This window comes from Paenibacillus sp. SAFN-054, assembly GCF_051966755.1.
Taxonomy (GTDB): Bacteria; Bacillota; Bacilli; order Paenibacillales; family Paenibacillaceae; genus Paenibacillus_AQ.
Window position 1 is genome coordinate 387,660 of the sequence record NZ_JBQCKS010000003.1, and the last position, 115,343, is coordinate 503,002.

Here is a 115,343-nt window from a genome sequence, read left to right on the forward strand (position 1 = left end):
AAGCAGGCGGCAGAGGATGTGCAGAGCAGCCAGCGGGTTCAGGACGAGGGGGCGAGAACGACGGGGGGATCCGCCGAGCGTGTGGGGAACAGCATCCATCTGATGATGCAGGGGCTGCGTACACAGCTGAAGGATATCGACGTAGCCAAGGAGGTGTCCGCCGAGATGAGCTCAACGCTTCGCGAGCTGGAGGAGGCTGCTTCACGGCAGATCGCCGTGGCTCAGAGCGAGGTCATGCAGATCGGTGAGAAAATGATGGAGATCGAGGCCAAAATCGGACAGAGCCATGAAACGATTCGTGCCTTCATGGATACGACCCGCAGCGTGGGCAGCCTGCTGCAATCCATTGAGAACATCTCCAACCAAACGAACCTGCTGTCGCTGAACGCCTCTATCGAGGCCGCGCATGCGGGTGAGCATGGCCTTGGCTTTGCCGTCGTGGCCGGCGAAATCCGGAAGCTGGCGGAGCTGACCCGGCAGTCGGCGTTGCAAATTCAGAGTACGCTGCAGCTGATCGGCGGACAGGTGGAGGCCTCGTTCCAATCCATGAACGAGGGTTCCCAGGTCATCGCGGAAGGGACGGAGATGGTGGCCACGGCGGCCGCGATGCTCGGACAAGCGGGGGCGAATGAGACCCTGAAGCAGCAAATGGCCGTCGAGGTGGCCACGCTGATGGAGAAGGTCGCAGCCGTCAGCGTGGAGAACCGCCAGATCTCCCTGGATGTGGAGAGCACGCTGCGGGAGCTGCAGGAGGATATCGGACGCGTGCGAAGCGCATCGGGCCACGCGGAGTCGATTACCGGCTCGCTGCTGAAGCGGGTGAACCAGTTCCGGCTGACCGAGCGGTAAACGGATAGCTAGAGATTATAAAACCCAGGCCGCTGATGCATAAAGCGGCGGCTTGGAAAAGCTTACTATATATTATAGAAGAAAAGCGTGGAGGCAGGCGCTTGGTTGGTCAAAAAGTGTAAGGCAATACAAAAAAAGCATCCGGTTGCCCGAATGCTTTTCTCGTGTATAGATACTATAAATTAAATCACGCCTTGAGCGATCATCGCGTCAGCCACTTTTACGAAGCCGGCGATGTTGGCGCCTACGACCAGGTTGCCCGGATAGCCGTACTGCTCAGCCGCTTGGGCGCTGTTGTTGTAGATGTTGATCATGATCTGATGCAGCTTCTCGTCAACCTCTTCGAAAGTCCAGGAGGTACGGATGCTGTTCTGGGACATTTCCAGCGCGGATACCGCTACGCCGCCTGCGTTGGCTGCCTTGGCCGGTCCGAAGAGCACGCCGTTTTCCAGGAATACGTCGATGGCTGCGAGCGTCGAAGGCATGTTGGCGCCTTCCGCAACGGCTTTACAGCCGTTCGCTACAAGCAGCTTCGCGGCTTCAGCGTCGATCTCGTTTTGCGTCGCGCAAGGGAGCGCGATGTCGCAAGGGATCGTCCAGATGTTCGAGCAGCCTTCGAAATACTGCGCGTTCGGATGCTCTTTTACATACTCGCTGATCCGTTTTCTTTCCACTTCCTTCAGCTGCTTCACGGTTTCGAAGTCGATGCCTTCGGGATCATACACGTAACCTGCGGAATCACTGCATGCCACGACTTTAGCGCCGAACTGGTTGGCCTTTTGGATCGCGTAGATAGCCACGTTGCCGGAACCGGAAACGACGACCGTTTTGCCCTCAAGGCTGTCTCCTTTATCCTTGAGCATCTCGTTCACGAAATACACCGTGCCGTATCCGGTCGCTTCCGGACGCGCCAGGCTGCCGCCGTAACCGATGCCTTTGCCTGTCAGGACGCCGGCCTCGTTGCCGCTGCGGATGCGTTTGTATTGTCCGAACATGAATCCGATCTCGCGTGCGCCTACGCCGATGTCTCCGGCCGGAACGTCGGTGTCAGGTCCGATGTGTCTGTACAGTTCGGTCATGAAGCTTTGCGTAAAGCGCATAACCTCAGCGTCCGATTTGCCTTTCGGATCGAAGTCCGAGCCGCCTTTACCGCCGCCGATCGGCTGGCCTGTCAGGGAGTTCTTCAAAATTTGTTCAAAACCGAGAAATTTGATGATGCTGGAGTTTACAGAGGGATGAAAGCGAAGTCCGCCCTTGTACGGGCCGATGGCACTGTTGAATTGAACGCGGAAGCCGCGGTTGACCTGCACGGTTCCTTGATCGTCGACCCAAGGTACCCGGAAGGTAATCAGTCTTTCAGGCTCAACCAGTCTTTCCAGAATGCCGTTATCCATATACTTCGGTTCTTTGGCAAGAACAGGGACGAGCGAGTCAAGGATTTCCTTTACGGCCTGATGAAACTCACTTTCATTCGGGTTCCTTTGGCATACCGTTTCGAAGACTTCATTGACGTACGCTTTTGCTTTCTTTTCAGCGGGCAACTCTACATGCAAAAATGTCATTGACTTCTCTCCTTATTCCTAGATTCAAGATTACAGAATGCTGAAGCATTTAGGTGACTAAAGGCTTACGCATTATGTAAGCATGAATCTGTATTTAAACAAGAATTATACACGAGTACTCCAGGAATCTTCAACCCTTTAATACTTTAAATAGGCATTGGACGTTGATTTATTTATTTTATAAATCATATTAGATATCTTTATCGGGTAATGGATTCTGATACCTGCAGAAGGTAGGTTCTTCTTCAAGGGTATGGTATGATGGGGGAAAGTAAAAGGGGAACGGGTGATCTTATTGTCTGCTGACAACCAGGAAGCGAACACCGTCCGCATCTCTGTTAGACCGCTCGTGGAATATGTATTCAGCAGCGGCAGCATCGATTCCGGTTTCCGCACGGCAGGCGCCATGCACGAGGGAACGAGAATACATCAGCAGGTGCAGCGGACATACCGGGAGGGCGATCAGAAAGAAGTCTTCCTTAAAGCGGAAATCGTGCATGATGGCATCATGTACCGGATCGAGGGCCGGTGTGACGGGCTCATCCAGACGGACGAGGGCTGGATGGTCGATGAGATTAAATCGACCTCGGCCGGGCTCGATACGCTGGAGGGCGGCCGGACTGTACACTGGGCGCAGGCACAGGTATATGCCTATATCGTGGCAAAGGAGCAGAAGCTAGGCCGCATCGGCGTGCAGCTGACGTACGTGGATACGTCCACGGGAGAGGAACGGCGCTTCAAGCGTGTATGCACATCTGCCGAACTTGAACAGTTCGTGCATGGCGTCGTGGAGGCGTATGCTCCTTATGCTGCGCTGCGGCTGTCGAATGCCGTGAAAAGGGATGAGAGCATCCGCTCCCTGCCCTTTCCCTTCGCATCCTACCGCGAAGGCCAGCGCAAGCTTGCCGGCGCCGTCTACGGCGCAGTCAAGGAGAAAAGAAAGCTGTTCGCGAAAGCGCCCACCGGGATCGGCAAAACGATGTCGACTCTGTTCCCTACGGTCAAGGCGATCGGGGAGGGGCTGGTGCAGCAAATGTTCTATTTGACGGCCAAAACGATTACGCGCACGGCCGCGGAGCAGGCGCTTGGGTTGATGGAAAGCCGGGGCCTCCGTTTGCAGGCGCTCACGATTACGGCGAAGGACAAGGTCTGCTTTCAGGAGGAAACCTTGTGCAGCAAGGAAGCTTGTCCGTACGCCGACGGGTATTACGACCGGATTAACGGCGCCGTGCTGGACATTTTGGCGAACGAAACCCTCATGACCCGGCAGGTGCTGGAGCAGTATGCACGCAAGCACATGGTATGCCCCTTCGAATTTTCACTTGATACGGCCTATGCCGTTGATGCCGTCATCTGCGACTACAATTACATTTTCGATCCGCGGGTATCCCTGAAGCGGCTGATCGAGGAGCAGAAGAAGCGGACGGTCCTGCTGGTCGATGAGGCGCATAATTTGGTGGACCGGGGCCGGGAGATGTTCTCCGCGGCCATCGGCAAGGCTGATTTCCTGCAGCTGAAGCGGGATTACAAGACAGCGAACAAGGCTGTAGCAGGCGCGGCGGATGCCGTGAACAAGTATTTTATCGAGCTGAAAAAGGCCTGTGGCGACGCCCGCCAGCAGTTGACTAAGGAAGCGCCGGAAGAGCTGGTGGTGCTGCTGGAAAGATTCGTTTCCGAGGCCGAACGCCTACTGGCCGCAGGCGGCGAGGATCGACAGTTGCTGCTGGATACGTATTTTGCAGCGCAGAACTTCATTCGCACCGCGAAGCTGTATGACAGCCGTTATATCACATATGCGGAGGTTCAGCGCAGCGATGTGACCATCAAAATGTTCTGTCTCGACCCGTCCTACCTGCTCTCCCAGGCGGATAAAGGATTTCGCTCGGCGGTGTTCTTCTCGGCGACCCTGTCTCCCTTATCCTATTACAGGGACATGCTGGGCGCGGATGCCGACGATTACAGTATTTCGGTGGCCTCGCCGTTCCGGCGCGAGCAGCTGGATGTGCGCATCAAGCCCGTGTCCACGAGGTATCGCGATAGGGAACGGACGCGCGAGGAGCTGGCGGATTCGCTATACGGGCTGGTTTCGGAGCGTCGAGGCAACTATATGATCTTTTTTCCTTCCTATCAGTATTTGCAAAGCGTATACGAGGTGTTTGCCGATAAGTACCCCGGCGTCCGTACGATCGTACAGGGCTCGGGCATGGGAGAAGAGGAGCGCGAACGGTTCCTGGACGCTTTTGATGCCGATAATCCGGAGACATTGGCGGGATTCGCGGTGCTTGGCGGCATATTCTCCGAAGGCATTGATCTGCAAGGAGACCGTCTGATCGGCGTGGCCGTGGTTGGAGTCGGGCTGCCGCAGCTGGGACTGGAGCGGAATCTGATCAAGGAGTATTTCAACGGCGAAGGCAAAAACGGCTATGATTACGCCTACGTGCTGCCGGGTATGAACAAGGTGCTGCAGGCCGGAGGCCGCCTGATCCGTTCGGAACAGGACGAAGGCGTGCTGCTGCTCCTCGACGACCGTTTCCTGCAGCCGCACTACCGGGAGCTGATGCCGGAGGAGTGGAAGGACTGAGGGAGACCGAGGGAAGGCGTCCGGGCTGCCGCAAAGAACAATGGCCGCCATCTACAGCGTTAGGTATAATGGACGTTAAATACGCGTAAAGGTGGGGTTGTCATGACGCTTCAGATCGGAATCATCGGAACGGGCTGGTTCAGCCAGGTACATGCCGATATCCTGGCAGCGACCGAAGGAGTAAGGGTGCAGGCGTTTCTGGGGACGAGCAGGGAAAAGGCAGAGCTAAAAGCGCGCAAATATGCGGCAGCAGGCTATGGCGACCTGCATGAAATGCTGGATGCCGAGCGTTTGGATGCCGTATATATCTGCGTTCCGCCGATGTCGCATGGAGCCATCGAGGAAGAATTGATCCGGCGCGGCATTCCGTTCCTGGTGGAAAAGCCGCTTGGACTGGATACGGCGCTTCCTGCACGCATTCGCGCCGGGGTGGAAGGCGCGGGACTGTTGACCTCGGTCGGGTATCATTTCCGCTATCAGTCCAATATGGACAGGCTGAAGGAGCTGCTGCAGCATCAGCAAACAGGCATTGCGCTTGGGCGCTGGATGGGCAGCATGCCGGGCGTATCCTGGTGGAGACGGCAGGACGGCTCGGGAGGACAGTTTATTGAGCAGACAACCCATGTGGTGGACCTGCTGCGTTATCTGGCGGGCGAAGTGGATGAGGTGTATGCGGTTTACGGAAACCGTGTCAAGCAGGGTCAGGTTGACGGGGTGGAAGTGGCCGACGTAGGCACGGTGACGCTCAAGATGTCCAGCGGCCTGGTGGCGAACATATCGAATACATGTGTGCTGCCGGAAGGCGCGGGACTTAGCGAAACGGGCCTGACCTTCTATACGGATCAGGGTGTGCTGGACTGGAATCCGCAGCGCCTTCGTGCGGCCCGGGCCGGGGAACAAACGGAATACCTTGAATCCTCGAACCCTTATGCAAAAGAAACGGAAGCCTTCATCCATGCGCTGCGCACAGGTGACGACTCCCGTATCAGATCGAGCTATGCAGATGCTTTCCGGACGCAGGCAGTCACCTGCGCCGCGCTGGAGTCGGCGGCTTCAGGCCGGCCGGTACGCATTCTACCTTAGAAGTAAAGCGGCTTAATGCATAAAGAAGGACATCATAAGTGGCGCGGCCCCAAGCGTGAACAGGGCGGCCAGAATCATCGAAATGCTGGAGATGGTTCCGGACAGCGAGCTCAGCTCAAATGCTTTCGATGTACCCGTACCATGTGAGCTGGTGCCGAACAAAATGCCGCGCGCGATATCGTTGTCGATTTTGAACAAACGCAGGACGAGCGGTCCGATCATGGAGCCGAGCAGTCCTGTAATGATCACGAACACCGCCGTGATATTCGGCACGCCGCCGATGACCTGGGATACGTTCATGGCGATCGGCGTTGTGATGGAGCGCGGAATCAGGCTGGTCACAAGCGATGAGCTCAAGTGCAGCCATTTGGCTAGGAAGGCCGACGAGATCATGGCTACGCAGGAGCCGGTGAGCACGCTGACGATAATTTCGACGGCGTGCTTTTTGAGTACTTTGAAATTTTTGTACAAGGGAACCGCAAAAGCCACCGTAGCCGGCTGCAGCAGGCTGCTGAGCCATTTCCCTCCGGAATTGTAGGATTCATAAGGAATCTGCGTCCAGATCAAAATAAAGATCATGATGATGGGCGTAATGAGCAGCGGCGACAAGTACACCTTGGGGCGCTTTGCGTATATGCGTTTGGATGCGGCATAAATGCCGAGGGTAGCTAACAGGCAGATCAAGCCAATCATCGGGAAGCCCTCCGTTCTTTTTGTTTGGCGATCCGGGATGCGAGCAGACCGGAGCTGGCCATGACGATAAAGGTGCTGAAAAGGACCACAATCAGAATGCGGACGCCGTCGCTTTCAAGCATAGGAATATATTTCATGACACCGACCGCCGCGGGAATGAAGAAGAGCAGAAGCTCGGCAAGCAGCCAATTCGCACCGAGTTCGATCCATTCCAAGCGGAGAATACCGGTCTCAAGCAGTATAAACACCACGATGATCCCCAGAATGCTGCCGGGCACCGGCAGATGCAAAAGTCCGGCCAGCTTGTTCATCAGCAGCGAGAAGACCATAAGCGCCGCTACTTGCACCGTACCTTTGACGATATTGTTCACAGGGATTCTCTCCTTTCATTTATATGAAAATTTTACAACGGTTGTTTTCATGAGTAAAATGAATAAAAAGAATGATTATCATTCCATTTTTCTATAGTTATGGCCGATGGTGTGCCAATCTCATGTAAAGAGAGGGAAAGCCGCAAATGGATATCCGGCATCTGCAGTATTTTATGGAAGTAGCCAGACTGGAGAGCTTCACGAAAGCCGCCGAATCGCTGTATATTACGCAGCCGACGATCAGCAAGACGATCCGGAACATCGAGGACGAGCTGGGCGTGACGCTATTCGACCGTTCGAATAAAAGAATTGAGCTGACCGACGCGGGCAGAATCATCTATGAGCAGGCGCAGCCGATCGTGAAATCTTTTCAGAGCTTGTCCGCCGAGCTGGGAGATTTGAAAAATCTGCAAAAAGGACACATTCGCCTCGGGCTGCCGCCGATGGTCGGATCGAGCTTTTTTCCGGAGGTGATCGGCCAGTTTCACAAAAAATATCCGCAGGTTACGATGCAGGTATTCGAGGATGGCGCCAAGAAGGTAGAGAAGGACGTCGAGAGCGGACTGCTCGACATTGGGGTGGCGGTGCTGCCGACAGAAGAGGAGCTGTTCCACTATTTCTCGTTCGCCCGGGAAAATCTGATGCTGCTCGTGCATCCCTCCCACCGTTTATCGGGTCACGGAGCCGTGCCGCTTGCAGAGCTGGCGGATGAGAGCTTTGTGCTGTTCCGGGAGGATTTCGCGCTGCATGACCGGATCATTACGGAATGCGTCCGTGTCGGCTTTCAGCCGCGCATTGTGTATGAAAGCTCGCAGTGGGACCTGATCAGCGGGATGGTGGCCGCCAACCTGGGGATCGCGCTGCTCCCGGAAACGATCTGCCGCGAAGTCGATCAGGAGCGAATCCGAATATTACCGCTCATCAAGCCGTCCATTCCCTGGCAGCTCGGCATGATTTGGCGCAAGGACCGTTACCTGTCGTTTGCCGCGCGCGAGTGGATTTCGTTCGCCAAGAGTATTCTAAAGGTGGAAAAGCCGGAGAACTGACGCCGCTGTGGCGGCGATGGTATACGAAATGTTCGGCGATATATGTATACATTGACACCGATTTTTGGGAAGGGATATAATTAGGTACCCTAATATTTAGGGAATGCAATTTAGTTTCTTAGTTATTGTCCTCATCAGAATACAGAAGGCCTCGAATCAATCAAATGAAGGGAGATGCTACCTGAATGAATGATTATTCTTCGGTCGACAACCCATCGGCACTCAAGCTGATGCAAGCCACCATGCGCTTTAACAAGGCGGAGTTCCGGCAGCGGAAAATCGTAGGAGTCAAAATGAGCGAGCTAGGGCTGTTGTTTTGCATAAAAAAGAATGTGAAACCAGGCACAAATGGTCTGATGGTATCGGAGCTCAGCCATCTTCTGCGCGTCACATCGCCGACCGTTACACAGCTCATCAAAACGATGGAGAAGAAGGGCTGGATTGAACGCATGATGGATGAACAGGACCGCCGTGCCGTTCGAATCAGTCTGACGGAAGAAGGGGAAGCGATGGTTCAGAAGGCGATCGATTCCACGATGGAGTCCTTTACCGGACTCATTGAATATTTGGGCGAACAGGAGGGCAACCAACTGGCCGAATTGCTCACCAAAGCGTACACCTACTATGAAGCGAAAGCGGATCCTCCTGGGGAAGGGGAGATCGAACCGTGCTGAAGCTGTTTCGGACGTTAAAGCCATACCGGCTGCCGATTCTGTTCGTGTTTTTGCTCGTCTTTTTGCAATCCATGTCCGATCTGTATCTGCCTACGCTGATGGCGGACATCGTGGATGAAGGCATTATTAACGGGGATATCCCTTATATTTGGAAGATTGGCGGATTCATGCTGGCCGTTGCTCTTGTCGGGGCCATTTGCTCCATCGGGGCCAGTTACTTGTCGGCTAAAGTGGCCGGCGGCTTCGGCAAAAATCTGCGCAGCCGCGTGTTCCAGCACGTGCAGCATTTCTCGCTGCAGGAGTTTGATAAGCTGGGGACCGCCTCGCTGATTACCCGGACAACGAACGATATTACGCAGATGCAGCAGGTGCTGACGATGATCCTGCGGATGATGATCAGCGCGCCGATGATGTGCATCGGGGGGATTATCATGGCGGTATCAAAGGACGCGAAGCTGTCACTGATTATCGTCGTCGTGGTTCCGGTGCTGGCCGGCGCCATCGCCATCATTGCCGGCAAAGGCATGCCGCTGTTCAAGGCCATGCAGGTTAGGCTCGATAAGCTGAACCGCGTGCTGCGGGAAAATCTGACGGGCATTCGCGTCATCCGCTCGTTTAATCGCATTGAGCATGAACAGAAGCGCTTCAACGAAGCGAACTTCGATCTCACGCAGACGGCGATCAAGGTGAACAAGATTATGGCCGCAATGATGCCGATCATGATGCTGGTCATGAATTTTTCGACGATTGCCATCGTATGGTTCGGCGGCATCCGGATCAAGAACGGGTACATGGAGGTCGGGGATCTCATGGCTTTCATCCAGTACGCGATGCAGATCATGTTCTCGCTGATTATGGTGTCGGTCATCTTCGTTATGGTGCCGCGCGCTTCCGCATCGGCTACCCGTATTAATGAAGTGCTCGATATGGAGCCTCAAATCGTCGATCCGGCTCGTGCCGTTTCATCGGCGAAGGCAGGGCGGCAGCGCGGTTACCTGGAGTTCCGTGATGTCACGTTCAGCTATCCGGGGGCTGAGCAGCCAGCGATTCATCATATTTCGTTCAGCGCCGCCCCGGGGGAGACCACCGCGATTATCGGCGGCACCGGTTCCGGTAAATCGACGCTCCTCAGCCTGATTCCGCGTTTCTATGACGTGGACAGCGGCAGCGTGCTGGTAGACGGTCAGGATGTGAAGGCATTAACCCAGGAGGAGCTGCGCGCGAAGATCGGTTTCGTGCCCCAGAAGGCCGTTCTCTTCACCGGGACGATTGCCGACAACCTCCGGTACGGCAAAACGGATGCGACCGACGAGGAACTCCGCCAGGCAGCCGATATCGCCCAGGCAACCGAGTTCATCCTTAAGATGAAGGATGGCTTCGAGTCCGAGATTTCGCAGGGAGGCAGCAACGTATCGGGAGGCCAGAAGCAGCGGCTGTCCATCGCACGCGCGCTCGTCCGAAAGCCCGAGATTTATGTGTTTGACGACAGCTTCTCGGCGCTGGATTTCAAGACGGACGCGAAGCTCCGGTCCGCGCTGAAGGACGTAACGGGGGATGCAACCGTGCTTTTGGTGGCGCAGCGGGCCAGCACCGTCATGGATGCGGACCGCATCATTGTGCTGGACGAAGGAAGAATCGCCGGTATCGGTAAGCATCGCGAGCTGATGGAAACCTGCGATGTCTATCGCGAGATTGTATCCTCGCAGCTGTCAGAGGAGGAGATCGCATGAGTGAGGAAAGAAAACGCCATGGAAGCCGGCCTGCGGGCCCGCGCCACCCGGGCGGACATCCCGGTCAGATGATGCCTGCCGAGAAGGCGAAGGATTTCAAAGGCTCGCTCAAGCGGCTGCTTGGCTATTTGCGCCCGCGCCGGGTGACACTCGCCGTCATTGTCCTGATGGCGATTCTCAGTACGGTGTTCAGCATCGTGAGCCCGAAAATTTTGGGCAAAGCGACCACGAAACTGTTTGAAGGCATCGTTGCTATAAGCAAAGACGTACCGGGCGCAGCCATCGACTTCCATTATATTTCGGAAATACTGCTGATTCTGCTCGGCTTGTACCTGTTCAGCTCCGTCTTCGGCTACTTTCAGCAGTATTTGATGGCGGGCGTGGCGCAGCGGGTCGTGTACGACATGCGCGAGCAGATCAACCGCAAGCTGTCGCGGCTTCCTCTGAAATATTTCGATTCGAAAACCCACGGCGAGATTCTCAGCCGCGCGACCAACGACGTCGACAACATCAGCACCACGCTGCAGCAGAGCTTGACCCAGCTGATCACCTCCATCGTAACGCTGGTGGGCGTCATCGTGATGATGCTGACGATCAGCCCTTGGCTGACGCTCATCCTGATCGTGACGCTGCCGCTCAGCTTCATTGCGATCAAGATGATCGCCTCGCGCTCGCAGAAGCATTTTATGGGGCAGCAGCGCTCGCTGGGACAGCTGAACGGGCATGTCGAGGAAATGTATACCGGCCATAAGATCGTCAAGGCTTTCGGCCGTGAAGACGAGTCGATGGCTGCGTTCAACGAAATTAACGAGAAGCTTTACCATTCAGGCTGGAGGGCGCAGTTTATCTCCGGCATCATCATGCCGATGATGTCCTTCATCGGGAATATCGGCTATGTGCTGGTGTGCGTGGTCGGCGGCATTTTCGTGACGCATAAGACGATCACCATCGGGGACGTGCAGGCATTCATCCAGTATGCCAGACAGTTCACGCAGCCGATCATGCAGACGGCGAACATCGCGAACATCATTCAGTCCACGATTGCTTCCGCCGAGCGCGTCTTCGAGCTGCTGGACGAGAAGGAAGAAGTGCCGGAAGCATCTCAGCCGGTAGTGCTTGAAGACCCGAAAGGCGCCGTGGCTTTCGAGCATGTGCAGTTCGGCTACAAAGAAGATGAGCCGCTGATCGAAGACATGAACATTAACGTGCTTCCCGGCCAGACGATTGCGATTGTCGGTCCGACGGGCGCCGGCAAAACGACGCTCATCAACCTGCTCATGCGCTTCTATGAGCTGAGCGACGGAGCCATCACGATCGACGGCGTGAACATCACCGAGATGAAGCGGAGCGATTTGCGCAGCATTTTCGGCATGGTGCTTCAGGATACATGGCTGTTCAACGGCACGATCAAGGAGAATATCGCTTACGGACGCAGCGGCGCTACGGAGGAAGAAGTCGTGGAAGCTGCGAAGGCCGCGCATGCGGATCATTTCATCCGCACCCTGCCGGACGGCTATGAAACCGTGCTGAACGAGGAAGCGTCCAACATCTCGCAGGGTCAGAAGCAGCTGCTGACGATTGCGCGCGCCATTCTGGCCGACCCGTCGATCCTCATTCTCGATGAAGCGACGAGCAGCGTCGACACGCGGACCGAGGTATACATCCAGAAAGCGATGAACGACCTCATGAAGGGCAGAACGAGCTTTGTCATCGCCCACCGTTTGTCCACCATCCGCGACGCCGACCTGATCCTGGTCATGAATAACGGCAGCGTCATCGAAAAGGGCACCCATGAGGAGCTGCTGGCGAAGAACGGATTCTACGCCGATCTGTATAACAGCCAGTTTACGGGCGGGGGAACCCAGGAAGCGGGTTAATCCTTACCTTGCCCCGAAGCAACGAGAGCGCGAATTCCAACTTGATTTCTTGGGGGCTTGAGCTTGAGGGCTTTAGCTATAACGATACGAAAAACTATGCAGAACGGAAAATCGGCCTCTTCGCGAAACATGCGGAGCAGGCCGATTCTTTTTATTCATAGATGTGCAGGAATTGACCAATGGAAATATCATCGCACTCAATCCCGGGCGCATATTGCCCGTGATACTTATGGTTTACGGATGGTATAAATTAGATTACAATTAGCCTTTGGAAAGAAAGTGTTAGCGTTATCATTTTCCAGAAATTTGATTTAATTACGCTTAAAAGGGGAACGGGACTACATGATGAAAATGAAGGGCAGCTTCAAAAAGCTGACTGGACTGGCTCTCGCCGCCGCATTGACGGTATCCGGAGCGTTAACCTTCCAGCCAGCAAGCGCCAAAGCCGCAGACGATCAGGAAACGCATATCACGCTGCTGGCGACCTCCGATGTTCACGGCCGCTTTATGCCATGGGATTATGCCATGGATACGGCCAACACGAACGGAAGCTTTACCCAGCTCTACACGCTGATCAAACAGGTACGCGCCGAGAATCCGAACACGATTCTGCTTGATGCGGGCGACGTCATACAGGACAACTCTGCGGAGCTGTTCAATGACCAGCCGAAATCGCCGATGATGGTCGCGATGAACGAAATGGGATACGACGCTTGGGCCATGGGCAATCACGAATTCAATTTCGGCATCGATACGTTCAATAAAGTGACGGGACAGTTCAACTCCACCAAGCTGGCGGGCAATGTCTACAAAGAGAACGGCGAACGTTTTCTTCCTGCCACCAAAGTTGTGGAAAAGGGCGGCATCAAGGTCGGCATCATCGGGATGACAACGCCGCTGATCACCGATTTCGAGAAGGACACCGATCACCTGGAAGGCCTGGTTGTCAAAAACCCGGTTGACGAAACGAAGAAAGCTGTTAAAGAGCTTGAAGGCAAAGCCGACGTGATGATCGGCCTGATGCATATGGGTCTGGACAACGAGAACTCGCTTCCGGGCACGGGCGTTTCCGACATCGCCAAGGAAGTACCGCAGCTGACCGCAATTTTCGCCGGCCATATGCATAAGCTCGTGAAGAGCGAGACGGTGAACGGTGTACTGATCGGGGAACCGGACAAGTACGGCACGCATGTATCGCGCATTGACCTGACGTTCGTGAAGCAGGACGGCAAAATGGTCCTCAAGGACAAGGTTGCCACGGCCATCCCGGTCAAAGGTGCAGACGGCACCCCTGCGGTTTCCGATCCGGAGCTGGAAAAGGAACTGCAGCCGTACCATGAATTTGCCCGTCAAGACGCCAACATCGTCGTCGGCGAGCTGACTGGCAAAAACAATCTGGTGCCGGCGAACGAAATCAAAGGCATTCCGGCTGTGCAGATCCAGGAAACGCTTCTTTCCGATTTCTTCAGCGAAGTCATGCTGCATTACAGCAAGGCCGACGTGGTCGCGCATCAGATCGATAATGACAAGGCCAAGCTGGACGTAGGCCCGATCCGCAAGAAGGACATCGCCTACAATTACCAGTTCGCGCTCGGCGAAATTACTAACTATAAAGTGACAGGCAAAGACCTGAAGGACTACATGGAATGGTCTGCGGGTTACTTTAACAGTACCCGTCCGGGCGACGTTACGGTCAGCTTTGACCCAAAACGCAGATCTTCCAAATACAGCACCGACGACTTCTTCGGCGGCGTGAAATATGAAATCGATCTGTCCAAGCCATACGGCAGCCGCATCACGAACCTGCGCCATATGGACGGCACGCCGATTCAAATGAATGAAACGCTGACCCTGGGCATGAACGCTTACCGCATGGACGCTCTGGTCGCCAAGGGCGGCGCGCTGGAAGGCCGCAAGTTCGAGAAGCTGTGGACATCCAAGGCGGAGAGCGCCTTCGGCGAAACGGGCGGAACGATCCGCAACCGCGCGATCGCTTACTTGAAAGACGTTATGAAGGGCAAATACGAGCCGAAAATCCAGGATAACTGGAAAATTATCGGCGTGGATACGACGTCCAAGGAACGTGCGGACGTGGTAGACCTGATGAACGCGGGCATTCTGACCGTACCGACGACAGAAGACGGCAAATACACCAATATCGCTTCTATTAACATTCTGGATCCGGTCAAAGCCGAGGACGCAGCCAAGCTGGCCGAAAAAGCGGGCGTGGACGCGTCGCTTCTAGCTGGAGCGAAAACAACCGGCGAGCTGTACCACAAGCTGAACGCGGCGGTCAAAGCAGCTGCCAACCCGGCGCCAGTCACGCCTGCAAAGCCTGAACCAGGAAAGCCTGCTCCGACCAAGCCGGTCAAACCAGCACCAGCCAAACCGGCACCAGCGAAGCCGGCTGTGAAACAGGCAAAGGTTACGGCTGAATACCTGAACGTGCGCACAGGCGCTTCCGCCAAATCCAAAGTGCTTGCTGCCGCTCCGAAAGGAACGGTTCTGGAAGTCAAGGGAGCGGCGCCTTACGGCTGGTTGAAGGTCGTTTACCAAGGCAAAACGGCATTCGTATACGGTAAATACGTCACGATGCTTCCATAAACCTAAACTTAGAAACAAAGACAAGGACCCGATCAATTGCTGATCAGGTCCTTGTTCTGCTTGAGCCGGAGAAAGGGAAAGCGAGACTAAACAGTACATGACATAGAGTTGAACAAGGGAATACATGTAGGATAAAATACTAAATAAGAACGAATGTTCCTCGTGTTCAAATGGTAATAAGGAGTACGCTTGCCCTGCTGCAAAGCTGCTAAACCCGGATAAGCAGGACGGAAGCTTAGCGGTGGCTCATCAGGTACAGAAACCAGACGGCATGGTTCTGTTCATCCATGGCGATGCGGCGGAGCTGGTTTTTCAGGTAAGGATCCTGCGCAAGGTCGGACAGACTCAAGTAGAAATCGACGGTTTCCTGTTCATCTTTGAACGAGGCATCCAGGCCGGCTTTATACTCCTTGGGGCAGGTTTCGCTCTGGACCGGCTGGTGGGTTCGCCCCGTCAGATGCGTGTACGCGTTGGAGAAGAACTGCAGGTGCTTCTGCTCATCTTCGCGGATTTCCAGAATGCGCTTTTTGGACTGTTCGGTGGGAGCGAGCTTCGCAAGCTGCTCGTAGCAAAGAACCGCGCTGTACTCTCCGTTGATGGATTTGATCAGGTCTTCGGCCAAGGCCGCATCGGGATCGGCTGCGGGACGGTAGTAAAATCCGTAAGGATTCAAGGGATAACCTCCTAAAGTGATAATGGGCTGATATACCCTATGCTTAGGCGGGAGGAAATGTGAAATATCAGAGGGATCAAGCGGTGTAAATATGGTGGCATTGAAGCTCATTTACCATGAGGTAGGCGAATTTCGGTGTCAGGGAAGCGGAGGTAAGGAGATATGACAAGACGCATAATGCTGCAGGAGCCATTTAACACAGAGCTGATGATGAGGTCCGTGAGAAACCAGAACCCGATGCTCGTTCTGGCTGATCCGGAGCAGTCTGTATTTACGAAGGTGGTGCCGGCGGGGACGCGTAAAATTCCTGTCACGGTCACGCTCACACAGAACGGTGGGGGCCCATCGGCTGAGTTGGACTTCCTGGAGGAATGCACAGACATGGAGCAGGAGGCCGCTGCCGGGTTTATCGGACGCATGCTCTCGAATCATGTGGACCTGCTGCCGTTCTATAAGCAGCTCTCGGAAGAACCGGTGATCGGGGCCATCCTGCCGGATCTGCACGGCATGAGGATTCTGCTAGAACCGAATCTGTATCAAAATCTGGTGCGCACCATTATCGGGCAGCAGATGAACTTGAGCTTTGCGGCCGCGCTCGTCAGCCGGATTACGGAACGCTATGGAACGCGGTTTGATGCTGCAGGACAAACGCTTTACAGCTTCCCAGAGCCCGCAGCGCTGGCCAGGCTGGAGCCGGAGGAGCTGATGGAGCTGCAGTTCAGCCGCCGTAAGGCCGAATATGTCATCGGCCTCTCGCGTCTGATCGATGAAGGGGCGCTGGATCTGTACGCGCTGCCAGGCCTCGAAGATACGGCCATCTTCGAGAAGCTGCTCCCGGTGCGCGGCATCGGTAAATGGACCGTCGAATGCTTCCTGCTGTTTGGCGTCGGCCGGACCGACTTCTTCCCGGCGGACGACATCGGCCTCAAGAATGCCATGAAGCTGCTGTGGGGCTATGAGAGCCAGCCTTCCTCACCGGAAATGCTGGCGATCAGCGCCAGCTGGTCGCCTTGGCGCAGCTATGCGGCATACTACTTATGGGCATGGCTGGATGAATGGAAGCTGCAGAAAAAGGCCGCATCCGCAGCCCAAAAGAAGTGATCGATATTCAGTTACCCCTGTTCAATTGATTCCATGAGGGAGATCCGAAGACTCGCCCGCGCGCGACTCATGGGTCATCCCCACCCCGTTCCAGAACATGTGAATGATGTCATGGGCCAGCTCCTCCGGAGCCGGCGCGAATTCCTTGGATACCTCCCGGTTGCCCAGCATCAGCATCGATGCCAGCGTATGCGCCATCAGCAGCGGATGCAGCGGCCGGACCTCCCCCTTCTCGATGGCTTCCGTGAAGCTGACGGTCAGCACGTCATGAATGCTTTCCTCACTCCGGCGGATGCTCTCGAGCTGCTCCTTGGACAGGGAACCCGCAGCTTCACGCAAAATCGTCTCGAAATCGCCATGAGGAAACCGCAGCTTGCGCTCGGCAAGCATGACCAGCCGGTCGTACAAAGGCATGTCCAGCTGATGCATGATCTGCTGTGAGGAGGTCTGCGCTTTTTCCATCATGGCGGTGATGGCTGCAGTGAACAGCTGCGCCTTATTTTCAAAATGATAATATATGGAAGCCTTGGTCACGCCGCAGACCTTGGCAATTTGCTGAAGAGACACCGGTTCGTAGCCGAACTCCATGAACAGACCGGAGGCGGTTTTCAAAATGTATTGGTGGGTGGAGCCATCCTGTTCCTGCCGTTTAGGTCTGCCTGGAGGGCGCTTTTCCTTGGGTCCCTGCTGCTCTAAATTCATAGGTACACCTCCAATTGTAAGAATCGACAAAAAACTTGTTTGATAATTAACCTTCCGGTATATATAATTATTATAAACCGCCTTTCGGCATATTACACCCTCTGTTTTTAGGCTTGAAGGCAATATATATACTATACCATGTACACCTGAAGAAGGGTGAGGAGGAGAATCATGCAGCAGGAATCGGGATTTGGGAAATGGGTCGCAGGCAAGCGGAGCAAATGGGTTACGCTTGCCGTCTGGATTATCATCGTGGGGGTTCTCAGCGCCATGTGGCCGATGGTCAACAAGGAAGTGCAGAACAACGCGGCCAACCTGAAGGATGACACGCTCTCTGTTCAGGCGGAGAAAGTAGCGTCCGAGCAGTTCAGCGGCGGTTCGAGCGTACCGGCCCTTCTGGTCTGGCACCGTGAGGGCGGACTAAAGGATGAAGATCTGCAGCATGTGCAGAAGCTCTACGCGGAGTGGGGCAAAAATCCCGTGCCTTATCAGGACAGCGTACCGCCGTTTGACAAGATGCCCGCCCAGGCGCTTAAAGCGCAGCTGTCCGAGGACCAGAGCACATTCGTGACGCCGGTTCTGTTCAAGGATGAAGCGGACAGCGATCAGCTCAAGGAAGGCGTAGAACAGCTGAAGGCGCAGGCTGCGAAGGAGTTCGGCTCGGATCCGTTTACGGTCAAGCAGAATTCCGCGAGCGAATTGAGCGCCCGGGTAACGGGACCTGTCGGCATCTCCATTGATGCGGTAGGGCTTTTCAAAAATGCGGATTTCAAGCTGTTAATGGGTACCGTTATTTTGGTTCTGGTCATTCTGCTGTTAATCTACCGCTCACCGATTCTTGCGTTTATCCCGCTGATTGCCGTCGGCTTCGCTTATGGCGCGATCAGCCCGCTGCTCGGACTGATGGCCAGCAAAGGCTGGATTACGGTGGACTCGCAGGCGGTATCCATCATGACGGTGCTGCTGTTCGGCGCAGGTACGGACTACTGCCTGTTCCTTATTTCCCATTTCCGCCATCTCCTGAAGGAAGAAGAGAGCAAGGGCAAAGCGCTGCTGCGCGCCATTACCGAAACCTCCGGCGCCATTGCCATGAGCGGATTTACGGTCGTGCTGTCGCTGCTTGCGCTCATGCTCGCCAAATACGGGGCATATCACCGCTTTGCCATTCCGTTCAGCGTCTCGATTCTCGTCATGGTGATCGCGAGCCTGACGCTGGTTCCGGCATTGCTGGCGATTTTCGGCCGCGTCTCCTTCTTCCCGTTCGTTCCCCGGACCCCGGAGATGGAAGAGGAACGCGCACGCAAGAAAGGCAAGCCAGCACCTAAGCCGCATCGCCAAAAGGAAAGCTTTGTCGGCAGATGGGTCGTGAGCAAGCCGTGGCTGATCGTGATCGTTACCCTGGTCGTACTCGGAGGACTCGCTTCGTTCTCGAGCCAGGTCAAATTCACCTATGACATCATGTCCTCTTTCCCGAAAGATATGGAATCCCGCGAGGGCTACGATATGATCGGCAAGCAGTTTTCGCCGGGTGAGCTGGCACCTGTCAAGCTGATGGTCGATTCGGGCGGGCAGGATGTGCTGGGCGCGAAGCTGGCGGAGCTTCCTTACGTCAGCGAAGTCGCCAAGCCGCAAAAGGGAGAGAAGAACGCCGATATCCTTGCTTACGATATAGAACTGAGCATGAATCCGTATTCGAGCGAGGCAATCGACCTCATACCGGAGCTGCGGACAACTGCGGAACAGTCGCTGCAGGAAGCAGGAGCCGCATCGCCTGCCGATAAGGTATGGATCAGCGGACAGACGGCTACGCAGTACGATACGAGAGAAACCGGAGACCGGGATACGATGGTGATTATTCCGGTGGTCATCGGGATGATCACGCTGCTGCTTCTCGTTTATTTGCGCTCGATTACCGCCACCGTCTACCTGGTGCTGACCGTCATCCTATCCTACTTCTCGGCTCTGGGACTGGGCTGGATCATCATCCATTACGGTCTCGGCGCAGATGCCATTCAAGGCGCGATTCCGCTGTACTCGTTCGTGTTCCTGGTGGCCTTGGGAGAAGACTACAACATCTTCATGATTTCGAGCATCTGGAAAAAGAGAAAGGTCATGCCGCTGAAGCAGGCGATCAAAGATGGCGTCGGCGAAACGAGCTCCGTGATCACGTCGGCGGGCCTGATCCTTGCCGGTACCTTCGCGGTGCTGGCGTCGCTGCCGATTCAGGTTCTCGTGCAGTTCGGCATTATTACGGCCGTGGGCGTGCTCCTCGACACCTTCATCGTCCGTCCGTTCCTCGTGCCGGCGATCACAACGCTGCTTGGACGGTTTGCTTTCTGGCCGGCAAGACATGTCGAGGTTCAAGAGAAGGCTGTCGGCAAGGAAGCCTGATCGATGGGCAAGGGTTCACGAAGATATCAAGTTTGAAACGGCCCGTCACCTCTTTTTATGGCTATAATATGAGCATACGGCACTGGTTATAAGCTTCTTTAGCATAGATGAGGTGATGGATATGATAGAACACAGTAACCTTTTGCTTCAGCAGGAAGCGGAGGACTATATAAAAAATTGCTATGCAGAGCTCGGAAAGCCTGAGGCGGAGCTGCTTGACCGGCTGGCGGAAATCCGCCAGGAAATCAACTTGACCGGAACATATGAGCACACGTTCGAGGAGCTGGAGCATGGGGCCAAAATGGCCTGGCGCAACAGCAACCGCTGCATCGGAAGACTGTTCTGGGATTCCATGGCGGTGCGCGATCTGAGGCATCTGGAGCATCCGGAGGATATCTTCGAGGCGCTTCTGGATCATATCGGGAAGGCGACCAACGGCGGCAAAATCATTCCGACCATTTCGGTATTCAAGCCGGCAGGTCCGAGCTCCGAGGGGGTGCGTATTCTTAACCACCAGCTGATCCGGTATGCGGGATACGAGACGGACGGCGGAGTCATCGGCGACCCCGCTTCCGTGACGTTTACGAAGGCATGCATGGATCTGGGCTGGAGGGGAGAAGGAACGCATTTCGACGTGCTTCCGCTGGTTGTTCAGTCGGGGGGCGGTGAGCCGCTGCTGCGGTCCATTCCGCCTGAGCTGGTTCTCGAAGTGCCGCTTACCCATCCGGATTATCCGGCTTTTGGGCATCTGGGCCTGCGCTGGTACGCGGTGCCGATTATTTCCGATATGGATATGGTCATCGGCGGCATCCGGTATATGGCGGCTCCGTTTAACGGGTGGTACATGGCAACGGAGATTGGCGCTCGCAATTTTGCGGACATAAACCGCTATAACGCCCTTCCGAGGGTCGCCGAGCTGATGGGCCTGTCAACGGCAAGCGAAACAACGCTGTGGCGGGATCGCGCGCTCGTCGAAATGAATGTTGCCGTCCTGCATTCCTATAAGCAGGCAGGCGTAAGCATGGTGGATCATCATACGGCAGCGGCGCAGTTCCAGTTGTTCGAGCAAAAGGAAGCGAGTAGCGGACGCCAGCTTACCGGATATTGGAACTGGCTCATTCCGCCGGTGTCTCCGGCAACGACGCATATTTTTCACCATTCCTACGATAATACGGTTGTATATCCGAACTTTTTCAGAAGAGGAGAGGGCTAACGTCCCGACATGTTAGAGTGCAGGACGGCAATGGAATTTGCTTGCTTTCTTGTTGCATTTTTGTAAATCCCTCGTATAATTTATTAAATGAAATAGAGCCGTTTCGGATCGAATTTGGATTGTAGAGGAGACAAAGAAATAGCGTTGGAGAAATGGAATGTGGATCAAATCGTTGATCAGCTGCTGCGTCGTTCGGGGCTTCAGGTTGTCGTCCGGTTGGAATCGCGTTTTGAAGACGGCCGTTTAATCGGCGGAAAATACGGCATGATCTCCAAATCGGTGACGATGTATACAGAGGTCATCCGTGAGCAGTGCTTGCAAATGTTCGGATCGCTTGCAAGGGTGGAGGATTACTTTAAGGTTGTGCTGGCACATGAGCTTGGCCATGCGGCGGATGCCGCATTGCCCCGCCTCTGTGAAGAACTGGAGGATGCTGCAACGGGCCAGGAGCGCCGTACGAGAGTGGCGCTGCAGATTGAAGAGAATGCCTGGAACTACGCGCTTGCTCTCGTGCCGGAAGTGGATGCCGTGTTTTTCAGCACGGTGATTGATGAATCACTGCTTGCTTACCGCATGCAGGTGGAAGAAGCTTCAGCATTCACGGCGTAACATGGAGCTGTATGAATAAAAGGATAGCTTGGCAGGCTCGTAAGGAGCAGGCCGGGCTATCCTTTTTTGCTGCGTTGTTACAGGGGCTAATGGAGCGGCATCGGGCGGGTCTGCAGGTACAATTCCGCGTCCTTGCTCCTCCCCGTCGTGATCATCTCCCCGAGAATATCCGCCAGCACCATGCTGTACACCATGCCGTTATCGCCATACCCCATCAGAAAGTAGCAGCCGGGGAACTCCTCGTACATGCCGATCATCGGCAGCCCGTCGTGAGTACCGCCGTAGAAAGCTCCCAGGTAATATTCGGCCTCTGCCCGGATATCGGGGAACAGCTTGCCGAACTCGCCGAGCAGCTTGTCTTTGTTATGAAGTATTTTGGCATCCCGCGTATCGGCATATTCCGTATCTTTATCGAGACCGCCGATGATGATGCGGTTGTCGGCCGTCGTGCGCATATAAATGTATGGCCTTGCCGTCTCCCAGATCAGGGTGCGTTTGTACCAGGAGCTCAGATCATCGATCGGCCGGGTGACGACGGCATAGGAGGAGGAGAGGACGGCATTTTTGTCTCTTTTGACCTCGAGGTTTTCATAACCCCCGGCAAAAATAACATGCTTCGCTTCGATCCGGTGGCGGTTCTGTGTATAGAAAACGGCTTTGCCGTTTTCGAACGTTTTGCCCGTGATTTCGGTGTCTGCATGGATTCGTGCGCCCTGACTGCGTGCCTTCTCCAACATTCCCACCGTGAATCGGACGGGATTGATCTCAGCATCATTGTAGTAGTAGATGGCTGCCTTTTTGCGGAACGGATAGCGGGCTGCGATATGCTCTTCGTCCAGCAGCAGGGCCTGGAAGCCGTGCTTGTTCAGCAAGGCGATTTCCTGCTTCAGCTTGGTGACGTCCTCCGGCTCGCTCGCGTAATAGAGGCTGTCCCGGCGCGTGAATTCCGGATCAGCCGAAAGCGTTCGGCTGACGGACTCCATCTTGTTGATTGCCGACTCGCAGAGCTTGAGATGACGCACAGTCCGCTCCTCGCCAAAGGTGTTGACCAGCTGAACGAAGGTCTTGTCGCCCGCGTATTGGATGAGGGCCGTATTGGTCGCCGTGCTGCCGGCAGCCGGCTGTCTCTTGTCGACGACCAGCACGTCTGCTCCCCGCTCCGCAAGAACCGAGGCGCACTGTGCCCCGGAACTGCCGGCCCCCACGATCAGGACGTCGCAGGAAACATCTGCGGACAAGGGAGAATAGACGGGGGCATGTTCCAGCGTCGTGGGCCAGTAAAATTTACCGCTTTGCAAGTCCATATCTATCATGGGCCTCCTTCATGGCGATCAGATCGAACACTATTATGTTCCATGAGAGGGCGGATCATGCAGACAGATGCAGCGGCATAAGAAAAACGCCCCTTCCGCCGTTTGCCGGCGAAATGAGGGGCGTTATTTCCAAGCTGCCTAACGTGCTATTCGGCAGCGTTCAGCGGGCTGACAACCAGCTCATACTGATTCAGGGTCGCGCCAAGAATGGCGTCGTTGCCGCCTTGGCCGCGATGGGATTCACGGAAGGACTCACTGGAGGTCCAATTACGGAAGGATGCTTCATCCTCCCAAACCGTCGATACTTTGAGTTCCTCGCCTTCGGCTTCCTTGCTCTTGCCAAGCCATACTTCCATCCGCACGAATCCGGGCATTTCCTGGACGCCCTTCGCTTTTGCAAAGCGCTCGGACATGGCCTTTCCGGAGCCTTCCTTGACCCGGATCGTATTGGTAATCACGATCATCGATGAATCGCCTCCGCTTCCTGGATTGAATACTTACGAGTACAAGCTTACTTCTCAAGTCTACTCGTGTGCATCCAGTTTCTCAAGCGGCTCGGTTGCCGGCCCTTCGATGACCTCGCCTTCATAATTGAAGCGGGAGCCGTGGCAAGGGCAATCCCAGCTCCGCTCACCTTCATTCCATTCCACTTCGCAGCCCATGTGGGTACAGGTCGTATCCACCAGATACAGGTTGCCTTGAGTATCCTTGTAACCGCCGGCGCGCTTGCCGTCATGCGTGATCACGCCGCCCTCGTCCCGCTGCAGGTCCTCGGCTTTGCGGTGCACCAGCCCAACCTTGCCGGCAACGAAATGCTTGGCGACATCGGCATTTTGGACAACGAAATTTTTGACGGACGGATCGGCCTTGAAGCGGGAAGGGGTGTAGAGCTCGGTGTAAGGATGATCTTTTCCAAGGATCAGATCCGAGAGCATCATTCCCGACAGTGTCCCATGCGTCATCCCCCACTTGTTGAAGCCGGTGGCGACATAAATGCCCTTGTCTCCCGAGGTGATCTGTCCGATGTAAGGCACTTTGTCCAGCGTCACGAGATCCTGCGCGGACCAGCGGAACGGGATTCCCTTGATCCCGAACAGCTTTCCGCCGAACTTCTCGATTTCCTCGTAGTGGCTGTGCGTGCAGATGCTTTGCCCGGTTTTGTGGTTCTCGCCGCCGGCGATGATCAGTTCTTGGCCGTTCCAGTTAGCGGTCCGCAGCGAGCGGCTCGGCTTATCCGCACTGATATAGGTTCCCCGTTCGTACGCGGTTTCGGGCTGGAAAGCCACTGCGTAGGACCGCTCGGCGTGCAGGCGGGTAAAATACAGGCCGCCGCCGTCGAAGAACGGGAAGTGGGAGGCCGAAACGACATGGCTGCAGCGGACTTTATATTTCCCGCGGTCCGTGATCAGTGTGAAGGGACCTTCCTTTTCCAGATCGACAATCGTCGTGTGCTCGAAAATCTGCCCTCCGTTTTTGACGATCTGCTCCACCAGGGGCTTCAGGTAGCGCAGCGGATGATATTGAGCCTGATCCGGCATCTCAATGGCTCCGCTGACGTTCAGGGGAATGGGCAGCTTATCTCTCCATTGCCCGGGAATGCCGAGCTTGATATAGGCATCGAATTCCTTTTGAAGCTTCTGCAGCTGCTCGTCGGTTTCCATATAAACGAAGGCGCTCTCGGTCTGAAGATCGCAATCGATGTTCAGCTCTGAAGCCGTGGTCCGGATGAAATCCAAGGCATCCCGGTTGGCCTGATAATACATTTGGGTCTTTTCTTCGCCGAAGTGGCTGAGGAGCTCATCGTACAGCATGCCGTGCTGGGCGGTGACCTTGGCTGTGGTATGTCCGGTTGTGCCGTTCAGAATGCTTCCGGCCTCCACGATGGCCACCTTGCAGCCTTGGCGCGATAGCAGGTAGGCCGTCGTAATCCCCGCGATTCCTCCCCCCACAATGGCGGCATCAACCTGAATATCCTGGTCAAGACGCGGGAAGGAAGGCAGATCCGTGGTAGCTCTCCATAACGATTCGGGGAACTGCGGCAGGTTCCGGGAAACGGAATCAGATTTTTGCATGGCATATCCTCCTCTAATTATTCATTCTCATTTATTACCACTTGTCTGGAAAAAGAAACGGGTCCTTTTCATGGAAACCGGGGTTGTTTACAATGGTAGAGGAAGAATATTCAAACAAGGAGGCTTTGCCTGTGGCTATGAAATATCGGAGACTTGGCAGAAGCGGGCTTAAGGTAAGCGAGATCAGCCTTGGCAGCTGGTTGACTTACGGAGGCTACGTAGAACAGGACAATGCGGTCAAGGCGATTCAGACGGCTTACGATCAAGGCATCAACTTCTTTGACACGGCCAACGTGTATGAGCGTGGAGCGGCGGAGGAGCTACTCGGCAGGACGCTTCAGGCCTACCCGCGCGAATCGTACGTGCTGGCGACCAAGGTGTTCGGCAAAATGGGAGACGGCCCCAATGACATGGGACTGTCGCGCAAGCATATTATGGAGCAGTGCCATGCCAGTCTGAAGCGGCTTGGACATGATTATATCGATTTGTATTACTGTCACCGCTATCATCCGGACACGCCGATTGACGAAACGCTGCGCGCGCTGGATGACCTGGTGCGTCAGGGCAAAGTGCTCTATGTCGGCGTGAGCATGTGGACGGCGGCCCAGATGGAAGCAGCGCTCGGCACGGCCGACCGTTACCTGCTGGACCGGATCGTCGTGAACCAGCCGGTGTACAATATGTTCAACCGCCACATTGAACAGGAGATCATTCCTCTCGGCGAGGACAAGGGAATCAGTCAAGTCGTCTATTCGCCGCTGGCTCAAGGTCTTCTGACAGGGAAGTACAAGACAGCCGGACAAGCTCCGGAAGGCAGCCGTGCAGCCAAGCTGAACTGGAAGGAAGAGCAGATCAGCGAGGAGAAAATCGCCAAGGTGCAGGAGCTCAGCAGGATTGCGGATGAGCTGGGCATCAAGATGAGTCAGCTGGCGCTGGCATGGATTCTGCGCCAACCGAACGTGGCCAGTGCCCTGGTAGGAGCCAGCCGGCCGGAGCAGGTCGCCGAGAACGTGCATGCTTCGGAAGTCGAGCTGTCGCCCGATGTGCTGGATCGGATCGAACGGATTCTTTCATCAAATACGATTGCTTAGCATGCAAGCCGCCCGCTTCGGGCGGCTTGTCTTACTTGGAATAACAAGGAACCGCATTGGCGTTACGCCGCGGGGAAAGCTATACTTAAGCTATACCTTTATTGTAGGGGGAGAAAAAGGCATGGCATGGCTCAAAATTGATGACGTTGCCAAAGAGACCGGACTAACCAAAAGATCAATCCGGTATTATGAAGAAATTGGTCTCATGAAATCGCCGGAGCGGTCGGACGGGGGCATCCGTTTATACACGGAAGAAGATGTGGAGCAGCTCAAAAATATCGTACTTGCCAAGAGGGTTCTTGGTTTTTCCCTTCAGGAAATCCAAGAGTTTCTGCAAATTCATGATCAGGTCGTGAAGCATCGCAGCAACGCCTCCACTTCTTCGGATGACAAGCTGCGCCAGGCTGAGCTGGAGCGCATGGCTGAAGCGGTGAACAAGCAGCTGGAGCTTGTGGATTATAAAATTTCGGAAATGAAGAAGGTCAGGGAGGAATTGGCCGGCCTCAGCGGTCGAATCAACCAGGCGATGGATTAATAATTCAGCATAAAAAGGACAACTCCGGTTCACTCCGGGGTTGTCCTTTTATTCGATGATGGACAATGGCGCCGCGTCCTTGGCATGGCATGCAGCCGTTATCTTAGCGCTTCGCGAGCTGAGCCGATACCGAATTCAATGCAGAAGCCGCGCATACCCTGTTGCGTCCGCTGTTCTTCGCCTGATACAGCGCCTTGTCGGCCTGTTCTACGATTTCGAGGTCGCTCTCGGCCGTTCCCGTATCTGCAGGATAAGTCGCGACGCCAATCGAGACGGTAATCCGCAGCTTCTTCTGCTGGAGGGTGGGCAGCTTGAACACATGGGCCTGGACGGCTCTCCGAATTTTCTCCGCTGTCGACCCGGCCAAGGCAGCTGAGCAGTTCGGCAGCATTACGGTGAATTCCTCGCCGCCGTTCCGGGAGACGATCCCTAGAGGCGGGGCCTGCTCCAGCAGAATTTTGCCGAGATCGCGCAGCACTTCGTCACCAGCCGCATGCCCGTGCGTATCATTGACAAGCTTGAAATGGTCGATGTCAATGACGAGCAGGGACAGCTCTTCGGCCCGCTGCCGCGCTCCCGTCATTTCGTTCTGCAGGGACCATTCAAATTGGCGCAAATTATTCAGCTGGGTCAGGTGGTCGGTGGAGGCCCTCTTTTCAAGCTGTGCAAACAGCATATTGGAAGAATCAATATGTTCGGTAATCAGGTACAGGAACAGGCTGGCAATCACCGAGATGACCAGCTGCGTGGGATAATAGCGCATCACGGTCGCCAGGTTGCCGAGATTCAGGCTGAGCGTCACGAAAACCACGGCCATGCAGGCCAGGTTCAGCACGTTCATCTTAAGCAGGCGGGACCAAGGAAACCTGCATAGATAGGCGCACACCAGCCCCAGGACCAGCATGCCCAAGCTGGCGTTCAGCGCCGCCTGGGACCACCCGTACAAAGCGATCCGCCCGATGCCCAGCACGACGCTGCACAGAAGCGCAGGAAGCCACCCCATATATACGCCGACCACGACGATCGTAAGATGGCGCATATCGGTGATGACATGCGGGCCGACCGGGAAGCTGTAGTTCATCAGGATGATGCCGTACAAGCCAAACAAGAGGCCGGAGTTGATCTTGACGGGCAGGGACAAGGGACGGGAGCCTATCACATATTTCTTGGATAGAACGCCCGAGAAGAAAAGGAACGTTACAAAGATACAAATATTCACGAAGAGACTGCTGAGCATGTCCTTGAAAAACCCTCCACAAGCCAAATATGTTGCATTCTGCTTCCTATATTAGCGGATTTCATAGAAATATGTCAGCTTTTCAGCTAAATAATCATTGGATTTCGAAGAATATAAATTGAACTAAAGAAAAGAAAAGCATTTCTCCTGTATTCCGGATGGAAGCAAGGAGAAGCAGGGTTAACTTTAGTTCATTTTATATAGAAAGCTGATTTTCAAAGCTTAGGCCTCTATGCCTAAGAAACGGATGATGATAGAATATTTTAAGGGAAATGGATATTAGTTGAAAAAAATATAGTGGGATATTCCGATAATATATGAATAATGACCCAAATAAACTATGTCCAACGTATGAATAATTCGGTAACAAGACCCAGACTACCCATGTATGTAGAAAGGAACATGCCATTGTGAAACGATTGTCTTTCACCATTAAAAGAAAGTTGTTGATTACCTATCTTATCGTTTTGCTCGTTCCAAGCTTCATGATCGGCATTCTGTCTTACCAATCCGCCAAAAAAGCGAATGCGGAGGATATGATGAACAGCGCGCTTGAAAGCACAAAGTCTGCCGACAACATTATCACCCAAAACATTCAGGCGAAAATGGATGATCTGGCATACCTGCTCAAGCAGCCTTATGTAGACCGCGCCACCGAGGACCCGATGGGTAAGGGCGGCGAATTGAAATTGCAGCTGCGGCAGTATATGGAACTTCATAAAGACGTAAAGGATGCGATTCTGGGAGTTGACGGCGGATATTTCGTGCGCGCCTCCGAGGACCCTTTGCCGGAGCAGTATGACGTGACGAAGCAGGATTGGTATATCCGGGCGCTGAAGCAGGGCAAGACGCCGACCATATCCCCGGTATTCAAGGCGGCGAACGGGAAGATGGCAGTATCCATTTCGCAGGCGGTGCCTTCCGGAAAAGGCGTCATTTCGATCGAGCTGAACTTGGATAACATCCGCACCCTTACGAATATGAAGCTCGGCAAGAAAGGATATATCTTTATTACGGATCAGGCCAAAAACTATGTGGTTCACCCGAAATATACCGGTGAGAAGGCGGAGGGCGATTTCCTCAAGCCGATGTATGCAGGCAGCGAGGGACATTTTTCATACATATTCGAAAAGCAAGACAAGAGAATGGCCTTTACGACCAATAAGCTGACGGGCTGGAAAGTAGCCGGTTCCATGTACGAAGACGAGATTGAAGCCTCGGCAGCCGATATTCGGAATTCGGTGATCGTCGTCATGATCATTTCCATTCTGGCGGCGCTGGTCATCATCTTCCTGAACATCCGCTCGATTATCCGTCCGATCACCAAGCTGATCCGGGCGACGGAGCGGATCAGTCAGGGGGATTTAACGGAAAACATCGATACCTCAAGCCGAGACGAAATTGGCGAACTGAGCCGGCATTTTCAGGCGATGGTGGACAGTTTGCGGACCATGATCGTCAACGTTCAGGACATCACCGGCCAAGTCGGTTCGTCCGCCAAGGGCCTCTCAACAGGCGCCGATCAGACGACCCGGGCCATCGAGAGCGTAACCGAGGCCATCCAGGAAGTGGCGGCCGGCAGTGAACAGCAGCTTCGCAGCGTAGGAGAAAGCATGGAAAGCATGGATGTCATGTCGACGCAGTCCGAACGGATCCGCAGTCATATGGACGACGCTTCCGCCAAAATGGCGCGTACATCCGCATCTGCCGAGGAGGGACATGCCGCCGTCGTGGACGTGACGGACAAAATCCAGAGCATCCATGCCACGGTGAGCGATCTGGACGATATCGTATCCCATATGAATGAGCGTACCGGCCGAATTGGCGACATTGTGAGTATGATCGCGGGCATCGCCAAGCAGACCAATCTGCTCGCATTGAACGCCTCCATCGAAGCGGCTCGCGCCGGGGAGCACGGCAAGGGCTTTGCGGTGGTGGCGGTTGAAGTCCGCAAGCTGGCAGAACAATCCAGCCAGTCGGCGCAGCGGATCGATGAGCTGGTGGAAGGCATGCGGTCGGAAATGCAGCGCGTGCTTACCGCCATGGACGAAGCCAAAGGCAGTGTATCCGAAGGGATTCAGGCTGTGGACGTCACCGGCAAATCGTTCAGCCGTATCCGTAAAGCGGTGCAGGGAGCGGCGAGCGGCATCGAAGCCGCTGCCGAAGCTTCGCGGGAACTCGCCCGGAGCGGCGAAAGCGCAGTCGAATCGATCCGCCATATTCAGGGCATATCGGAGGTCGCCGCCGACAATACGCAGTCCGTATCCGCTTCGGCGCAGGAGCAGCTGGCATCCATCGAAGAGATCGCTTCCTCGGCGGAGCATTTGAGCCGTCTTGCCGAGCAACTCGAGGAGCTGGTGGCGAAGTTTAAGATCGCATAAAACGTTTTTTGGATGCAGGGGTGGCAGCAGCGGACGCTTGGCGTCCGAATGATCGAACATCAACCACTTCAGCATCGTTCCCGATGAGAAACAGCAGTGCCGACAAGGCACTGCTGTTTTTTATTTGCCAGAGGGGAATGCATCACATAATTTATCCAATTTTGGCACAAGCTATGGCGTGAACATTCCAGGTATTGGACCGAGGTAATGGAGGTGAACCGCCATGGGCAAACGCAGCCCGAATTCTGACACACCGGCAAAATCCCTGCCGTCCGGCAAGGCGCTAGGACTTCCTTCGCCTTCATGGGAGAAGCTGCCCATCGCAAAAAGCCTGGATCAGAATATCCAGACGATCAAGACAATCTTTGAGGATTGCTCGGACATGATTTACCGAACCGTAGAGATTGCGCCGCATATTAAGGCATACGTCGCCTATTTGGAAGGAATCGTGCTTTCGGAGGAACTGCAGCTTCATGTACTCGAGCCGATCGTGGAAGGGCTTGTCCGCCTGTACAATGCAGGTCCGGAGGGTCAGATCACCGAGGCTTCGCAGCTCGAGCCGCTCGAGAATACGCGGGTTTCGCTGTCCCAGGTCATGTCCGCGGGCAAGTGGATCGATGTCGTTGAAGGTATCCTGAATTCCAGCGTTGCCGTCTTTGTGGATGGGCTGAGCGAAGTGCATCTTTTCAATATCAAAGGCGGCATCCGCCGTCCGGTTCAGGAGCCGGAGACGGAGTCGGTCATCCGCGGCCCGCGCGAGGGCTTCACGGAAATGATCCGCATTAACACCGCGCTCGTCCGCTTCAAGATCAAAACACCCAATCTGAAGATGGCCAGCATGGTGCTCGGCACGAACACCAAGACAGATATCGTAATTTCATATATCGAGGGGCTGGCCGATCCCCAGTTGATTGAAGACGTGAAGAACAGATTGAAGGACATTAAAATCGACGGCATTTTGGAGTCGGGCTACATCGAAGAGCTGATCGAGGACCATCCGTACTCCCCGTTTCCGCAATTGCAGTACACGGAGCGGCCGGATAATGTTGCCGCACAGCTGCTCGAGGGGAGATGCGCCATTTTCGTAGACGGCACCCCGTTCGTGCTGATCGCCCCAACGACCTTTTTTCAGCTGATGCAGGCGACCGAGGATTACTACGAGCGCATGTTTATAACCAATTTCGTTCGCTGGATCCGATATGTTTTCTTGTTTATCGCGTTGTTCCTCCCCGCCCTTTATATCGCGGTGACGACGTACCACCAGGACATGCTCCCTTCGACGCTCGTCCTCAGCATCGCGGCAGCCAGGGAGGCGATTCCTTTTCCGGCGCTTGTCGAAGCTTTGATCATGGAAATCTCCTTTGAGGCGCTGCGCGAGGCTGGCATTCGCCTGCCGAAAACGGTGGGCCAGGCCGTAAGCATACTCGGGGCCCTCGTAATCGGTCAGGCCGCCGTTCAGGCAGGGATCGTATCCGCTCCTATGGTCATCATCGTGTCGATGACGGGCATTGCGTCCTTTACGATTCCCCACTTTAACCTGGCGATCACGATCCGGCTGCTTCGTTTTCCACTGATGATGCTGGCAGGCGTGCTGGGACTATTCGGGATCATCCTTGGCATCACATGGATATTGGTGCATGTGACCCAGCTGACATCTTTCGGAGCCCCCTACATGTCGGGCATCAGTCCGTATCACGCTTCCGACCAAAAGGACATCTTCGTGCGTGCCCCTTGGTGGAAAATGAATAAACGTCCATCGTGGCTGTCGCAAGAGAATCAAAAGCGGGAAAAGAAGGATATCAACGGAAAACCCAAATCTAACAAGGTATGGTGATGCACGGATGAAAAAGGCTGTTATCACAGCGCTGCTGGTCATGACCTCCTTCGGGCTCTCCGGCTGCTGGGACCGCAGGGAAATTAACGACGTCGCGTTCGTGATCGGTTCAGCCGTCGACAAAGACAAGAACATGTACCGCAGTACGCTGCAAATTGCGCTCCCGGGAAATTTGGGCGGATCCGGCAGTGAAGGCGGGGGTGGCGGCAATGGAGGCAGTAAACCCTATTATCTGGAATCCAAGCTTGGCGTTACGCTGCGCAACTCGAACATGGAGGTGCAGGCAGGGAACTCCCGCAACCTGTCTTTTTCCCACCGCAGAACGCTGCTGATCGGCGAAGAGCTTGCGAAGGAAGGAATCGGTCCCATGCTGGACCAGTTCGCGCGCATTCCGGAGAACCGTCTGTCCTCGCTTGTAGCCGTCACGGCAGGACCGGCCTATAAAATCCTGAACGCCGAAGCGCCGATGGAGCAGTTTCCCAGCGAGATGATCCGGGAGCTGATGAACGAATACACCAAAAGGCCGGTTTCCATCAAGCACCTTTCCAATGATCTGTTGTCGGAAGGCGTCGACGTTTCCCTTCCTTACATTACGCTGGAAGAGGTCGTTCCGGAGGACTTGGAGAAGGGCAAAAAAAACATTCAAATCACCGGTCTCGCTTTGTTCAAAGGAGACCAATTCGTCGGTACGCTGCTCGGGCAGGAGTCGCGCATGATGAATATGGCATTGGATCAGGCGCCTTCCCCGGATTTGGTCGTTCCTGGACCGGGTGAGAAGGGATATGTCACCGTCAGGCTCACGGAAAATACCGTCAAGCTTAAACCGATCATCCGAGGCAGCGATATTACGATGAACATCGACATCCTTGCCAAAGGCGCCGTACTCGAGAACAATACCGACTACACGCTTGGAGGCGAGGTGGACATGCGCCGGCTGGAGCATCGTGCAAGCAAGGAAATCATCGACCAGATCCACTCGGGTATGCGCAAGCTTCAGAATCAATACCATTCGGACATTCTCGGGTTCGGGCGCACGATCCAGCAGAAGAAACCGCAGGTTTGGGCCCGCATCAAGGACGATTGGGAGAAAAAATATCCCGAAGTCAAGGTCGTGGTCAATACGAAAATCCACATCGAAAATATCGGTGCAGTGAACAAGCCCTTTGGCAGGAAGGACAAGGTGATCAAAAAATGATAAGGATTTTGATGATATACATCATATCCGCTGCAATCATCCTGCTGGTGGACCGGAAGGTCATTCGGACCCTGCCCGCGATCAACCGCTGGTTCACGTATTTTTTTCTGCTTGGGGGCATGGCCGCTTTCTCTTACAGCCTGCTCGGCAAAAATGTCGTGTACTTGTCGACATGGATAAGCAAATGGCTCAGCCCGCTGGTTCCTTTTTAATATCCCGTGTCCGTTGAAGGAGGACTGTTTAGAGTGCATAAGATCACTCCACGCCAAATCGTGCTGCTCGGCGTCACCTATCTCATCAATATTACGATGATCAACTTGCCCGGACAGATCATCAGTACGGCGAAGCAGCATGCTTATATGCCTTATCTGATTACCGGTGCGATTATTCTGCTCATGCTGTTCGTGCTGACCCGCAGCTCGCAGCGCTTTCCGGACAAGGATTTGTTTCAGTCATTGGTGAGCCGCTTTCCATTCATCGGCAGAGTGATCATCACGCTCTATCTGCTGTTTTTTTTCGAGGTGCTGGTTCGAGACCTTCGCATCATGACGGATTTTACGAATGTTATCCTGCTTCCGCTTACCCCGATACTTATCATCGGCATGTGCATCGTCGCAACCGTCATCTATATTGCCAGAGGCGGGGTAAGAACGGTGATCGGCATGACGGAGCTGTATGGCCCGATCATGATCATTCTCGTGGTCGTCATGCCCATCATTGTTTTTCGCGACTTCAACTTCAGCTTCCTAAAGCCGTCGCTCTATGTGGACTGGAGCGGAGTGGCGCGGGGAGGGTGGTTATCCCTGTCATACCTGGGGCAAATTCTGATCCTGCCGTTTATTATCTCCAGTAAGGACTATAAGTTCAAATACGGATTATACTCGCTGCTGCTCAGCCTCGGTATCCTCGTCCTGCTGATCCTGCAGACGCTCCTGTTGCTCGGCACGCATATTTCCGGCAGGATGATGTATCCATCTTATGAACTGGTGCGCCAGCTGCGGATAACGGACTTTCTCGATCGTTTTGATTTGTTCCTGGTTGCGCTCTGGTATCCGGCCGTGCTGCTGAACCTGGCCATCAGCCTGTACGTGATCTGCTACGGGATGAAGATCCTGATGCCGTCCCTATCGGGCAAAATGATGGCGGCGCCGATCGGGCTGTTCGCTTACAGCTGCGCCCTCTGGTTCTTCCAGAATTCCATTGAGCTGTTCGATTTCACGACGAACTGGACCGTGGTGACCCTGCTGTTCATTATCGTGCTTCCATTATTCATTTTTGCGATTCACCGGCCGTCAAAAGCCTGATCAGGATAGGACTTTGCGCCGAAGTACCGTTAGAAAAAGGGGCGTGGAAATGGTACAATAGGCTTTAAGGGCGGCCTTGATGGTACGGCTCCCCATGCGGCCTCGCGGCCGTTTTGGGATATGAAGGGTGATTACATGACAATGAAGAGAAAAAAGCATAATCTGTTTCATAAATTTTCCCGCAAGCTGCGGTTTAACATGATCAAGCTTTTCCGTTCGCCCGGAGGGGCGAGAAAGGTGTCCCTGGGCTTTGCCATAGGCTTTGGGCTGGAGATGATTGTCATATCGACCGGTTCGCTGGTATACCTGATCTTCTACCCTACCGTCAGACTTGCGGGTGGATCACTCCCCGCCGCGATTATCGGCAATGTGATCGGTAAGCTGACCTTCCTGCCTATTATACTTCTTCCTTTTGCGAAAAAAATCGGCGAGTGGTTCTTTGCGAAACGGGTCGTGGATATGCCCGTGGAAGAGCATGCATGGCGCAATTTGCTTCACGGCGATTTTACGATATTCAAGCATTTGCTGCAGGGCGGCCTGCATGTGCTGATCGGCATGTCCTTGTTCGGACTGGTGCTTGGCGTCATATCTTACTTCGTTGTTCAATATCTCTATAACCAGCGCAAAAAACACCGCCTGGCCAAAAGAGCGGGCGCAGCCCTCTAAAATTTCTTTCCCTCTCTCCCGTCGTCAAGTATACTGTTCAAAAACAGGGCGAGCAGGAAAGCAGAGGGGGGATCGGTATGGCGGCAAATCGGCTGACAGGCATGACGATCGCGTTAACAGGACCGCGCAAAGCGGATGATATGGTGAAGATCGTGGAGAAAATGGGAGGCAACGCCTTGATCCGTCCGGCACAGGGAACGGTGTTCCTCGATGATTCGAAGGTTCGCAGCGATCTGGCGGACTGGATCGCGGCACCGCCCACGTGGACGATTCTGACGACGGGCATGGGTCTGGATGCGTTGTTCGCGATTTCAGCCGACATGGGCATGGAGAAGGATTATCTGGATGCGCTCCGGAAGTCATCCATTGCTGCACGGGGATATAAGACCGTCAACGCGCTCCGCAAAAGGGAACTTACGCCGCTGGTCCGCGATGATGACGGAAGCACGTCCGGGCTGATCCGCGGGCTGGAATCCCATGATTTCCGGGGGGCGGATGTCGTGCTTCAGCTTCATGGCGATCCTGCGCCGAAGCTGACAGCCTGGCTGGAAGAGCAAGGGGCGCATGTGCGTCAGGTGCTGCCTTACCGGCACGTCCCGCCGGAGCCGGAGCAGCTCGAGCTGCTGCTGAGCGATATTCTGGAGCGACGGATTGATGCGGCGGCTTTTACCAGCGCTCCCCAGATCCGCCATTTGGCAGCATATGCCCGCAGCAGGGACAAGGCAGAGGAAATGGTGTTTGCTTTTCAGGGACCTGTCGTCGCGGCGGCGGTCGGAAAAATTACGGCCCAGGCTCTGCTTGAAGAGGGGATCACAAGAGTGGTGTTCCCGCCCGAGGACGAGCGCATGGGGAGCATGCTGGTCGAGCTGGCGCGGTATTTTCAAACCCGGGATGCTTAACAACCGAATCGAATGGTTATTTGGGTAGTATCAAGAGGGATGCGTAGAGAGCGGCATCCCTTTTTTCAAACCGGAGAACCGCTCTCCAGGATGGGCATTCAGGATTTTCTCATGGATAGACGGATGCCTTTTCTTAAGTGGAATCCTAATTTATAGAGAAATGAGGAATGCTATCCATAACCCCTGCTAAACATGAACGGTGCGCACAAAGGAGGAATTGATCGTGTACAACAAAAAAAGTATTTTGCTGGGTGATTACACCCACCCCAAATTCCATCCCCTCCAGGGGATCGACGCTCAAATCAGCCATATATTAAATGACGTCATATCCGTCCAATGCAGCGAGAACAAAAACCTGCTGCTGCTGGAACACCTGAAGCCGTTTGACCTGTGCATCAGTTACTTGGACCTGTGGGACGTGCCGGTGTCGAGGCAGCAATTATCGGGCCTACTCTCTTACGTGAGCCAGGGAGGGGGCCTGATGGTCATTCACAACGGCCTTTCTCTCGGTAACCGGCGCTACGAGCTGGCTCAGCTGATGGGGGCACGCTTTGACGGGAACGGTCCGATTCAGCCGCTATCCTTCAGGACTAACGGCGAGCACTTTATTACGGAAGGCATCGAGCCCTTCGAACTGGCGGAGGAGCCCTTCCAACTGGAGCTGAGCCCTTTCACGGAAAGAAAGGTATTGCTCGAATACAAGCGGGAAGGCTCCGATACCTGGCATCCTGCCGCCTGGAGGCATAACTACGGGCTTGGAAGGGTCGTATTCTTCATGCCGGGGCATCATGAACCGACGTTCCAGCATCCGCAGATCCGTCAACTCATTTTGCAGGCGGCCCAGTGGGCGGCGCATTTGCCGGGCTAAGACCGGCCGATTTCATATTGGCAAACATTTCAGGGTATAATAAGGGAAATAAAAGCCTTGGGAGGGAATCATCATGAGTGATCTGTTGAAGAAGGCCATCTCGTTAGGATGGGGTCTGACGATGGTCAGCAAGGAGAAAATCGAGAAGACGGTGGAGGATCTGGTCAAACGGGGCGAGGTGGCTCCGGCCGAATCGAAGGATTTGATCGACCGGCTCGTCGAACGCGGCGAGGAAGAGAAATCGCAGTTCAAAGATTTTTTGCGTGAGCAGGTTCAGCGCGTTCTGACAGAACTTCATGTCCCTTCCGAGAACGATGTGGCCAGCCTGGAGCAGCACATCGCATCGCTGGAGAAACGGATTGCCGAGCTCGAAGGGGCGGCAGGCGCGAACAAGGGTCCGGCAACGGACATCGTAACGGATATCCCTTAAATGGCCGTTAAAATCAGGCACACCGGACGCTACCGGGAAATCGCCATGGCGCTGATGCGTCATGGCTTTGGCTACATGGTGGAAGAACTGGGACTGTTCCAGGTACTGTCCCTGCCCCGGCGCTGGGTTACGCAGGAAACGGTCGAAACGAAGACGCTCGGGGAGCGGATCCGGCTGGTGCTGGAGGATCTTGGACCAACCTTCGTTAAGCTGGGCCAGCTGGCCAGCACCCGCTCAGACTTGCTTCCCGAATCGATTATTCAAGAGCTCGTCAAGCTGCAGGATCAGGTGCCCCCTTTTCCGCCCGCGGCCGCCCGTAGCATTCTGGAGGAGGACCTGGGAGAACCTGTCGAAGACATGTTCGAGAGGTTTGACGATATCCCCGTGGCGGCTGCTTCCATCGGGCAGGTCCATTTGGGCAGACTGAAATCAGGCGAGGAAGTGGCTGTCAAAATTCAGCGCCCCGGCGCAATGCAGACCATTACCCGCGATCTTAGCATACTGCGGGACCTGACGATATCGGCCGAGAAGCGCTGGGTTTGGGCCAAACGCTACCAGATGGTAAGGCTTGTGGAGGAATTCTCGAAATCCCTGCTGGCCGAAATGGATTACAGCCGGGAAGGACGCAACACGGAGAAAATCGCCCTTCAATTTCAGAACGATTCGCATATTTTCATCCCGCGCATTTATTGGCAGCAAACCTCTTCCCGTGTTCTGACAATGGAATATGTGGAGGGTGTGGCGCTCAGTCAGCGGGAGCTGCTGCAGAAATTTGATATGAAGCGTATTGCGAAGCGATTCGTGAACGCGATGCTGCATCAGATGTTCATTGAAGGCTTCTTTCACGCGGACCCGCATCCGGGAAACCTGCTGGTCCGAAAGGATGGAAGCCTGGCCTTTCTGGATTTCGGAATGGTTGGCAGGCTCAGCGAAGACATGAAGGATCATCTGTCCGGGCTGATTATCGCATTGATGCGAAAAAATACCGATAGCATGATCCGGGCGATTCTTCATCTGGGGCTGGTGCCGGATGATCATGATATGGAGGAACTGCGCAGAGATCTGGATGCTCTGCGGGAAGAATATTACGATATTCCTTTCGCGGAAATCGGCATCGGCAAGGCGCTGAACGACCTGTTCGGTGTGGCCCAGCGGCATGCCATCGTCATGCCTCCGGATCTGACGCTGCTTGGCAAATCGCTGCTGACGATGGAGGGCGTCATCCAGAAGCTGGACCCCGCCCTGAGCATCATTGACATGGCGGAGCCCTTCGGGCGCAAGCTCGTCAAGGAGCGATTCAGCGCCCGCCGCCTGCGCGGCAAGCTGCTCGGAGGCGCAGCAGGGCTGGCGGAGGCACTGCTCGATCTGCCCGCACAGGCAAGACAGTTGTCCGCGCTCGTCAGCAGGGGCAAGCTGAAGGTGGAGATCAGCGTGCCGGAGATGGAGACCTTGATGCGCAAGCTCGACCAGATCAGCAACAGACTGTCCTTCAGCATCGTGCTGCTGGCGTTCAGCATCATCATGGTCGGGCTGATCATCGGATCGTCGCTGAACCGCCAATCTTCGATTTTATGGCATTTTCCGGTGATCGGAATCGGATTTGGCGTGGCGTTCTTCATGGTGCTATGGCTTCTTTATTCCATTTTCAAGTCGGGGAAATTCTAATAACTTTTTATGCCCTTAGGCCGGACTCCTATGGTAAGATAACTTTTTATGATGCAATCACAGGACATGAATCCTGAAGAAGAAATAGAAATTAATGAGGTGGATGTTTTGCCAAACTTTTTAGAGCTAGGCGTGAAAGAGGCGTGGGTAAAGACGCTGAAGGAGAACGGCATCACCGTGCCGACGCCGGTACAGACGGAGACGATACCGCTGCTCCTGGCGGATCGGGACGTTATTGCCCGCGCACGGACCGGAACGGGGAAGACGCTTGCCTTCCTGCTGCCGATCATGCAGAAGCTGGACCCGGCGCGTCCTTTCCCGCAGGCCCTGATTATCGCGCCGACGCGTGAGCTGGCGCTGCAAATTACGGAGGAAGCGCGGAAGCTGGCGCAGGGTACGGAGATCCGGATTCTTGCTGTATACGGCGGCCAGGATGTGGACAAGCAGCTGCGCAAGCTGGAAGGCGGCCGGCATCTGATTATCGGGACGCCGGGACGCCTGAACGACCATTTGCGCCGCGGCACGCTCGAGCTTGGCGGCGTGAAGACGCTGGTGCTGGATGAAGCGGACCAAATGCTGCATATGGGCTTCCTGGACGAGGTGGAGACCTTGATCCAAGCGCTGCCTTACAAGCGGCAGACGCTGCTGTTCTCTGCGACCATGCCGGCCGAAGTGAAGCAGCTTGCTTCCTTTTATACACGGGACGCCGTTGACGTAACCATCAAGGTGGAGAACTCGCCGGTGCCGCTGAAGCATATCCGCCAGCTTGTGGTGGAGGTCTCGGACCGCAACAAGCAGCAGGCGCTCGTATCGATGATCGAACAGCACAAGCCTTATCTGGCGATCATTTTCTGCCGCACGAAGCGGCGGGCGTCCACGCTGAATACCGCGCTGCTGGAACTCGGGTATGCCTCGGATGAGCTTCATGGCGATTTATCGCAGGCGAAGCGCGAACAGGTCATGAAGCGGTTCCGCGAGGCCAAGCTCCAGCTGCTTGTGGCGACGGATGTCGCGGCAAGGGGCCTGGACGTGGAAGGCGTCACCCATGTGTACAATTACGACATTCCGCATGAGGTCGACAGTTATATCCACCGAATCGGCCGTACGGGGCGCGCCGGTGAGAAGGGGATGGCCATTACGTTCGCTTCGCCAAGGGACAAGGGCGAACTGCAGCGCATTGAGCAGGGCATCGCATTTAAGATCGAGCGCAGCCATTATGAGAAATCCGGCGCGATCGTGGAGGACCGGAGACCTTCCCGTTCGTCCGCGGGCAGTGCCGGGCGCAAGGATAAAGAAGGCCAGGGCAGAACAGGACGTCCAGCCGGAGGGCGCCGCGGTGAAGGGCGCGTATCCACGGGCGGACGCCGCGGCGAAGGCCGCTCTACGGAAGGCCGGGGCGGCCAGGGCCGCTCTCGCCGCGAGGACAGACCTCAAGCTTCCTCATCCCGTTCAGGTGGAGATGGAAGAGGCGGTTCGGGACGCGGCAGCACGGGCGGCCGCGGTCAGGGACGCAGCGGAGCTCCTGCACCGGGACGGGGCGGACGCGGCTCAGATGCCGGCCGCCGCGGGGGATCCGGCCGCAGATCATAACAATCAGCATGAATACCAGGAGCTGCCTGATCAAGGCGCTCCCGGTATTTTTTGTTTCATATGCACTCGGGTCTTGCTTGCCGGTGAATTCCTTGCGGATGGGCTCATAGACTACATTAGGGGTATCGCCGGTAATTTGGCCCGGGAAGCCGAAAGGTAAACGGTCACCGCTTTGGGTTTCTAAGCATCCGAAAATTTATATATGAAAGGTCTTGGCGCATATGATTAAGCTTAGCATTTTGGATCAATCAACCATATCCGAAGGAAGCTCGCCGGTGGAGGCACTCGCTCAAACGGGCCAAATGGCCCGGGAAGCCGAACGGCTGGGATACCACCGCTTTTGGGTTTCCGAGCATCACTTTTCCCCCAATCTGGCCGGTTCCAGCCCGGAGGTGCTTATCTCGCATCTCGCCGCGGTGACATCCAAGCTTCGCGTCGGCTCCGGCGGCGTCATGCTGCCGCATTACAGCTCCTATAAGGTTGCCGAGAATTTCCGCGTTCTGGAAGGCTTGTATCCGGGACGCATTGATCTCGGGCTCGGCCGTGCGCCGGGCGGCATGCCGCTTGCGACGCGCGCGCTGCAGGAAGGAAAAATGCGGACCGGAGACCGCTATGCCGAGCAAATCGCCGATTTAAGCGCATATTTGACCGATACTTTAAGCCCTTCTCATCCGCTGGCTGGTCTGGTGGCAACGCCCCTGGTCCGAACCGTTCCGGAAATGTGGATGCTCGGCTCCAGCGGCGGCAGTGCCGGCATTGCTGCGCAGCAGGGAACGGGCTTTGCCTTCGCTCAGTTTATCAACGGCTCCGGCGGCGCGGACGTGATGCGCTGGTATCAGGAGAACTTCCGGCCGTCGGCAGTGCTGGATAAGCCGAAATCGCTCCTTGCCATCTTCGCGGTCTGCGCGGAAACCGAAGAAGAGGCTAACCGATTGGCTTCGAGCATGGATTTATCCCTGCTGATGCTAGAGAAGGGAGGCTCTTCCGGCGGCACGCCTTCGGTAGAAAGGGCTATGAATTATCCCTATTCCCCATATGACCGCATGCGCATACAGGAGAACCGCAAGCGGATGATCGTGGGCTCTCCGGGGCAGATCAAACGAACCATCGAAAGACTGTGCGAGGAATACCGGACGGATGAGGTGATGATTGCCAGCATCATCCACCGTTTTGAAGATAAGGTGAAGTCGTTCCGCTTGATGGCCGAAGCATTTGGACTTTCAAACAAGGCGTGAACAAGGGGCCGGAGGCTTGCACTTGCCTGTCTCTGGTGTATGATGGGAAGAAGAACGTAAATGTAAGGGCCGGTGGGTAGTCCGGTGCCGTTATTTTTTCCAAGAAAGCGGGGTAAGAAAATGTCTGTTTATTCATATTCAGCCGCCACGCCGGCGGGCAAGGAAGTATCGCTTCGGGAGTACGAGGGCAAGGTGCTGGTCATCGCCAACACGGCAAGCCAGTGCGGACTCACGCCGCAGTACGGCGATCTGCAAAAGCTGTATGACCGTTACCAGGAACAGGGGCTTGTGATTCTCGGATTTCCGTGCAACCAGTTCGGAGCGCAGGAGCCGGGCAGCAGCGAGGAAGCCGCTTCCTTCTGCCAGCTGAATTACGGGGTGTCATTCCCGGTTTTCGCGAAAGTAGACGTCAACGGGGAGAGTGCCCATCCGCTCTTTGCTTATTTAAAGGAGCAGCAGCCCGGCGAGGGCGGCAGCAGCGATATCCAGTGGAACTTTACGAAGTTTCTGGTGAACAAGAGCGGAGAGGTCGTCGCCCGCTTTGAACCGAAGGAAGCTCCGGAAGCGATGACGGGAGCAATTGAGCAGCTGCTGAAATAGCGCATGACGTTAGCAGGTATAAGAGTCTGCCGGAAGACGGGACAATCCGAAGGCTGATCTCCTGACTTGCCTTTGATTGATCCTGCCGCTTCAATACAGAAATGCAGCAAGCCGCACGCCTGATGGCGTGCGGCTTTATTATTTCTACCCCTGATCAATCTGCTTGCTACTTGCTTGCTATAAATTAATGAACGGCTGCCGGTTGAACCGAATCTTCTGAACAGCCGGATTCTCCCTCTTTCCAAACAACGGCTTCCCCGTAATGTTTGCCCCATTCATACATGGACTTCAGTACAGGCATCAGACTCACACCGTATTCGGTCAATGTGTATTCGACCCGCGGCGGCACCTCAGGATATACTTTTCGGCTGATCAGCTTGTCTTCCTCCAGCTCACGCAGCTGGTTTGTCAGCATTTTTTGTGTAATGTTCGGTATCAGCTTCTTCAGCTCTCCAAACCGTTTTGTTCCTTCAAGACCCAAGTGCCACAGAATAATCAGCTTCCATTTGCCCCCGATTACGGCAAGCGTCAGTTCCTTTTCACAGTTGATCTCTTTGAGGTTAATCCGTTCTTTGAGCTCATTGGCCATCCTCTGACACCTCCTGCTGCTTAGTATATCATTTTCAGTTAGTTTCCTTCCAGACCCTAGAGTCTAAAAGGATACTATTGTGCTGCAGCAGCCATTTTCCGATTATCGGTGACCCCATTAGTTACCTGAAGGTAACTACCTGACGGCAAAGTGCCTACTTTCAAAAATAAATCTACTGGCTATAATTAAGCCTATGCCGGCTGCATGCAAGCTTTTTTCTAAGGGAAAGATACAAATTGTCCTTTTAACTTATTTGAAATTGAGGGAGCGGATTTATTAATGGAACTGCAACTGGCACTTGATTTGGTGGATATTCCAGGCGCAAAAGAAGTCGTAGCAGAAGTTGCGGATTATATTGATATTGTTGAAATCGGTACACCTGTTGTTATTAATGAGGGCCTCCGGGCTGTAAAAGAAATCAAAGAAGCTTTTCCTCAGCTGACTGTTCTTGCGGACCTTAAAATCATGGACGCAGGCGGCTACGAAGTAATGAAAGCTGCAGAAGCAGGCGCAAGCATCGTTACGGTTCTGGGTGTATCCGATGACTTGACGATCAGCGGCGCGGTTGCTGAAGCAAAAAAACAAGGCGCACGGATCCTTGTGGACATGATTAACGTCAAGAACCTGGCTGAACGCGCAAAAGAAGTCGATGCGCTTGGCGTTGACTATATCTGCGTTCACTCCGGTTATGATCATCAAGCTGCAGGCATGAATTCTTTTGAAGATCTGCGCACAATTAAAGGCGTTGTCAAGCAGGCTAAAACGGCAATCGCAGGCGGAATCAAGCTGGATACCGTAGCTGAAGTCATCAGTGCGGGTCCTGACCTTGTGATCGTAGGCGGCGGCATTACCGGCGCCGATGACCGTAAAGCGGCAGCAGCCGAAATCCAAAAACTTGTGAAGCAGGCGTAAGCCGATGAGCGCTTCACCGGATATAGCCAAGCAAATTGTCAGGGAATTGGAGCAGTCCGTCAGGTTGATGGATCCGGCTTCCGTAGGCAAGCTTGCAGGAGCCGTTCAGGGAGCCAAGCGGGTTTTTCTGGCGGGTGCCGGTCGTTCGGGACTTATGGGGCGTGCCTTTGCAATGCGTCTCATGCACTCGGGCATCACGGCTTTTGTGGTCGGTGAAACGATAACTCCTGGAATCGGGGAGGAGGATCTGCTCATTGCGGGGTCCGGCTCAGGTGAAACAGCCAGCCTGATCTCCATGGCGAAAAAAGCCAAAGCAGCCGGGGCCTCCGTTGCTGCCGTGACCATCAACCCTGAGTCCACACTGGGTTCACTCAGTGATCTCATCGTGAAGCTGCCTGGAGCAGTCAAAGACCAGGCACGGCAGGGCGGCGGCAGTCTTACCGTGCAACCTATGGGTTCCTTGTTCGAACAGACGCTGCTGGTTTTTTATGATGCTGTTATTTTGCAAATGATGGCTTCAAGGGGACTGGATTCTTCCGGTATGTATGGTAATCATGCAAATTTGGAATAAATAATTAGTTCTTTCTATACAGCAATATTAACACCGATGCAGCTGCATCGGTGTTTTTTGCCTACGGCATATCGAAGCTTAATCCCCGTGATGAAGTCCCTTGAGTGCCTGGTCCAGCGGATCGGGACCGGCGATCAGATCGAAGGCCAGATTCCGGGTTTCCTCCAAGCCTAGCGCCAGGACGGTCGCAGCAGCCACGTCGTCACGGGAAATGCGGCCTGATTCGGCAAGCGTCTGAGCAGCCTTGACCCTGCCGCCCGCAGGTTCATTCGTCAGCCCTCCCGGCCGGATGATGGTGTAAGTCATGCCGCTTTCTTCGAGCACTTTCTCAGCTTTGCGCTTCGCGATCAGAAACGGTTTAAGAAACGGCGGCATGTCTTCCGGGTTCCTCGTGCCCATGGAACTGATCAGGACGAACCGCGGTATTTTATCCAGCACGCATTGTTCAATGAGCCTTACGGTCCCCACATGGTCCACATGCTCAGGATCGCCCTTGGCTCCGGCGCCGACGGCGCACACCACGATGTCTGCCCCCTTCAGGCCGTCCGAAAAGGACTCGGACAAATCGCCCAGGTAGCCTTCGGCACCCGCCGCTTCCACGTCACGCCGATGCTCCTCCGTCCGTACGAGACCGCGGACGTGATAGCCCGCATGAACCAGTTCCCTGACGATGCGCCCGCCGGTTTGACCGTGAGCGCCAGCAACAAATACGGTTGTCATCGTTCAACACCTCCATTCTTCTTTTTACCCATTCTATGAGGATATTAAAGTGGAAATTAAAGTAGAAATGAAAGGCGCATCTCCGTCCAAATACTAGGGTACTAAAAAGTACCTGCTTTCCGAAACGGTACCCTAGCGTTATACTATTTCCTCATGGCGGAATATAACGTATGCCCATGAGTGAATATTATGCGGAAGTACTTTTTTAAGGAGATGAAACCGTTGAAAGCTTGGTTAATTAAACAGCCCGGCAGCAGCATCGAACAGCTTGTGTGGGAAGACGTACCAGATGTCCATGCCGGTGAAGGTCAACTCGTGGTGAAGGTTATCAGCACGGCGCTTAATCCCGTTGATTATAAAATGATTCATTCCGGTCGTCCGAATTGGACCTATCCGCATTATACCGGGGTCGACCTGGCCGGAGAGATTGTAGAAGTCGGGCAGCATGCTGCCGGATTCCGCGTTGGAGACCGTGTGGCTTGTCACACCGATTTGAACCAAAAGGGTTCATTTGCAGAGTACACCGTGATCGATGCGGCTGCTGCCGCAAAAATTCCGGAAGAGGTTTCCTTTGATGAGGCCGCGGCCATCCTTTGTGCAGGAATGACTGCTTATAAAGCCATGATTCTAAAGTTGAACTCTGTACAAAAGCAGACGATATTAATTCATGGCGGAGCCGGGGGAGTGGGAGGCTTTGCGATTCAATTGGCAAAAGAGCTAGGTCTCAAGGTGTTCACGACCGCTTCATCTGCCAATCATTCATGGGTTAAATCGCTTGGTGCAGACGTTGCGATCGATTATAGAACCGAAGACGTGACCCAGCGGATTTTAGAGGAGACGAATCAAGAGGGTGTTGATCTGATCTTTAATACCATCAGTGCAGCTGAAGCTACAGAGGATTTGAAACGGTTGGCATTTTCCGGTCAATTGGCCTATATAGCGGGAAGACCTGACCTATCCAACATGAAATCCTTTTCTCTCTCTCCGTCCATACATGAGGTGGATTTAGGTGCAGCCCACGGTAGCGGTTCCGTCCGTGCAAGGAAGAACCTAAGCTTCATGGCGGAAGAATTAATGCGAAGAGTGAAGGAAGGATCGCTGAGTCCGATGATCAACGAAGTTCTTCCTCGGGAAGAGCTGCCTTCTGGTTTGGAAAAGCTAAAAGGCCGCCACGTTCGCGGTAAAATCATGGTTAGAATGCAGCCCTAGTCATCAAGGGTAAGGAATAGATCCCAAGTGATGGAAAAGCAAAGCCGAATGTCCGGATTCGGGAAAAAGCGGGCAGCCTGGTTGCGTCTGAACGACGTGCAGCTGCTCGCTTCTGTTTCTGCCGGGGATGAAAACATGAATAACCTCAAACATTGTGATTGTTTTCACATTATAGTCATCTCCAATCATTTACAATGGAATTAATCAGAGATCAGGCAAAGGAATTCAAAATATCTGATTCGTTCAAAACTGGACAGATTAATTTTTACATATGGTGATCCTTCCCATAGAGCATTGCAAAGGAGAGGACATAATGGCTACCTACAAACCTCAGCAGATTGCTGAACTTACCGTTGAAACAGGGATCAAGAAGGCGCATAACCCGCTGCCGACGGTCCTGGTGCTTGGATTTTTGGCTGGGGCGTTCATCGCGCTCGGATTCTTGCTGGATATTCGCGTCATTGCGAGCGCTCCGAAGGAATGGGGCTCTTTCGCCGGATTCATCGGAGCTGCCGTCTTTCCGACAGGTCTGATTCTGGTGCTGCTGGCGGGCGGGGAATTGCTGACAGGCAATATGATGGTCGTCTCGCTGGCCCGGATGGCCAAGAAAGTCACGACGCTTGAACTTATGAAAAATTGGGTGTTGGTGCTAGTGGCCAACTTTGCCGGTGCGCTGTTCGTCGCCTACTTCTTCGGGCATGTCACCGGGATGACCGAGAGCGGCCCCTATCTGGATAAACTGGTGGATATGGCGGGACATAAGCTGGACGACAGCTTCCTGCAGGCATTCGTTTCGGGCATCGGCTGCAACTGGCTGGTCGCCCTGGCGGTGTGGCTCTGTTACGGCTCGGACAGTCTCGGCGGCAAGATCCTCGGCATCTGGTTTCCGACCATGGCGTTCGTTGCCATCGGGTTCCAACACGTTGTCGCCAACATGTTCCTGATTCCGGCAGCCATTTTCGCGGGACATTTTACATGGGGCGACTACTTCATGAACTTCATTCCCGTCCTGCTCGGCAATCTCGTCGGCGGTGTCGTCTTCGTGGCTGCGGCGTACTGGACTTCATATTTGCGCGATGCCAAGCCGGCAGCCGCAAGGGAAGTTGCCGGCACCAAGCCGGCTGGAATGCGTAAGCACGCATAGTACATGGTTTGTGTATGCATAAGAACCGTTTCACCCCTGCTGGGGGCGAGCCGGTTCTTTTTGTTATTTCGGTGTGAAGATCACGGGCTTCGCAAGCATTTTAAGAAAAGGGACCATCTTTAATGGGTTGCTGATTTTTTAAAAATAGGATTTTGGTACCGTTTACATTTAATAAGATAAAAGATTAATATAAGCATACATAATTTGAATTTAACATAATATTGTATATTTAAAAATTACAAAAGTATACTTATTGGTCGGAGTTCATGCCTGCAATATCATCCGGGAAGAGGACGGACCCGTCAGGCGCGATTCCGGCTAAGAGAAAGGATGTGCTGCCGCTTACTGCGATGGGATGGATGTAACGTATGCGTAACCGATGAAGCAAAACGAATAAGCGGATGAACGCGCAAAGGAGGCTTATGTACGTGAAGAAGCAATTCAGAACCGTAACGGCTGCAGCTCTGATGATGGCGCTGATTTTCAGCCTGATTTCCCTGCCGCCGGCAGCCCATGCCGGAGCTTATGATCCGGACCTGAAAGCATCGGAGGATGTCAGGAGCGGTATTAACGTGTATCCGGCGAAGATCATTAACGATTTTAATACCCCCGAGGATGTAGCGACTTGGCGCAAGGGTGAGAATACGAAGAGTATCAGCTATGTCACGAGCATTCAGAACGGTCCGGGCTCTGTCGCCGAGGGAAGCGGGGCGCTTGAGCAGCAGCCGAATCCGGTCAAGGTGTATGAATGGAGAACCATTTACCGTGATTTCGGCCAACCCCTCGATTTGAGCGGTTACCGTTACCTGGCGTTTAGCGAAAACAACTGGGGCTGGCAGCCTGCGGACTATATGCTGCGCATTCGCCTGCACAGTCCCGAAGGCATCAAGGAATCTTATGCAAAGGTGAAGAACGATGCCTGGAGCCATGTATTCGTTGATATCTCTTCCTGGAAAGGCAGCGCAGCCGTCACGAAGCTTGAAATCTCGTTCATGCATAACTTTGACCTGGAAAAGGTCGAACCGGGAGCGCCCGGCTACGATTCCTGGGGCGGACGATTCCAGATCGACAGGGTCGTGGCGACGAACGTGATGGATATGCAGTTTAATACCGAAGGGGACACGGAGGGATTTACCGCGGCATCGGGCACGGTGAAGGCAGCCGGCGGGCAGCTGCAGTGGCAGCTTGGCGAAGCGGGCGATGCCCTGTCGTCGGGGGAATTCGCCCTTCCGCTCGATCAGCGCAACGCTCTCTCGGTGAAGCTGGCGAATGCCACGCCTGCAGCCGCATTGAAATTGTCCTGGACAACGGCCGAGGACCCGGAATACAGCGAGGAGAAATCCCAAATCTTCGAGGTAGAGCCCGGCAGCCCTCTCACCACTTATGATTTCAACCTGTCCGGACAGCCGGCGTGGAAGGGAACGCTCCGCAGCATCCGACTTGAGCCTGTTCTTCAGGCGGGTGAAGGCGGCGCCGTGCAGATCGACGGAGTGGAGTTCAAGCAGATGCCTGCCCTTCCGCCCGCCTATATCGGCAGCCTGAATTCAGCGTCGATCAGCGCGAACGGCAGCATTAAGCTGGATGGAACGGTGAAGGAGGAATTCCTAACCAAGTATCCGGACGGACAGCTTCAGCTGTACGAAATGCCGACGTATGCCGACCCGGCGAAGCCGGATGCGGAGCGAACGCTGCTGGACTCCCGTCCCCTGCAGGCTTCTTTTGCATTCGAAGCTCCTCTGAAGGATGCGGATCGCAGCCGGCTGTATTCCAAATTCGGCGTCGCGGTGGAAAGCGGGGGCGAGCTGCAGTGGGTGGATGCCCCGCAGTATATCGTGAATCCGGAGCTCATCGCTCCGAACACGTATGATTTTCCGGAAGCGAAGAGCAAGAAGGGCCTGCAGGTCCAGTTCACCGATGATGCCGAGGATCTGGGAATCAGCCATGCCGCGCTCAACGTCGCATACGATCAGATGCTCTATCTGACGAACAGCAAGCCGGACAACACGATTCCGTATGAGTTCCAAGGCAAAACTTATTATTTCAAGAAAAGCACCGTACTGGATCTGGACCGCCGGGTAAAAAGCCTGTCCGACAACGATACGATCGTGTCACTGATCCTGATCATGTACCGCAATCTCGATCCGAATACGCCGAACAGCATCCTGATCCATCCCGATTCGGAGCCGAACGGAACGGTGTATGCCGTAAACACGAAGACGGCCGAAGGCGTCGGGTATTACAGTGCCGTCACGAATTTCCTGGCAGAGCGGTATACACGCGCCGATGAAGCCTATGGAAGAGCCGTGAATTATATCGTGGGCAATGAGGTCGGCGAGAACAAGACCTGGAACAACATGGGACCGAAAACCATCTATGAATACGTTGAAGACTACGCGCGCACACTCCGCCTGACGGATACTATCGTACGCAGCAATTACAGCCAGGGGCGGGTATACGTGTCGCTGGACCATTTCTGGGAAACGAACCTGCCTTCGGACTCTTTATGGAAGTACGACAACAAGGATTTGGTCGAGCTCTTGTCCAAGAATTTGAAGCAGCAGGGGGATATTCCCTGGCATATGGCGTTCCACCCTTATCCGGAGAACCTGATGGAGCCGAGATTCTGGAATGACAAGGCAGCGACCGATTCCTTCGAAACGGAACAGATTACCTTCAAAAACTTGCAGGTTCTGGTCGACTACCTGCGGCAGCACGCCTATCTCTATAACGGGGAGCCGCGCCGGATCATCCTGTCCGAGCAGGGCTTCCACAGTCTCGACAATACCCTTGAATCGCAGCAAATTCAGGCCGCAGCCTATGCGTATGCGTATTATAAAGTCAAATTTCTGGACGGCATCGATTCCTTCATTCTTCATCGCCATGTCGACCACGCACAGGAGGGCGGGCTGAATCTCGGGCTTTGGACCAACCTGAAAGGCGAAATTGCAACGCCGGATCAGAAAAAGGTCTCCTACAATGTCTTCCGTGACATTGATACGGCACAATCGCTTGCAGCCACGGATTTTGCCAAGAAGATTATCGGCATCCAATCTTGGAATGACGTGATTCCGAACTTTGACGCGAAGGCGCTTGCCGATCGTGCCGTTCCGTTCTCTGCGCCTGTGAGCCTGCCTAAGAAGGCAAAGGGCGGAAGTTCGGTAGCGGATTTTGAAAATGGAACGGGCGGCTGGACGCTGGCGGACAACAGCAGCAGCATCCAGCAAACGAATTCCTACGCGTATGAAGGCAACGGTGCTTTGCAGGTCAACTTCGACGAAATTGGCAAAATATGGCGCGGTGCGGATGTAAAGCTTGCTGAAGCCGTGGATGCGGCGAAGTCGCCGGCCCTGAACCTGGCCTTGAAGGTCAATGACGCCGCTGCGCAAAAGCCGTATTACGCCAAGATCAAGGTGTACAGCGGCGCGCAGTCTGCCGAAGGCGTGGTTGCCCTGAATCAGCCTGGAGAATGGGAATATGTATCGATGGACTTGTCCGGCTGGACCGGTGTCCAATCCATTGACCGGGTGAAGGTATGGATGAATACGCCGACGACGGATCGCTGGAGGGGCTCCTTCCTGATCGACAGCGTCTCGTTCGCCAAGCCGGCGAACGGGCAGGAGGGCCAGGTCAACCTGGACATCGCTGCGAAGCTAGGGGTGGATGGACTTCAGGCAGGATCGGCGCTTGAGGTAACCGTCACGAACTATGACGACAAGGATTTGACCGGAAACATCCAGGTGACTTCGGAGGCCGTCCGGTTCTCGTCCGACAAGCTGCATGTGAATAAGATCAAGCCGGGGGAATCGAAGACGTTCACGCTGACGGTGGAAGAGTACACACCGCCTGCACAGGGCAGCGTAAACGTGACTTTTAAATACCGCAACACGGAGATCGTAAAAGCCCTCGCCGCTGTAAAGGACAATGGCGAGGGAACGGTTCCGGCGGGCGAGAAGCTCCTCTACAACTTCGAGAACAGTGCGGAAGGATGGAAGGGCGCATCCCGCGTCGCCTCGGCCGCCCCGGTGCAGAGCTTTCCAAATGCACCCGGGACGCCGAAGCTCGGAAGCTATGTGCTCAATGTCAAAGCGGAGGCGGCTGCGGCTACCGAATGGAAGTCCGTTAAGGTGACGCCTGCAACGCCGATCGATATGTCCCAAGCATCGCGTTTCTTCTATTACATCGATTCGTACGGCGGTGTTCCGAACGCTACGTATGAGACGAGAGCGATTCTGACCGCGAGCGACGGATCGACGAGAACGATTGCCGCGCCTTCCGCTCCCGATTCCTGGAGCCGGATCGAAGGCAGCATTGCGGATTGGGACGGCAGGGGGCAAGTCGCCTCCGTCGAAATCGGATTTCGGGCCGTCGGCAATACGATGGCCTGGCAGCCGGAATTTCAATTGGATTATATCGGCTACGCCAAGTAAACACTGGAGTTAATATAGGAAAGAACCGGCCGCTCTCAAGGAGGCGGCCGGTTCTTCTTATGCATTCTTCTTTCCATGGCATCGACGTGAGGACCTACACCGACACCGATCTATCTCAGTGACATCCAATGATGAATGACAAACAAAGATGAATGACAAAACAAAATTCGCCATGATAAAGTTCGGGGGAACGAAACTTTACATGGCGAATTTTTTTTGGGAGTGGTCCATGATATGGCATAGCTGGCGGAACGAGTAGTCGTCCCAATGCGTTATGCTCTTATTTGTTGTTTACCCGGTCCTCCGGAAAATGAAACAGCCGATTTCGATTTTCTTTTGCGCAATTTAGTTCCGCCGATTAAGATGGAAGAAAGAACGAATCAACATGGGAAACCAGAGGAGAGTGGAGCGGGAATGATCGAACAGCAAAACGGCGTGTTCCCGGCGGTGTGCCCGCTGGACTGCCCGGATACATGCGGCCTGCTGCTGCATAAGGAAGACGGCAAAATCGTGAAGGTTACCGGCAATCCGGAGCATCCCATCACGCAGGGGGCTATCTGCAATAAGGTCCGCAATATGACGGAGCGGATTTATCATAAAGAACGGGTTCTCTATCCTTTGAAACGGACGGGTCCGAAGGGCTCGGGGGAATTTACCCGCATTTCGTGGGAGGAAGCGGTACAGGAAATTGCGGACCGGTATCGCGTGCTGATCGCAGAACATGGACCTGAATCCATTCTGCCCTACAGCTTTTACGGCAATATGGGGATTCTCAGCGTGGATGGCATGGACCGCCGGTTCTTCAATGCGCTCGGCGCAAGCCGGCTGGATCAGGCGATATGCAATTCCGCAGGGAATGCCGGCTGGAAATATACGATGGGCTTCAAGGGCGGAACGTCGCCGGAGGATACGGAGTTTGCGGATCTGATCCTCGTCTGGGGCGGCAATCTGATGAGCACGAACATGCACCAGGTCGTATACGCCGAGAAGGCGCGCAAGCGCGGTGCCAAGGTGATCGTCATCGATGTGCATCAGAACCGTACGGCCCAGTGGGCGGACTGGTTCATTCCGCTGTATCCCGGCACGGATACGGCGCTGGCGCTCGGCGTCATGCATGTCCTGTTCAGGGACGGCTTGACGGATGAAGCCTTTCTGCAGCAGTATGCCGTGGGGCATGAGGAGCTCCGCGAGCATGTGAAGCGCTATACGCCGGACCATGTGGCATCCATTACGGGCGTACCTGCTGAAGATATTGAGAAGCTGGCCCGTATGTACGGAGAAGCGGCCGTATCATACATCGCCATCGGCAACGGGCTTCAGCATCATGACAACGGAGGCATGAACGTGCGCAGCATCGCCTGCCTGCCGGCCCTGACCGGCCAATGGCTGAAGAAGGGCGGCGGCGCGGTCAAGACGAACGGCGGATACAACGCCATGGACAGCGATTATCTCGAACGGCCGGATTTGCGGCCGAATCCGCAGGCGCGCACGATCAACATGAACCGGATCGCGGAAGCGCTCGAGATGAAGGAGCAGCCGATCCGCTCCGTCTTCGTCTACTGCAGCAACCCGCTGGTGGTTGCGCCGGACACGGAGCGGGTACAGGCCGGTTTCGCGCGGGAGGACCTGTTTACGGTCGTGCATGACCTGTTCATGACCGATACGGCCAAATATGCGGATATCGTGCTGCCTGCGGCTTCTTCCTTTGAAACGACCGAGCTGTACAGCTCTTATTGGCATCATTACGTGCAGCTGCAGGAGCCGGTGATCGGCAAGCTGGGCGAAGCGAAGGGCAACGTGGAGCTGTTCGCCATGCTGGGACGGGCGATGGGACTGGATGAGCAGGCCTTCTCCGAATCGGAGGAAGACATGATCGCAGGCGCGTTGAACTACCCGGACAACCCTTATTTGAACGGCGTGACCCTCGAGGCGCTGAAGGAGAAGCGCTTCGTGAAGCTGGACATGACGCCGCAGGCTTCTTATCTGGAGCGCCTGGGCACGCCTTCGGGCAAGATCGAGCTGTATTCCGAGTCCATGCGGGAGGCAGGCTTGCCGCCGCTTCCGGAGTACATGCCGCTGCAGGAGGGTTACGATGGCCTGAGCCGTCCGGGCAAGGATGAGGAGCATCCGCTGATGTTCATCTCGCCGCCGAATCATAACTTTCTCAACTCCACCTTCGCGAACGTGGAGAAGCATCAGCGGCTGGAGAAAGAGCCGCAGCTGCAGATTCATCCGCAGGATGCGGCGGAACGCGGAATTGCCGATGGGGATCGGGTCATTATATTTAACGGGCGGGGTCAGCTGGAATTGAAGGCCAACGTGACCGATAAAATGCTGCCGGGAACGGTCGTCAGCCAAGGTTTGTGGTGGGACGGCCAAGGCAGCAAGCAGCGGGCCAACCGATTGACATCGGAGCGGCTGGCCGACATGGGCGGCGGAGCCACTTTCTTTTCTACCGTTGCCCAGGTAAAGCGGCAGTGAGAAGTATTGCCCGGACTGCCATAATGATGGATACTGGTTCTGGGACATGAAACGGACCTACCCTTAAAAGCCCCTTTGGGGCTTTTCGTGGTTTATGTACCCAAATCATCGTCCATGAAGGCAGAACGCATCACTGCTTATCGTAATTTGCATAAACAGGAGACAAATAAATATGAAATTTTTGCAATCCTATCCGAAGGAAGTCAAAATCTTTCTTGCAGCCAGCTTAATCAATTCCGCCGGAGGATCGCTGATGTGGCCGCTCATCACCATGTATGTCTTTGACGAGCTCGGCCGCAGCATGGCCGATGCAGGCCTGGTCATCATGATTCAGGCCTTCGGCGGCATTATCGGGCAGCTTCTGGGCGGCGCGCTGTACCACCGAGTGGGTGTTAAGCGCCTCATTGTCGGTTCCTTGGGACTGAATGCGCTCGGACTGTTCGCACTGCCCCTGATCAGCTCCCATTGGGTGATATTTATGGTCATGATGGGCTTCATCGGACTGTGCAATGCCGTTTCCATGCCTGCCATTCAGGCGTTTGTCGGTTTTCGCTTTGCGGATCGGCGCGGCGAACTGTTCAACGTCATCTATGTCGCCAACAACATCGGGGTTGCGCTGGGCACGGCGCTGAGCGGCTTCCTTGCCGATGTGTCTTACCATTTGACCTTTGTTCTGAACGGGGTCACCTCCGCCGTGTTCGCCATGTTCTTCCTGAACTACCTGAACCGGCTGGACAAGCAGGAAGGTCCGGTGCATCTGGAGAAGAAAAACAAACCCGAAGCCAGGGAAAGCGTTCCGGCGCTGCTCGGCAACACGCGCATCTATTTGTATCTCGGTCTTGGCTCGCTGTTCCTGTGGTTCGGCAACTCGATCTGGAACACCGGCGTATCGCCGCATATTATATCCGAAGGCATGAACAAAAGCGCCTACGGCTTCCTGTGGACCTTGAACGGGATTCTGATCTTCGTGGCACAGCCGGTAACGACGCTGATCAAGCGGTGGTTCGCCAGAGAATCCTCGGCTCAGATGACAGCGAGCGGCGTCTTTTATTTGGCGGCTTACATCGTCATCCTGCTATTGCCAAGCTACCCGGGCTTGATTCTCGCGATGGTGCTGGCCACGCTGGGAGAAATGCTCATTTCGCCGGCGGTGCCAGCCTTTATATCGGACCATGCCTTTAAGGCGGCTCCGTTCTATATCGGTCTGACAGGCGGCATGACCGCGCTCGGCCGCATGGTAGGGCCTTATTTCATGGGCATACTATACGACCAGGGGGGACTTCAGCCGGTGGCAAGGCTTTCCATCGTCATCGCCGTCGTGGCCGTTGCCTGCTTCATTGTCCACTCGGTGCGCAACCGGGCGGCAGAACGCTCGCTGGCCGAGTCGATCGGCAGCTGATTGAACGATGCAGGCCCATTATATACGATATGTTTCCCTGAAAAAGAGGTGTAAGCCATGAAGCTTCAGCAGCAGACATTAACCATCCGATTCTCACAGATGAAGGACGCCCGGGCTCTAATGGATCTCGATGCCATGGTGTGGACGGACCGCACGGCTCCCGAACCGCTCGAATGGCCGTCGCGTGAGGACTTCCTCCAGCATTGCCCCCCGGCATCCCAGCTGGTAGCCGAAGTGGGCGGCGTTCTGTGTGGATATGTCGGTTTCCGCCATCCGACGAACCTTGCCGGCAACAGCCACGTGTACGAGATCCATATCGCCGTCCATCCGGCGCATCAGCGCGAGGGGATCGGGACCCGGCTGATCGAAGCCGCCAAGGCGCGTGCAGCGCAGGAGGGCAAGCTGAAGCTTCGGCTGCGCGTGCTCTCGACCAATACCGGCGCCATCGCTTTTTACCGCAAATGCGGATTCGTGGAGGAAGGGCGGCTTATGGACGAATATTGGATCGATGGAATGTATGTCGATGAAGTCTGGATGAGCTTTTTTTTGAAAGGCGCAACAAACAAGCCGCTGTTAGGATAGACGATTCGCTGTTAGGATAGACGGACTAAGGTCTATTTAACCGTTTAGGGACCAGCATTTGATATTTTGCCGTGGCGGACTTATGCTTAACTGAATACAGTGAATGCAGGACTTTCACCAAGTGAAGGTCCTTTTTCATAAGAGAGAAGATATAACCATCCGGGGCTGGACATCCGTATCCCGCTAGGAGAAATAACCTGAAGCGCGGTCTGGTTACTTGGAAATATGCCGATAGACGATTGCAGGATACACAGCCGGCATTTAGTATATTTTTCCTGTTTGTCCCGGTTCTGAATGGTGTAATGTAGGTTATCTGTGTCTTTTTATTCAGGGAACATCGCAGCATTTCAATTACAAATAAAAGATTTATAATTTATATATTCAAGAAAAGGGGTTGTCATAATGGATTTGCATCTTCAAGGCAAAAAGGCGCTGGTCATCGCCTCCAGCCAGGGTCTCGGCAAAGCGATTGCCGCAGAGCTCGTGAAGGAGGGCGCAGACGTCATGATCAGCAGCCGCAGCGACGACAAGCTTGAGGCTGTGCAGCAGGAGCTGCAGAAGCTGGGCTCCGGAACGGTCGAGTACTACGCAGCGGATATCACGATACCGCATGAAGTGGAAGGGCTGATCCGGTATACGGCCGAAACATTCGGCAGAATTGATATTCTGGTCAATAATGCAGGAGGCCCGCCGGCGGGCACTTTCGAATCGTTTACGGACGAGGACTGGGAGAAGGCGTTTCAGCTGAATCTGCTCAGCTACGTGCGGACAATCCGCTGCGCGCTGCCGCATATGAAGGAGAAGGGCGGCCACATCGTTAACCTGACCTCAAGCTCAATCAAGCAGCCGATTCCCGGCCTGATCCTTTCCAACACGTTCCGGACGGGTGTCGCAGGCATGAGCAAGACGCTGTCGCAGGAGCTGGCTCAGTACGGCATTCTGGTGAATACCGTTGCGCCGGGCCGCATTGCTACGGACCGCATCAAGCAGCTGGATGCGAGCAAAGCGGAGGCGAAGGGTATTTCCGCAGAGGAGATGAAAGAACAGTCGCAGCGCGAGATTCCGCTTGGCAGATACGGTGAGCCTGAAGAGTTCGCCAAGGCCGTCGTATTCCTGCTCTCCGGCGTGAACAGCTATATTACCGGCAGCACGCTGGTCATCGACGGCGGTCTGGTCGAGGCCTTATATTAACTTAAATCAGGGATGCGTGTGCGCATGCCCTTTTTAAAATTTCCTTTGAGAGGATCAGCCCCCTTTTGATATGATGGAATGAAAAATACATACAAGGGACTGATTCAGGATGGAGGAAACGCTCGGGTACGGCATCGTGTCCGTAAATACGGGTAAGCCCGTTACGGTCGAGTATATGGGCAAGCCGCTGACAACGGGCATCTATAAGCATCCCGTTGAAGGGGATGTCTTTGTTGGCAGCACGCAAATGGAAGGTGACGGGCAGGCAGACCTAAGGAATCACGGCGGCCCCGACAAGGCGGTTTGCGTGTATCCCTACGAGCATTATGCTTACTGGGAGCAGGAGCTTGACCGGCAGCTTGATCTTTCCGCATTCGGCGAAAACTTGACGGTAACGGGATTGCTCGAGACAGAGGTGTGCATCGGAGACATCTTCGAAATCGGAGACGTAGTGGTTCAGGTGAGCCAGCCGCGCTTTCCCTGCTTCAAAATATCGAGCAAGCACGCGGTCAAGGATTTTCCGGCGCGCGTGCTGGACACGGGATACAGCGGTTTCTACCTGCGGGTGCTCCAAGAGGGGCATTTAAGCAAGGAATCCGCCATTGTGAAGCGTTCTTCCCACCCGGCGCAGGTGACGGTAGCTTCTGTATTGAAGCAGCAGGCACTGGGGCGTGCTCAGGCGGACCGGGAGACGCTGAAACGGATGCTGGAAGTCGACGCCCTTGCGCCGAACGTGAAGGCTTCCTTCACAGAATGGCTGGGGGCATCGGAGCCGCAGATGTAATAGCCTTCGAATCGACCTCCATAACAGCCGCAAAAGACCGCTCTTGCTTCGGTGATTACACCGGACAGCAGCGGTCTTTTTCACATAGGGCGAAGACTTAACGAAGGAGCTTCCATTCGCTTTGGATCATGCCGTAGATCGCGTGGTTCACGTAGCCCTGCGGCAGCTGCTCCGCCTCGCGGACGATTCCTTCCAGCACGAAGCCCAGTCTTTCCGGTATGGCCCGGCTGCGCAGGTTGCCCGTGGCGCAGCGGATTTCGACACGGTTCAGATCGAGATCCATCAGCGCGTAATCTACGAAAGCACGGCAGGCGCTGCTCATGATGCCCTGACCGACATATTCCTGCCCGAGCCAGTATCCGATGCTGACCGAGCGGTTATGCCAGTTGATCTCATGGAAGCTGATCAGGCCCGCGAGCTCGCCGTCCGCCCAGATGCCAGCCGAAATGGCGCCGGTCTCGGCGCCCTGCTTGATCGCGTTTTTCACGAAATTCGCCGTATGCTCCACTTCCGTAATCGCATCGACCCAAGGAAGCCATTCGCGCAGCGTCTCGCGCGAGCGGTTGGTCAGGATGAACAGCGGGCGGGCATGCTGCAGCGCCAGCGGCTGCAGTACAATATGATCGTCCAGAGGATATGTAAACATATAATTTCAAACCTTCTTTCTGCGGAGGATGGGAGAGGCGGTTTGCCGCGCTTTTTGGTTATCGTTACCATGCTACCTTATTCCCGGGCCTGCCGTCAAAGCGCAAAAAGTCCGAATCATTGAACTATCGGGTCATTACAGGTATATTTAAATGAAACGCTTATACAGAATAGATATAGAGTGGAGCAGGAGACTGCGATCGATTCATTCTATGAACGGGCGGACATAATTCAGGATGAAAGGTTGATTACTGTGGAGAAACCAAGCACCCCCTCCAATTTTATCAAAAACGTAATTACGGATGACCTGGAGTCCGGCAAAGTCCAGAAAGTGATCACGCGCTTTCCGCCGGAACCTAACGGTTATTTGCATATCGGACATGCCAAAGCCATTTGGATTAACTTTACGCTTGCCCAGGAATTCGGCGGTATGACGAACCTCCGCTTTGACGATACGAATCCGATGAAGGAAGATGTCGAATACGTCAAATCGATCGAGGAAGACGTGAAGTGGCTGGGCTATGACTGGGCGGAAAAACGCTTCGCATCGGATTATTTCGAAGAAATGTACAAGCGCGCCGAGCTCCTGATCCAAAAGGGCAAAGCTTATGTAGACGACCAAAGCGCTGATCAAATCCGCGAAACGCGCGGCACGCTGACCGAACCGGGCCAGAACAGCCCTTACCGTGACCGCAGCGTGGAAGAGAACCTGGAGCTGTTCCGCAAGATGCGCGCAGGCGAATTCAAGGACGGCGAAAAGGTGCTCAGAGCCAAAATCAACATGAGCTCGCCGAACATCAACCTGCGTGATCCCGTCATTTACCGGATTGCCCATGTCGCTCACCATAATACGGGGGACAAGTGGTGCATTTATCCGATGTATGCCTTTGCCCATCCGCTGGAGGATGCGATCGAGGGCGTCACGCACTCCCTCTGCTCCCTGGAGTTCGAGGATCAGCGTCCGTTCTATGACTGGGTGATCGCGGAAAGCGAAATGCAGTGCACCCCGCATCAATATGAGTTCGGACGGCTCAATGTGGCGCAGACGCTCACCAGCAAGCGCAAGCTGAAGCTGCTCGTGGACGAGAAGATCGTGGATGGCTGGGACGACCCGCGCATGCCGACGATTTCCGGGCTTCGCCGCCGCGGCTACACGCCGGAAGCGATCCGCAGCTTCGTGTACGAAACGGGCATTTCCAAAAGCCAGGGACTGATCGATCTGCAAATGCTGGAGCATTTCGTACGCGAAGACCTGAAGCTGAAGGCGCCGCGCACGATGGCCGTGCTGAAGCCGCTCAAAGTGGTGATCACGAACTACCCTGAAGGCCAGGTCGAATGGCTTGAGGCCGAGAACAACACGGAGAATCCGGACATGGGCAGCCGCCAAATTCCGTTCTCGCGCGAGATCTACATCGAGCAGGACGATTTCATGGAGAATCCGCCGAACAAATATTTCCGTTTGTTCCCGGGCAACGAAGTCCGTTTGAAAAACGCCTATTTCATCAAGTGCAACGACTTTATCAAAGATGCGGACGGCAACGTCACCGAGATTCACTGCACCTATGATCCCGAAACGAAGAGCGGTACCGGATTTACCGGCCGGAAGGTGAAAGGGACGATTCACTGGGTGGAGGCTTCCCATGCGGTGCCGGCGGAGTTCCGCTTGTACGAGCCGCTGATTAAGCCGAAGGAAGACGAGGCCGTCGAAGCAGAGGAAGGCGTGGAGGAAACCGAGAAGGTTGAGAAGACCTTCCTGGATGAAATCAATCCGAACTCCTTGGAGATTCTGCATGGATTCGTGGAGCCGGAGATGAAGGAAGCGAAGCCGCAGGATAAGTTCCAATTCTTCCGCCATGGATATTTTAACGTTGATCCGAAGCATTCCGAACCTGGAAAGCCGGTCTTCAACCTGATCGTATCCATGAAGAGCTCCTTCCAGCTCCCTAAATAATACGCATCTCCTTGTCCTGATCGGGAGAACAACGACAAAAAGCCAGTGCTCTCTATAGCGCACTGGCTTTTTCGTTTAACGATATTCTTCAAACAACTCTTCAACTTCCTCCTCAGGGGAGCCTTGCTTGGGATGATGTCCCTGAACCCGAAGCCAGTACCACATGATGCCGAAGCCGGCCGCTCCGAACATCGCCAGCATAAAGCCGGTGTTATACATGGCCGCACCGCCGAAGTTCTGGAACAGCCACCCGCCGGCCAGGCTTCCGATCATGCCGGAAATGCCGCCCCAGGTCAAGGTGAACAGCGACTGGGCCGAGGCGCGGTGCAGCGGAGGGACCAGCTGGCTGATGAACTGGGTGCCGACGAAGAAGTACCCCCCGAAGGTAATGCAGTGCATGATCTGGATGATCGCCACCTCAAGCGGGTGCGTAGCGCCTGCCATGAGCAGCCATCGTACGCAGAAGAGCACGCTCACGATGGCAAGACAGCCGATCAGCGTCGAAAGGGAGCGCTTGAGATAACGATGAAACAGCATAAGCACGGCGACTTCAAGGAAGGATGACAGGAACATGGCGAGTCCCACCATCGTCTTGGAGCCCCCAAGCTCTGTAATATATAGCGACATAAACGTATTGTTCATGACATTGGGCACCGAGACCAGGATGCCGAGCAGAATGAAAGCGACAAAATAACGATTGACGGCAATTTTTCCGAAGCCTCTGAGGCGTATGGGCGGCGTTTCCGAGGCAGCCTTCAACTTGGGGAGCACCAGAACCATGCCGATGGCAAGCAGCAGGATGCCCGTGACCAGAAAAGACAGGCGGGAAATGCCGATCCGGTCAAGGAGCAGCCCCGCGGATACGGCAATAACGGCCCAGCCGATGGAGCCCCAGTTGCGATAGGAACCGAAATGCTGCGGCTTGTCTGCGATATATCCGAGAATCAGCGTATTGCTTTGGGCGAAGAGCGGGCTCTGGAAAAAGAAGAACAAGATCATCGCCAGGTAGATCATATTGTACGTCCCCGCATGAAATACGAACTGAATGAGCAGCAGGGTTCCGATCATCATGAGCAGCAGAATGCGCCTCGTATTTTGCAGCCGGTCACTCCAGAATGTCCAGAAAGGATTCGCGATCAGAGACACAAAGGGACCCAGCGCCATCAAGCTGCCGATTTCGAGTTTGTTCATACCCGCGTCCTGCAGGTATAATTGAAAAAAGCTGGTGAAGATCACCATCGTGCCGTAGATTAAAAAGTTAAACGCCTTAAGCGGCAGCAGCTTGGACTGTTTATTTACGGGATCCTGCACGTTGCACATTCCTTTCCGACCGAATGAAAATCGAAAGTGGCTTTTTACAAGCTACCAACCTCACTTTATCATTTGTTGAAAAGGGATACAAACCAATAATTGTTAAAGTATCCAGTTGCGTTTTTTTTAAACGGATTATGGTGGATGCCCGTGAACCAACCAAGGTGCATCCGGACGAAGCTGCAAAGGAAGTGATCTTATGAATCAGACGAAAGTAACGGGCGTTGTATTGGCTGGCGGCAGATCGAGCCGGATGGGCACGAATAAAGCGCTGCTTACCGTCGGCTCAAGGAAAGTCATGGAGACGTTGATCTCCGCCATGTCCGGGGTGGCCGAGGATGTATGGATCGCGGCGAACGACCGTGAAGCCTACCAAGATTTTGGCCGGACGATCGTGCCGGACCTGTTGCCGGGCCAGGGACCCTTATCTGGCATACATGCGGCGCTGCAAGCGACGAAGACGCCTTGGATTCTCGTGGCGGCCTGCGACATGCCCTTCGTACCTCGGGAGCTGTTCGGCTTCCTGCGGGATGCGGCAAACGAGGCAGAGACCTTCCATACGGGAGTGCAGGGCTGCCAAGCCGTAATTCCTGTGGAGCAGGGCAGGGTTCAGCCTCTGCTTGCCGCGTACCACGTAAGTGCCCTTCCCGCGCTCGAGGAGTCACTTCAAAGCGGAAAATTGCGGATGACGGACTGGCTTGAACAGCTGGAGGTCCGGTACGTTTCCGAGGAGGACGTGGCCCGGGCTACCGGACGGGACGCTGGCCATGTGTTCTTCAATATGAACAGCCCGGAGGATTATGAGCTGGCAGTTCGCAAGCAGGAGCATGAAGAGGAGGAGGGCTGAGGGCCTCCTCTTTTTTTGCCGGATATGTCAAAAAAGCGAAACTCAATTATGAACATTCCATTAAAATTTGAAATATCTATTGTGGTTCCGGCAAAAGATGTGAATAATATCACATATAGGGCATCCATTTTCAGTTAAGGTTAGATCAGGAAGAAGAAAGCGTTATCTATATAAAATGAACTAAAGTTTATCTGCTTTCCCTTTCTTTAGTTCAATTTATCTTGTCTTGACTTACGATCGAATTAGGCTTAGCTTTAATTCCCTCAGCAGGAACGGAGACAATTTATGATATGGACTTTGATTAAGGAGGAATCGGTGATGACGACGACTGTGGAATCGATGCTGAACACCGTAGAGGCAGACCGCTGGCTTCAGGGAAGGGGCTGGATATACCAGCTTTTGATTGATTTTCTGGAAAATCCGCCGGCCTTGTCGCAGATCGCTCCATGGCAGCGGCAGGCGGCGATGCGCGAGGAGATGGCGCTGACGGGAGGGGGCCGGAGGCTGCAGCAGTACTTAAGTCAACTGAAGCCCTGCGAGCTGACGGAGGCATGCCAAGCTGAAACGATAGAGTACGAGCGGCTCTTTGCCGGACCTGATGCGCTCCTCCCTTGCATCTGCGAAAGCGTGTACCGTGCGCAGGACCCGCGCAGCGGGCAGCGGTGTCTGCAGCAAACTCGGGAGGCTTACGCAGGCTGTGGCATCGTATTTAACAAGCTGCGGAGCGAGAAGGATGATCATCTGGCGATCGAACTTGAATTCATCGCTGTGGCCGGCGAGCATATGGATGATGCGCAGGGCTTGCCGGAATGCCAGCTGATGTGGCTTGATACACAGATTGATTTCCTGGAGAATCATCTGCTGCAATGGACGCCTCAGCTGTCGGAAGAGCTGACGTCGCTTGCCCGGACGCCGCTGTATCGCGAGATCGGGCATATCGTAGGCGAGTTTATTCCCTATGATCTGAAGATGCTTCGTTTGCTGCGCGAGGAGCTGGCTTAGAAGAATGAAGCGTGTGCCTGTTTACAGGCACGCGCTTTTTGGTGTGTCCGGATTAATCACGTGGCAAACCGGAACGCTCAAGGGGGAAAGTTATGCCCATATGGGCTGAATGTTTCAAAGGCTGTATCAAGTCTGCAGTTAGGCATGTAAAAAAGGACGCGTTCCTTCCCGTGAGGGAAAGAACGCGTCCTTGCTCTTTAAACCTGAAACATTAGTGATATTTATTCTTCCACTTTGCGCTTGCGGAATTTCATCAGGAATTCATACACGACTGGCACGATGACAAGCGTCAGCAGCGTGGAGCTGATCAGACCGCCGATAACCGTTATACCGAGACCGCGGGAAATGATACCTGCGCTTCCCTCCAGTCCGGACACCAGCGGGAGCAGGGCTCCGATGGTAGCCAGGGCCGTCATCAGAATCGGACGAAGACGGGTCGCACCCGCTTCGAGCAGGGCTTCACGCGTGGACAATCCTTCGCGTTCCTTGTGAATGACGCGGTCGATCAGAACGATCGCATTCGTGACGACGATACCGATCAGCATGAGCGCACCCATGAGGGACGATACGTTCAGCGTTTCGCCGCCGATCCACAGGCCGACAAGCGCGCCAATGATCGTGAACGGCAGGGAGAACAGGATTGCGAACGGCGCGAGTCCGCCGCCGAAGGTGACGACGAGCACGAAGTAGACGATTGCGATGGCTGCCGCCATGGCGAGGCCGAGCTGCGTGAAGGTGTCGTTGATCTGTTCCGTTGTGCCGCCGAACTTGATCTCGACGCCGTCCGGCTTCTCGATTTTGTCGATTTGCTTTTGCAGGTCCGAAGAGGCCTGACCGACATTCGAAGATAAGATGTTGGCCGTCACGTTAACGACCATCTTGCCGTCGGTGCGCGTAATCGTATCCGGCGATGTGCCTTTTTCGACTTTGGCAACATCTTTGATCGGCACATTCATGCCGAGCGGTGACGTCACGGTTTCGTTCGATATATCGTCAATGCTCTTATATTCCTTGCTGTCCGCCTCAATATAGACCTTGTATTCCTTGTTATCGACCTCGATCTCGGTCAGGACAGGGCGTTCCCGCACCGGACTGAGCTTCATGGCGATCTGACCTGCGGTAAGCCCCATGGAGCTGAGCTTCTGCTGATCCGCGATCAGGGTGTACTGGTCATAGGCTTTGGACAGGCTCGTTTTTGCTTTTTCGAAGTTTTTGGTATCTTTTTCAACCAGCTTCAGAATCTGATCGGATACCGGCTTGATGTCCTCCAGGCTGTTGCCGAACACGCTGACGCTGAGCGAGCTTCCGCCCATGCCGCCGGTCATGTCCATGGTTGACCATTCACCTTTGGTAACCTGCTTCTTCAAGCCTTCGACGAGGTTCTTCTTCACGTTCTCGAAGTCTTTGGTGTCCTTCTTGTATTCGATATAGAACAATCCCGAGTTCGAAGAGCCGCCTCCGAGAGGGTTGCCGCTGCCGCCGATGGAATACTGCATCTTATCGACATTCGGCTGGTCCAGAATGTACTTTTCTGCGTCAAGCGCGCGTTTTTCTACGGCTTCAAGCTGGGCACCAGGCTCCGGAGCGTAGGTAATCATGACGTATTTGTCTTCCTGATCCGGCATGAAGCTGGTACCGATGAGCGGTGTCAGGAACATGCTCGCTACGAGCAGGATGACGGCCATGCCGAAGGTGATCAGCTTATGGGATAGGGACCAATTCAGAATGCGCTGATAACCGCGGGCCATTTTGCCCGGCTTGTCGTGGTCGTGCTTCTTCGATGTCTTGATGCCTTTCTTGAACAGGGAATGCGCGAGCATTGGCACGAGCGTAATCGCGACGAGCAGCGATGCCAGAAGCGCGAATACCATCGTAAGCGCGAACGGCATGAACAGCTCGCCGACCATGCCGCTGACGAAGGCAAGCGGCAGGAACACGGCAATCGTTACGATCGTTGAAGACATGATCGGCACGAACATTTCGCGGGTCGCTTCGCGAACCAGCTCACGGCCGCGCAGCTTCTCGCCGCCGCTGGTCATGCGCCGGTAAATATTCTCGATGACGACGATCGAGTCATCGACGACACGGCCGATGGCCACGGTCATCGCGCCCAAGGTCATCATGTTCAAGGTAATGTCCATTCTCCACAGGATCAGGAGGGCGATCAGCAGGGAGAGCGGAATGGACAGAATCGAAATAATGGTGGAACGGATGTTTCTCAGGAAGATCAGAATGATGAGGACGGCGAACAAAGCGCCGAATACGGCTTTACTCATCATCGTCGATACGGCATCTTCGATCGGTTTGCCTTGATCAAGCAGAATGGTCAGGTTCATGCCCTTGAACTCGCCTTCGAGTTCCTTGGCTTTGTCCTTCACCGCATTGACGACATCGACGGTGTTGGCATCGTTGTCTTTGACGATCTGCAGGCCGATGGATGCCTTCCCGTTCGTACGGGATACGGATTCCGCTTTGCCGATGGTCTGGATGTCGGCAATATCGCTGAGCTTCACGGTCGGGATGCCGGCAGGCATGCCTTGAGGCGCTTGGCCTTGCACGGCCGCGCCGCCAGCAGCACCCGCATTGGAGCCTTGGGCAGCATTCGCACCTTGAGCGGGTGCTCCCTGGCCGCCTGTTCCCTGGGCCGCAGCACCTTGGCCTGCCGCACCTTGACCCGCAGCGCCAGAGGCTGCTCCGCCAGAGCTAGGGACCACGGGGATGGTCAGTTTTTTCAAATCGTCCAGCGTAATAATATTGCCGTCCACAACAACGGCCTTCGAGGACTGATCCAGTGTGAACAGGCCGAGAGGTACGCGGATGGACGAGCCTTGGACGATTCCTTTCACTGTATCTTCGGAAAGCCCGAGCTGGGCCATTTTTTCCTTATTGAACTTCAGCTGCACTTCCTTGACGTACTGACCCGAGATGGAGATGGAAGCGACGCCCGGAATTTTCTCGAGCACGGGCTCCACTTGATTCTCGATGTTCTTGGTCAGCTTCTCAAGATCGTTGGCATCATCGGATGCACTGATGGAAACGACGGGGAAGGAGCTCATGCTGAATTTGGAAATCGTAGGCTTCTGTACCCCCTCGGGCAGCGTTACCTCATTCAGTGCTTCGCGGACAGCCGCGGTCGCCTGATCCAAATCGGTGCCATAGTCGAATTCCATGGCGATGTTGGAGGCATTCTCCATGGAGGTCGATTGGACGGTCTTCACGCCGTCGACATTGCGCAGGCGCTGCTCGAGCGGCTGGGTCACATCCTGAACGACGCCTTCAGGCGCTGCGCCCGGATACACGGCAGTCACGCTCAGGAACGGAATGTTGATGTTCGGAATCGTCTCCTGCTTCATCGCAAGGCCGCTGTAAAGACCAGCCGCGGCGACGATGATGGTCAGAATCCAGATTGCGAATTTATTGTTGAGGGAAAAATTAATAATACCTTTCATTGTGCAGGTTCCTACTCCTCTCTATATACCTTTCGATTAACGTTCGGGAACGGCCAACCTTGAGTTCACGTACAGCTGGTAAATGTCCTTCAGTTCCCGGCTCAGCGGCGAGAGCTCCGGAATTTGCTCCAGGTTGCTCATCATGCCGGTGAGGATGGCTTTGCGCGGGTCGATATCCAGCAGCTCTTTTTCAATGATCTGAATCGATTCAAGGGCGAATTCCTGCTGTTCCTTGTCCATGCCGATCTCCTTCAGCTTATCCTTCATCTGCTTGGTGACCATGAGCGGATGGCGCGGGTTGCCCGCGTCGACCATGTACTTATCCAGCCATTCCGACCACACTTGCGTGGCAATAAGCGGTTCCCTGCCCCCGCGAACGGTGCTTGCGACCACATCATCCAGCAGCATGATCAAATGCTCGGCCATCCTGCGGATGTTCAGGGGCAGTCCGGGAATCATCAGCATGCGTATGTACCCGCCGAGCATGCCGCTGACGAACAGGGTCAGATCTATCCCGTAAGGCTGCACTTCGGGTCCGTAAATGGTCGCCAGCTTGTTCAGGAACCAGTTGAGCGCCGTGATATGCTTCTCGCGGAGGCAATCGTCCGGTTGAAGCTTTTTGCCGCTCGTATGCTGGTCGCGCAGCTGCATGATGGCGAATTCCCGCAGCTCTACCAAACGGTTCAGAAGAACTTCGACCTGCTTGTGAAGCTGTTCCTTGGGAGTCAGAAGATGCTCCTGCTCCACCTGCATGACGCTGTCGCGGACCATCCCCTCGCAGTAGAGGTATATGCTCTGTTCAAGCTCTTCCTTGGACTTGAAATGCAAGTACAGGCTCCCCTTGGACATCCCGCAGTATTCGGCGATCTCCTGCATGGAGGTGGATGAAATCCCTTGGGTGGAGAACAGCTGCAGGGCAGTCTTCAGAATCTGTTTCTTTTTGTCCGCTAATTTCTCAGACAAATGAACATTCACTCCTTTCTGAACGCTTGAGTTCTCAATTTGACCGTGTAGTCAGGATGATTATAATACAAAAGCTGGGATGGATTCAAATATGGGGAGCAAGCTTGCGGGAGCCCCTTGATTGGGAAGGAATGAGGCGTGGATTCAAGATATGTATGCACCGGCTTAAGGTAAGCCGCGAACGATGCCTTTTGACGCAGGGGAACGACTGGCAGCGGCTCCGGGACGCCGGTTTCGCATCATTAAAAAAACCGCCGGGAAGCTGGCGGCTGACCTATCCATCTTATACGGACCAAGCACGGGTTGGTCGCGAAAAAATCATCGGAATCCCGGCGAGGTTTGATCATAATAAGCTTGCATCGCTCGCAGCTTCGCGGGATTCTTGATCATATATACGTGCTGCAGACGCTTGCCGTCGGTTGTCAGGCGGAAGCAGCATACGGCTTGGATTTCCCCGTCAAGGATGTACACAAGCCCCGCCTCGCCGTTCATATCCGCCATCTGCACCTTCCAGGTACGCAAATCTCTGTACGCTTTGGGCGAGGTCAGAAGCCTCAGGAGACGCTCGCGGCTGAAGATAGGCCGGATCGTCGTACGCACTGCACCCCCTCCGTCGGAGATCAGTACCGCATCTTCTGCCAGAAGACCGAGCAGCGCCTCGGTGTCATAATGAAGAAACGCGTCCGCGAAGCGTTCTACCAAAGCTTTCCGCTGCGCCTCCGCGATGGGAGAAGAAGGCCGTTCACTGTCTTTCAGCTGCAGCTTCGCCCGGCTGAGAATTTTGCGGCAGTTGGCCGCCGTCTTGCCTGTCATGTCTGCCACCTGTTCATAATCGTATTCGAACACCTCCCGCAGCAGGAAGACGGCCCGCTCCACCGGACTGAGCCGCTCCAGCATCAGCAGATAGGCGAAGGACAGCGTATCCTTTTGCTCGGCTGCCAGCTCCGGAAGCTCCGCCGAACTGGCCACAGGCTCGGGCAGCCACTCCCCGATATATTCCTCGCGCTTTTTCCTCGCCGAGTTCAGCAGATTCAGGCAGCGGTTCGTCACGGATTTGGCGATATAGGCTTTGGTATTCCGAACATCCGGCCAATGCTTTACCGCAAGCTCCGCGAACAGATCCTGAACGATGTCCTCGGCATCGCCGTAGGTGCCCAGCATGCGGTAGGCAATCGATAGGGCGTAGGAGCGGTATGTGCGGTAAAGCGATTCGATTTCGGTATTTTGCATGATCCGCGAGCCTCCCGAGTGTCTAAGTAATCCTATACTTGCAATGGTGTTTAATTTCATATTCATCGAAAGCATGCCTTTTCATATGCACTACGGTTCTATGGAATATTTCACCATTTTTAGTCCTGGTACGTCAAGAAACCCTGTGCCTTTATACCAGGACAGGGTTTCCGTTATAAGTTTGTGATGACATAGGGTTATGATCTTGCGTAACATCCCGGGAACATGCCCGTGGAGATCGCGATCCGGTTCCAGCAGTTGATCGTGTTGATCGCCAGGATGATGTCCATGAATTCTTTCTCGTCAAAATATTCCCTCGCCTGCTTATATACCGCTTCCGGTACGCCATTCTCGGAAATCTTCGTTACCGCCTCGGCCAATGCCAGCGCTGCACGCTCCTTCTCTGTGAATACCGGTGCCTCGCGCCAGACGCTCAGCAGCAGGATATGCTCCTGATAGTCTCCGAGCTTCAGCAGATCCTTGGCATGCATATCGAGGCAAAACGCGCATCCGTTGATTTGGGACACCCGGATTTTGAGCAGCTCATGAAGTACAGGATCGACCGATGAAGCCGAATCGCATTTTTGCAGAGACAGCATCGCCTGCAGCACCTCCGGATTGGCGGTGCGGTAATTTAAACGCATTTGCATGAGATTTCTCCTCCTTGTTTCTCGCTTCCGCAGGATGCTCTTACATCCTTGCATTAGAGAAGACAAAAGAGGCTTCGGATTTGTGACATCCGTTAAGAAATGATTTTCAACCCGACGGCCGAGCCGAGAATCATCGCGATGAACAGCACCCGCCGCCATTCCTTCGGCTCGCCGAACAGAAACATGCCGACGATCGTGCTGCCTACGGTGCCGATGCCGGTCCATACCGCATAGGCGGTACCCATAGGGAGCGTGTTCATGGCGTAGGAGAGAAGCAGGAAGCTTCCTGCAAAGGACGCAAGCATGAGTACATAGGTCCCGAAGCCTTTCTTTTGGGACACGCCCTTGATTCCAATGACGCCGAAAATCTCGCAGAAGCCTGCGAGCACGATGGCTGCCCATGCCATTACGCATCCGCTCCTTTCTTGCTGCTTCCTTCTTCACCCGTGATGAGCTTCAGACCTACCACACCCGCCAGGAGCACGAGGATGAGCAGGGTTTTCGACCAGCGAAAGGGCTCGCCGAAGACGAGCATTTCCGTCACCACGGTGCCTGCCGTACCAAGGCCGGTAAAGACGGCATAGACGGTGCCTACCGGCAGATGCTTCGACGCTTCAATGATCAGAAAAAAGCTTATGATAATGGCGACTGCCGTTAAGAGCCATTCCCAGACGTTGCTCGAATGCTTGAGGCCTGACACCCAGAGCACCTCGACAACCCCGCCCAAAATAACGAATAACCAATGCCGGTTCATGATGTTCTTCTCCTCCTTTAGGATTCCTTCCGGGATTCAGCGGCTTGAATGCCTGCCCAGTAGATCGGCCAAGCTGCCTTCAATCTGCGCTTCGCACCCGCGGCCCCGCCGTATACCATCTCCACCAGAATGCCGTCCGTCAGCGTCATGTAGGCCACAGCGGCATCCTCCGGACGCGCGATGTTCAGCGACCCGCCCGATTTCGCCTGCTCCATCAGGCGTACGACCCGTCCTTCCATCGAATCGAGGAATGGATAGATCAGCTCCATCACCTCGTCATAGAGGATCGAAGGCGGAAAAAACGCCATGCGAAGCACGAACTTGCTCTCACTGCTGCGGTCATACTCCTCCTGCAGAAACTCCAGAAGATCATGCAGGCGAGTCTCCAGCGGCTGGTCTTTGCGGCTGATAAAATAGCGCGTAATCCGGCGTTTTTCCGCCTTCAGGGCATCCTTCAGCGTGCTGAGGAACAAATGGTCCTTTCCCTTGAAATGCGCATATATGGAAGGCTTCTTGATGCCGACGGCTTCGGCTATTTTTTGCAGGGAAGCTCCTTCGTAGCCCTCCTGGGCAAAATGGGCCAGCGCGGTATCGAGCAGCGTGCGTTTTGCGTTCATTGTTATTGCCTCCACTCAAACTAACTAACGATCGTTAGGTTGTATCTTTTCACGAAATCGGTCTCCTGTCAAGCGGAGAGCCTGCGACTTTTTACGGAGCAAGCGTTTTTTTCTCGAAGCATATAGGAAGATGGGCCCTATTCATGTAAAATATAGCTTGCTATATAAATTGACAGTTCATTTTATATAAATAACTTTTGTTATTTGATATGTACAAGGTCAAGCCTTGCTTGATTGTTAAAGTGAATATATAAGTGAGGGAAGACATGAGAAAGGGAATACAGGCAGTTCTGGTAGCCGGGTTATTATTTGCTTTTTATTATTTCGGCTTCGGCTTTTTCGGTAAAACGGCGGGTACCATCGTCAGTATTTTCTCCACCCTGACGGTCGTATCGCTCGGATTCATGATTTTCATGGAAAATAGAAACCCTTCCTCCACCATGGCCTGGATTTTGCTGCTGGCGCTCGTGCCGGTCGTAGGCTTGCTTTTTTATTTCCTGTTCGGGCAAAACTACTTCAAACGCCGCAAGTTCGACAAAAAGGCGGAGCAGGATCTGAAAACCTACGAGCGGCTGGAGGAGGGGCAGGTGCGCATGCACCAGGACCTGTCGGCATTCAGCCCGATGCAGCAGCAGCTCCTGCGGTTGTCGCAAAGACTGGCGCGTACGCCGATTTCCTTCTCGAGCGAAACCAAAATTCTGACCAACGGCAAAGAAACCTTCTCGACGCTGCTGCAGGAGCTGCAGAAGGCCAAGCATCATATCCATATGGAATACTACATTTACCGCGCGGATGATATCGGGACCCGGATTCAGCGCATTCTGATCGAGAAGGCCAAGGCCGGCGTCCATGTCCGCTTTATGTATGACGCTTGGGGCAGCATGCAGCTGCCCAAATCCTTTTTGCAGGAAATGTCGAACGCGGGCGTGCAGGTGGTGGCTTACGGCAGTTCGAAGGTCTTCTTCCTGTCGCGGGTCAACTACCGCAATCACCGCAAAATCGTCGTCGTCGACGGCAATGTCGGCTTCATCGGCGGCCTGAACGTGGGGGATGAGTACCTGAGCCGAAGCTCCGCCTACGGATTCTGGCGCGATACCCACATGTCCGTGAAAGGCGAGGCGGTAAGAACGCTGCAAATCATTTTTCTGCAGGACTGGCACTACATGACCGGGGAAAAGGTGCTGGAGGCCGAATATCTGTCGCCGCTGCTCTCCGAGCAGAGCACCGGCGCGGTGCAGATTATCCCGAGCGGGCCGGACAATGACCGGCGCACGCTCAAAAACATTTTTTTCTCCATGATCACGTCCGCGCAAAAATCAGTGTGGCTTGCGACGCCGTATTTCATACCGGATGACGACATTTTGACGTCCCTGCGCGTGGCAGCGATGTCGGGCCTGGACGTCCGCATCCTGTTCCCCGCGAAGCCGGATAAGTGGCTGCCGTTCCTGGCTTCCCATTCCTATTTTCCGTCGCTGCTCGACGTTGGCGTCCAGATTTACGAATACGAGAAGGGCTTTCTGCATTCGAAGCTGCTCATTATCGACGGCGAAGTGGCAACGATCGGTACGGCCAACATGGATATGCGGAGCTTCCACTTGAATTTCGAGGTCAATGCACTGTTGGTGCAGACAGACAGCGTACAGCGCATCGTCTCGGATTTTGAACGCGACCTGAAGTCCACCAAGCAAATCATTCCCGATGCATTCATGAAAAAAAGACTATCCGAACGCTTCATGGAGTCGCTCGCCCGCCTGATGTCCCCGCTGTTATAGCGGGGATGGAAGCCGGTTGTTAGTTGACAGCAGGGGCGTAACCTTTTATATTGGTGATAATGATTATCATTCCTCATATAAATAGGGGAACCGTTCGCACATTCGTACGCGGGTGGATATTTTCATGAAAAAGACAAATATTTGACCGGATTGCCGTGTCAAAACACATATACTTAGAGCTGTAAAAATGATCTGTCGTGTAGGATGACGTCTGATAAGAAGAACAGAGAATGGGGAGGTAACCGGCGATGACCCTTTTGCAAACGGAAGCGCTGACGCTCAGTTACGGAGATACGGAGATTATTAAGGACCTGAGCCTGCATGTGCCTGAAGGCAAAGTGACCGTGCTGATCGGCAGCAACGGCTGTGGCAAGTCCACGCTGCTGCGCTCGCTGGCGCGCCTGCTCAGACCGAAAAGCGGTTCTGTGCTTCTGGATGGCAAAGAAATACACCGCACATCGACGAAGGAAGTAGCCCGCAACATGGCGATCCTGCCGCAGGGGCCGACTGCGCCGGAGGGCCTGACAGTACTCCAGCTTGTCAAGCAGGGACGTTACCCTCACCAATCCTGGCTGAAGCAGTGGAGCGAGGAAGATGAACGACTCGTTCACGAAGCGCTGGCGATGACGAACTTGTCCAGTCTTGCGGATCGTACGGTGGACTCCCTTTCGGGCGGACAACGGCAGCGCGCGTGGATTGCGATGACGCTGGCCCAGAATACGGATCTGATTCTGCTTGACGAGCCGACGACCTATCTCGACTTAAGCCATCAGATCGAAGTGCTGGATCTATTGTATGAGCTGAACCGCGAACAAGGCCGTACCATCGTCATGGTGCTGCATGATCTGAACCTGGCATGCCGCTACGCGGATCATATGATCGCGGTGAAGGATCAAGGCGTATACTGTGCCGGAGCCCCCGAAGACGTCCTGACGCCTCAAATGGTCAAGGAAGTGTTCTGCATGGACTGCCTGATCGCCGAGGACCCGATCTTTGGCACGCCGATGTGCGTACCGCACGGTAAAGGACGGATTTGCGGCGAACGCTGTCAGCTGAAGGCTGTCTGCGAGAAATAGCGTGATATATATCAAAGGTGTTCCGCCAGAAGGCGGAACACCTTTTTTGCGTTTGCAGCGGAGGCTCGTCTAGCGGTTTCTAGAAGGTCGTAAATCCCAGCGCCTTCTGGATGCGGAACAGCACGTCCTTGAACCAGGTCGACTGTTCCTGGTAGGCGCTCAGATCCAGGCTGAAGGAGCCCCCCTTGTTGTTCCACAGCCGGTCGAAGTACTCCGTCATCTGGCGATCCAGCGGGTCTCCCGCCGGTACGGATACCCACAAATCATTCTCCAGGTTGTAATTGTCAAGGTTGCGCGGGGTCATGTTGGTGGAGCCCCCGAGGATAATGGACTCGCCTTGAGGCTTGCGGATATACATCATCTTCGTATGGAACTGCTCCTGCGTGGTATGGTACCAACGGATCGCGATGCGCTCCTTCGAACGTTTCCTTAGTTCCGCGGCCACCGGACGGTTCGGAATACCGATTTTCTCCTGCCCGAAGGCGTTCTCGTTCGGGTCGAGCAGCAGGCGGACGTCCACCCCGCGGTCGGCAGCGGCCAGCAAGGCCGTCAGCACTTTTTCGTCGGCAATATAGAACATGCCCATCCAGAGGGTATCGCCTTTTTGGGCAGCGTCAATTTCCTGGAGTACATACTTGTATACTTTGCCTTCGGTCAAATACCGTACGCCGAGCGGACCTTCTTCGGTCCCCGCATTTCTGTCCGGAGCGTATACGGGAAGCTTGCCGCCGTTCGATAAATCAGCGGCCGCCTGTTCGGAAGCGAGAATATCCTTGATAATCGGTCCCTGAACCTCAAAGGCCACGTTGGAATGATACGCACTGGCATCATGGACGTTGCCGGAGGAGACCAGGGCCGTATTCTCGCTGACGATGACCTTGCGATGGTTGGCTTTCACATTGACCAGCTTCAGGTATGAGCGGATTGTCATCTTGGGACCGCCGTTCGCCATCAAATTCGGCAGCCAGCCCTTGCCGGATTGCCCGAACCACTGAAAAAAGGTGCGCCATACCGCGGAATAGATCGGATTGGAATCGCGAAGCGGGTCCACGTCGGTCACGATGACGCGAATTCTGGCGGCTTTCAGCTGCTCCAGCAGCGGATTGGGGGCCGAGCCGTAATTCGTGTTCACGTCATCCGTGATCAGCACGATATCCATATCGGGATAATCCCGCTTATGCCGAACCAGCTTGTCCGTAAGCTCTTGGCTGATTTTCGGGAATTGCTGGTCCTTATGCGTATAGTCATTAAACAGAAACAGGTCGATGACCAGAAACTTTCGCGAATCATCCACGATTTCATGAATCCGCTGAAGAATCTGCTGATCGCTGACGACTTTGCCGGTCGGGTCCGGATAGGTTAAATCCCGGAGAAAGCGGACCTGCTTCACGTGGTAAAGCGGACTTTCATAGGAAATGCCGGGAGGGAGGGGCTTGTTGGTCTGATAAACCATGACGCCAGCGAGCCAGAGCACCAGCAGGGCAAGAATCAAGAAGGCCCAGCGGCGTTTGCGATGCTTATGCGGTTGTGATTTGCCCGCAGGCTCGATGTCCGCTGCGGTCCCGGCTGGAAGAGAGCCCTTATCCTGCACCGTGTGTTGTCCCATCGTAATCCTCCTTATGTATGATGCGATACATCTGTTTTCCTGGCTGGAGCTTGTCCGGCCATCCGACTGTTTATTAACGTCAAAGCCTCCCTTTTGAAGCAGCACGGTTCTAAATGGCCCGATAAGGAAAAGCTGCACGGCGGTTAGAAAAAGGTGCCGTACAGCAGATAAATATTTAATGCGGCGATGATGACCGCGACAATTCTGGCGAGAATCCGAACCCAGCGAGGCGCAACGAGCGGACCCATTTTGACGGGATCGGAGGTGAATTTGACGAGCGGGAAGACTGCAAAGCTCAGCTGGAGGGATAGAATGACCTGGCTGAAGATCAGCAGCTGGCCGGTGGACCCTTCGCCGTATAATCCAATCACGAGCACCGCCGGAATGATGGCAATCATCCGCGTCAGCAGCCGGCGTATCCATGGCTTCAGCCTGAGATTAAGGAATCCCTCCATCACGATTTGCCCAGCGAGTGTACCGGTCAACGTGGAGTTCTGGCCTGAAGCGAGCAGCGCCACCGCAAACAGGATGCTGGCCATACCCGTGCCGAGAAGCGGGGTGAGCAAATGGTAGGCGTCCTGAATCTCCGCTACTTCAGTATGCCCCGTAGAATAAAAGGCGGATGCAGCCAAAATGAGAATCGCGGCATTCACGAACAGCGCGATCGTCAAAGCGACGGTGGAGTCGATCGTAGCGAAGCGGATTGCCGATCTTTTGCCAGCCAGGCTTTGATCGATTTGGCGGGTCTGGACGATAGAGGAATGAAGGTACAAATTATGCGGCATGACGGTCGCTCCGAGCATAGCGAGAGCGATATAGAGCATTTCGGGGTTGGTCACGATATCCGTCGTCGGAATGAAGCCGTGCATCACGCCCGCAATGTCGGGCTTGGAGAGGAAGAGCTCTACCCCGAAACACATGATAATGATGGCGATGAAGGAAATGACCATGACCTCGATATGCCGAAATCCTTTATTCTGCAGCATCAGCACCAGTATGACATCGACTGCGGTTATCAGTACGCCGTACACGAGCGGTATTCCGAATAACAGCTGGAGCGCGATGGCTGTGCCGATGACCTCCGCCAAGTCGCAGGCGGCAATGGCGAGCTCGCAGAGCACCCAGAGTCCCATGCTCACAGGCTTGCTGTAATGATCGCGGCAGGCCTGGGCCAAGTCGCGGCCGGTAGCGATGCCGAGGCGGGCGGAAAGGGACTGCAGCAGAATCGCCATCAAATTGGAGATCATGATGACGGACAGGAGCGAGTAATTGAACATGGCGCCCCCGGCCAGGTCAGATGCCCAGTTCCCGGGATCCATGTAACCCACCGCAACGAGATAACCGGGGCCGGCAAAGGCCAGCAGTTTCCGCAGGAAGCCGGCCTTCAGCGGGACCTTCATGGAATGATGGACCTCCGGCAGGCTCGGGTTACCGTTTTGCTTCCGCCATCCGCGGTTCGCAGCGGCTAATCTGCTTTCTTCGCTGGCATTCATAGGCAGCACACACCTTTCCACAGTTAGAGTCTTCTTTGATTTCCTCAGGAGGATCGAACGAAAGCGGCATCAAACATGGCGTAGACCTTTTGGACGGGGCCTTCGCTTTGCTACCTCATCATATGGAATGGGCAGCCCGGAATTGCATGTACGTCAAAAATTTTCCTGAGGGAAACATTGAGACAGCGTGTTCTTAGAGTGACAGTATGAGGTGCATCATGTATAATCGGTGTATTGAATTTGTAGAATGTTAACCATGAATGTCCAACGATGGGGAAGCGATGATTAAAGGTTAAAGTGAGCGTGAGCAATGTGTATTCCATTAAACAGGTTTCCGAAATGCTGGATATTCCGACCGTTACCCTGAGAGCATGGGAGAACCGTTATGAGGCGGTTAATCCTACGCGTACGGATTCAGGATACCGGGTGTACAGCGATGAAAATATCGAAGACCTCCGCTGGCTGAAGGAGCAGGTGGAGGAGAAGCATATGAGCATATCGCAGGCCGTGCTGCTCCTGAAGGAGTACAAGCGGGAGAAGCGGCAGATTCATGCCTTTACCGAGCCTCCTGTGGGGAATTCCCATGATGCATTTGCGAAAATGTCCGAGCAGATCTATACAACGCTGTTCCAGTTTCAGGCAGAGCGTGCCAACGGTCTGATCGATTTCGGCTTCTCGATGTACGGCTATGATGCGATGTTTTACCATGTGCTCGTCCCGGTGCTGATCCGGGTAGGAGACGCATGGGAAGCAGGGAGGGCGACGGTCGCCCAGGAGCATTTTATGACGTCGCTCATATCCCAGCGGTTCTATCAATTTTTCCATCTGTTCCCGATCTATCCGAAGCTTCCGAAGGTGCTTTCCTTTTGTCCCGAGGGGGAGCACCACCAGGTCGGGTTAATGCTGTTCTCGCTGTTCCTGCGCAAGAACGGGGCCGAGGTGCTGTACCTTGGCGCGAATACGCCGCTGGATGGCGTGCTGGAGTTGATCGGGGGGCAGCATGTCCGGCTGGTGTGCATTTCCGTCATGGATGAGGCGCTGGTGCCGAAGACGGACGAGCTGATTTCGATTATTGCGGAGCGCTGCTCCGACGTGAACTTTGTCCTTGGCGGGCAAGGATATGCGAGGGCCGAACGATCGAAATTCCCGCAATGGGTCATGAACGAGCCGGCCGACCAGTGGCAGGCTTGGTTTGAAAGAAGTGCCTATTTCCGCTGAACCGCTCCGCAGGGTCGCTCCAAGGCCTTGCACCCCTATAACGAAAATGACAAGAAGCCTGTTGAACCTATGGTTCTTCAGGCTTCTTTGTGCATAGGTATAGGCACCGGCAGCGGATGCAGAGGCACAAAGGGTTTACAAGTGCGTATAATATTTGTATTATATTTGTATCGAATTTGTATAATGTTTGTGCATGATAAAAAAGCCCGGATTTATACGTTTCCGGGTGCTGGAAGGGTGATCGTCAATGGCGCGCATAACAGAACGGAGAAGGGTAGCCGTGATCGGCGCCGGGCCTGGGGGACTGGCCGCAGCCATGCTGCTTGCCGCCCGCGGGTACGATGTCCAGGTATTTGAGAAGCAAGGAGTTGTCGGCGGCAGATCCGGGCTGCTTCAGTTGGGGGATTACCGGTTTGACCGGGGAGCGACGTTTCTGATGATGCCTCAAGTTCTGGAAGAGCTGTTCGCTGCTGCCGGAAGATCGTTAGCGGAGGAAATCGAGATGAAAGAGCTGTCCTCCCTGTATTCGCTTCACTTCGGAGATACCGTCTTCAGCCCCTCGCGGGACATGGAGGCGACGGCTGCGCAGATCGCCGAGCTATTCCCTGGTGATGAGGGCGGATACCGGCGCTTTATGAGGGAGGAGGAGGTGAAGTTTGAGCGCGTGATGCCGCTGCTTCGCCGTCCTTTCGCTTCCTGGACGGATTATTTGAAAAAGGATGTACTGCGCGCCGTGCCCGTGCTTCACGCCCACCAGTCGGTATACGACAGGTTGTCCCGCTATTTCAAGGATGAACGGCTCCGGTTGTCGTTTACTTTTCAGGCGAAATATTTGGGCATGTCCCCTTGGGAGTGTCCGGGCACCTTTACCATGCTCTCGTATATCGAGCACAAATACGGGCTGTACCATCCAATCGGCGGCGTGAACCGCATTTTTGCGGCAATGGCCCGCATTATCGGCGAGCTTGGCGGACAGATACATACTTCATGTGCAGTCAAACAAGTCCTAACCAGAAACAAAACCGCAGTCGGCGTGCTGCTGGAGAACGGCGAGCGGATTGAAGCCGATCACGTGGTCATCAATGCCGACTTTGCCACCGCTATGCACCGGTTGTTCGAGCCTGGGCTGCTCCGCAAGTATGCGCCGCGAAAACTTGGACGGAAGCGGTATTCGTTGTCGACGGCGATGCTGTATCTCGGCGTGAACGGTTCCGTGGAGCTGCCGCATCACGGTGTTTATTTTGCAGAGGATTACCGCCGTAACGTCGAGGAAATGACGAGGCTGAAAATCGTCTCCGAGGATCCGTCCATCTATGTGCATAACCCGTCGGCAATCGATCCGACCCTTGCCCCGGCGGGGAAATCCTCGCTCTATACGCTGATGCCAGTTCCGAATTTAACGGGCTCGATCGATTGGGAACGGGACAGGGAGCGAATGCAGGAGAAGATGATGCAGAGGCTGGAGCGTATTCCCGAATTGTCGGGCTTATCCTCCCGCGTCGAGGAATCGCTGTTCTTTACCCCGCTGGACTGGCAGAATCAGCTGGATGTGCATCAAGGCGCAACCTTCAACCTGGCGCATAACCTTGGCCAGATGATGGCGCTTCGGCCGCACAACCGCTTCGAGGAAGTTGACCGCGTCTGGCTGGTCGGGGGCGGCACCCATCCGGGCAGCGGCCTGCCGACGATCTTCGAATCGGCGCAGATCAGCGTGCGCCTGCTGGAGGAGGAAGACCGGGTGACACGCCGCAGGCTGCACCGCGCCGCTTCTCCTGTGGAAGCAGGGAGGACGATATGAAGCGTGTAGCGGTGATCGGCGGCGGCATCGGCGGTCTGACGGCCGCGCTGCTCCTGCAGCGGAGAGGCCTGAAGGTAACGCTGTTTGAACGCGGTCCCCGTCTGGGCGGACGGATCGCCTTCGAGGAGGAAGGGCCCTACCGGATCGATCAGGGACCGACGATTGTCCTTCTGCCTGATATGCTCCACGGCATCCTTGAAGAAGCTGGCATCGCCAGAAGCAGGCTTCCGCTGCTGGCCTGCGATCCGCTGTACCGCATTCACTATGCCGGCGGCAAAGTGCTGACGAAGCATGCCGGCCGCAAGGAGCAGGCTGCCGAAATCGAAGCGATGTTTCCCGGTGAGGGAGCCGGCTTTGAGCGTTTCATGGGGGATATGGACCGGCTGTTCCTTCCCGGCCGGGCAGGCTTTCTGGAGCAGCCCTTTCAGCGGCAGCGGGATTTCTGGAAGCCGGGGCTGATGTCCCTGATGGCCAGGATGCGCGCATACCGCAGCATGCGCGCCCAGATCGGGCGATACTTCAGGAGCGAGGAGCTGACGGATGCCTATTCGCTCCAAAGCCTCTACATCGGAGGTACGCCGTTCGGCACGCCCGGCATATACAGCCTGCTCCCCTACGCGGAGCATGAGTACGGCGTATGGATGCTGAAGGGCGGATACGGGATGCTGCCGCGCTTGCTCGGAGAGGAACTGGAACGGCGCGGAGTATCCGTCAGGCTGAACGCGGAAGTAACGTCGATCGGCATCCGCGGGGGGAGAGCGACCGATGTCGGAACTGCTGCAGGCAAAGAAGCGTTTGACGCCGTGCTCTACAACGGCGATTTCCCGTCACTCGGTCCCCTGCTCGAAGGTGGAGGATCGAGAAACCGAAGCCGGCGGTTTACGCCCTCGACGGGATGCGTGCTCGTGTATTTGGGAGTGAGCAGGCGGTGGGAGGGGATGCTGACACATCAGTTTTTCCTGCCTGAGAGCCTTCACGGGAGCCTGAAGGAAACCTTCGGACGTCACGGCGGCAGGCTGCCGGGCAATCCCGCTTTTTATGTTTTTAATCCGGCTGCCTTGGACGATGAAGCGGCTCCTCCCGGGGAAAGCGTCCTCTATTTCCTGATCCCGGTGCCGCCTGCGGCCGCCGTGAACTGGGAGGAAGAGGCATCCCGGCTGGCGGAGCGTGTCATCCTGCAAGCCGAGCAGCGGGGGTTCCCGGGACTCCGCGAGCATATCCGCTGGAAAAAGGTGCGTACGCCGGCGGATGCCCTGCACGACGGTCTGTATGGAGGCGGAAGCTTCGGTATCGCTCCACTGTTATCCCAATCGGGCGTGTTCCGGCCGCAGGCAAAGCCGTACCCCTCGATTGCAGGCCTGTATGCAGCGGGAGCCTCCGTGCATCCCGGAGGCGGCGTGCCGATTGTCATGCAGGGGGCCAAGATGGCGGCAGATCAGTTGATAAAGGAGATGAGTGTATGATGGAAGCCATGTTTCAGCAATGCGAGGACATGATCCGCAAGGGGTCATCTTCGTTTTATCATGCTTTTCGGGGGCTGCCGAGTCCGCGCCGGGAAGCTGTTTATGTGATTTATGCCTTCTGCCGCCTGATTGACGACAGCGTCGACGAACCGGGGCATGCTCCCTATTCAATTTTCGAACTGCGCAGCCGGTTTGAATCGCTGGAACAGGCGGAGGGACATTTCATCTGGCCGGCTCTGCGCTGGCTGTTCGAGACCTTTCCCCAGCTTGACCAAGGTCCGTTCCTGCGCCAGATGGAAGGACAGCTTTCCGATCTGGTGCTCACCCGCTACACCACGATGCCGGAGCTGGAAAGTTACTGCTACCTGGTCGCGGGCACCGTCGGAGAAATGCTGCTGCCGGTGCTGCGGGAGGATGCGGATTTGTCATCTACCGCTTCCGGCATAGCGCTTGGGAAAGGGATGCAGATCGTTAACGTCATGCGTGATGTCGGGGAGGATAAGCGGCGTGGGCGGCGCTATATTCCGCTCGAGCTGATGGCGCGCCACGGTTACACGGAAGACGACTTTGAGCATGAGCGGGTCAATGCAGCCTTTATCTCCATGATGAAGGAGCTGAAGGAAAGGGCGCTTACTTTTTTTCGGCAGGGTCTGGCGTTTCTGGACTCGTATCCACGCGAGAGCGGCCTGGCGGTGGAGCTGTCCGCGATCTTTTATTTTTCGATCATCCAGGCCATTGAGGAGAATGAATACGATGTCTTTCGCAAGCGCGCTTACGTGAGTGACGAGAGCAAGTTGAGGCTCTACTTTTCCGTCGCCGCGCGATATGCCCAGGATAGCCGGGTCACGGAAGCCGCGGTTTTATGATCGCCCATCTTCTGTTCTGGAGCTGGTATTCGGTCGGGGCCGTGCTGCTGATTTTTTTTCGCGTGCCGGATGTATTGAAGTTTTCCAATGGTCTTTTCCTCGTGTTTTACGGACTGTACGCCCTCTACTTGCTATCCAAGGGATCGGCTGATGCCGGGCTGAATCGCGAAACGGCGGCCCGGAAACGGGTAAGCCTGGCACTCTCGGCCGCAGGTATCTGGCTCGGAGGAATGGCGGTCGAATGGCTGGGAGTACATACGGGGTGGCCGTTCGGGGTATATGAATACACCGACATATTAGGTGTCCCCGTGTTCGGGGTGCCGGTCACCATGGGGTTCGCCTGGATGGCCGTCGTTTGCAGCGGTGCACTGCTCGGCAAGTATGATCCCGGCGTGCAGGGGCGCTTGAGGCGGGCACTGGCAACCGGGTGCTGGACTGTCCTGCTCGATTTATGTCTTGACCCGGTGGCATTCGAACGCAAATTCTGGTTCTGGCAATCCTCGGGAGGATTTTACGGCGTCCCCGTGAACAACTATTTCAGCTGGTTTGTCATCGGGGGGCTGCTTTCGGTGCTGCTGCCGGATCTATCTTTTGACAGGAAGGCAGCGCGCCAGGGTACATTTTTATATCAAATGATTTTGCTGCTGTTCGGCATATTGGCCCTTAAGGCCGGGTTGACAGGCAGCTTTGCCGCGGCGCTGCTCGGCATCATTATGGCAGAAGGAAGCTTACGATATGCTAACCGCAACCAAGTCCAAACCGTTTGAACGATGGTTTACGATTTATAATCGTTATTATTTGATCGGCCGGCGTTTCCGGTCCTTTGGCATGACGGGAAACGTGGATCCCCCGGATGCCGGGGATAGACCCGTCCTCTATATGATGAATCACAGCACATGGTGGGATGGGCTGCTGGTCTGCCTGGCCGTGCGACAACGGTCTGCAAGGGAGCATTATATGATGATGGAGGAGCGGCAGCTGCGGAAGTACGGTTTTTTCCGCAAACTTGGCGCTTATTCCATAGACCGGGAACGGCCGGCGGACATTCGGGCTTCGCTGCGGTATACCGCGTCTCTTTTGCGGCAGGGAGCAGGTGCATGGATATTTCCCCAAGGCGAAATCCGCCATGTGGAGGAGAGGCCGCTCCGCTTCAAGCCGGGCATCGGATTGATTCTGAAGCTGGTACCGCAAACCGTCGTGGTCCCCGTGACGCTGTACCACGGATTCGGCCGGCATGAGAAGCCTGAAGCATCCATCCGGTTCGGGGACCCATTGCTGCTGCCCTGGCGGGAGCTGACCAGCCGCTCCATCGCAGACACGCTTGAAATGGGCTTGACGGAGCAGCTGGATCAGCATAAGGGGTGGCTGGTCAACTCCCCATCCGGGTCGCCCCGTGGCTTGGAGCCGCTGATCCGGACGGGAAAATCCGTTAATGAGCGGTTTGAGGCATGGAAAGATTTCGGAGCGGGCCTATGGCGGTAACGATGGGTTTGAAAGGGGGGAGGAGATGCTGATTCTTTTCCAAGTCATCACCGTTATTTTGTTCATTCAGCTTAGCTTTGCATTGTGGAACGCCGAGCTGCTTCCCCGTCTGGGACAAGTGGACCAAAACTGCAGGACCCGCCATCCCGGCTGCCTTCTTACCGAAGCCATGACTGAGGCTGAGGGGCAGCCGCTCGTGTCCGTCTGCATTCCGGCCCGCAATGAGGCCGGAAATATCGAAGCTTGCCTGCGTTCCGTCCAGGCCAATGTCCCGGAGCGCTTTGCCGTGGAAATTCTCGTCCTTGACGATCATTCCGACGATGGGACGGCAGAGCTTGTCCGTTTGATGTCCGCTGCGGATCAGCGGATCCGGCTTCTATCCGGAACCGAGCTTCCGCATGGATGGATGGGGAAATCGTATGCATGCCATCAGCTGGCTCAGGCGGCACAGGGCCGCTGGCTGCTGTTCCTGGATGCCGATGTCCGGATGGGCCGGGACGCCATCGAGTCTGCCATGGCTACGGCGCTGCAGCAAGGAACGGGGCTTGTCACAGGCTTTCCCTACCAGCAAACGGGGACATGGATGGAACGGCTGGTTGTACCTATGATGATGTTCACGATCATCTGCCACCTTCCCGTTCTGCTGGTGCGGCGGAGCGGCGATCCCCGGTTCGTGGCGGCTCACGGAGCGTTTATGCTGATCGACAGGGATACCTATGACTTATGCGGAGGCCATGAGGCGATCAGGTCTGGTCTTGTGGATGACATGGCGCTTGCGCGGCGGGTTAAGGAAGCCGGAAAACCGGTTACTCTTGCGGATGCCAGGCATCATTTGAAGATGCGGATGTATTCGAGCGGACGGGAGGTTTGGCATGGTTACCAAAAAAATATATACGAAGGCGTCGGACGCAGCGGCTTCATTCTCGGCGGGATGCTGATCCTTTATTTCTTTTTGTATTTGCTGCCCCTACTTTCTGTTGGTATGATTTGGGTAATAGGTTATAACGAGTCAGCATGGTGGGCTTTCGCAGCCATCCTGGCCGGCATGGCCGTCAAGTGGACGGCGGACCGGGCCGGGGGCCAGCCATCGTGGCTGTTTCTGCTGCTGCCCGTCAGCATATGCTGCTTGTCCGCCATTGCGTTAAGCTCCTGGAGGGCGGGAAGGACCGGAAGAGGTTACATATGGAAAGGCAGGCGTTACGAATGACCAACAAAGCCATTGTTATAGGCGCGGGAATCGGGGGACTTTCCTGTGCGATCACGCTTGCCTCCAGGGGCTGGAATGTGACCATTCTGGAACGGCAGCAGGAGGCCGGCGGCAAGCTGCAGCGGGTTTGCAAGGATGGGTATACCTTCGACCGCGGGCCGAGCACCATTACGATGCCCCATGTTTTCCGCAGCGTCTTCCGTGGCGCAGGGGCCGACATGGACGATTATGTGGGAATGTATGAACTGGAGCCGCGCGCGCGGAATATATTCGCTGACGGTTCCGTCATCGATTTGACACGAGATGTGGAGAAGATGAAGGACCAAATTTCGACGTTCAGCCCTTCCGACGCACTGCAGTACGAAAGCTTCCTTCGGGAATCGGCAGAGCTATTTCACTTATCGGAGGAGTATTTCCTGAACAAGCTGCTGCTTAAATGGCGGGACAAGGCGAGTCCGGCTATGCTGCGCAGCCTGCTGCGGGTAAGGCCGGCCACCTCGCTGCAGTCGCTGCTTCAACGCTATTTCAAGCATCCCAACACCCTGGCGATGATGAGCAGATATTCGACCTATGTAGGCTCGTCCCCTCATCAAGCCCCCTCCATCTTTGCCATGCTCGGTCACGTGGAGGCGGAAATGGGCATTTATGGCGTCCGCGGCGGAACTTATGCGCTGGTAGAGGGGATGGCCAGGCTCGCCAAGGAGCTGGGCGTAGAGCTCATCACCGGGACGGAAGTCAAGCACATTGCCGTGCGGAGCGGCAAAACGGAAGGCGTAGATACCGATCGGGGCTTTTATCCGGCTGAGACGGTCGTGGCGAACGGCGATATGCTGAGCGTGAACCGGATGCTGCTTGATGAGGATGACCGCCCCTCCATGAATAATGAAAAGATCAGAAGCTACGAGCCTTCGTTGTCCGGCTTTGTCACGCTGGCGGGGGTTCCTCGCCAATACAGCAAGCTGCTGCATCACACCGTGTTTTTTCCCGAGCATTACGGACGCGAATTTCAGGAGATTTTCGGGGACAAGATTCCTGCCGAACATCCAGCGCTTTATATCTGCTATTCGGGGTACTCGGAAAAGAGCATGGCACCGGACGGATGCAGCAACCTTTTTATCCTGGCCAACGCGCCGTATCTCAGCCCGCTGACCAACTGGAACACGGAGACGGAGGCTTACGGGGCAAAGGTTATGAGCGATCTCAAGGCATACGGCTTGGCGGATATCGACCGAAATGATGTGCTGATGCATTACACCCCGCAGGACATCGCCAAAGACACCTTGGCTTACAAGGGGGCGATCTACGGCATATCCTCGAACTCATTCAGGCAGACGTTCTTCCGTCCGGGCAACCGGAGCAAGGACGTAGACGGACTATGGTTCGTGGGAGGTGCCACGCATCCGGGCGGCGGAACGCCGATCGTCACATTGTCCGGCAGGCTTGTAGGTGAATATATCGATGCACATAAGGTATAATATATTTTTCTGCATCCGTTGAACCAGAGAATGGGAAGGCGCTTCGCAGGGGATTTCGGATGGAGCCAAGCAGGAGAATGGTTAAACTTTAGTTCATTTGATATAGACGATCACGATCGGACAACGTTAACAGCGCGAGAAAGGAGCCCGCCATGAACGAAAAACACACAGATTCGCTGCTGCCTGAGGTGCCCACGGGTGAACGGAAAATAGAGCATGTCCGCCTCTGCTTGAACGAAGAGGTGGGGAGCGTAGGTGTGACTTCGGGTCTTGAAAACTACCGTTTCCGTCATAACGCCCTGCCGGAAACGGATTTTAACGAGATTTCCCTGGAGACAAGCTTTGTGGGCATGGCCTTGCGGACGCCGCTGCTTATCAGCTCCATGACAGGCGGTAGCCGGGCGACCGGAGCCATCAATGAACGGCTTGCAGCCGCGGCCGAGGACAGGGGCTGGGCACTTGGGGTCGGCTCGGTCCGCGCGGCGCTGGAGAAGGAAGAGCTGGCTTCAACCTTCCATGTCCGCAGGCATGCCCCGAGCATCCCGGTCATTGCCAATCTCGGCGCGGTGCAGCTGAACTACGGTTTTGGCGCTGAGGAATGCCGCCGTGCCGTGGATATTGCCGGCGCGGACATGCTGGTGCTGCATCTGAACGGGCTGCAGGAGGTGTTCCAGCCGGAGGGCAACACGAACTTCAGCGGCCTTCTGCTGCGGATCGAACAGGTGTGCAGACAGCTGCATGTCCCGGTAGGCGTCAAAGAAGTCGGCTGGGGCATCGACGGCGAAACCGCATCACAGCTGCTGAACGCGGGTGTTGAGTTCGTGGATGTAGCCGGGGCCGGAGGCACCTCCTGGAGCCAAGTGGAGAAGTTCCGCAACAAGGACGCGGTACGGCGTGCCGCCGCGGAGGCGTTCGCCGGATGGGGGACCCCTACGGCAGAATGCATTACGGAGATCCGGAAAGTGTCCCAGGAGGCAGGATTGATCGGGAGCGGCGGCTTGAGGAGCGGCGTCGACGCGGCCAAAGCGCTAGCGCTCGGGGCCAATCTGGCAGGCTACGGACGGAGCTTGCTGGGAGCGGCGGTGGAGTCGGAGGACTCGCTGCACGCGGCCCTCGAGCAGGTAGAGTTTGAACTGCGCACGGCCATGTTCGGCATCGGAGCCGCGGACGTCGCGGCGCTCCGTGCCACCAAGAGATTGGTAAGAATAGCATGATCAGCAAGCCTTCAGCCCGGCGTGCACGGGATTTGGAGGCTTTTTTGCAGGCTTGGCCGCCGGGGTCTTTATCTTGATGCCCCCAGGGTTCTAATATATAATGGTTAGGACCTGAGAGGGTCTGCCCTCTCGCGTGTAAATGGATTTTATGAAGGCTTTATAGCCCATTCCAATATGAAAATAGGAGTTGTCATATCCATGGCTTTGAAAGCAGGTATCGTGGGACTGCCGAACGTAGGCAAATCCACTTTGTTTAATGCGATTACCCAGGCGGGCGCAGAATCCGCCAACTATCCTTTTTGCACCATCGATCCGAACGTAGGCGTCGTTGAGGTGCCGGACGAGCGACTGGACAAGTTGACTGAGCTCGTACAGCCGAACAAGACGGTTCCTACTGCATTTGAATTCGTGGACATTGCCGGTCTGGTTCGCGGCGCAAGCAAAGGCGAGGGACTCGGCAACAAGTTCCTGGCCCATATCCGCGAGGTTGACGCGATCGTGCATGTCGTCCGCTGCTTCGAAGACGAGAATATCACGCACGTCGACGGCAAGGTGAATCCGGTAAGCGATATCCAGACGATCAACCTGGAGCTGATTCTCGCCGACCTGGAAAGCGTGGATAAGCGCATCGAGCGTTCCCGCAAAAACATGAAGGGCGGCAACAAGCAGTATGAGCAGGAAGTGGCCGTGCTTGAACGCGTGAAGGAAGCATTGTACAACGATCAGCCTGCGCGCAGCATCGAGCTGTCCGACGACGAGAAGGCGATCGTCCGCGATCTGCATCTATTGACCCTGAAGCCGGTCCTCTATGCAGCCAATGTCAGCGAAGATGAAGTCTCCGATGCCGACAACAACCCGTACGTACAGCAGGTCAAAGATTTCGCAAAGGCCGAGAACGCCGAAGTGGTACCGATCAGCGCCAAGGTCGAGGCGGAAATCGCCGAGCTCGAAGGCGACGACAAGGCGATGTTCCTGGAGGAGCTGGGCCTTGAGGAATCCGGTCTGAACCGCCTGATCAAAGCGGCGTACCGCCTGCTGGGCCTGTACACTTACTTTACAGCCGGCGTGCAGGAAGTCCGTGCATGGACCATCCGCAAGGGAATGAAAGCACCGCAGGCGGCAGGCGTCATCCACACCGACTTCGAACGCGGATTCATCCGTGCCGAGGTGGTGTCCTACGATGACCTGGTGGCAGCGGGCACGATGAACGTGGCCAAAGAACGCGGCCAGCTGCGCCTTGAGGGCAAGGAGTACGTCGTTGCGGACGGCGACGTGATGCATTTCCGTTTTAACGTATAAATGTTAACCGATGGAGAAGACGGGGCTGTCCGTGTGCAGCCCGTCTTCTTCACAGGACCGTCCCTGATTGCCGAAGTGCGGCAAACGGGACGGTTTTTTGTAACATCCATCAAGCAATACATCGTGGTGAAACAAAAAAGAACCTTGAGCAGGCGTAAGCCCTTCAAGGTTCTTTTTTGTTTAAGAAAGCAGAAAGTATAAAGATCGTAGCCAAGCCCTTCAATGATATCGCAAGAAAAAAACAACAACTTCATGCGGTCTGTTCTCTTTGAAGGTACGTTGATTGACGTTTACTCACCGTAATTCACTTTGATGCTGCCGTTGGATGTCGTCAGCTCCACCTTGTTCGAACCGTCGCCAAGCGTGGCAGCCCCTTTGTTATCGCCGCTTTCCTCGCTCCAGGGAATGTCGCCCTTGACGGAGGAGTTGGAGGTTTTCGCCTTGACTGCGGCGTTCGTGTTCTTCGGCACGTTCAAGGAGATGCTGCCGTTCGAGCTGGTGCAGGTCCAGTCTCCGCCAATGGCTGATGTCCCTTTGATGGAGCTGTTGCTCGTTTTGGCCGTGACCGTACCTGCGATCCGATCCAGCGTCAGGCTGCCGTTTGACGATTTGACCTGTGCCGCTCCGCCGATGTCGGACAAATGGACCGAGCTGTTGGACGTTGTCGCGGAGACGCTGCCTTTTACGTTGTTTAACGTAATCGAAGCGTTCGACGTTGAGGCGGAAGCCTTGCCGTTAATGTTCTTGAGCTTGATCGAAGCGTTCTTCGTGACGGCGGTGACGTTCGAATCCAGCTGATCGCCGGTAATCGAGTAGTCTTTCGTGTGTACCTCGACTTCAAGCGCTTTGGGAAGCTCGACGTTCAAGTATTCATCGTCAAGGCTGTTAAAGCCGATATGAATGGACAGCTCATGCTGCGGCTCGAGAGAGAGGACCAGCGTATCGCCGGATTGGTTGACCTTCCAGTCCTCTTTTACGATACGGTCTGCAGCTTCCTGGCTGGAAGCATTCCGGAGACGGAATCTTCCTTCGTAAGAGAGACTGGCCTTCTCCGAACCATGGACGTTAACGTTACCCTTATCCACAATAATCTCTACCCGCTTGATGCCTGCGGCAATTTCGGTAGAACCTTGGACCTTGCTCACATACCCTTTGTTGAAGATGCTGCTCCAATTCGGAATGGCGACCTGCGCAGCGCTGACAAGCATCAGCAGGATGAGTATCGTGACGCTGCCGCCGCCGAGGCGGATGCGCTTCTCGGAATGAATCACGTTGGCGAGCACGACTTCCAGGCCGAGAAGGATCAGCAGCACGGGCCACACGTATTTGAGCGCCTCGAAAGAGATCACGTGGTTAAACTGCAGCAAAATCATGACCCCAATGCCGATGAGCCCGATGGCGGTGGTCCACCTGCCTACTTTAACGGTGGGCGGGGCAGTATTGATGGGAGTGTTCATAGAGACTCGCTTCCTTTACGTTCAGGTCTTTTGAATAAAAGCCACAGGCCGTAGCCGATCAGCGCGACAGCGAGCAGAACGCTTGCCACGTTTTGCTGGAGCAGCCAGTGCCAGAGATCGGGGAATATGGTCATGAGCAGCACCATCGCACCGACCAGAACGCAGGCTCCACCCGTCCACACGGGATTCATGGAGGTTTCCTTCTGATATCCTCCGAGCGTCATCCAGTCCTGCGCCGTCCACGGGTACCCGAAGGTCTCCTGACCCATCATCATGCGCTCATGCTCCGCGGCTGCGGCCTTCATCCAGGTAGCTTTTTGCAGGGCGTCAAACATCTGGTAGAACCATAGAATCGCAAGTGCGAACGAGAAGATCAGCGGAATCGATGGAATTAAAATGATGCAGGCGCAGGTGCCCATCATAATCTGCAATCCCTGCTTGGTGAAATTGAGGTACAAGTGGCCGAGGCCCGGAACCAAAGCGAGCAGGAATGTGGCCCATTTACTTTTTCTAATCATCGTTTACCCTCCTTCATGATATGGTCCACGGAATTGGAGAAGATCTCCGTCGCTTGCGTAATGCCCGTCTGCAAGTGCTCGAATACCCCGAACTGGAACAAGCAGAAGGCGATACAAGCGGCAAGCCCGAAATGGGCGATCATCGTTTTCCGTGAATCCTTTGGCTTCGTGCGGGAAGCCTGACGTTTATACAGGGGCGGCATCTGCCGGATTTCATTCATCACATCTAACGTCAAATCCGGTATTTCAAGCTCCGTATCGGGCTGCTGCCAGATGCTGGCCATCTCCTCGACCTCTTTCAGCCACTCTTGGCAGGAGGGACAGGTACGCAGATGCCTTTCAATATAAAGGGAGGATTCGGGCGGCAGTTCACCTGCGGCGTAAGCCCCCAGCTGATATTGTATAAATTCGCATTTCATCGTAATTCCTCTCCTTTCTTTCGCATCATGGCCCGGGCGCGGTACAGCTGCGACTCAACCGTCTTCGGCGTTATGCCGCGCCTTTCGGCAATTTCCTGATATGAGCAATGTTCAAAATAGTACATCCGGACGGCTGACTGGTAGGGCTCAGCCAGCTCGTCGACAATCCTTCGGAGATTGCGGCTCCGCTCTTGCGACAATACGATCTGCTCGGGTGTTTCGTCCGTTACCCAGTCGTTTTCGGTTACTTCCCCAGGACTCCGCCGTGCCTGCTCGCGCTGATGCGCGCGTTTCCAGTCGAGACATTTACGGACGGCAATCTGGTACAGCCAAGTGGAGAAGGAGGAATCCTCGCGGAAGGCCGGCAGCGCCGAGTAAGCCTTCATAAAGATGTCCTGGGACAAATCTTTGGCCGATACGTCATCGGCCGTTATTTTGAGGCACACATGGTACACCATATTCTGATAACGCTGCACCAAAAATTTATAGGCTTCCGGGTGGCCTGCCTTGACGGCCCGGACCCACTGCAACTCTTCCAGTCTTCTCCCCCCTGTCGCTTTCGATTTAGTTTGACGATGCATCTTCAGGTATCCCTGCAGCATTTTCGAGAAAAAATTAAAGGCAAGACATATCCATTATTTTCCGCTACGTTACAGTGGCAAGCACTTTTATGGGAAAGCGGATGCCGCAGGGCAAATCCGGGCAAATTTCTTATGAATTAAGCTTTTCCCGCGGTTTTATAGCTGGCGAAATTGTATAATGCATGATATAATAAAAAGTCGTCTGATCCTATATGTGTATAAAGAAACCCGGGTAACGGGAAGTCTTTTCGCATCATTTTGTATTCAATAACGGGATAAACGGCGCTTTTCTTTATATGCAACAACCGAAAGCATTTTGAACAGGAGAGGTGAACCCCCTTGTTGGACCGATTACAAGCTTTGGCGGACCGCTACGAAAAGCTGAGCGAGCTGCTATGTGATCCTGATGTTGTGAATGACAGCAAGCGACTTCGGGAATATTCCAAAGAACAATCCGACTTACAGCCTGCATTCGAGGCGTATACTGAATATAAAACTGTAACCGAAGAACTGGATGCGGCGAAAGTCATGCAGGGCGAGAAGCTCGACGACGACATGCGCGAAATGGTGAAAATGGAAATCGAAGAGCTGACGGCCCGCCAGACCGAGCTCGACGAGAAAATCCGTGTGCTGCTGCTTCCGAAAGATCCGAACGACGAAAAGAACGTTATTGTGGAAATCCGCGGCGCGGCCGGCGGGGACGAAGCGGCGCTGTTTGCTTCCGATTTGTACCGCATGTACACCCGTTATGCTGATAACCAAGGCTGGCGCGTGGAGCTGATGGATGCCAATACGAACGACCTCGGCGGCTTCAAAGAGGTTATATTCATGATTAACGGGCGCGGCGCGTACAGTAAGATGAAGTACGAAAGCGGCGCGCACCGCGTGCAGCGCATTCCTGCGACCGAATCGGGCGGACGTATCCATACGTCGACGTCGACGGTGGCCGTGATGCCTGAGGTCGAGGATTTCGATATTGAAATCCATGACAAGGATATCCGCGTGGATACGTTCTGTTCCAGCGGCGCGGGCGGACAGTCCGTTAATACGACCAAATCCGCCGTACGCGTCACGCACATCCCGACAGGGATCGTCGCGACGTGCCAGGACGGCAAATCGCAGAATTCGAACAAGGAGAAGGCACTGCAGGTGCTTCGCGCCCGGATCTTCGATATGAAGCGCCAGGAAGAAGAAGCCAAGTATGCCGGCGAGCGCAAGAGCAAGGTCGGTACCGGCGACCGCAGTGAACGGATCCGCACTTACAACTTCCCGCAAAGCCGTGTGACGGATCACCGCATCGGTCTGACGCTGCACAAGCTCGACCAGGTGATGAACGGCGAAATCGAAGAGATCATCTCCGCGCTGAACATTGCCGAGCAGGCGGACATGATGGAAAAAGGGGAATAACGCTTTGCAGGAAACCACTTTTGTGATGACGCCAAAGCAAACGATACGGGAAGCCTTTATAGAGGCTTCCTCTTTTTTAACGGCATGCGGCGTGACGGAGCCGCAGCGCAGCGCCCAGCTGCTGCTTGAGCATGTGCTGGGGCTGGAAGGGGCCGCCTATTACATGGCGCTGCCCGAGATGTTTCCCGCTGAGCGCACGGAGCTGTGGGAGCGGGCGGTATCGCGGCGCGGTGCAGGAGAACCGGCGCAGTACATTACGGGAGAGCAGGAGTTCTACGGCATCCCCTTTGAAGTTACGCCGGCCGTGCTGATTCCGCGGCCGGAGACGGAGCTGCTCGTGGAGGCCGTGCTGGAGCAGGCCGGACGGCTGTGGCCGCAGGGCGCGAAGCCTGCGGGCGGCGTCTCTGAGGGCGGCGCGATTGCATGCGCCGACATCGGAACCGGCAGCGGCGCCATCGCGGTCACGCTGGCGCTGCAGGCCCCAAGCTGGCGGGTGCACGCCAGCGACATCTCGGCGGACGCGCTGCGGGTCGCCGCGCGCAACGCCGCCGCAAACGGCGCTAAGGTTGCCTTCCGGGAAGGCAACCTGCTCGAACCGTTTGCGGGCTGCGGGCTGGACATCCTCGTGTCCAACCCGCCGTACATCCCTGCGGCCGACATCGCCGGCCTGCAGCGGGAGGTGCGCGACCATGAGCCGCGCACCGCGCTGGATGGCGGCGCGGACGGCCTTGCGCCGTACCGCATCCTGATGGAGCAGCTGCCGCTGCTCCAGGCCCCGCCCCGGCTCATCGGATTCGAGCTCGGGCAGGGGCAGGCGCAGGACGTCGCAGAGCTCCTGCGCGCCGCGGGCCATTGGGACGAGATCATCATCGTCCCGGACCTTGCCGGCATTGAACGCCATGTGCTTGGCGTAGCGAATCAGCCGCGTTAATTTTGTATTGCATCCGGGTTAAACTACAATAGAGATAAGGAAGCCAGATTTTTCCGATTCCTAACACATATTGGAGGATGCCGCATGCTGCAGAAATTCAAACGAATGGATATGTCCATCATCCTGATCCTGCTGGCGCTGATGGTCTTCAGCCTGTTCTCGATATACAGCGTCACCGTTGGCCGGCCGAAGGTCGGGCATTACGCGGAGCGCATGGCTATTTATTACGTCCTTGGCTTCGCGGCCTTTTTGGGTTTCTCGCTGGTCAGCTACAAGCTGCTGATCAAGTATGCGTTATATATCTATCTCTTCGGTCTCATGCTGCTTGTCCTCGTTTTCTTTATCGGCAATGAATATTATGGCGCCAAAGGCTGGATCACGCTTCCGGGCGGTCTCAGCCTGCAGCCGGCAGAACTGTTCAAGCTGTTTCTGGTCATATTCATTTCCTTTGTGCTGGTAAGAAAGCGGAAGAACAAACTTTCCTTCTGGAGCGATGTCGTACCCCTCGGACTCATCACGCTCGTGCCATGGGCTCTGGTCATGCTGCAGAACGATCTCGGCAACGCGCTCAGCTACATGATGATTTTGGCCGGGCTGCTGTGGATTGGCGGTATCAAATATACGCATGCATTCATCGCTTTGGCCATCGGATTCGCCGCGGTATTCAGCGGCATTCAGGCCTACATCCATTATCACGATAAAGCCGTTAAGCTAATTAGCGAGGATCTGGGGAAGACACACTGGATCGCGCGCTTTGACCCTTGGCTCGTGCCGGATCAGGCATCCCGCGACGTCAGCTGGCAGACCTACAACGCGAAGCTGGCCATCGGGTCGGGCGGCATTGAAGGCAAGGGCTATATGAAGGGGACGACGGTGCAGTCTGAACGGGTACCGCTGGCTTATGCCGATTCCATCTTCGTGCAGATCGCCGAGGAGTACGGATTCATCGGTTCGTCGGTCCTGCTTCTGCTGTATTTCATTTTGATTCATCGCATGGTTCTCATCGCGGCAGACTGCCGCGACCGGGCAGGGCCTTACCTGATTACCGGGATTATAACCATGTTCGTGTATCAGATTTTCGTGAACATCGGTGCCTTTATCGGTCTGATGCCGCTCACAGGCATTACCCTTCCCTTTATCAGTCACGGGGGCACCTCGCTGCTGATCAACATGATCAGTGTCGGCATCGTCATGAGCATCCGCATTTACGGACAGGAAGAGGAAGAACCGTTTCCGCTGCCGGAAGGTCCGCCGGAGGGAGGCTGGCTCAGCCGGACGGTACAGCATATCCGCAATGGATTTATCAGGAATTGAATCTAGCATGGCTATTCCTTTACAATAGACAAGTGAGATTTCGATCAGCATCACGGCAGGAGGGGCATAAAGAGCCCCGCACAGGAGGATAGCAAATGCTTCAAAAACTGAAAAAAGTGGATTACGTCGTCGTATTCATCCTTTTCATATTCATGGGTATCAGTCTGATGGCCATCTACAGCGTAACAGCCGGAACGAAGTTTGAAGGTTCCCACATCAAAATGCTGGAGTATTACATATTGGCCTTTATCGTATTGTTTGGGCTCATTTTACTCGACTATAAGCTGCTCGTTAAGTATGCGCTGTATGTGTATTTATTCGGTATCTTGCTGCTGATTGCCGTCAATTTTCTCGGATCGGACGTCAACGGCGCACAGGGCTGGTTCAAAATCGGAGGCTTCAGCTTGCAGCCGGCCGAGCTGTTCAAGCTGATTCTGATCATATTCTTGACCTATTTGCTGATGAAGCGGCCCAAAGCAAGGCTGTCCCTCTGGCGGGACGTACTGCCGATCGGGGGACTGACCTTTATCCCGTTCGCGCTCGTCATGCTCCAGAATGACCTGGGGAACGCGCTCAGTTACGTGCTTATCCTGCTCGGGCTATTATGGATCGGCAATATCAAGTTTCTGCATGCGTTTCTTGCGCTCGTCATCTTAGCGGCGGTGGCCATCGGCGGTATTTTCTCATACATCCATTTTCACGATAATATCGAGAAGTTTCTGAACGGTATCGGGCGGAATCACTGGACCGAACGTATCGACCCTTGGCTCGTACCGGACAAGGCTACGGCGAAAGCCTCGTACCATACCAAGAACGCGAAGCTAGCCATCGCATCCGGAGGCATGCTGGGCGAAGGTTATATGAAGGGCACCTCGGTGCAGTCGGGCCGCGTTCCGTATACGTATTCCGACTCCATTTTCGTGGAAATCGCCGAAGAATTCGGCTTTGTCGGATCCTCGGTCGTGCTGCTCCTGTACTTCATTCTGATTCACCGGATGATCCTGATCTGCCTGGAATGCCGGGATCGCGCCGGTCCGCTGCTGATCGTCGGGGTCGTCTCGATGATGCTGTATCAGATATTCGAGAATATCGGCGCCTTCATCGGTATCATGCCGCTGACCGGGATTACGCTGCCGTTTATCAGCTACGGCGGTACCTCGCTGCTGATCAACATGGCGAGTATCGGCATCGTGATGAGCGTACGCGTGCATGGCCAGGAGATTAACGAAGACATTGTCATGCAGTCCCAGAAGCTTGCGTCAACCAAACATGCATGAAGCAGAGGCCGCTCGCCAGGGTCCCATATGGGGCAAGGTGCAGCGGTCTTTTTTATAGATATCAGAAGTATAAAATTCGAAGCAAGACCATCCTGATATCGCAAGAAAAACATCCCCAAAGCGCGGTCTGTCTACTTTGAAATTGCGACGATAGGCGTTTTTCTTAAGATTATAGAATTTATAAGTTTTCAGCGAAGCTGAACAATTCTATAATCGCAAGAAAAACAACATCTTAAATGCGGTCTGTCTACCTTTGAAAGTACGTCGATAGGCGTTTTTCTTATAGATTCATAGATTGCGGGGTTTAAACTCTATCAAATCCGGACACAATGATCAGTATCATAAGGATTTGATAGAGGGGGAACGAATCATGTATACGAACCGTTATGAAAAAGAAGACCGTCTCCGGTCTCTCGTTAAGAATACCGCCATTATTTTTTGTATCCTGTTTATGCTTGCGATGACCTGGGAAGCTCAAAAAACCGACGCCGCCGTCGCAGGTGGCCCGATCCCGCAGGAATCCATACGCCTGCGCATACTCGCCAACTCGGATAATCCGGATGATCAGCTGGTCAAACGCGAAATCCGCGACGCGGTCGTGGCTGAGATGGACGGCTGGGTGCAGGAGCTGGAGGACCCGCAAAGCCTGAAGCAGGCGCGGGAGACGATCCTGCAGCACCTGCCGGAGCTGAACGAGCTGGTCGGCAGGGAGCTGGATAAGAAGGGGATCGCATACGATTACAACGTCGAGCTTGGCGTCGTACCGTTTCCGACGAAGCTATACGGCGGCACCGTCTACCCGGCGGGCGAGTATGAAGCGCTGCGGATTACGCTCGGCGAGGGCAGAGGCCAGAACTGGTGGTGCGTATTGTTCCCGCCTTTATGCTTTATCGATGCCGGCAGCGGCGATGCGGCCGCGCAGCCGGCAGCAAAGGCTGAAGCAGGCAAGGATCAGGGAGCCAAAGTAAAGAAAACGTCGTATACTCCGTCCGAGAAGGATGATCAAGCAGTTCAAGACGCGGATGCGGCGCCTGCGCCGGTCACTGCGTCCAAGACGGAAGTCCGCTTTTTCCTCTGGGATCTGCTTGATGGCATCGCAAGCTGGTTCAAATCGCTGTTCTAGGCCGCAGAGACGGGGATGGGCTCCGGGATGTACGCCGCGGAAAAAACTGTGCTAATATATTAAGAAAACGTCCCGGCTTACTCTCAAAGGAGACAGGGCCGCATCGAGTTGTTGTTTTGAGAAAAGCATTTTCGATACCAAAAGACAGGCCGCTGCGGATGCAGCTTATTATAAAGTGCTGAACAGCAAAAGGGCGCCTGCAAGGCGCTTTTTTGCGGGTTGATCATAGAAAAGAAAGACGGGATGGAAATGACGCATACAGAAAAAGAAACCGGGGCGGGTACCAAGGCTACCCCTCCGTATTGGCATGTTGATCCGAAAGCCATGAAGGAACGCTCAAAGCTACAGGAGCTCCTCAAGGAAGCAGCTGCACTGCTGCGGGATGGCCGGGTTGTCGCTTTTCCGACGGAGACCGTATACGGGCTGGGCGCGGATGCCCGCTCGACTTCGGCGGTTGAAGCCGTGTTCACCGCCAAAGGGAGACCATCGGATAATCCGCTGATCGTGCATATCTCGAAGGAGGAGCAGCTGGATGGCCTGGTTCAGGAAGTCAGCGAGCCAGCTCGCAAGCTGATGGATGCCTTTTGGCCGGGGCCGCTGACGGTCGTGCTGCCGGTCAAGCCGAATGTGTTGTCGCCGCGGGTGACAGCCGGGCTGGGCACAGTAGGGATCCGCATGCCGGATCATCCGGTAGCGCTCGCCCTGATCGAGGAGTCCGGCTGCCCGGTTGCCGCACCGAGCGCGAACCGCTCCGGCCGGCCGAGTCCGACCCTTGCCAGCCACGTTCTCGAGGATCTTGGCGGCTCGATTGACGGGATCGTCGACGGCGGGGCCACGGGCGTCGGCGTGGAATCCACCGTCGTGCAGGTGCTTGCGGATGGAAGTATTGCCATCCTGCGTCCTGGCGGCGTTACCTTGGAGCAGCTCGCGCAGGCTGCCGGCGTTCCGGTGCAGCTCGATCCCGCATTGGTCTCGGAAACGGGAAGCGAGCAGGCGCCGCGGGCACCAGGGATGAAATACACCCATTATGCCCCTAAAGGAGAGCTCAGCATCGTGACCGGGGAATCGCCGTCTGCGGTGTCCGATTGGATCAATGCCCGCCTGCGGGAAGCTGCTGGGCGCGGCGAACGGACGGGCGTCCTGGCATTTGAAGAGCATGCGGCGGATTATCAGGCTGATTGCGTGCTGTCGCTGGGCAGCCTTTCCGATCTGGACACGGCTGCACATCGTCTATACGCCCATCTCCGCCGCATGGATGAGGAGAACGTCGGGTTTATTCTATCCGAGGCTTGTCCGGAGGAGGGGCTCGGGGCGGCGATCATGAACCGGCTGCGCAAGGCCGCGGGCCAATCCGTCATCCGGCTTGGTCATACAGAATGAACTGAAGTTCCACCTTGCTGATCCTTGATTTTCATTTAGAACAGGCGTAGGGCCTTTCTTTCGTTCAATGTATACAGGGCAGTGCGCTTCCCATGTATAAGTCATGATTGTCCACTTGTCCGCATATGGTTGTACAAGAACCTAACGGACATGGGGGAGTTATGAATGTGGGAGACGTCTGCAGGCCTGGGGCAGCTGATTACGATACTGATTATGGCCGCGGCACTGGGAATGGACGCATTTTCTTTGGGGATTGGCATCGGCATGAAAGGAATCCGGCTGCTGCATGTGCTTAAAATCAGCGTGCTCATCGGTTTTTTTCATATCCTGATGCCGCTTTTGGGCATATTCACCGGGCAGTATGTAAGCTCGCTGCTGGGACAGGTTACTACCTATGCCGCAGGAGGACTGCTGATCTTGCTTGGCGTCCATATGGTATTCAATTCTTTCCGAAGCGGCGAAACGCGGATTATTGATCATCGGTCCCTGCTGGGCATGATCCTGTTTGCTCTAAGCGTGAGCGTTGATTCTTTCTCCGTCGGCGTTTCGCTCGGCATGTTCCAGAGCAACCTGATTTTGACTGTACTGGCGTTCGGCATCTGCGGAGGTGCGATGTCCGTCATGGGACTGCTCTTAGGAAGGCGGGTAAGCCGCAATCTGGGGGATTTCGGAGAGGCGCTGGGCGGCGTGATTCTTCTTGGATTTGGCCTTGCCTTTATTTTTTGAGCTTTTCTTAAAATAAGCCTGATTTGTTGTGAAAGTATACCGATAGCCGTTTTTCATATACAATAACGTAAACAAACCAGGAGGTGCGATAGACGTGAAGCATATATTGTTTGTTTGTACGGGTAACACGTGCCGCAGCCCGATGGCGGAAGCTCTCTTGCGCAAAATGGCGAAGGACCGCGGCATAGCGGTCGAAGCCCGCTCGGCCGGCGTGGCTGCCATGGACGGAATTTCCATGTCCCGGCACGCGGAGGCGGTTTTGCGCGATCATGATATCGATGACCGGTTGACGTCCAAGCCGCTTCGGCTGGATGCGGTACTGTGGTCCGATTTGATACTTACCCTGACGCAGGGGCACAAGCAGCATGTGATCCGCAGCTTCCCGCAGGCGGTGGGCAAAGTGTTCACGCTGAAGGAATACGCGGAGAGCGATGAGGCGGTGCTGAACGATCTTGCGGAGCTGGACAGCCTGTATGCGACATGGGAGGTCAAGCGCTCCCTCGGGCAGGAGCTGAGCGACGAGGAACGCCAGCGCCTGATCGAGATTCAGCAGCGGGTGCCGAGCTTCGACATTTCCGATCCGTTCGGAGGCTCGCGGGAAGATTATGATCTGGCGGCAGCCGAAATCCGCACGGCGATCGAGCAGCTGCTTGATAAGCTGGAGTGATTCGTTTACGCCTAAAGGAATAATATTACGGATTGATTTTCGCAGTTGAATGTTTTATGATGGTTGTGAAAAAGTGAAGTTCCGGTGTAACTGGCGACAAATGTGGATCAACCACGATGGAGCACCGGGGTATACGGCCGGTCGCCTGGGCAAAAGAGCAATTCTGCGGTTAACCGCGGACTGCTCTTTTTTGTATTCATGTACCTAATAGAATAGAAAAACCATCCAAAAGGCATCCGAGCAGCGGATTTGCTGTGCCGGGTATTTTCATCTAGCGGCTCTGAAATAGGGTATAATGGTACAAGAAGTCACAAAAGCACGAATTTCAGGGAGGTTTTACGAAAGATGAAAATTGCTGTAGGTACAGACCATGCGGGAGTGCGTTTGAAGGAAGACATCATTGCTGTCATTCAGGATATGGGTCATGAAGTGGTGGACGTGGGGTGCAGCTGCGCTGACTCTGTGGACTACCCGGACTATGCCCTGCCTGTTTGCGAGCAGGTGACCTCGGGTGAGGCTGATCGCGGCATTTTGATCTGCGGCACGGGAATCGGCATGAGCATCGCGGCGAATAAAGTTCCAGGCATCCGCTGCGCGCTTGTGCATGACGTATTCTCCGCCAAGGCAACTAGAGAGCATAACGACTCCAATGTCCTGGCCATGGGCGAGCGCGTCATTGGACCGGGACTTGCGCAGGAGATCGTGAAGATCTGGGTTGGCACGCCGTTCAGCGAAGGTGAGCGGCATGTCGGACGCGTGAACAAAATCAAAGCGATTGAGGACCGTTATCTGCAGCATTAGGGAGGTGTTCGTATGGAAAGTGCCGCATCAGGCATTCCATCGGAAGTTTCACTAAAAGAGCAAGTGTCGTCCATATTACACGAGCTGGCGATTGCTGCGGGACTTGGACCCGGCAAGATCGTCGTGGTCGGGACCAGCACAAGCGAGGTGGCGGGCCAACGGATTGGCACCTCGGGAGCCCTGGATGTGGCAAACGAGCTGCTCGAAGGCATTGAGAAGGTCAGAGGGGAATTCGGCTTTGACGTCGTGTTCCAATGCTGCGAGCATTTGAACCGTGCACTCGTCATGGAACGGTCCCTTCTTGAGAGACTGCGCCTGACGGAGGTCGCCGCCGTGCCGGTGCCGAAGGCAGGAGGCTCCATGGCTAGCGCGGCTTACCGCTCCATGCAGAATCCTTGCCTGGCGGAAACGATCGAGGCGGATGCCGGCATCGACATCGGCGAAACGCTGATCGGCATGCACCTTCGGCGGGTAGCCGTTCCTTATCGCACGAAGCTTCGCTATGTGGGCAGTGCACGCGTGAATGCAGCGTACACCCGTCCCAAGCTCATTGGCGGGGAGCGGGCGGTATATAAGCTCGCTGACGGGCCGGATGGCGGCGCACATCTTTGCGATTAACGAAAGCGAGTATTTCGGTAATTCTGAACCAAAAATAGAGAGCTGAATTCAAGGGAGGAACTAGGAATTATGGATCAATTGCGTAAGAAGGACCCGGCTGTGCTGGAAGCAATGAATTTGGAGCTGAAGCGTCAACGCAGCAACATCGAGCTGATTGCCTCGGAGAACATTGTCAGTGAAGCAGTGATGGAAGCCATGGGCTCCGTCCTCACCAATAAGTATGCGGAAGGTTATCCGGGCAAACGGTACTACGGCGGCTGCGAGCGCGTCGATATCGTTGAGGATATCGCCCGCGACCGCGCCAAGGAATTGTTCGGTGCAGAGCATGCCAACGTGCAGCCGCACTCCGGCGCTCAGGCGAACATGGCCGTTTACCTCGCCGCCCTTAATCCTGGCGACACCGTGCTCGGCATGAACCTTGCCCATGGCGGTCACTTGACTCACGGCAGTCCGGTCAACGCATCCGGACTTCTCTATAACTTCGCAGCTTACGGCGTGCAGGAAGACAGCTTCCTGATCGATTATGATGAAGTCCGCAAAGCGGCCTTCAAGCACCGCCCTCGTCTGATCGTAGCCGGTGCCAGCGCTTATCCGCGCACGATCGACTTTGAAGCTTTCGCTTCCATCGCGAACGATGTGGGCGCCCTCTTTATGGTGGATATGGCCCATATTGCCGGTCTGGTAGCAGCCGGCGTGCATCCGAGCCCTGTGCCTCATGCCCATTTCGTGACGACGACCACGCACAAAACGCTGCGCGGACCTCGCGGCGGCATGATTCTGTGCAGAAAGCCATGGGCTCAGGCGATTGATAAAGCCGTATTCCCGGGCTCCCAAGGCGGACCGCTGATGCACGTGATCGCATCCAAGGCTGTGGCTCTGGGCGAAGCTCTGGACCCTTCGTTCAAGACTTATGCCGAGAATGTTGTGAAGAACGCCAAGGTATTGGCAGAAACATTGGTAAGCCAGGGCCTCAACATCGTATCCGGCGGCACGGATAACCACCTGATGCTGGTGGATACCCGCAGCGTGGACATCACGGGTAAAGATGCGGAAAAGGTGCTGGATTCGGTCGGCATCACGGTGAACAAGAATGCTATTCCGTTTGACCCGACCAGCCCGTTCGTCACGAGCGGCATCCGGATCGGTACGCCGGCCGCAACTTCGCGCGGCATGGACGAAGCTGCGATGGTGAAGATCGGAGAGATTATCGCCATGACTTTGAAGAATCCTAAAGACGATACGGTTCTGACCAAGGCTGCCGCCCTGGTGAAGGAACTGACGGATCAGTATCCGCTGTATCCTGAACTGAACTACTAATATTTGCTGATTTCATATAAGGGCTGGAAGCTTGTCTTCCGGCCCTTTTTTTGAAGCCGTATATTCATGCTTTAAAGCGCTGCAAGGCATTCGTCCCCCGGAATCTGCTGAACCTCAAGGTTTAGGCCTTGGCATAGTATGGCAAAAATAAACGTGCAGATAATAAAATGAACCAACGATAGGAAAAGCACTTCTCTTAGGGAATGCAATCTGGGAGAGCAAGGTTTCCCATTCGTTCATTTTTATGTGGGTGCAAAATCTTTTAAGGGAATGATATAATAAACAAGATTTGTGTACCTGCACGTATTTGCACATGCAAAACCGGCACTGGCAGCACTAAGACTTACAATTACCGGAGGGACAAAAACAATGGGAAAACTGGTGATTTGTGATCACCCTTTGATTCAACACAAGCTGACATTTATCCGTGATGTGCGGACGAACACAAAGGATTTTCGCGAACTTGTTGATGAGGTTGCATCTTTAATGGCTTATGAGATTACACGTGAGGTTCCGCTGGAAACGGTGAAGGTACAGACCCCTGTAGCCGAAATGGACGGCAAGGTGCTTGCCGGACGCATGCTCGGCCTGATTCCGATCCTGCGCGCCGGACTTGGCATGCTGGATGGCATGCTGAAGCTGATTCCTGCGGCCAAGGTGGGCCATGTCGGCCTGTTCCGCGATCCTGAAACGCTGCAGCCCGTCGAATACTATACGAAGCTGCCGACGGACGTGACGGAGCGTGAACTGATCGTGATCGACCCGATGCTGGCAACGGGCGGCTCGGCCATCGCCGCCATCGACGTATTGAAGAAACGCGGCTGCACCCAGATCAAGATGATGAATCTGATCGCGGCTCCGGAAGGCGTCAAGGCCGTGCAGGAAGCGCATCCTGACGTGGATATTTACGTTGCCGCGCTCGATGAAAAATTGGACGACCACGGATATATCGTACCGGGTCTTGGCGATGCGGGAGACCGCCTTTACGGAACCAAGTGAATCGAAAAGAGGGTATAGCTCATGTCTAAAATAAAAGTGATGACCATCTTCGGCGTGCGGCCGGAAGCCATCAAGATGGCTCCGCTCATTCTGGAGCTGGAAAAGCATCCCGAGCATATTGAATCGGTGGTCTGCGTTACCGCGCAGCACCGCCAAATGCTGGATCAGGTGCTGGAGGTATTCAACATCACGCCGGATTACGACCTGGATGTCATGAAGGACCGCCAAACGCTGAACGAGATCACGATCCGCGTTCTCGAGGGCCTGGAGCCTGTTCTGCGCGAAGCCAAGCCGGACATCGTCCTGGTGCATGGGGACACGCTGACGACCTTCCTGGCCAGCTACGCGTCGTTCCTGCAGCAGATTCAGGTGGGCCATGTGGAAGCCGGCCTTCGGACCTGGAACAAGCTCTCTCCCTATCCGGAAGAGATGAACCGCCAGCTGACGGGCGTTTTGGCCGATCTTCATTTTGCGCCAACCGACTGGTCTGCGGGCAATTTGCTGAAAGAGAACAAGAATGAATCAAGAATATATGTCACAGGCAACACCGTTACGGATGTGTTTCAATATACGGTACAGCCTGATTACAAGCACCCGGTGCTGGAATGGGCAGCCGGCAAAAAGCTCATTCTCATGACGGCCCACCGCCGCGAATCTCAGGGAGAACCGCACATGAACATTTTCCGGGCCGTCAAACGGATCGCGGACGAATTCGAGGATATCGCCATCGTTTATCCGGTTCATCCAAGCCCGGCGGTGAAAGAGCCAGCGCACGCCGTTCTCGGCGGACACCCGCGCATTAAGCTGATCGAGCCGCTTGACGTGGTGGATCTTCATAATTTTTATCCGCATACCCATCTGATTCTGACGGATTCGGGCGGCCTGCAGGAGGAAGCTCCTTCGTTCGGCGTACCGGTTCTCGTGCTTCGCGATACGACCGAGCGTCCGGAAGGCATCGAAGCCGGCACGCTTGAACTGGTCGGCACGGATGAGGAGATGGTTTATGAACGTACCAAAGCATTACTCAGCGATCAGGCGCTTTACGATTCGATGAGCGATGCGGCCAATCCTTACGGAGACGGCAAGGCTTCCGAAAGGATTGTTCAGGCGATTTTGCATCATTTTGGCATCCAAAACGAGCGTCCTGAACAATTTCACAGAAAGTTCACAAAGGAAAGTTAACCCATATTCTCAAGGCTAACAATACAGCATACAGTTAAACTGTACGGTTTACACGGTTTTGGAGCGTTTTGCTGTGATTATTTTCATAGTTTCAGGCCTGAATCGCATCAAAACGCTCAATTGACAAACTCTTGTGACATTCAGTGAAATGAACTGGGATTATGAGGGTGGACTGAAAATGAGTAAACCTGAAAAGCCTCAAAAAACCGATAAAAACAATGCGAGCCCTATGAAATATATGGGACTTGTAAGCGCAATCGGCATCGACCTGGCAGCATGCACTTTAGGAGGCTTTTATCTGGGCTCCTGGCTGGACAAGGTTCTGGGGGGACCCGGCTTATGGATCGCCTTCGGCGTTCTGCTCGGGCTCTTCATCGGCGGCGTAAGCGTTTTTATAATCACCAAGGCAGTCATGGGGGAAAGTGATGAATGAATTATGGAAATACCGCAGGGTATTGACCAGAACCACACTTTATTTCCTGGCCCTTTGCTTTTTGGGTGCTGCTGTCTTTCCGCAATACCGGAGCATTGCGCTAGGTATGGTGCTTGGCTCCAGCGTTAGTCTGCTTAACAGTTTTTATCTGGGGTACAAGGTGCAGAAAGTGTTGGATACTGTCGCCAGCGGAGAAGGTAAGAAGGTGAATATGGGTTTTATGACCCGTGCAGCCGTGAGCGTGCTGGCTATCGTCGTTGCATATCAGAAGCCGGAGACATTCAATCTGTACGCTGTTGCTGCTACCCTGATCTTATCGCAGTTCCTTCTCTTATTCATAGGAATTCGATTGTCTCGTAAACAAGAGTAGATTGCTCAACTGAGAAAGGGGTGAGAAAAATATGCATGAATCACCGATTATTGAATTGGGCGGCATTGAATTTGACCTTTCCATTATCCTGATGCTCATCGTAACGTGTGTTGTGGTGTTCGTGATTGCCAAGCTGGCGACTCGAAATTTGTCAGTGGATAATCCGGGCAAGCTGCAAAACTTCATGGAATGGGCGGTTGAATTCGTTCAAAACCTGATTTCAAGCACGATGGACTGGAAAAAGGGAAAGCACTTCTTGTCTCTTGGACTCACGTTCATCATGTTCATCTTCGTAGCGAATCTGCTGGGCTTGCCGTTTGGTATCGTCACCGACTACCATGACGCGGGCCATGCGCACATTTTCAACCAGGAGATCGTCTCCGTTAAAGATGCCTTCGCGAAGAATCCGGAGCTGGAGGAAGTCGGGGTGGCTTGGTGGAAATCACCGACCGCAGACGCTTCCGTAACGATGGCATTGGCACTGATTGTCTTCCTGCTGTCGCATTTCCTCGGAATCACGAAGAATACGAAGAATTATTTCAAGCACTATTTCCAGCCATACTGGTTCTTCTTCCCGATCAACGTCATCGAACAGTTCGCCAAACTGCTCACGCAGGGCATGCGTCTATTCGGTAACATTTTCGCGGGCGAGGTTCTGATCTCCGTATTGCTGAAATTGACGGCGCTGGGCGCTGTGGGCTGGGTTGCTTCCGCACTCGGACTCGTCGTTTGGCAGGGCTTCAGTATTTTCGTCGGCGCCATTCAGGCCTTCGTCTTTACGATCCTGACCATGGTGTACATCTCGCAAATGATCGAAACGCACGACGAACACGAACATTAGCTTCAACAGTTAAGCTGAAGCAACGCTTCACTCTTAACTAAACCATAAATTCTAACAAATACACATCTCTAAGGAGGATTTTACAAATGGGAGTTTGGGCATTTTTGGCAGCTGCTATCGCAGTAGGTTTGGGCGCACTTGGCGCAGGTATCGGTAACGGTTTGATCGTAAGTAAGACAGTTGAAGGTATCGCTCGTCAACCAGAAGCGAAATCCACGCTTCAAACAACAATGTTTATCGGTGTAGGTCTGGTCGAAGCCCTTCCAATCATCGGTGTAGTACTCGCGTTCTTGTTCTACGCAGGAGCATAATTTAAAACGAGCAAGGTTTGGCGGGGAAGGCCACGGCCATCCGCGCCTTCTTTTTAGCCGTCAGAATGATTCTTTCGGAAGCAAGAGTGAACGGCAGTGTACGTGCACCGGAAAGGAGTGACTAGATTTGAGTATTAACTACGCGTCTTTTATTCTCGCGTTAATCGCATTTGTGATCTTGTATCTGCTTCTTAATAAGTATGCCTTCGGACCGTTGTTCTCTATCATGGAGAAACGCCGCGAGCTGGTGCTTCAGCAAATGAACGAAGCTTCGCAAACCCGCGATCAGGCAGTCGCTTATGTAGAGGAGCAAAAACAAGCTCTCGAGGCGGCGCGCAAAGAGGCTTACGAAATTATCGAGCAGTCCAAGCAAACCAGCAACAAACAGGCTGATCAGTTGATGGCACAGGCGAAGGAAGAAGCGGCACGCATCAAAGAAGAAGCTGTACGCGACATCGCCAGTGAAAAGAACAAGGCGGTTCAGGAACTGCGCAACGAGGTTGGCGCCGTATCTGTGAAGATCGCTTCCAAGCTGCTTGAGAAAGAAGTCAGCAGCGACAGTGCACAGGAAGAGCTCGTGGACCAATACCTTAAAGAGGTAGGGGGCAGACCATGAGCCGGGAAACAATAGCAGCCAAGCGTTACGCAAAGGCGCTGTTTGAAGTGGCTGCACAGCAGCAGAAGACGCTGGAAGTGGAACAGGAACTGAAGGCTGTCGTGGAGGCCATTGCGGCTGATCATGATGTGCAGAAGTTCATCTCCACACCCAACATTGCCGCATCAGTGAAACTGGATGTGCTGAAGAAGGCCCTTCAAGAGAAAGTATCCCAGCCGGTCATCAATACCATTGAACTGCTCATTGAGCGGGGCAGAGCTGATATCCTCACGGATCTTCTGGATAGCTATATCCGGATCGAAGGCGAAAGCCTCGGAATTGCGGATGCTACAGTGTACTCCACTTATCCGCTGAGTGAGCAGGAACGGGAGGCCGTTGCTGCACAATTCGGAGCTTTGGCTAACAAAAAAATTCGCGTGAATAACGTGATTGATAAAAGTCTGCTCGGCGGCGTGAAAGTCATGATCGGCGATAAGCTGTATGACGGCAGTCTGGCAGGGAAGCTTGAACGGCTTGAAAAGTCTTTTAACAGACAAGCACAGTAGATAGGGGTGAAGACACTTGAGTATCAGACCTGAAGAAATCAGTACGCTGATTAAAAGTCAAATTGAACAATATAAATCAGATATCGAGGTATCCGAAGTCGGTACCGTTATTCAAGTAAGCGACGGTATTGCTCGTGTTCACGGTATTGACAACGTAATGGCCGGCGAGCTCGTAGAATTCGCCAATGGTGTCGTAGGCCTTGCGCTGAACTTGGAAGAAAGCAACGTAGGTGTCGTTATCCTCGGCCCTTACACCGAAATCAAAGAAGGCGACCAGGTGAAACGTACCGGCCGGATCATGCAGGTTCCCGTAGGGGAAGCTTTGCTTGGACGCGTCGTGAACCCGCTGGGTCAACCTTTGGACGGCAAAGGCCCGATCGAGGCTGCTGCATTCCGTCCGGTCGAGAATAACGCACCGGGCGTTATCGACCGTAAATCCGTTCATGAGCCAATGCAAACCGGTATCAAAGCGATCGACGCCATGGTGCCAATCGGCCGCGGCCAGCGCGAGCTCATCATCGGTGACCGTCAAACCGGTAAAACGCAAATCGCAATCGACACGATCATTAACCAAAAAGGCAATGGCGTGAAATGTATTTATGTTGCGATCGGCCAAAAGCAATCCACCGTTGCGCATGTCGTAGAAAACCTTCGCCGTCACGGCGCTTTGGACTACACGATCATCGTTACGGCATCGGCTTCCGAGCCATCCCCGCTCCTGTACATCGCTCCTTACGCGGGCTGTGCAATGGGCGAATACTTTATGTACAAAGGCGAGCATGCCCTGATCATCTATGATGACTTGTCCAAACAAGCAGCGGCATACCGCGAACTTTCCTTGCTGCTCAAGCGTCCTCCAGGCCGTGAAGCATATCCTGGTGACGTATTCTATCTGCATTCCCGTTTGCTGGAACGCGCAGCGAAGCTGAGTGACGCTCTGGGTGGAGGTTCATTAACCGCGCTGCCATTCATTGAAACACAGGCTTCCGACGTATCTGCGTACATTCCGACGAACGTAATCTCCATTACAGACGGTCAGATCTTCCTTGAATCTGAACTGTTCTATGCGGGCCAGCGTCCGGCGATCAACGTGGGTATTTCCGTATCCCGTGTCGGCAGCTCCGCGCAAATTAAAGCTATGAAAAAAGTAGCCGGCGGTATGAAGCTTGACCTTGCCCAATACCGTGAGCTTCAGGCGTTCTCCCAGTTCGGTTCCGATTTGGATAAATCCACGCTTGCCCGCCTCAACCGCGGTGCGAGACTGATGGAAATTCTGAAGCAAGGTGTTAACCAGCCGCTTAAAGTTGAGCAGCAGGTTGCGAGCTTGTACACGGCAGTCAGAGGCCATCTGGATGACATTCCAGTGGGCGATATCCGCCGCTTCGAGAAAGAATTCCTCGGATTCCTGGAAAGCAATCATCCGGAAATTCTGGCTTCCATTCGTGATACCAAAGATCTGGTTGCCGACAATGAAACGGCTCTGAAAGATGCGATCGCGAAATTTAAAAGAAGCTTTGCTGTGATGGCCTAAGCCATTAACATGAACCGGGCCGCAAGGCTCGGATTCATCTTTTTCAGATATACGGGCGCCTGGTACGGATCTGGTGTTCTGGCAGACAGCTTTGGCCCAGCCAAAGCTTAAGCCTATGCTTACGAAGTTAGCTTTGGCACAGCCAAAGTTTAAGTTTACGCTTACGAAGTTAGCTTTGACCTTCAGTCAAAGCTTGGTTTACGCTTACGAAGTTACTTTGGCTTCGCCAAAGTTTGGGTTTACGCTTACGAAGTTAGCTTTGACCTTCAGTCAAAGCTTGAAGGTGGTGAAAACATGGCAAGAGGATTGCGTGATATAAAACGTCAGATCAAAAGTATTCAAGGCACGAAGCAAATCACGAAAGCGATGGAAATGGTCGCTGCCTCCAAGCTGAGAAGAGCCCAGGAGATGGCGCAGCATGCCCGTCCTTACTCGGATAAGCTGAAAGAAGTGGTGTCCAGCATTGCCTCTGGCACGAAAGGCATCAAGCATCCGATGTTTGAGAAGCGTACCGTGAAAAAGACCGGATATCTGGTTATCACCTCTGACCGTGGTCTTGCCGGTGGATACAACGCCAACATTTTGAAAAAAGTGATGACGACGATCAAAGAGAAGCACAAGTCTGCTGACGAGTACGTAATTTTCGTGATTGGACGCAAAGGGCGCGATTATTTCCGCCGCCGTGAAATGCCGATTGCAGAGGAAGTTACGGATCTCTCCGATACGCCTTCCTTCTCGGATATCAAGTCGATCGCTTATGCAGCGGTTCGCCAGTTTGAGGATTCGCAAATCGATGAACTGCATATCTGCTACAACCGTTTCGTGAACGCACTGACTCAAATTCCTGAAGTGGATCAGCTTCTGCCTATGGAAAACATGGGGACGGAGTCGACCGGTGTAACGGCCAGCTACGAGTACGAGCCGTCTCCGGAAGCCGTGCTTGAAGCGCTGCTGCCTAGATACGCTGAAACATTGATTTTCAGCGCACTTCTGGATGGCAAAGCGAGTGAGCTCGGAGCGAAAATGACAGCGATGGGCGCAGCAACGAAGAACGCGACCAAGCTGATCGGCGAATTGACTCTTACGTACAACCGTGCACGTCAGGCTGCCATTACTCAGGAGATTTCCGAGATCGTGGCCGGAGCGAACGCTCAGGCGTAAGAGGATTGTTTAAGCAAGAAGTGACAGACCATGAACGGAATATAACGTTAAGCATTGCAGCTTACGATGTAGGTTTGCATATAAGCAGACTTGTAGGAGGGAACAAAAAAGATGAACAAAGGACGCGTAGTCAGCATTATGGGTGCGGTTGTCGACATCGAGTTCGAAAGAGGTCAACTTCCGGAAATCTACAATGCGATTAAAATTGAGGGCACGGTCGCTGGCGGACGCCAAATCGACTTGACCCTGGAAGCTTCAAACCATCTCGGCGACAACTTGGTACGCTGCATCGCCATGTCGTCTACAGACGGACTGGTACGCGGCATGGAAGCCGTCGATCAAGGCGCTCCAATTACCGTGCCGGTAGGTCCAACGACTCTTGGACGCGTATTTAACGTACTCGGCAAGCCGATCGACGAAGCAGGCGACGTGACGACTGAAGTCAGCAGCCCGATTCACCGTGAAGCTCCAAAATACGATGAGCTGTCTACTCAGGCTGAAATGCTGGAGACAGGCATCAAAGTTATCGACCTTTTGGCTCCTTACCAAAAAGGTGGTAAAATCGGTCTCTTCGGTGGCGCGGGTGTAGGTAAAACCGTTGCGATCCAGGAACTGATCAACAACATCGCGCAGGAACACGGCGGTATCTCCGTATTCGCAGGTGTTGGTGAACGTACCCGTGAAGGTAACGACTTGTACCATGAAATGAGCGACTCCGGCGTTATCAAGAAAACCGCGATGGTATTCGGACAAATGAACGAGCCGCCAGGCGCGCGTCTTCGCGTCGCATTGACGGGTCTGACGATGGCGGAATACTTCCGTGATCAAGAAGGCAAAGACGTTCTGCTCTTCATCGACAACATTTTCCGTTTCACACAAGCCGGTTCCGAAGTATCCGCCTTGCTCGGCCGCATGCCGTCCGCGGTAGGTTACCAGCCTACGCTGGCAACGGAGATGGGTCAGCTGCAAGAGCGTATTACTTCCACGAAAAAAGGTTCCGTAACGTCCATCCAGGCCATCTACGTGCCTGCCGATGACTATACTGACCCGGCTCCTGCAACGACATTTGCCCACTTGGATGCAACAACCAACCTGGAGCGTAAAATCTCCGAAATGGGTATCTACCCGGCGGTGGATCCACTCGCTTCGAGTTCCCGTATCCTGGCACCTGAAATTGTAGGCGAAGAGCATTACAATGTCGCTCAAGGCGTTAAGCAGCTGCTTGCACGCTATAACGAGCTTCAAGATATTATCGCGATCCTCGGTATGGATGAGCTGAGCGAGGACGACAAACTGATCGTAGCGCGTGCACGTAAAGTACAGCGTTTCTTGTCCCAACCGTTCCACGTTGCGGAAGCATTTAACGGCATGCCGGGTACGTATGTACCTGTCAAAGAAACGATCCGCAGCTTCAAGGAAATCCTCGATGGCAAACACGATGATCTTCCGGAAGCAGCATTCCTCTTCGTAGGAACGATCGACGAAGCCGTAGAAAAAGCAAAAACGCTGGAATAGGTCCTGCAAGGGAAGCTATAGCTTGCCGATGCGAGCTGTTCAGGAGGGATGAACGTGAGTACCTTTTTATTGGAAATTGTGACGCCGGATCACTTGGCATATTCCGGAGAGGTAGAAAGCCTGACGGTTCGGGGAGTGGAAGGCGATCTCGGTATCTTGCCGGGACACATTCCTATGGTTACCCCGCTTCAAGTCGCTCCTCTTATCGTCAAAACTGGCAAGAAAACGAGCCAGATCGCGGTGAATGGCGGCTTTGTGGAAATCCGTAAGGACAAGGTGGTTGTTTTGGCGGAGAGCGCCGAGACAGCGGAAGAGATCGATCTGCAGCGTGCTGAAGCGGCCAAGGAACGCGCTGAGCGTCGACTGGCAGTCAGCAGCAAGCAGGATGAAATTGATTTCCGCCGCGCCGAACTGGCGCTGCAAAAAGCCATTAACCGGATCAACGTATTCGGTGGTAAGAAGTAAATAAGCAGTCAAGCCCGTCTCGTCCATCTGAGACGGGCTGTTTTTTTGTTGAAATGGTGCCTTAAGGCTCGTCATAAAATGTAGAATGATAGGCAATTCAAGAGAATATTTCCGAGGAAATGTCTTGTAATATCGAACAAAATAGGAAAGTTCACACAAGTAAACGCTTTATTTAAAAAGAATTTGGTAATTACGTAATTGTTGCTGGATTCTTTGTGCTGTGCCCAGTATTATATAATAGTCCCTTTGATTGCTGTTATAAAATGAACGAAAGCTGAAGTCTTCTTTTGTTCAATTTATAAAGCTACAAACGAATGGAAGAAATGCATACTGTGTTTTCTTAGAGAGGTCTCCTCGCTAGGATGACAGAGCAAGCGGCGTTTGATTCGTTTGGATGGATTAACCTGAATGGATGGGGGTGTCATAATGGATTCAAACATCACGAACGACCTGGTGGGCAGTATGGGGGTCAGCGGGCTGATCTCGATTGTCATCTCTCTGATCTGTATTGGTCTGTCTTGGTGGGCTTTGCAGAACCTGAAGCTGGATCTGTTCATCCGCTTTCCCAAGAGCGCGCAGGGCAAGCTTCTGCATCTGCTGCTGTCCATCATTTTGGGACATTTCGTTGCTAAATTCCTTCTCGATTATTTGAGTTGGAGCCAAATGATTAAGTACATGTTTTAAGGAAGCGGTCTTTGGTTATATCTCTGTTAGGCTGTTGTCATGCCGAATGTCGGACGGACAACGAATGTGTCGAATAATAACAT

General features: G+C 54.6%; 104 protein-coding genes and 1 riboswitch (1 of these 105 only partly in view). Of the genes, 78 read left to right on the forward strand and 26 right to left on the reverse strand.

Features of this window, described 5'->3' with window-relative positions:
- Window positions 1-849: the end of a methyl-accepting chemotaxis protein gene (locus tag ACTHPM_RS17615; RefSeq protein ID WP_440396455.1), read on the forward strand. The gene continues 1,299 nt to the left of window position 1, outside the view; the window shows 849 of its 2,148 coding nt (coding positions 1,300-2,148); the start codon falls outside the window, past its left edge; it ends in the stop codon at window positions 847-849.
- Between the two features lie 182 nt (window positions 850-1,031).
- Here ACTHPM_RS17615 and gdhA read toward each other — a convergent pair whose 3' ends face one another.
- On the reverse strand, window positions 1,032-2,411 hold the full coding sequence (gene gdhA / locus ACTHPM_RS17620; RefSeq protein WP_440396454.1) for an NADP-specific glutamate dehydrogenase: 1,380 nt from the start codon (window positions 2,409-2,411) through the stop codon (window positions 1,032-1,034).
- Window positions 2,412-2,697: 286 nt separating this feature from the next.
- On the opposite strand from gdhA, the gene ACTHPM_RS17625 reads away from it, so the two are divergent.
- Both ACTHPM_RS17625 and ACTHPM_RS17630 read left to right on the forward strand, forming a co-directional pair.
- Window positions 2,698-4,992 (forward strand): ATP-dependent DNA helicase, encoded by a 2,295-nt coding sequence (locus ACTHPM_RS17625; protein ID WP_440421621.1) that lies wholly within the window; start codon window positions 2,698-2,700, stop codon window positions 4,990-4,992.
- Between the two features lie 102 nt (window positions 4,993-5,094).
- Window positions 5,095-6,075, forward strand: coding sequence for a Gfo/Idh/MocA family protein (locus tag ACTHPM_RS17630; protein ID WP_440396452.1), 981 nt, complete (start codon window positions 5,095-5,097; stop codon window positions 6,073-6,075).
- Window positions 6,076-6,087: 12 nt separating this feature from the next.
- Here the strand turns inward: ACTHPM_RS17630 and ACTHPM_RS17635 are convergent, their stop codons facing one another.
- Both ACTHPM_RS17635 and ACTHPM_RS17640 read right to left on the reverse strand, forming a co-directional pair.
- Window positions 6,088-6,768 (reverse strand): CidB/LrgB family autolysis modulator, encoded by a 681-nt coding sequence (locus tag ACTHPM_RS17635; protein ID WP_440396451.1) that lies wholly within the window; start codon window positions 6,766-6,768, stop codon window positions 6,088-6,090.
- Window positions 6,765-7,139 (reverse strand): CidA/LrgA family holin-like protein, encoded by a 375-nt coding sequence (locus tag ACTHPM_RS17640; protein WP_440396450.1) that lies wholly within the window; start codon window positions 7,137-7,139, stop codon window positions 6,765-6,767. The genes ACTHPM_RS17635 and ACTHPM_RS17640 overlap by 4 nt, the downstream gene beginning before the upstream one ends.
- 146 nt (window positions 7,140-7,285) lie before the next feature.
- Here ACTHPM_RS17640 and cidR point away from each other — a divergent pair, with 146 nt between their 5' ends.
- From cidR to ACTHPM_RS17665, 5 genes are all read left to right on the forward strand, one after another.
- Window positions 7,286-8,185 (forward strand): cidABC operon transcriptional activator CidR, encoded by a 900-nt coding sequence (gene cidR, locus ACTHPM_RS17645; protein WP_440396449.1) that lies wholly within the window; start codon window positions 7,286-7,288, stop codon window positions 8,183-8,185.
- A gap of 185 nt (window positions 8,186-8,370) precedes the next feature.
- Entirely contained in the window at window positions 8,371-8,859 is a 489-nt protein-coding gene (locus ACTHPM_RS17650) for a MarR family winged helix-turn-helix transcriptional regulator (RefSeq protein WP_440396448.1), read from the forward strand.
- Entirely contained in the window at window positions 8,853-10,589 is a 1,737-nt protein-coding gene (locus ACTHPM_RS17655; RefSeq protein WP_440396447.1) for an ABC transporter ATP-binding protein, read from the forward strand. The genes ACTHPM_RS17650 and ACTHPM_RS17655 overlap by 7 nt, the downstream gene beginning before the upstream one ends.
- Entirely contained in the window at window positions 10,586-12,466 is a 1,881-nt protein-coding gene (locus ACTHPM_RS17660) for an ABC transporter ATP-binding protein (protein WP_440396446.1), read from the forward strand. The genes ACTHPM_RS17655 and ACTHPM_RS17660 overlap by 4 nt, the downstream gene beginning before the upstream one ends.
- 342 nt (window positions 12,467-12,808) lie before the next feature.
- Window positions 12,809-15,070 carry a 5'-nucleotidase C-terminal domain-containing protein gene (locus tag ACTHPM_RS17665; RefSeq protein ID WP_440396445.1) on the forward strand — a complete coding sequence of 754 codons (2,262 nt, stop codon included), beginning with the start codon at window positions 12,809-12,811 and terminating at the stop codon, window positions 15,068-15,070.
- Between the two features lie 235 nt (window positions 15,071-15,305).
- On the opposite strand, the gene ACTHPM_RS17670 is transcribed toward ACTHPM_RS17665, so the two are convergent.
- Window positions 15,306-15,743, reverse strand: coding sequence for a ferritin-like domain-containing protein (locus tag ACTHPM_RS17670; protein ID WP_440396444.1), 438 nt, complete (start codon window positions 15,741-15,743; stop codon window positions 15,306-15,308).
- A gap of 162 nt (window positions 15,744-15,905) precedes the next feature.
- Between ACTHPM_RS17670 and ACTHPM_RS17675 the strand changes: the two genes are divergently transcribed.
- Window positions 15,906-16,844, forward strand: coding sequence for a DNA-3-methyladenine glycosylase family protein (locus ACTHPM_RS17675; RefSeq protein ID WP_440396443.1), 939 nt, complete (start codon window positions 15,906-15,908; stop codon window positions 16,842-16,844).
- 21 nt (window positions 16,845-16,865) lie between these two features.
- Here ACTHPM_RS17675 and ACTHPM_RS17680 read toward each other — a convergent pair whose 3' ends face one another.
- The gene (locus ACTHPM_RS17680) at window positions 16,866-17,546 is read right to left on the reverse strand and encodes a TetR/AcrR family transcriptional regulator (protein ID WP_440396442.1); all 681 of its coding nucleotides are present in this window, start codon (window positions 17,544-17,546) and stop codon (window positions 16,866-16,868) included.
- A gap of 171 nt (window positions 17,547-17,717) precedes the next feature.
- On the opposite strand from ACTHPM_RS17680, the gene ACTHPM_RS17685 reads away from it, so the two are divergent.
- The 3 genes from ACTHPM_RS17685 to ACTHPM_RS17695 all read left to right on the forward strand — a co-directional run bounded on the left by ACTHPM_RS17685 (window position 17,718) and on the right by ACTHPM_RS17695 (window position 21,759).
- Complete coding sequence (locus ACTHPM_RS17685; protein ID WP_440396441.1) at window positions 17,718-19,937, forward strand: MMPL family transporter; 2,220 nt, start codon at window positions 17,718-17,720, stop codon at window positions 19,935-19,937.
- A 121-nt stretch (window positions 19,938-20,058) separates the two neighbouring features.
- A complete protein-coding gene (locus tag ACTHPM_RS17690) occupies window positions 20,059-21,150 on the forward strand; it encodes a nitric oxide synthase oxygenase (protein WP_440396440.1) in 1,092 nt (363 codons plus the stop codon).
- A 144-nt stretch (window positions 21,151-21,294) separates the two neighbouring features.
- Window positions 21,295-21,759, forward strand: coding sequence for a hypothetical protein (locus ACTHPM_RS17695; protein WP_440396439.1), 465 nt, complete (start codon window positions 21,295-21,297; stop codon window positions 21,757-21,759).
- An 86-nt stretch (window positions 21,760-21,845) separates the two neighbouring features.
- Here the strand turns inward: ACTHPM_RS17695 and ACTHPM_RS17700 are convergent, their stop codons facing one another.
- The 3 genes from ACTHPM_RS17700 to ACTHPM_RS17710 form a co-directional block, all read right to left on the reverse strand.
- Complete coding sequence (locus ACTHPM_RS17700) at window positions 21,846-23,063, reverse strand: NAD(P)/FAD-dependent oxidoreductase (protein ID WP_440396438.1); 1,218 nt, start codon at window positions 23,061-23,063, stop codon at window positions 21,846-21,848.
- Between the two features lie 155 nt (window positions 23,064-23,218).
- On the reverse strand, window positions 23,219-23,536 hold the full coding sequence (locus tag ACTHPM_RS17705; protein WP_440396437.1) for an antibiotic biosynthesis monooxygenase: 318 nt from the start codon (window positions 23,534-23,536) through the stop codon (window positions 23,219-23,221).
- A 60-nt stretch (window positions 23,537-23,596) separates the two neighbouring features.
- A complete protein-coding gene (locus tag ACTHPM_RS17710) occupies window positions 23,597-25,144 on the reverse strand; it encodes an FAD-dependent oxidoreductase (protein ID WP_440396436.1) in 1,548 nt (515 codons plus the stop codon).
- A 137-nt stretch (window positions 25,145-25,281) separates the two neighbouring features.
- Between ACTHPM_RS17710 and ACTHPM_RS17715 the strand changes: the two genes are divergently transcribed.
- Window positions 25,282-26,235, forward strand: coding sequence for an aldo/keto reductase family protein (locus tag ACTHPM_RS17715; protein ID WP_440396811.1), 954 nt, complete (start codon window positions 25,282-25,284; stop codon window positions 26,233-26,235).
- 121 nt (window positions 26,236-26,356) lie between these two features.
- On the forward strand, window positions 26,357-26,770 hold the full coding sequence (locus ACTHPM_RS17720) for a MerR family transcriptional regulator (protein WP_440396435.1): 414 nt from the start codon (window positions 26,357-26,359) through the stop codon (window positions 26,768-26,770).
- Between the two features lie 103 nt (window positions 26,771-26,873).
- Here the strand turns inward: ACTHPM_RS17720 and ACTHPM_RS17725 are convergent, their stop codons facing one another.
- On the reverse strand, window positions 26,874-28,007 hold the full coding sequence (locus ACTHPM_RS17725; protein ID WP_440396434.1) for a GGDEF domain-containing protein: 1,134 nt from the start codon (window positions 28,005-28,007) through the stop codon (window positions 26,874-26,876).
- A 410-nt stretch (window positions 28,008-28,417) separates the two neighbouring features.
- Between ACTHPM_RS17725 and ACTHPM_RS17730 the strand changes: the two genes are divergently transcribed.
- The 13 genes from ACTHPM_RS17730 (at window position 28,418) to ACTHPM_RS17790 (ending at window position 42,674) form a co-directional block, all read left to right on the forward strand.
- The gene (locus ACTHPM_RS17730; protein ID WP_440396433.1) at window positions 28,418-30,388 is read left to right on the forward strand and encodes a methyl-accepting chemotaxis protein; all 1,971 of its coding nucleotides are present in this window, start codon (window positions 28,418-28,420) and stop codon (window positions 30,386-30,388) included.
- A 223-nt stretch (window positions 30,389-30,611) separates the two neighbouring features.
- Window positions 30,612-32,222 carry a spore germination protein gene (locus ACTHPM_RS17735; protein ID WP_440396432.1) on the forward strand — a complete coding sequence of 537 codons (1,611 nt, stop codon included), beginning with the start codon at window positions 30,612-30,614 and terminating at the stop codon, window positions 32,220-32,222.
- A gap of 7 nt (window positions 32,223-32,229) precedes the next feature.
- A complete protein-coding gene (locus ACTHPM_RS17740; protein WP_440396431.1) occupies window positions 32,230-33,417 on the forward strand; it encodes a Ger(x)C family spore germination protein in 1,188 nt (395 codons plus the stop codon).
- 11 nt (window positions 33,418-33,428) lie between these two features.
- Window positions 33,429-33,629 carry a hypothetical protein gene (locus ACTHPM_RS17745; RefSeq protein WP_440396430.1) on the forward strand — a complete coding sequence of 67 codons (201 nt, stop codon included), beginning with the start codon at window positions 33,429-33,431 and terminating at the stop codon, window positions 33,627-33,629.
- A 33-nt stretch (window positions 33,630-33,662) separates the two neighbouring features.
- Window positions 33,663-34,721 carry a GerAB/ArcD/ProY family transporter gene (locus ACTHPM_RS17750; protein ID WP_440396428.1) on the forward strand — a complete coding sequence of 353 codons (1,059 nt, stop codon included), beginning with the start codon at window positions 33,663-33,665 and terminating at the stop codon, window positions 34,719-34,721.
- Window positions 34,722-34,856: 135 nt separating this feature from the next.
- Window positions 34,857-35,387: a DUF2062 domain-containing protein gene (locus tag ACTHPM_RS17755; RefSeq protein WP_440396427.1), complete on the forward strand. Its 531-nt coding sequence runs from the start codon at window positions 34,857-34,859 to the stop codon at window positions 35,385-35,387.
- A gap of 77 nt (window positions 35,388-35,464) precedes the next feature.
- The gene (locus tag ACTHPM_RS17760; RefSeq protein WP_440396426.1) at window positions 35,465-36,286 is read left to right on the forward strand and encodes a uroporphyrinogen-III synthase; all 822 of its coding nucleotides are present in this window, start codon (window positions 35,465-35,467) and stop codon (window positions 36,284-36,286) included.
- Window positions 36,287-36,509: 223 nt separating this feature from the next.
- Window positions 36,510-37,154 (forward strand): ThuA domain-containing protein, encoded by a 645-nt coding sequence (locus tag ACTHPM_RS17765; RefSeq protein ID WP_440396425.1) that lies wholly within the window; start codon window positions 36,510-36,512, stop codon window positions 37,152-37,154.
- Window positions 37,155-37,227: 73 nt separating this feature from the next.
- Window positions 37,228-37,584: a phasin family protein gene (locus tag ACTHPM_RS17770; protein WP_440396424.1), complete on the forward strand. Its 357-nt coding sequence runs from the start codon at window positions 37,228-37,230 to the stop codon at window positions 37,582-37,584.
- Window positions 37,585-39,249 (forward strand): ABC1 kinase family protein, encoded by a 1,665-nt coding sequence (locus tag ACTHPM_RS17775; RefSeq protein WP_440396423.1) that lies wholly within the window; start codon window positions 37,585-37,587, stop codon window positions 39,247-39,249.
- A gap of 66 nt (window positions 39,250-39,315) precedes the next feature.
- Window positions 39,316-40,839 (forward strand): DEAD/DEAH box helicase, encoded by a 1,524-nt coding sequence (locus tag ACTHPM_RS17780; RefSeq protein ID WP_440396422.1) that lies wholly within the window; start codon window positions 39,316-39,318, stop codon window positions 40,837-40,839.
- A 221-nt stretch (window positions 40,840-41,060) separates the two neighbouring features.
- A complete protein-coding gene (locus tag ACTHPM_RS17785; RefSeq protein WP_440396421.1) occupies window positions 41,061-42,074 on the forward strand; it encodes an LLM class flavin-dependent oxidoreductase in 1,014 nt (337 codons plus the stop codon).
- A gap of 120 nt (window positions 42,075-42,194) precedes the next feature.
- Entirely contained in the window at window positions 42,195-42,674 is a 480-nt protein-coding gene (locus ACTHPM_RS17790) for a glutathione peroxidase (protein ID WP_440396420.1), read from the forward strand.
- Window positions 42,675-42,858: 184 nt separating this feature from the next.
- Here the strand turns inward: ACTHPM_RS17790 and ACTHPM_RS17795 are convergent, their stop codons facing one another.
- Window positions 42,859-43,263: a winged helix-turn-helix transcriptional regulator gene (locus ACTHPM_RS17795; protein ID WP_440396419.1), complete on the reverse strand. Its 405-nt coding sequence runs from the start codon at window positions 43,261-43,263 to the stop codon at window positions 42,859-42,861.
- A 279-nt stretch (window positions 43,264-43,542) separates the two neighbouring features.
- On the opposite strand from ACTHPM_RS17795, the gene hxlA reads away from it, so the two are divergent.
- Both hxlA and hxlB read left to right on the forward strand, forming a co-directional pair.
- Window positions 43,543-44,175 carry a 3-hexulose-6-phosphate synthase gene (hxlA, locus tag ACTHPM_RS17800; protein WP_440396418.1) on the forward strand — a complete coding sequence of 211 codons (633 nt, stop codon included), beginning with the start codon at window positions 43,543-43,545 and terminating at the stop codon, window positions 44,173-44,175.
- Between the two features lie 4 nt (window positions 44,176-44,179).
- Window positions 44,180-44,746: a 6-phospho-3-hexuloisomerase gene (gene hxlB, locus ACTHPM_RS17805; protein ID WP_440396417.1), complete on the forward strand. Its 567-nt coding sequence runs from the start codon at window positions 44,180-44,182 to the stop codon at window positions 44,744-44,746.
- A gap of 78 nt (window positions 44,747-44,824) precedes the next feature.
- Here the strand turns inward: hxlB and ACTHPM_RS17810 are convergent, their stop codons facing one another.
- Complete coding sequence (locus ACTHPM_RS17810) at window positions 44,825-45,466, reverse strand: SDR family oxidoreductase (RefSeq protein ID WP_440396416.1); 642 nt, start codon at window positions 45,464-45,466, stop codon at window positions 44,825-44,827.
- Window positions 45,467-45,688: 222 nt separating this feature from the next.
- Here ACTHPM_RS17810 and ACTHPM_RS17815 point away from each other — a divergent pair, with 222 nt between their 5' ends.
- From ACTHPM_RS17815 to ACTHPM_RS17855, 9 genes are all read left to right on the forward strand, one after another.
- The gene (locus ACTHPM_RS17815; protein WP_440396415.1) at window positions 45,689-46,675 is read left to right on the forward strand and encodes a zinc-binding dehydrogenase; all 987 of its coding nucleotides are present in this window, start codon (window positions 45,689-45,691) and stop codon (window positions 46,673-46,675) included.
- Between the two features lie 30 nt (window positions 46,676-46,705).
- The gene (locus ACTHPM_RS17820; RefSeq protein WP_440396414.1) at window positions 46,706-46,879 is read left to right on the forward strand and encodes a hypothetical protein; all 174 of its coding nucleotides are present in this window, start codon (window positions 46,706-46,708) and stop codon (window positions 46,877-46,879) included.
- Between the two features lie 109 nt (window positions 46,880-46,988).
- A complete protein-coding gene (locus ACTHPM_RS17825) occupies window positions 46,989-47,819 on the forward strand; it encodes a formate/nitrite transporter family protein (RefSeq protein ID WP_440396413.1) in 831 nt (276 codons plus the stop codon).
- A gap of 428 nt (window positions 47,820-48,247) precedes the next feature.
- The gene (locus tag ACTHPM_RS17830; RefSeq protein WP_440396412.1) at window positions 48,248-52,246 is read left to right on the forward strand and encodes a DUF5722 domain-containing protein; all 3,999 of its coding nucleotides are present in this window, start codon (window positions 48,248-48,250) and stop codon (window positions 52,244-52,246) included.
- A gap of 414 nt (window positions 52,247-52,660) precedes the next feature.
- Window positions 52,661-54,727 (forward strand): molybdopterin-containing oxidoreductase family protein, encoded by a 2,067-nt coding sequence (locus ACTHPM_RS17835; RefSeq protein ID WP_440396411.1) that lies wholly within the window; start codon window positions 52,661-52,663, stop codon window positions 54,725-54,727.
- 172 nt (window positions 54,728-54,899) lie between these two features.
- On the forward strand, window positions 54,900-56,126 hold the full coding sequence (locus ACTHPM_RS17840; protein ID WP_440396410.1) for an MFS transporter: 1,227 nt from the start codon (window positions 54,900-54,902) through the stop codon (window positions 56,124-56,126).
- 57 nt (window positions 56,127-56,183) lie between these two features.
- Entirely contained in the window at window positions 56,184-56,708 is a 525-nt protein-coding gene (locus ACTHPM_RS17845) for an N-acetyltransferase family protein (RefSeq protein ID WP_440396409.1), read from the forward strand.
- Window positions 56,709-57,110: 402 nt separating this feature from the next.
- A complete protein-coding gene (locus ACTHPM_RS17850) occupies window positions 57,111-57,899 on the forward strand; it encodes an SDR family oxidoreductase (protein ID WP_440396408.1) in 789 nt (262 codons plus the stop codon).
- Window positions 57,900-58,008: 109 nt separating this feature from the next.
- Window positions 58,009-58,683 (forward strand): MOSC domain-containing protein, encoded by a 675-nt coding sequence (locus ACTHPM_RS17855; RefSeq protein WP_440396407.1) that lies wholly within the window; start codon window positions 58,009-58,011, stop codon window positions 58,681-58,683.
- Between the two features lie 97 nt (window positions 58,684-58,780).
- Here the strand turns inward: ACTHPM_RS17855 and ACTHPM_RS17860 are convergent, their stop codons facing one another.
- Complete coding sequence (locus ACTHPM_RS17860) at window positions 58,781-59,329, reverse strand: GNAT family N-acetyltransferase (protein WP_440396406.1); 549 nt, start codon at window positions 59,327-59,329, stop codon at window positions 58,781-58,783.
- A 252-nt stretch (window positions 59,330-59,581) separates the two neighbouring features.
- Here ACTHPM_RS17860 and ACTHPM_RS17865 point away from each other — a divergent pair, with 252 nt between their 5' ends.
- Complete coding sequence (locus tag ACTHPM_RS17865; protein WP_440396405.1) at window positions 59,582-61,279, forward strand: glutamine--tRNA ligase/YqeY domain fusion protein; 1,698 nt, start codon at window positions 59,582-59,584, stop codon at window positions 61,277-61,279.
- 75 nt (window positions 61,280-61,354) lie between these two features.
- On the opposite strand, the gene ACTHPM_RS17870 is transcribed toward ACTHPM_RS17865, so the two are convergent.
- On the reverse strand, window positions 61,355-62,599 hold the full coding sequence (locus ACTHPM_RS17870; protein WP_440396404.1) for an MFS transporter: 1,245 nt from the start codon (window positions 62,597-62,599) through the stop codon (window positions 61,355-61,357).
- A gap of 14 nt (window positions 62,600-62,613) precedes the next feature.
- Here ACTHPM_RS17870 and ACTHPM_RS17875 point away from each other — a divergent pair, with 14 nt between their 5' ends.
- The 3 genes from ACTHPM_RS17875 to ACTHPM_RS17885 all read left to right on the forward strand — a co-directional run bounded on the left by ACTHPM_RS17875 (window position 62,614) and on the right by ACTHPM_RS17885 (window position 64,439).
- A complete protein-coding gene (locus tag ACTHPM_RS17875) occupies window positions 62,614-62,793 on the forward strand; it encodes a hypothetical protein (RefSeq protein ID WP_440396403.1) in 180 nt (59 codons plus the stop codon).
- On the forward strand, window positions 62,790-63,437 hold the full coding sequence (gene mobA, locus ACTHPM_RS17880) for a molybdenum cofactor guanylyltransferase (protein ID WP_440396402.1): 648 nt from the start codon (window positions 62,790-62,792) through the stop codon (window positions 63,435-63,437). The genes ACTHPM_RS17875 and mobA overlap by 4 nt, the downstream gene beginning before the upstream one ends.
- Before the next feature lie 318 nt (window positions 63,438-63,755).
- Window positions 63,756-64,439 (forward strand): TorD/DmsD family molecular chaperone, encoded by a 684-nt coding sequence (locus tag ACTHPM_RS17885; RefSeq protein WP_440396401.1) that lies wholly within the window; start codon window positions 63,756-63,758, stop codon window positions 64,437-64,439.
- A gap of 221 nt (window positions 64,440-64,660) precedes the next feature.
- Here ACTHPM_RS17885 and ACTHPM_RS17890 read toward each other — a convergent pair whose 3' ends face one another.
- From ACTHPM_RS17890 to ACTHPM_RS17920, 7 genes are all read right to left on the reverse strand, one after another.
- Window positions 64,661-67,888 carry an efflux RND transporter permease subunit gene (locus ACTHPM_RS17890; RefSeq protein ID WP_440396400.1) on the reverse strand — a complete coding sequence of 1,076 codons (3,228 nt, stop codon included), beginning with the start codon at window positions 67,886-67,888 and terminating at the stop codon, window positions 64,661-64,663.
- A 36-nt stretch (window positions 67,889-67,924) separates the two neighbouring features.
- Window positions 67,925-68,851, reverse strand: a complete 927-nt coding sequence (locus tag ACTHPM_RS17895) for a TetR/AcrR family transcriptional regulator (RefSeq protein ID WP_440396399.1) — start codon at window positions 68,849-68,851, stop codon at window positions 67,925-67,927.
- Between the two features lie 318 nt (window positions 68,852-69,169).
- Window positions 69,170-70,081 carry an RNA polymerase sigma factor SigJ gene (sigJ, locus tag ACTHPM_RS17900; RefSeq protein ID WP_440396398.1) on the reverse strand — a complete coding sequence of 304 codons (912 nt, stop codon included), beginning with the start codon at window positions 70,079-70,081 and terminating at the stop codon, window positions 69,170-69,172.
- Between the two features lie 197 nt (window positions 70,082-70,278).
- Window positions 70,279-70,731 carry a carboxymuconolactone decarboxylase family protein gene (locus tag ACTHPM_RS17905; RefSeq protein ID WP_440396397.1) on the reverse strand — a complete coding sequence of 151 codons (453 nt, stop codon included), beginning with the start codon at window positions 70,729-70,731 and terminating at the stop codon, window positions 70,279-70,281.
- 92 nt (window positions 70,732-70,823) lie between these two features.
- Window positions 70,824-71,138, reverse strand: coding sequence for a DMT family transporter (locus ACTHPM_RS17910; protein WP_440396396.1), 315 nt, complete (start codon window positions 71,136-71,138; stop codon window positions 70,824-70,826).
- Complete coding sequence (locus tag ACTHPM_RS17915) at window positions 71,138-71,485, reverse strand: DMT family transporter (RefSeq protein ID WP_440396395.1); 348 nt, start codon at window positions 71,483-71,485, stop codon at window positions 71,138-71,140. Before ACTHPM_RS17915 ends, ACTHPM_RS17910 begins: the two co-directional genes overlap by 1 nt.
- Before the next feature lie 17 nt (window positions 71,486-71,502).
- A complete protein-coding gene (locus ACTHPM_RS17920) occupies window positions 71,503-72,102 on the reverse strand; it encodes a TetR/AcrR family transcriptional regulator (RefSeq protein WP_440396394.1) in 600 nt (199 codons plus the stop codon).
- A 266-nt stretch (window positions 72,103-72,368) separates the two neighbouring features.
- Between ACTHPM_RS17920 and cls the strand changes: the two genes are divergently transcribed.
- On the forward strand, window positions 72,369-73,874 hold the full coding sequence (gene cls / locus ACTHPM_RS17925) for a cardiolipin synthase (RefSeq protein ID WP_440396393.1): 1,506 nt from the start codon (window positions 72,369-72,371) through the stop codon (window positions 73,872-73,874).
- A 248-nt stretch (window positions 73,875-74,122) separates the two neighbouring features.
- Window positions 74,123-74,950, forward strand: coding sequence for an ABC transporter ATP-binding protein (locus ACTHPM_RS17930; RefSeq protein ID WP_440396392.1), 828 nt, complete (start codon window positions 74,123-74,125; stop codon window positions 74,948-74,950).
- A gap of 79 nt (window positions 74,951-75,029) precedes the next feature.
- Here the strand turns inward: ACTHPM_RS17930 and ACTHPM_RS17935 are convergent, their stop codons facing one another.
- Both ACTHPM_RS17935 and ACTHPM_RS17940 read right to left on the reverse strand, forming a co-directional pair.
- Complete coding sequence (locus ACTHPM_RS17935; protein WP_440396391.1) at window positions 75,030-76,556, reverse strand: phospholipase D family protein; 1,527 nt, start codon at window positions 76,554-76,556, stop codon at window positions 75,030-75,032.
- 143 nt (window positions 76,557-76,699) lie between these two features.
- On the reverse strand, window positions 76,700-78,049 hold the full coding sequence (locus tag ACTHPM_RS17940; RefSeq protein ID WP_440396390.1) for an Nramp family divalent metal transporter: 1,350 nt from the start codon (window positions 78,047-78,049) through the stop codon (window positions 76,700-76,702).
- A 297-nt stretch (window positions 78,050-78,346) separates the two neighbouring features.
- Here ACTHPM_RS17940 and ACTHPM_RS17945 point away from each other — a divergent pair, with 297 nt between their 5' ends.
- From ACTHPM_RS17945 to ychF, 10 genes are all read left to right on the forward strand, one after another.
- The gene (locus tag ACTHPM_RS17945) at window positions 78,347-79,267 is read left to right on the forward strand and encodes a MerR family transcriptional regulator (RefSeq protein WP_440396389.1); all 921 of its coding nucleotides are present in this window, start codon (window positions 78,347-78,349) and stop codon (window positions 79,265-79,267) included.
- A 247-nt stretch (window positions 79,268-79,514) separates the two neighbouring features.
- Window positions 79,515-81,065 carry a phytoene desaturase family protein gene (locus ACTHPM_RS17950; protein WP_440396388.1) on the forward strand — a complete coding sequence of 517 codons (1,551 nt, stop codon included), beginning with the start codon at window positions 79,515-79,517 and terminating at the stop codon, window positions 81,063-81,065.
- Window positions 81,062-82,528: a phytoene desaturase family protein gene (locus ACTHPM_RS17955; RefSeq protein ID WP_440396387.1), complete on the forward strand. Its 1,467-nt coding sequence runs from the start codon at window positions 81,062-81,064 to the stop codon at window positions 82,526-82,528. The genes ACTHPM_RS17950 and ACTHPM_RS17955 overlap by 4 nt, the downstream gene beginning before the upstream one ends.
- On the forward strand, window positions 82,525-83,394 hold the full coding sequence (locus ACTHPM_RS17960; RefSeq protein ID WP_440396386.1) for a phytoene/squalene synthase family protein: 870 nt from the start codon (window positions 82,525-82,527) through the stop codon (window positions 83,392-83,394). Before ACTHPM_RS17955 ends, ACTHPM_RS17960 begins: the two co-directional genes overlap by 4 nt.
- Window positions 83,391-84,161: a carotenoid biosynthesis protein gene (locus ACTHPM_RS17965; protein WP_440396385.1), complete on the forward strand. Its 771-nt coding sequence runs from the start codon at window positions 83,391-83,393 to the stop codon at window positions 84,159-84,161. The genes ACTHPM_RS17960 and ACTHPM_RS17965 overlap by 4 nt, the downstream gene beginning before the upstream one ends.
- Complete coding sequence (locus ACTHPM_RS17970; protein ID WP_440396384.1) at window positions 84,130-84,876, forward strand: lysophospholipid acyltransferase family protein; 747 nt, start codon at window positions 84,130-84,132, stop codon at window positions 84,874-84,876. The genes ACTHPM_RS17965 and ACTHPM_RS17970 overlap by 32 nt, the downstream gene beginning before the upstream one ends.
- Window positions 84,877-84,901: 25 nt before the next feature.
- Complete coding sequence (locus tag ACTHPM_RS17975) at window positions 84,902-86,083, forward strand: glycosyltransferase (protein WP_440396383.1); 1,182 nt, start codon at window positions 84,902-84,904, stop codon at window positions 86,081-86,083.
- A complete protein-coding gene (locus ACTHPM_RS17980) occupies window positions 86,080-87,558 on the forward strand; it encodes a phytoene desaturase family protein (protein WP_440396382.1) in 1,479 nt (492 codons plus the stop codon). Before ACTHPM_RS17975 ends, ACTHPM_RS17980 begins: the two co-directional genes overlap by 4 nt.
- 152 nt (window positions 87,559-87,710) lie before the next feature.
- The gene (fni, locus tag ACTHPM_RS17985) at window positions 87,711-88,772 is read left to right on the forward strand and encodes a type 2 isopentenyl-diphosphate Delta-isomerase (RefSeq protein ID WP_440396381.1); all 1,062 of its coding nucleotides are present in this window, start codon (window positions 87,711-87,713) and stop codon (window positions 88,770-88,772) included.
- Window positions 88,773-88,970: 198 nt separating this feature from the next.
- Window positions 88,971-90,071 (forward strand): redox-regulated ATPase YchF, encoded by a 1,101-nt coding sequence (gene ychF, locus ACTHPM_RS17990; protein ID WP_440396380.1) that lies wholly within the window; start codon window positions 88,971-88,973, stop codon window positions 90,069-90,071.
- 290 nt (window positions 90,072-90,361) lie between these two features.
- Here ychF and ACTHPM_RS17995 read toward each other — a convergent pair whose 3' ends face one another.
- The 4 genes from ACTHPM_RS17995 to ACTHPM_RS18010 are packed head-to-tail and all read right to left on the reverse strand — an operon-like array spanning window position 90,362 to window position 93,046.
- A complete protein-coding gene (locus tag ACTHPM_RS17995) occupies window positions 90,362-91,528 on the reverse strand; it encodes a LiaI-LiaF-like domain-containing protein (protein WP_440396379.1) in 1,167 nt (388 codons plus the stop codon).
- Entirely contained in the window at window positions 91,525-92,046 is a 522-nt protein-coding gene (locus tag ACTHPM_RS18000) for a hypothetical protein (protein WP_440396378.1), read from the reverse strand. Before ACTHPM_RS18000 ends, ACTHPM_RS17995 begins: the two co-directional genes overlap by 4 nt.
- Window positions 92,043-92,465 (reverse strand): anti-sigma factor family protein, encoded by a 423-nt coding sequence (locus ACTHPM_RS18005; protein ID WP_440396377.1) that lies wholly within the window; start codon window positions 92,463-92,465, stop codon window positions 92,043-92,045. The genes ACTHPM_RS18000 and ACTHPM_RS18005 overlap by 4 nt, the downstream gene beginning before the upstream one ends.
- Window positions 92,462-93,046, reverse strand: coding sequence for an RNA polymerase sigma factor (locus ACTHPM_RS18010; RefSeq protein WP_440396376.1), 585 nt, complete (start codon window positions 93,044-93,046; stop codon window positions 92,462-92,464). The genes ACTHPM_RS18005 and ACTHPM_RS18010 overlap by 4 nt, the downstream gene beginning before the upstream one ends.
- Before the next feature lie 339 nt (window positions 93,047-93,385).
- Between ACTHPM_RS18010 and prfA the strand changes: the two genes are divergently transcribed.
- The 24 genes from prfA (at window position 93,386) to ACTHPM_RS18130 (ending at window position 115,260) form a co-directional block, all read left to right on the forward strand.
- Window positions 93,386-94,453, forward strand: a complete 1,068-nt coding sequence (gene prfA / locus ACTHPM_RS18015) for a peptide chain release factor 1 (protein ID WP_440396375.1) — start codon at window positions 93,386-93,388, stop codon at window positions 94,451-94,453.
- Window positions 94,454-94,478: 25 nt separating this feature from the next.
- Window positions 94,479-95,384, forward strand: coding sequence for a peptide chain release factor N(5)-glutamine methyltransferase (gene prmC / locus ACTHPM_RS18020; protein ID WP_440396810.1), 906 nt, complete (start codon window positions 94,479-94,481; stop codon window positions 95,382-95,384).
- Window positions 95,385-95,468: 84 nt separating this feature from the next.
- Window positions 95,469-96,698 (forward strand): FtsW/RodA/SpoVE family cell cycle protein, encoded by a 1,230-nt coding sequence (locus ACTHPM_RS18025; RefSeq protein WP_440396373.1) that lies wholly within the window; start codon window positions 95,469-95,471, stop codon window positions 96,696-96,698.
- A gap of 95 nt (window positions 96,699-96,793) precedes the next feature.
- Entirely contained in the window at window positions 96,794-97,975 is a 1,182-nt protein-coding gene (locus ACTHPM_RS18030; protein ID WP_440396372.1) for an FtsW/RodA/SpoVE family cell cycle protein, read from the forward strand.
- Window positions 97,976-98,345: 370 nt separating this feature from the next.
- Window positions 98,346-99,098 (forward strand): stage II sporulation protein R, encoded by a 753-nt coding sequence (gene spoIIR, locus ACTHPM_RS18035; RefSeq protein ID WP_440396371.1) that lies wholly within the window; start codon window positions 98,346-98,348, stop codon window positions 99,096-99,098.
- 324 nt (window positions 99,099-99,422) lie between these two features.
- A complete protein-coding gene (locus ACTHPM_RS18040; protein WP_440396809.1) occupies window positions 99,423-100,478 on the forward strand; it encodes an L-threonylcarbamoyladenylate synthase in 1,056 nt (351 codons plus the stop codon).
- A 165-nt stretch (window positions 100,479-100,643) separates the two neighbouring features.
- Window positions 100,644-101,204: a manganese efflux pump MntP gene (locus ACTHPM_RS18045; RefSeq protein ID WP_440396370.1), complete on the forward strand. Its 561-nt coding sequence runs from the start codon at window positions 100,644-100,646 to the stop codon at window positions 101,202-101,204.
- A gap of 94 nt (window positions 101,205-101,298) precedes the next feature.
- The gene (locus ACTHPM_RS18050) at window positions 101,299-101,871 is read left to right on the forward strand and encodes a low molecular weight protein arginine phosphatase (protein WP_440396369.1); all 573 of its coding nucleotides are present in this window, start codon (window positions 101,299-101,301) and stop codon (window positions 101,869-101,871) included.
- A 76-nt stretch (window positions 101,872-101,947) separates the two neighbouring features.
- Window positions 101,948-102,029: riboswitch (ZMP/ZTP riboswitch) on the forward strand.
- A gap of 187 nt (window positions 102,030-102,216) precedes the next feature.
- Complete coding sequence (gene rpiB / locus ACTHPM_RS18055) at window positions 102,217-102,672, forward strand: ribose 5-phosphate isomerase B (protein ID WP_440396368.1); 456 nt, start codon at window positions 102,217-102,219, stop codon at window positions 102,670-102,672.
- A gap of 12 nt (window positions 102,673-102,684) precedes the next feature.
- Window positions 102,685-103,290 (forward strand): TIGR01440 family protein, encoded by a 606-nt coding sequence (locus tag ACTHPM_RS18060; protein ID WP_440396367.1) that lies wholly within the window; start codon window positions 102,685-102,687, stop codon window positions 103,288-103,290.
- A gap of 66 nt (window positions 103,291-103,356) precedes the next feature.
- On the forward strand, window positions 103,357-104,607 hold the full coding sequence (gene glyA / locus ACTHPM_RS18065; protein WP_440396808.1) for a serine hydroxymethyltransferase: 1,251 nt from the start codon (window positions 103,357-103,359) through the stop codon (window positions 104,605-104,607).
- Between the two features lie 369 nt (window positions 104,608-104,976).
- Window positions 104,977-105,606 (forward strand): uracil phosphoribosyltransferase, encoded by a 630-nt coding sequence (upp, locus tag ACTHPM_RS18070; RefSeq protein WP_136607180.1) that lies wholly within the window; start codon window positions 104,977-104,979, stop codon window positions 105,604-105,606.
- A 21-nt stretch (window positions 105,607-105,627) separates the two neighbouring features.
- Window positions 105,628-106,788: a non-hydrolyzing UDP-N-acetylglucosamine 2-epimerase gene (gene wecB / locus ACTHPM_RS18075; protein WP_440396365.1), complete on the forward strand. Its 1,161-nt coding sequence runs from the start codon at window positions 105,628-105,630 to the stop codon at window positions 106,786-106,788.
- Window positions 106,789-106,966: 178 nt separating this feature from the next.
- Window positions 106,967-107,221 (forward strand): AtpZ/AtpI family protein, encoded by a 255-nt coding sequence (locus tag ACTHPM_RS18080; protein ID WP_440396364.1) that lies wholly within the window; start codon window positions 106,967-106,969, stop codon window positions 107,219-107,221.
- Entirely contained in the window at window positions 107,214-107,591 is a 378-nt protein-coding gene (locus ACTHPM_RS18085) for an ATP synthase subunit I (RefSeq protein ID WP_440396363.1), read from the forward strand. The genes ACTHPM_RS18080 and ACTHPM_RS18085 overlap by 8 nt, the downstream gene beginning before the upstream one ends.
- A 31-nt stretch (window positions 107,592-107,622) precedes the next feature.
- The gene (gene atpB / locus ACTHPM_RS18090; RefSeq protein WP_440396362.1) at window positions 107,623-108,432 is read left to right on the forward strand and encodes a F0F1 ATP synthase subunit A; all 810 of its coding nucleotides are present in this window, start codon (window positions 107,623-107,625) and stop codon (window positions 108,430-108,432) included.
- An 86-nt stretch (window positions 108,433-108,518) separates the two neighbouring features.
- The gene (gene atpE / locus ACTHPM_RS18095) at window positions 108,519-108,743 is read left to right on the forward strand and encodes a F0F1 ATP synthase subunit C (protein ID WP_036706394.1); all 225 of its coding nucleotides are present in this window, start codon (window positions 108,519-108,521) and stop codon (window positions 108,741-108,743) included.
- 127 nt (window positions 108,744-108,870) lie between these two features.
- A complete protein-coding gene (gene atpF, locus ACTHPM_RS18100; RefSeq protein ID WP_440396361.1) occupies window positions 108,871-109,359 on the forward strand; it encodes a F0F1 ATP synthase subunit B in 489 nt (162 codons plus the stop codon).
- Complete coding sequence (locus tag ACTHPM_RS18105; protein WP_440396360.1) at window positions 109,356-109,904, forward strand: F0F1 ATP synthase subunit delta; 549 nt, start codon at window positions 109,356-109,358, stop codon at window positions 109,902-109,904. Before atpF ends, ACTHPM_RS18105 begins: the two co-directional genes overlap by 4 nt.
- Before the next feature lie 16 nt (window positions 109,905-109,920).
- The gene (gene atpA / locus ACTHPM_RS18110) at window positions 109,921-111,435 is read left to right on the forward strand and encodes a F0F1 ATP synthase subunit alpha (protein WP_440396359.1); all 1,515 of its coding nucleotides are present in this window, start codon (window positions 109,921-109,923) and stop codon (window positions 111,433-111,435) included.
- 294 nt (window positions 111,436-111,729) lie between these two features.
- Window positions 111,730-112,596: an ATP synthase F1 subunit gamma gene (gene atpG, locus ACTHPM_RS18115; RefSeq protein WP_440396358.1), complete on the forward strand. Its 867-nt coding sequence runs from the start codon at window positions 111,730-111,732 to the stop codon at window positions 112,594-112,596.
- A gap of 111 nt (window positions 112,597-112,707) precedes the next feature.
- On the forward strand, window positions 112,708-114,111 hold the full coding sequence (atpD, locus tag ACTHPM_RS18120; protein ID WP_440396357.1) for a F0F1 ATP synthase subunit beta: 1,404 nt from the start codon (window positions 112,708-112,710) through the stop codon (window positions 114,109-114,111).
- A 54-nt stretch (window positions 114,112-114,165) separates the two neighbouring features.
- On the forward strand, window positions 114,166-114,576 hold the full coding sequence (locus ACTHPM_RS18125; protein ID WP_440396356.1) for a F0F1 ATP synthase subunit epsilon: 411 nt from the start codon (window positions 114,166-114,168) through the stop codon (window positions 114,574-114,576).
- Window positions 114,577-115,002: 426 nt separating this feature from the next.
- Complete coding sequence (locus ACTHPM_RS18130) at window positions 115,003-115,260, forward strand: DUF1146 family protein (protein ID WP_440396355.1); 258 nt, start codon at window positions 115,003-115,005, stop codon at window positions 115,258-115,260.
- The last annotated feature ends 83 nt before the right edge of the window (window positions 115,261-115,343 follow it).

Coding starts and splice junctions, on each gene's coding strand:
- gdhA (WP_440396454.1), bottom strand. CDS start 2,411: ATGACATTTTTGCATGTAGAGTTGCCCGCTGAAAAGAAAGCAAAAGCG.
- ACTHPM_RS17630 (WP_440396452.1), top strand. CDS start 5,095: ATGACGCTTCAGATCGGAATCATCGGAACGGGCTGGTTCAGCCAGGTA.
- ACTHPM_RS17635 (WP_440396451.1), bottom strand. CDS start 6,768: ATGATTGGCTTGATCTGCCTGTTAGCTACCCTCGGCATTTATGCCGCA.
- cidR (WP_440396449.1), top strand. CDS start 7,286: ATGGATATCCGGCATCTGCAGTATTTTATGGAAGTAGCCAGACTGGAG.
- ACTHPM_RS17650 (WP_440396448.1), top strand. CDS start 8,371: ATGAATGATTATTCTTCGGTCGACAACCCATCGGCACTCAAGCTGATG.
- ACTHPM_RS17660 (WP_440396446.1), top strand. CDS start 10,586: ATGAGTGAGGAAAGAAAACGCCATGGAAGCCGGCCTGCGGGCCCGCGC.
- ACTHPM_RS17665 (WP_440396445.1), top strand. CDS start 12,809: ATGATGAAAATGAAGGGCAGCTTCAAAAAGCTGACTGGACTGGCTCTC.
- ACTHPM_RS17675 (WP_440396443.1), top strand. CDS start 15,906: ATGACAAGACGCATAATGCTGCAGGAGCCATTTAACACAGAGCTGATG.
- ACTHPM_RS17680 (WP_440396442.1), bottom strand. CDS start 17,546: ATGAATTTAGAGCAGCAGGGACCCAAGGAAAAGCGCCCTCCAGGCAGA.
- ACTHPM_RS17685 (WP_440396441.1), top strand. CDS start 17,718: ATGCAGCAGGAATCGGGATTTGGGAAATGGGTCGCAGGCAAGCGGAGC.
- ACTHPM_RS17690 (WP_440396440.1), top strand. CDS start 20,059: ATGATAGAACACAGTAACCTTTTGCTTCAGCAGGAAGCGGAGGACTAT.
- ACTHPM_RS17700 (WP_440396438.1), bottom strand. CDS start 23,063: ATGGACTTGCAAAGCGGTAAATTTTACTGGCCCACGACGCTGGAACAT.
- ACTHPM_RS17705 (WP_440396437.1), bottom strand. CDS start 23,536: ATGATCGTGATTACCAATACGATCCGGGTCAAGGAAGGCTCCGGAAAG.
- ACTHPM_RS17710 (WP_440396436.1), bottom strand. CDS start 25,144: ATGCAAAAATCTGATTCCGTTTCCCGGAACCTGCCGCAGTTCCCCGAA.
- ACTHPM_RS17715 (WP_440396811.1), top strand. CDS start 25,282: ATGAAATATCGGAGACTTGGCAGAAGCGGGCTTAAGGTAAGCGAGATC.
- ACTHPM_RS17720 (WP_440396435.1), top strand. CDS start 26,357: ATGGCATGGCTCAAAATTGATGACGTTGCCAAAGAGACCGGACTAACC.
- ACTHPM_RS17725 (WP_440396434.1), bottom strand. CDS start 28,007: ATGCTCAGCAGTCTCTTCGTGAATATTTGTATCTTTGTAACGTTCCTT.
- ACTHPM_RS17735 (WP_440396432.1), top strand. CDS start 30,612: ATGGGCAAACGCAGCCCGAATTCTGACACACCGGCAAAATCCCTGCCG.
- ACTHPM_RS17740 (WP_440396431.1), top strand. CDS start 32,230: ATGAAAAAGGCTGTTATCACAGCGCTGCTGGTCATGACCTCCTTCGGG.
- ACTHPM_RS17745 (WP_440396430.1), top strand. CDS start 33,429: ATGATATACATCATATCCGCTGCAATCATCCTGCTGGTGGACCGGAAG.
- ACTHPM_RS17755 (WP_440396427.1), top strand. CDS start 34,857: ATGACAATGAAGAGAAAAAAGCATAATCTGTTTCATAAATTTTCCCGC.
- ACTHPM_RS17760 (WP_440396426.1), top strand. CDS start 35,465: ATGGCGGCAAATCGGCTGACAGGCATGACGATCGCGTTAACAGGACCG.
- ACTHPM_RS17770 (WP_440396424.1), top strand. CDS start 37,228: ATGAGTGATCTGTTGAAGAAGGCCATCTCGTTAGGATGGGGTCTGACG.
- ACTHPM_RS17775 (WP_440396423.1), top strand. CDS start 37,585: ATGGCCGTTAAAATCAGGCACACCGGACGCTACCGGGAAATCGCCATG.
- ACTHPM_RS17780 (WP_440396422.1), top strand. CDS start 39,316: ATGAATCCTGAAGAAGAAATAGAAATTAATGAGGTGGATGTTTTGCCA.
- ACTHPM_RS17785 (WP_440396421.1), top strand. CDS start 41,061: ATGATTAAGCTTAGCATTTTGGATCAATCAACCATATCCGAAGGAAGC.
- ACTHPM_RS17790 (WP_440396420.1), top strand. CDS start 42,195: ATGTCTGTTTATTCATATTCAGCCGCCACGCCGGCGGGCAAGGAAGTA.
- ACTHPM_RS17795 (WP_440396419.1), bottom strand. CDS start 43,263: ATGGCCAATGAGCTCAAAGAACGGATTAACCTCAAAGAGATCAACTGT.
- hxlA (WP_440396418.1), top strand. CDS start 43,543: ATGGAACTGCAACTGGCACTTGATTTGGTGGATATTCCAGGCGCAAAA.
- hxlB (WP_440396417.1), top strand. CDS start 44,180: ATGAGCGCTTCACCGGATATAGCCAAGCAAATTGTCAGGGAATTGGAG.
- ACTHPM_RS17810 (WP_440396416.1), bottom strand. CDS start 45,466: ATGACAACCGTATTTGTTGCTGGCGCTCACGGTCAAACCGGCGGGCGC.
- ACTHPM_RS17820 (WP_440396414.1), top strand. CDS start 46,706: ATGGAAAAGCAAAGCCGAATGTCCGGATTCGGGAAAAAGCGGGCAGCC.
- ACTHPM_RS17825 (WP_440396413.1), top strand. CDS start 46,989: ATGGCTACCTACAAACCTCAGCAGATTGCTGAACTTACCGTTGAAACA.
- ACTHPM_RS17835 (WP_440396411.1), top strand. CDS start 52,661: ATGATCGAACAGCAAAACGGCGTGTTCCCGGCGGTGTGCCCGCTGGAC.
- ACTHPM_RS17840 (WP_440396410.1), top strand. CDS start 54,900: ATGAAATTTTTGCAATCCTATCCGAAGGAAGTCAAAATCTTTCTTGCA.
- ACTHPM_RS17845 (WP_440396409.1), top strand. CDS start 56,184: ATGAAGCTTCAGCAGCAGACATTAACCATCCGATTCTCACAGATGAAG.
- ACTHPM_RS17850 (WP_440396408.1), top strand. CDS start 57,111: ATGGATTTGCATCTTCAAGGCAAAAAGGCGCTGGTCATCGCCTCCAGC.
- ACTHPM_RS17855 (WP_440396407.1), top strand. CDS start 58,009: ATGGAGGAAACGCTCGGGTACGGCATCGTGTCCGTAAATACGGGTAAG.
- ACTHPM_RS17860 (WP_440396406.1), bottom strand. CDS start 59,329: ATGTTTACATATCCTCTGGACGATCATATTGTACTGCAGCCGCTGGCG.
- ACTHPM_RS17870 (WP_440396404.1), bottom strand. CDS start 62,599: ATGTGCAACGTGCAGGATCCCGTAAATAAACAGTCCAAGCTGCTGCCG.
- ACTHPM_RS17875 (WP_440396403.1), top strand. CDS start 62,614: ATGAAAATCGAAAGTGGCTTTTTACAAGCTACCAACCTCACTTTATCA.
- mobA (WP_440396402.1), top strand. CDS start 62,790: ATGAATCAGACGAAAGTAACGGGCGTTGTATTGGCTGGCGGCAGATCG.
- ACTHPM_RS17885 (WP_440396401.1), top strand. CDS start 63,756: ATGACGACGACTGTGGAATCGATGCTGAACACCGTAGAGGCAGACCGC.
- ACTHPM_RS17890 (WP_440396400.1), bottom strand. CDS start 67,888: ATGAAAGGTATTATTAATTTTTCCCTCAACAATAAATTCGCAATCTGG.
- sigJ (WP_440396398.1), bottom strand. CDS start 70,081: ATGCAAAATACCGAAATCGAATCGCTTTACCGCACATACCGCTCCTAC.
- ACTHPM_RS17905 (WP_440396397.1), bottom strand. CDS start 70,731: ATGCAAATGCGTTTAAATTACCGCACCGCCAATCCGGAGGTGCTGCAG.
- ACTHPM_RS17910 (WP_440396396.1), bottom strand. CDS start 71,138: ATGGCATGGGCAGCCATCGTGCTCGCAGGCTTCTGCGAGATTTTCGGC.
- ACTHPM_RS17915 (WP_440396395.1), bottom strand. CDS start 71,485: ATGAACCGGCATTGGTTATTCGTTATTTTGGGCGGGGTTGTCGAGGTG.
- ACTHPM_RS17920 (WP_440396394.1), bottom strand. CDS start 72,102: ATGAACGCAAAACGCACGCTGCTCGATACCGCGCTGGCCCATTTTGCC.
- cls (WP_440396393.1), top strand. CDS start 72,369: ATGAGAAAGGGAATACAGGCAGTTCTGGTAGCCGGGTTATTATTTGCT.
- ACTHPM_RS17930 (WP_440396392.1), top strand. CDS start 74,123: ATGACCCTTTTGCAAACGGAAGCGCTGACGCTCAGTTACGGAGATACG.
- ACTHPM_RS17935 (WP_440396391.1), bottom strand. CDS start 76,556: ATGGGACAACACACGGTGCAGGATAAGGGCTCTCTTCCAGCCGGGACC.
- ACTHPM_RS17940 (WP_440396390.1), bottom strand. CDS start 78,049: ATGAATGCCAGCGAAGAAAGCAGATTAGCCGCTGCGAACCGCGGATGG.
- ACTHPM_RS17950 (WP_440396388.1), top strand. CDS start 79,515: ATGGCGCGCATAACAGAACGGAGAAGGGTAGCCGTGATCGGCGCCGGG.
- ACTHPM_RS17955 (WP_440396387.1), top strand. CDS start 81,062: ATGAAGCGTGTAGCGGTGATCGGCGGCGGCATCGGCGGTCTGACGGCC.
- ACTHPM_RS17960 (WP_440396386.1), top strand. CDS start 82,525: ATGATGGAAGCCATGTTTCAGCAATGCGAGGACATGATCCGCAAGGGG.
- ACTHPM_RS17965 (WP_440396385.1), top strand. CDS start 83,391: ATGATCGCCCATCTTCTGTTCTGGAGCTGGTATTCGGTCGGGGCCGTG.
- ACTHPM_RS17970 (WP_440396384.1), top strand. CDS start 84,130: ATGCTAACCGCAACCAAGTCCAAACCGTTTGAACGATGGTTTACGATT.
- ACTHPM_RS17975 (WP_440396383.1), top strand. CDS start 84,902: ATGCTGATTCTTTTCCAAGTCATCACCGTTATTTTGTTCATTCAGCTT.
- ACTHPM_RS17980 (WP_440396382.1), top strand. CDS start 86,080: ATGACCAACAAAGCCATTGTTATAGGCGCGGGAATCGGGGGACTTTCC.
- fni (WP_440396381.1), top strand. CDS start 87,711: ATGAACGAAAAACACACAGATTCGCTGCTGCCTGAGGTGCCCACGGGT.
- ychF (WP_440396380.1), top strand. CDS start 88,971: ATGGCTTTGAAAGCAGGTATCGTGGGACTGCCGAACGTAGGCAAATCC.
- ACTHPM_RS17995 (WP_440396379.1), bottom strand. CDS start 91,528: ATGAACACTCCCATCAATACTGCCCCGCCCACCGTTAAAGTAGGCAGG.
- ACTHPM_RS18000 (WP_440396378.1), bottom strand. CDS start 92,046: ATGATTAGAAAAAGTAAATGGGCCACATTCCTGCTCGCTTTGGTTCCG.
- ACTHPM_RS18005 (WP_440396377.1), bottom strand. CDS start 92,465: ATGAAATGCGAATTTATACAATATCAGCTGGGGGCTTACGCCGCAGGT.
- ACTHPM_RS18010 (WP_440396376.1), bottom strand. CDS start 93,046: ATGCATCGTCAAACTAAATCGAAAGCGACAGGGGGGAGAAGACTGGAA.
- prmC (WP_440396810.1), top strand. CDS start 94,479: ATGACGCCAAAGCAAACGATACGGGAAGCCTTTATAGAGGCTTCCTCT.
- ACTHPM_RS18025 (WP_440396373.1), top strand. CDS start 95,469: ATGCTGCAGAAATTCAAACGAATGGATATGTCCATCATCCTGATCCTG.
- ACTHPM_RS18030 (WP_440396372.1), top strand. CDS start 96,794: ATGCTTCAAAAACTGAAAAAAGTGGATTACGTCGTCGTATTCATCCTT.
- spoIIR (WP_440396371.1), top strand. CDS start 98,346: ATGTATACGAACCGTTATGAAAAAGAAGACCGTCTCCGGTCTCTCGTT.
- ACTHPM_RS18040 (WP_440396809.1), top strand. CDS start 99,423: ATGAAGGAACGCTCAAAGCTACAGGAGCTCCTCAAGGAAGCAGCTGCA.
- ACTHPM_RS18045 (WP_440396370.1), top strand. CDS start 100,644: ATGTGGGAGACGTCTGCAGGCCTGGGGCAGCTGATTACGATACTGATT.
- rpiB (WP_440396368.1), top strand. CDS start 102,217: ATGAAAATTGCTGTAGGTACAGACCATGCGGGAGTGCGTTTGAAGGAA.
- ACTHPM_RS18060 (WP_440396367.1), top strand. CDS start 102,685: ATGGAAAGTGCCGCATCAGGCATTCCATCGGAAGTTTCACTAAAAGAG.
- upp (WP_136607180.1), top strand. CDS start 104,977: ATGGGAAAACTGGTGATTTGTGATCACCCTTTGATTCAACACAAGCTG.
- wecB (WP_440396365.1), top strand. CDS start 105,628: ATGTCTAAAATAAAAGTGATGACCATCTTCGGCGTGCGGCCGGAAGCC.
- ACTHPM_RS18080 (WP_440396364.1), top strand. CDS start 106,967: ATGAGTAAACCTGAAAAGCCTCAAAAAACCGATAAAAACAATGCGAGC.
- ACTHPM_RS18085 (WP_440396363.1), top strand. CDS start 107,214: ATGAATGAATTATGGAAATACCGCAGGGTATTGACCAGAACCACACTT.
- atpB (WP_440396362.1), top strand. CDS start 107,623: ATGCATGAATCACCGATTATTGAATTGGGCGGCATTGAATTTGACCTT.
- atpE (WP_036706394.1), top strand. CDS start 108,519: ATGGGAGTTTGGGCATTTTTGGCAGCTGCTATCGCAGTAGGTTTGGGC.
- ACTHPM_RS18105 (WP_440396360.1), top strand. CDS start 109,356: ATGAGCCGGGAAACAATAGCAGCCAAGCGTTACGCAAAGGCGCTGTTT.
- atpG (WP_440396358.1), top strand. CDS start 111,730: ATGGCAAGAGGATTGCGTGATATAAAACGTCAGATCAAAAGTATTCAA.
- atpD (WP_440396357.1), top strand. CDS start 112,708: ATGAACAAAGGACGCGTAGTCAGCATTATGGGTGCGGTTGTCGACATC.
- ACTHPM_RS18130 (WP_440396355.1), top strand. CDS start 115,003: ATGGATTCAAACATCACGAACGACCTGGTGGGCAGTATGGGGGTCAGC.